At 60.8% G+C, this 115,343-nt stretch carries 101 protein-coding genes and 1 other annotated feature (2 of these 102 running past the window's edge); of the genes, 64 read left to right on the top strand and 37 right to left on the bottom strand.

Translation table 11 applies throughout. From position 1 onward, the window contains the following. A protein-coding gene (locus ACSQ20_RS26390) for an MFS transporter (protein ID WP_436025921.1) crosses the window boundary here: on the top strand, nucleotides 1–1,184 show its 3' portion. The gene continues 265 nt to the left of window position 1, outside the view; the window shows 1,184 of its 1,449 coding nt (coding positions 266–1,449); its start codon lies off the left edge, out of view; it ends in the stop codon at nucleotides 1,182–1,184. Between the two features lie 41 nt (nucleotides 1,185–1,225). Here ACSQ20_RS26390 and ACSQ20_RS26385 read toward each other — a convergent pair whose 3' ends face one another. From ACSQ20_RS26385 to ACSQ20_RS26375, 3 genes are all read right to left on the bottom strand, one after another. Beyond that, entirely contained in the window at nucleotides 1,226–1,498 is a 273-nt protein-coding gene (locus ACSQ20_RS26385) for a hypothetical protein (RefSeq protein WP_436025733.1), read from the bottom strand. A gap of 80 nt (nucleotides 1,499–1,578) precedes the next feature. Then, nucleotides 1,579–2,007, bottom strand: coding sequence for a DoxX family protein (locus ACSQ20_RS26380; protein ID WP_436025731.1), 429 nt, complete (start codon nucleotides 2,005–2,007; stop codon nucleotides 1,579–1,581). A gap of 177 nt (nucleotides 2,008–2,184) precedes the next feature. Next, the gene (locus tag ACSQ20_RS26375) at nucleotides 2,185–3,621 is read right to left on the bottom strand and encodes a sigma 54-interacting transcriptional regulator (RefSeq protein ID WP_436025729.1); all 1,437 of its coding nucleotides are present in this window, start codon (nucleotides 3,619–3,621) and stop codon (nucleotides 2,185–2,187) included. Nucleotides 3,622–4,212: 591 nt separating this feature from the next. Between ACSQ20_RS26375 and ACSQ20_RS26370 the strand changes: the two genes are divergently transcribed. Beyond that, nucleotides 4,213–5,409, top strand: a complete 1,197-nt coding sequence (locus ACSQ20_RS26370; RefSeq protein WP_436025727.1) for a glycosyltransferase family 87 protein — start codon at nucleotides 4,213–4,215, stop codon at nucleotides 5,407–5,409. On the opposite strand, the gene ACSQ20_RS26365 is transcribed toward ACSQ20_RS26370, so the two are convergent. The 4 genes from ACSQ20_RS26365 to ACSQ20_RS26350 form a co-directional block, all read right to left on the bottom strand. Beyond that, nucleotides 5,392–5,769, bottom strand: a complete 378-nt coding sequence (locus tag ACSQ20_RS26365) for a GtrA family protein (RefSeq protein ID WP_436025725.1) — start codon at nucleotides 5,767–5,769, stop codon at nucleotides 5,392–5,394. The genes ACSQ20_RS26370 and ACSQ20_RS26365 overlap by 18 nt on opposite strands. A 29-nt stretch (nucleotides 5,770–5,798) precedes the next feature. Beyond that, the gene (locus tag ACSQ20_RS26360; RefSeq protein WP_436025723.1) at nucleotides 5,799–6,869 is read right to left on the bottom strand and encodes a glycosyltransferase family 2 protein; all 1,071 of its coding nucleotides are present in this window, start codon (nucleotides 6,867–6,869) and stop codon (nucleotides 5,799–5,801) included. A 75-nt stretch (nucleotides 6,870–6,944) separates the two neighbouring features. Then, nucleotides 6,945–8,219 carry a glycosyltransferase family 87 protein gene (locus ACSQ20_RS26355; RefSeq protein WP_436025721.1) on the bottom strand — a complete coding sequence of 425 codons (1,275 nt, stop codon included), beginning with the start codon at nucleotides 8,217–8,219 and terminating at the stop codon, nucleotides 6,945–6,947. Beyond that, nucleotides 8,216–9,388: a glycosyltransferase family 87 protein gene (locus tag ACSQ20_RS26350; protein ID WP_436025719.1), complete on the bottom strand. Its 1,173-nt coding sequence runs from the start codon at nucleotides 9,386–9,388 to the stop codon at nucleotides 8,216–8,218. The genes ACSQ20_RS26355 and ACSQ20_RS26350 overlap by 4 nt, the downstream gene beginning before the upstream one ends. 1,197 nt (nucleotides 9,389–10,585) lie before the next feature. Between ACSQ20_RS26350 and ACSQ20_RS26345 the strand changes: the two genes are divergently transcribed. The 15 genes from ACSQ20_RS26345 to ACSQ20_RS26275 all read left to right on the top strand — a co-directional run bounded on the left by ACSQ20_RS26345 (nucleotide 10,586) and on the right by ACSQ20_RS26275 (nucleotide 23,591). Beyond that, entirely contained in the window at nucleotides 10,586–10,756 is a 171-nt protein-coding gene (locus ACSQ20_RS26345) for a Flp family type IVb pilin (RefSeq protein WP_436025717.1), read from the top strand. A gap of 73 nt (nucleotides 10,757–10,829) precedes the next feature. After that, nucleotides 10,830–11,024: a Flp family type IVb pilin gene (locus ACSQ20_RS26340; protein WP_436025715.1), complete on the top strand. Its 195-nt coding sequence runs from the start codon at nucleotides 10,830–10,832 to the stop codon at nucleotides 11,022–11,024. Between the two features lie 102 nt (nucleotides 11,025–11,126). After that, nucleotides 11,127–11,312: a Flp family type IVb pilin gene (locus ACSQ20_RS26335; RefSeq protein WP_436025713.1), complete on the top strand. Its 186-nt coding sequence runs from the start codon at nucleotides 11,127–11,129 to the stop codon at nucleotides 11,310–11,312. A gap of 38 nt (nucleotides 11,313–11,350) precedes the next feature. After that, nucleotides 11,351–11,899: an A24 family peptidase gene (locus ACSQ20_RS26330; protein ID WP_436025711.1), complete on the top strand. Its 549-nt coding sequence runs from the start codon at nucleotides 11,351–11,353 to the stop codon at nucleotides 11,897–11,899. A gap of 65 nt (nucleotides 11,900–11,964) precedes the next feature. Further along, the gene (locus ACSQ20_RS26325) at nucleotides 11,965–13,365 is read left to right on the top strand and encodes an ATP-binding protein (protein WP_436025709.1); all 1,401 of its coding nucleotides are present in this window, start codon (nucleotides 11,965–11,967) and stop codon (nucleotides 13,363–13,365) included. 21 nt (nucleotides 13,366–13,386) lie between these two features. Continuing rightward, nucleotides 13,387–14,235 (top strand): Flp pilus assembly protein CpaB, encoded by an 849-nt coding sequence (gene cpaB, locus ACSQ20_RS26320; RefSeq protein ID WP_436025708.1) that lies wholly within the window; start codon nucleotides 13,387–13,389, stop codon nucleotides 14,233–14,235. A 113-nt stretch (nucleotides 14,236–14,348) separates the two neighbouring features. Next, nucleotides 14,349–16,292: a type II and III secretion system protein family protein gene (locus ACSQ20_RS26315; protein WP_436025706.1), complete on the top strand. Its 1,944-nt coding sequence runs from the start codon at nucleotides 14,349–14,351 to the stop codon at nucleotides 16,290–16,292. Between the two features lie 35 nt (nucleotides 16,293–16,327). After that, complete coding sequence (locus ACSQ20_RS26310) at nucleotides 16,328–16,624, top strand: hypothetical protein (protein WP_436025704.1); 297 nt, start codon at nucleotides 16,328–16,330, stop codon at nucleotides 16,622–16,624. Nucleotides 16,625–16,690: 66 nt separating this feature from the next. Then, nucleotides 16,691–17,905 (top strand): pilus assembly protein TadG-related protein, encoded by a 1,215-nt coding sequence (locus ACSQ20_RS26305; RefSeq protein ID WP_436025702.1) that lies wholly within the window; start codon nucleotides 16,691–16,693, stop codon nucleotides 17,903–17,905. A gap of 11 nt (nucleotides 17,906–17,916) precedes the next feature. Further along, on the top strand, nucleotides 17,917–18,468 hold the full coding sequence (locus ACSQ20_RS26300) for a TadE/TadG family type IV pilus assembly protein (protein WP_436025700.1): 552 nt from the start codon (nucleotides 17,917–17,919) through the stop codon (nucleotides 18,466–18,468). Next, on the top strand, nucleotides 18,465–18,929 hold the full coding sequence (locus tag ACSQ20_RS26295) for a TadE/TadG family type IV pilus assembly protein (RefSeq protein ID WP_436025698.1): 465 nt from the start codon (nucleotides 18,465–18,467) through the stop codon (nucleotides 18,927–18,929). The genes ACSQ20_RS26300 and ACSQ20_RS26295 overlap by 4 nt, the downstream gene beginning before the upstream one ends. Nucleotides 18,930–18,956: 27 nt before the next feature. Beyond that, nucleotides 18,957–20,165: an AAA family ATPase gene (locus ACSQ20_RS26290; protein WP_436025696.1), complete on the top strand. Its 1,209-nt coding sequence runs from the start codon at nucleotides 18,957–18,959 to the stop codon at nucleotides 20,163–20,165. Nucleotides 20,166–20,191: 26 nt separating this feature from the next. Next, complete coding sequence (locus tag ACSQ20_RS26285) at nucleotides 20,192–21,559, top strand: CpaF family protein (protein WP_436025694.1); 1,368 nt, start codon at nucleotides 20,192–20,194, stop codon at nucleotides 21,557–21,559. A gap of 38 nt (nucleotides 21,560–21,597) precedes the next feature. Continuing rightward, a complete protein-coding gene (locus ACSQ20_RS26280) occupies nucleotides 21,598–22,575 on the top strand; it encodes a type II secretion system F family protein (RefSeq protein WP_436025692.1) in 978 nt (325 codons plus the stop codon). A gap of 38 nt (nucleotides 22,576–22,613) precedes the next feature. Next, complete coding sequence (locus ACSQ20_RS26275) at nucleotides 22,614–23,591, top strand: type II secretion system F family protein (RefSeq protein ID WP_436025690.1); 978 nt, start codon at nucleotides 22,614–22,616, stop codon at nucleotides 23,589–23,591. A 161-nt stretch (nucleotides 23,592–23,752) separates the two neighbouring features. Here the strand turns inward: ACSQ20_RS26275 and ACSQ20_RS26270 are convergent, their stop codons facing one another. Next, nucleotides 23,753–24,922, bottom strand: a complete 1,170-nt coding sequence (locus ACSQ20_RS26270; RefSeq protein ID WP_436025688.1) for an AAA family ATPase — start codon at nucleotides 24,920–24,922, stop codon at nucleotides 23,753–23,755. 294 nt (nucleotides 24,923–25,216) lie between these two features. Here ACSQ20_RS26270 and ACSQ20_RS26265 point away from each other — a divergent pair, with 294 nt between their 5' ends. Then, nucleotides 25,217–26,632, top strand: a complete 1,416-nt coding sequence (locus ACSQ20_RS26265) for a carbohydrate porin (RefSeq protein WP_436025686.1) — start codon at nucleotides 25,217–25,219, stop codon at nucleotides 26,630–26,632. Between the two features lie 98 nt (nucleotides 26,633–26,730). Further along, on the top strand, nucleotides 26,731–27,009 hold the full coding sequence (locus ACSQ20_RS26260; protein ID WP_436025685.1) for a hypothetical protein: 279 nt from the start codon (nucleotides 26,731–26,733) through the stop codon (nucleotides 27,007–27,009). Nucleotides 27,010–27,045: 36 nt separating this feature from the next. On the opposite strand, the gene ACSQ20_RS26255 is transcribed toward ACSQ20_RS26260, so the two are convergent. After that, complete coding sequence (locus tag ACSQ20_RS26255; RefSeq protein ID WP_436025684.1) at nucleotides 27,046–28,116, bottom strand: hypothetical protein; 1,071 nt, start codon at nucleotides 28,114–28,116, stop codon at nucleotides 27,046–27,048. 261 nt (nucleotides 28,117–28,377) lie between these two features. On the opposite strand from ACSQ20_RS26255, the gene ACSQ20_RS26250 reads away from it, so the two are divergent. Both ACSQ20_RS26250 and ACSQ20_RS26245 read left to right on the top strand, forming a co-directional pair. After that, a complete protein-coding gene (locus ACSQ20_RS26250) occupies nucleotides 28,378–29,280 on the top strand; it encodes an ATP adenylyltransferase family protein (RefSeq protein WP_436025683.1) in 903 nt (300 codons plus the stop codon). 66 nt (nucleotides 29,281–29,346) lie between these two features. Beyond that, the gene (locus ACSQ20_RS26245) at nucleotides 29,347–30,876 is read left to right on the top strand and encodes an SH3 domain-containing protein (protein WP_436025681.1); all 1,530 of its coding nucleotides are present in this window, start codon (nucleotides 29,347–29,349) and stop codon (nucleotides 30,874–30,876) included. Nucleotides 30,877–30,891: 15 nt separating this feature from the next. Here the strand turns inward: ACSQ20_RS26245 and ACSQ20_RS26240 are convergent, their stop codons facing one another. Beyond that, nucleotides 30,892–32,190: an MFS transporter gene (locus ACSQ20_RS26240; RefSeq protein ID WP_436025679.1), complete on the bottom strand. Its 1,299-nt coding sequence runs from the start codon at nucleotides 32,188–32,190 to the stop codon at nucleotides 30,892–30,894. Between the two features lie 108 nt (nucleotides 32,191–32,298). Here ACSQ20_RS26240 and ACSQ20_RS26235 point away from each other — a divergent pair, with 108 nt between their 5' ends. The 9 genes from ACSQ20_RS26235 (at nucleotide 32,299) to ACSQ20_RS26195 (ending at nucleotide 41,229) form a co-directional block, all read left to right on the top strand. Continuing rightward, nucleotides 32,299–33,081 (top strand): GntR family transcriptional regulator, encoded by a 783-nt coding sequence (locus ACSQ20_RS26235; protein WP_436025677.1) that lies wholly within the window; start codon nucleotides 32,299–32,301, stop codon nucleotides 33,079–33,081. Between the two features lie 60 nt (nucleotides 33,082–33,141). Continuing rightward, nucleotides 33,142–34,824, top strand: a complete 1,683-nt coding sequence (gene mdcA, locus ACSQ20_RS26230; protein WP_436025675.1) for a malonate decarboxylase subunit alpha — start codon at nucleotides 33,142–33,144, stop codon at nucleotides 34,822–34,824. A 3-nt stretch (nucleotides 34,825–34,827) separates the two neighbouring features. After that, nucleotides 34,828–35,775, top strand: coding sequence for a triphosphoribosyl-dephospho-CoA synthase (locus ACSQ20_RS26225; RefSeq protein WP_436025673.1), 948 nt, complete (start codon nucleotides 34,828–34,830; stop codon nucleotides 35,773–35,775). Beyond that, on the top strand, nucleotides 35,763–36,086 hold the full coding sequence (locus ACSQ20_RS26220) for a malonate decarboxylase subunit delta (RefSeq protein WP_436025671.1): 324 nt from the start codon (nucleotides 35,763–35,765) through the stop codon (nucleotides 36,084–36,086). The genes ACSQ20_RS26225 and ACSQ20_RS26220 overlap by 13 nt, the downstream gene beginning before the upstream one ends. Continuing rightward, nucleotides 36,083–37,018 carry a biotin-independent malonate decarboxylase subunit beta gene (locus ACSQ20_RS26215; RefSeq protein WP_436025670.1) on the top strand — a complete coding sequence of 312 codons (936 nt, stop codon included), beginning with the start codon at nucleotides 36,083–36,085 and terminating at the stop codon, nucleotides 37,016–37,018. The genes ACSQ20_RS26220 and ACSQ20_RS26215 overlap by 4 nt, the downstream gene beginning before the upstream one ends. Then, complete coding sequence (gene mdcE / locus ACSQ20_RS26210; protein WP_436025668.1) at nucleotides 37,018–37,830, top strand: biotin-independent malonate decarboxylase subunit gamma; 813 nt, start codon at nucleotides 37,018–37,020, stop codon at nucleotides 37,828–37,830. The genes ACSQ20_RS26215 and mdcE overlap by 1 nt, the downstream gene beginning before the upstream one ends. Before the next feature lie 35 nt (nucleotides 37,831–37,865). Continuing rightward, the gene (locus tag ACSQ20_RS26205) at nucleotides 37,866–38,540 is read left to right on the top strand and encodes a malonate decarboxylase holo-ACP synthase (protein ID WP_436025666.1); all 675 of its coding nucleotides are present in this window, start codon (nucleotides 37,866–37,868) and stop codon (nucleotides 38,538–38,540) included. Next, nucleotides 38,540–39,475 carry a malonate decarboxylase subunit epsilon gene (mdcH, locus tag ACSQ20_RS26200; RefSeq protein ID WP_436025664.1) on the top strand — a complete coding sequence of 312 codons (936 nt, stop codon included), beginning with the start codon at nucleotides 38,540–38,542 and terminating at the stop codon, nucleotides 39,473–39,475. The genes ACSQ20_RS26205 and mdcH overlap by 1 nt, the downstream gene beginning before the upstream one ends. A gap of 194 nt (nucleotides 39,476–39,669) precedes the next feature. Then, nucleotides 39,670–41,229, top strand: a complete 1,560-nt coding sequence (locus ACSQ20_RS26195; protein ID WP_436025662.1) for a sensor domain-containing diguanylate cyclase — start codon at nucleotides 39,670–39,672, stop codon at nucleotides 41,227–41,229. A 58-nt stretch (nucleotides 41,230–41,287) separates the two neighbouring features. On the opposite strand, the gene ACSQ20_RS26190 is transcribed toward ACSQ20_RS26195, so the two are convergent. The 3 genes from ACSQ20_RS26190 to ACSQ20_RS26180 all read right to left on the bottom strand — a co-directional run bounded on the left by ACSQ20_RS26190 (nucleotide 41,288) and on the right by ACSQ20_RS26180 (nucleotide 44,102). Continuing rightward, nucleotides 41,288–42,040 carry a 2-keto-4-pentenoate hydratase gene (locus tag ACSQ20_RS26190; protein ID WP_436025660.1) on the bottom strand — a complete coding sequence of 251 codons (753 nt, stop codon included), beginning with the start codon at nucleotides 42,038–42,040 and terminating at the stop codon, nucleotides 41,288–41,290. Nucleotides 42,041–42,186: 146 nt separating this feature from the next. Further along, nucleotides 42,187–43,365: a porin gene (locus tag ACSQ20_RS26185; RefSeq protein WP_436025658.1), complete on the bottom strand. Its 1,179-nt coding sequence runs from the start codon at nucleotides 43,363–43,365 to the stop codon at nucleotides 42,187–42,189. 302 nt (nucleotides 43,366–43,667) lie between these two features. Continuing rightward, the gene (locus tag ACSQ20_RS26180; RefSeq protein WP_436025656.1) at nucleotides 43,668–44,102 is read right to left on the bottom strand and encodes a hypothetical protein; all 435 of its coding nucleotides are present in this window, start codon (nucleotides 44,100–44,102) and stop codon (nucleotides 43,668–43,670) included. A 243-nt stretch (nucleotides 44,103–44,345) separates the two neighbouring features. On the opposite strand from ACSQ20_RS26180, the gene ACSQ20_RS26175 reads away from it, so the two are divergent. From ACSQ20_RS26175 to ACSQ20_RS26145, 7 genes are read left to right on the top strand one after another with little or no spacing between them, the layout of a single operon-like run. Then, nucleotides 44,346–45,035, top strand: coding sequence for a CDP-alcohol phosphatidyltransferase family protein (locus ACSQ20_RS26175; RefSeq protein WP_436025654.1), 690 nt, complete (start codon nucleotides 44,346–44,348; stop codon nucleotides 45,033–45,035). A gap of 59 nt (nucleotides 45,036–45,094) precedes the next feature. Continuing rightward, nucleotides 45,095–45,859, top strand: coding sequence for a HalD/BesD family halogenase (locus tag ACSQ20_RS26170; RefSeq protein WP_436025919.1), 765 nt, complete (start codon nucleotides 45,095–45,097; stop codon nucleotides 45,857–45,859). Continuing rightward, nucleotides 45,856–46,902: a flippase-like domain-containing protein gene (locus tag ACSQ20_RS26165; RefSeq protein WP_436025652.1), complete on the top strand. Its 1,047-nt coding sequence runs from the start codon at nucleotides 45,856–45,858 to the stop codon at nucleotides 46,900–46,902. The genes ACSQ20_RS26170 and ACSQ20_RS26165 overlap by 4 nt, the downstream gene beginning before the upstream one ends. Before the next feature lie 51 nt (nucleotides 46,903–46,953). Further along, entirely contained in the window at nucleotides 46,954–47,718 is a 765-nt protein-coding gene (locus ACSQ20_RS26160) for an NTP transferase domain-containing protein (RefSeq protein WP_436025650.1), read from the top strand. After that, a complete protein-coding gene (aepX, locus tag ACSQ20_RS26155) occupies nucleotides 47,715–49,406 on the top strand; it encodes a phosphoenolpyruvate mutase (RefSeq protein ID WP_436025648.1) in 1,692 nt (563 codons plus the stop codon). The genes ACSQ20_RS26160 and aepX overlap by 4 nt, the downstream gene beginning before the upstream one ends. Next, the gene (aepY, locus tag ACSQ20_RS26150; protein ID WP_436025646.1) at nucleotides 49,403–50,587 is read left to right on the top strand and encodes a phosphonopyruvate decarboxylase; all 1,185 of its coding nucleotides are present in this window, start codon (nucleotides 49,403–49,405) and stop codon (nucleotides 50,585–50,587) included. Before aepX ends, aepY begins: the two co-directional genes overlap by 4 nt. Next, entirely contained in the window at nucleotides 50,587–51,654 is a 1,068-nt protein-coding gene (locus ACSQ20_RS26145; RefSeq protein ID WP_436025644.1) for a 2-aminoethylphosphonate aminotransferase, read from the top strand. Before aepY ends, ACSQ20_RS26145 begins: the two co-directional genes overlap by 1 nt. 50 nt (nucleotides 51,655–51,704) lie before the next feature. Here the strand turns inward: ACSQ20_RS26145 and ACSQ20_RS26140 are convergent, their stop codons facing one another. Further along, a complete protein-coding gene (locus tag ACSQ20_RS26140) occupies nucleotides 51,705–53,618 on the bottom strand; it encodes an SMP-30/gluconolactonase/LRE family protein (protein WP_436025642.1) in 1,914 nt (637 codons plus the stop codon). Between the two features lie 256 nt (nucleotides 53,619–53,874). Between ACSQ20_RS26140 and ACSQ20_RS26135 the strand changes: the two genes are divergently transcribed. After that, nucleotides 53,875–55,106, top strand: a protein-coding gene (locus ACSQ20_RS26135; RefSeq protein ID WP_436025640.1) for an IS3 family transposase whose coding sequence is annotated in 2 segments (ribosomal slippage) — nucleotides 53,875–54,163 and nucleotides 54,163–55,106 — 1,233 coding nt in all. Because the reading frame shifts where the segments join, the coding sequence is not laid out codon by codon here. After that, nucleotides 54,153–54,269 (top strand) — a sequence feature (AL1L pseudoknot). (Overlaps the previous gene by 117 nt.) Here ACSQ20_RS26135 and ACSQ20_RS26130 read toward each other — a convergent pair. Both ACSQ20_RS26130 and ACSQ20_RS26125 read right to left on the bottom strand, forming a co-directional pair. Continuing rightward, complete coding sequence (locus tag ACSQ20_RS26130) at nucleotides 55,103–55,789, bottom strand: hypothetical protein (RefSeq protein ID WP_436025638.1); 687 nt, start codon at nucleotides 55,787–55,789, stop codon at nucleotides 55,103–55,105. The two genes, ACSQ20_RS26135 and ACSQ20_RS26130, sit on opposite strands and share 4 nt — an antisense overlap. A gap of 259 nt (nucleotides 55,790–56,048) precedes the next feature. Next, nucleotides 56,049–57,512: a PLP-dependent aminotransferase family protein gene (locus ACSQ20_RS26125; RefSeq protein WP_436025636.1), complete on the bottom strand. Its 1,464-nt coding sequence runs from the start codon at nucleotides 57,510–57,512 to the stop codon at nucleotides 56,049–56,051. Nucleotides 57,513–57,625: 113 nt separating this feature from the next. Between ACSQ20_RS26125 and ltaE the strand changes: the two genes are divergently transcribed. From ltaE to ACSQ20_RS26110, 3 genes are all read left to right on the top strand, one after another. After that, entirely contained in the window at nucleotides 57,626–58,660 is a 1,035-nt protein-coding gene (gene ltaE, locus ACSQ20_RS26120) for a low-specificity L-threonine aldolase (protein WP_436025634.1), read from the top strand. Between the two features lie 16 nt (nucleotides 58,661–58,676). Continuing rightward, complete coding sequence (locus ACSQ20_RS26115; RefSeq protein ID WP_436025632.1) at nucleotides 58,677–59,462, top strand: arylamine N-acetyltransferase family protein; 786 nt, start codon at nucleotides 58,677–58,679, stop codon at nucleotides 59,460–59,462. A gap of 151 nt (nucleotides 59,463–59,613) precedes the next feature. Beyond that, nucleotides 59,614–60,768 (top strand): VOC family protein, encoded by a 1,155-nt coding sequence (locus tag ACSQ20_RS26110; protein WP_436025630.1) that lies wholly within the window; start codon nucleotides 59,614–59,616, stop codon nucleotides 60,766–60,768. Here the strand turns inward: ACSQ20_RS26110 and ACSQ20_RS26105 are convergent. After that, nucleotides 60,710–61,780 carry an AI-2E family transporter gene (locus ACSQ20_RS26105; protein ID WP_436025628.1) on the bottom strand — a complete coding sequence of 357 codons (1,071 nt, stop codon included), beginning with the start codon at nucleotides 61,778–61,780 and terminating at the stop codon, nucleotides 60,710–60,712. The two genes, ACSQ20_RS26110 and ACSQ20_RS26105, sit on opposite strands and share 59 nt — an antisense overlap. 176 nt (nucleotides 61,781–61,956) lie before the next feature. Continuing rightward, nucleotides 61,957–62,373, bottom strand: a complete 417-nt coding sequence (gene tnpA / locus ACSQ20_RS26100) for an IS200/IS605 family transposase (protein WP_436025626.1) — start codon at nucleotides 62,371–62,373, stop codon at nucleotides 61,957–61,959. A gap of 22 nt (nucleotides 62,374–62,395) precedes the next feature. Between tnpA and ACSQ20_RS26095 the strand changes: the two genes are divergently transcribed. The 6 genes from ACSQ20_RS26095 (at nucleotide 62,396) to ACSQ20_RS26070 (ending at nucleotide 70,598) form a co-directional block, all read left to right on the top strand. After that, on the top strand, nucleotides 62,396–63,610 hold the full coding sequence (locus ACSQ20_RS26095; RefSeq protein ID WP_436025624.1) for an RNA-guided endonuclease InsQ/TnpB family protein: 1,215 nt from the start codon (nucleotides 62,396–62,398) through the stop codon (nucleotides 63,608–63,610). A 109-nt stretch (nucleotides 63,611–63,719) separates the two neighbouring features. Next, a complete protein-coding gene (locus ACSQ20_RS26090) occupies nucleotides 63,720–65,354 on the top strand; it encodes a S10 family peptidase (RefSeq protein ID WP_436025622.1) in 1,635 nt (544 codons plus the stop codon). 163 nt (nucleotides 65,355–65,517) lie between these two features. Then, complete coding sequence (locus tag ACSQ20_RS26085; RefSeq protein WP_436025620.1) at nucleotides 65,518–67,257, top strand: S53 family peptidase; 1,740 nt, start codon at nucleotides 65,518–65,520, stop codon at nucleotides 67,255–67,257. A 135-nt stretch (nucleotides 67,258–67,392) separates the two neighbouring features. Next, nucleotides 67,393–68,790 (top strand): MFS transporter, encoded by a 1,398-nt coding sequence (locus ACSQ20_RS26080; protein WP_436025618.1) that lies wholly within the window; start codon nucleotides 67,393–67,395, stop codon nucleotides 68,788–68,790. Between the two features lie 146 nt (nucleotides 68,791–68,936). Continuing rightward, nucleotides 68,937–70,328: an FAD-binding oxidoreductase gene (locus tag ACSQ20_RS26075; RefSeq protein ID WP_436025616.1), complete on the top strand. Its 1,392-nt coding sequence runs from the start codon at nucleotides 68,937–68,939 to the stop codon at nucleotides 70,326–70,328. Between the two features lie 57 nt (nucleotides 70,329–70,385). Beyond that, nucleotides 70,386–70,598: a DUF1059 domain-containing protein gene (locus ACSQ20_RS26070; RefSeq protein ID WP_436025614.1), complete on the top strand. Its 213-nt coding sequence runs from the start codon at nucleotides 70,386–70,388 to the stop codon at nucleotides 70,596–70,598. A gap of 64 nt (nucleotides 70,599–70,662) precedes the next feature. Here ACSQ20_RS26070 and ACSQ20_RS26065 read toward each other — a convergent pair whose 3' ends face one another. Beyond that, on the bottom strand, nucleotides 70,663–71,580 hold the full coding sequence (locus ACSQ20_RS26065) for a LysR substrate-binding domain-containing protein (protein ID WP_436025612.1): 918 nt from the start codon (nucleotides 71,578–71,580) through the stop codon (nucleotides 70,663–70,665). Between the two features lie 141 nt (nucleotides 71,581–71,721). Here ACSQ20_RS26065 and ACSQ20_RS26060 point away from each other — a divergent pair, with 141 nt between their 5' ends. Then, nucleotides 71,722–73,011 carry an MFS transporter gene (locus ACSQ20_RS26060; RefSeq protein ID WP_436025610.1) on the top strand — a complete coding sequence of 430 codons (1,290 nt, stop codon included), beginning with the start codon at nucleotides 71,722–71,724 and terminating at the stop codon, nucleotides 73,009–73,011. Here ACSQ20_RS26060 and ACSQ20_RS26055 read toward each other — a convergent pair. The 3 genes from ACSQ20_RS26055 to ACSQ20_RS26045 form a co-directional block, all read right to left on the bottom strand. Continuing rightward, nucleotides 72,989–75,232 carry a hypothetical protein gene (locus ACSQ20_RS26055; protein WP_436025608.1) on the bottom strand — a complete coding sequence of 748 codons (2,244 nt, stop codon included), beginning with the start codon at nucleotides 75,230–75,232 and terminating at the stop codon, nucleotides 72,989–72,991. The two genes, ACSQ20_RS26060 and ACSQ20_RS26055, sit on opposite strands and share 23 nt — an antisense overlap. A 332-nt stretch (nucleotides 75,233–75,564) precedes the next feature. Further along, on the bottom strand, nucleotides 75,565–76,140 hold the full coding sequence (locus tag ACSQ20_RS26050) for an NnrU family protein (RefSeq protein WP_436025606.1): 576 nt from the start codon (nucleotides 76,138–76,140) through the stop codon (nucleotides 75,565–75,567). A gap of 73 nt (nucleotides 76,141–76,213) precedes the next feature. Next, nucleotides 76,214–77,671, bottom strand: coding sequence for a M20/M25/M40 family metallo-hydrolase (locus ACSQ20_RS26045; RefSeq protein ID WP_436025604.1), 1,458 nt, complete (start codon nucleotides 77,669–77,671; stop codon nucleotides 76,214–76,216). Nucleotides 77,672–77,782: 111 nt separating this feature from the next. Here ACSQ20_RS26045 and ACSQ20_RS26040 point away from each other — a divergent pair, with 111 nt between their 5' ends. Beyond that, on the top strand, nucleotides 77,783–78,088 hold the full coding sequence (locus tag ACSQ20_RS26040) for a superinfection immunity protein (RefSeq protein WP_436025601.1): 306 nt from the start codon (nucleotides 77,783–77,785) through the stop codon (nucleotides 78,086–78,088). A gap of 4 nt (nucleotides 78,089–78,092) precedes the next feature. Here ACSQ20_RS26040 and ACSQ20_RS26035 read toward each other — a convergent pair whose 3' ends face one another. Continuing rightward, complete coding sequence (locus ACSQ20_RS26035) at nucleotides 78,093–78,356, bottom strand: YodC family protein (protein WP_436025599.1); 264 nt, start codon at nucleotides 78,354–78,356, stop codon at nucleotides 78,093–78,095. Between the two features lie 506 nt (nucleotides 78,357–78,862). Then, complete coding sequence (locus ACSQ20_RS26030) at nucleotides 78,863–80,524, bottom strand: ATP-binding domain-containing protein (protein ID WP_436025597.1); 1,662 nt, start codon at nucleotides 80,522–80,524, stop codon at nucleotides 78,863–78,865. A gap of 114 nt (nucleotides 80,525–80,638) precedes the next feature. Here ACSQ20_RS26030 and ACSQ20_RS26025 point away from each other — a divergent pair, with 114 nt between their 5' ends. Then, a complete protein-coding gene (locus ACSQ20_RS26025) occupies nucleotides 80,639–81,265 on the top strand; it encodes a glutathione S-transferase family protein (protein ID WP_436025595.1) in 627 nt (208 codons plus the stop codon). 16 nt (nucleotides 81,266–81,281) lie between these two features. Here ACSQ20_RS26025 and ACSQ20_RS26020 read toward each other — a convergent pair whose 3' ends face one another. Then, nucleotides 81,282–82,880 carry an ATP-binding protein gene (locus ACSQ20_RS26020; RefSeq protein ID WP_436025593.1) on the bottom strand — a complete coding sequence of 533 codons (1,599 nt, stop codon included), beginning with the start codon at nucleotides 82,878–82,880 and terminating at the stop codon, nucleotides 81,282–81,284. A gap of 271 nt (nucleotides 82,881–83,151) precedes the next feature. Beyond that, nucleotides 83,152–83,562: a response regulator gene (locus ACSQ20_RS26015; RefSeq protein ID WP_436025591.1), complete on the bottom strand. Its 411-nt coding sequence runs from the start codon at nucleotides 83,560–83,562 to the stop codon at nucleotides 83,152–83,154. Nucleotides 83,563–84,102: 540 nt separating this feature from the next. On the opposite strand from ACSQ20_RS26015, the gene ACSQ20_RS26010 reads away from it, so the two are divergent. Next, a complete protein-coding gene (locus ACSQ20_RS26010; RefSeq protein ID WP_436025589.1) occupies nucleotides 84,103–84,348 on the top strand; it encodes a hypothetical protein in 246 nt (81 codons plus the stop codon). Nucleotides 84,349–84,380: 32 nt separating this feature from the next. On the opposite strand, the gene ACSQ20_RS26005 is transcribed toward ACSQ20_RS26010, so the two are convergent. Next, nucleotides 84,381–85,070 carry a hypothetical protein gene (locus ACSQ20_RS26005; RefSeq protein ID WP_436025587.1) on the bottom strand — a complete coding sequence of 230 codons (690 nt, stop codon included), beginning with the start codon at nucleotides 85,068–85,070 and terminating at the stop codon, nucleotides 84,381–84,383. A 248-nt stretch (nucleotides 85,071–85,318) separates the two neighbouring features. On the opposite strand from ACSQ20_RS26005, the gene ACSQ20_RS26000 reads away from it, so the two are divergent. Then, on the top strand, nucleotides 85,319–85,699 hold the full coding sequence (locus tag ACSQ20_RS26000; RefSeq protein WP_436025585.1) for a hypothetical protein: 381 nt from the start codon (nucleotides 85,319–85,321) through the stop codon (nucleotides 85,697–85,699). 49 nt (nucleotides 85,700–85,748) lie between these two features. Here ACSQ20_RS26000 and ACSQ20_RS25995 read toward each other — a convergent pair whose 3' ends face one another. Beyond that, entirely contained in the window at nucleotides 85,749–86,861 is a 1,113-nt protein-coding gene (locus ACSQ20_RS25995; protein ID WP_436025583.1) for a hypothetical protein, read from the bottom strand. A 651-nt stretch (nucleotides 86,862–87,512) separates the two neighbouring features. On the opposite strand from ACSQ20_RS25995, the gene treA reads away from it, so the two are divergent. Continuing rightward, a complete protein-coding gene (gene treA, locus ACSQ20_RS25990; protein ID WP_436025581.1) occupies nucleotides 87,513–89,156 on the top strand; it encodes an alpha,alpha-trehalase TreA in 1,644 nt (547 codons plus the stop codon). A gap of 63 nt (nucleotides 89,157–89,219) precedes the next feature. Here the strand turns inward: treA and ACSQ20_RS25985 are convergent, their stop codons facing one another. Beyond that, on the bottom strand, nucleotides 89,220–90,038 hold the full coding sequence (locus ACSQ20_RS25985) for an IclR family transcriptional regulator domain-containing protein (protein ID WP_436025579.1): 819 nt from the start codon (nucleotides 90,036–90,038) through the stop codon (nucleotides 89,220–89,222). Between the two features lie 224 nt (nucleotides 90,039–90,262). On the opposite strand from ACSQ20_RS25985, the gene ACSQ20_RS25980 reads away from it, so the two are divergent. The 4 genes from ACSQ20_RS25980 to pcaD are packed head-to-tail and all read left to right on the top strand — an operon-like array spanning nucleotide 90,263 to nucleotide 93,647. Further along, nucleotides 90,263–90,946, top strand: coding sequence for a 3-oxoacid CoA-transferase subunit A (locus ACSQ20_RS25980; RefSeq protein ID WP_436025577.1), 684 nt, complete (start codon nucleotides 90,263–90,265; stop codon nucleotides 90,944–90,946). 11 nt (nucleotides 90,947–90,957) lie between these two features. After that, a complete protein-coding gene (locus tag ACSQ20_RS25975; protein ID WP_436025575.1) occupies nucleotides 90,958–91,620 on the top strand; it encodes a 3-oxoacid CoA-transferase subunit B in 663 nt (220 codons plus the stop codon). 28 nt (nucleotides 91,621–91,648) lie between these two features. Next, nucleotides 91,649–92,851: a 3-oxoadipyl-CoA thiolase gene (gene pcaF, locus ACSQ20_RS25970; protein WP_436025573.1), complete on the top strand. Its 1,203-nt coding sequence runs from the start codon at nucleotides 91,649–91,651 to the stop codon at nucleotides 92,849–92,851. A 37-nt stretch (nucleotides 92,852–92,888) separates the two neighbouring features. Continuing rightward, nucleotides 92,889–93,647, top strand: a complete 759-nt coding sequence (pcaD, locus tag ACSQ20_RS25965) for a 3-oxoadipate enol-lactonase (protein ID WP_436025571.1) — start codon at nucleotides 92,889–92,891, stop codon at nucleotides 93,645–93,647. Here pcaD and ACSQ20_RS25960 read toward each other — a convergent pair. The 8 genes from ACSQ20_RS25960 to bcsB form a co-directional block, all read right to left on the bottom strand. After that, a complete protein-coding gene (locus ACSQ20_RS25960; RefSeq protein WP_436025569.1) occupies nucleotides 93,644–93,880 on the bottom strand; it encodes a hypothetical protein in 237 nt (78 codons plus the stop codon). The two genes, pcaD and ACSQ20_RS25960, sit on opposite strands and share 4 nt — an antisense overlap. Further along, nucleotides 93,862–95,409 carry a cellulose biosynthesis protein BcsG gene (gene bcsG, locus ACSQ20_RS25955; RefSeq protein ID WP_436025567.1) on the bottom strand — a complete coding sequence of 516 codons (1,548 nt, stop codon included), beginning with the start codon at nucleotides 95,407–95,409 and terminating at the stop codon, nucleotides 93,862–93,864. Before bcsG ends, ACSQ20_RS25960 begins: the two co-directional genes overlap by 19 nt. A 30-nt stretch (nucleotides 95,410–95,439) precedes the next feature. Beyond that, nucleotides 95,440–98,001, bottom strand: a complete 2,562-nt coding sequence (gene bcsA / locus ACSQ20_RS25950) for a UDP-forming cellulose synthase catalytic subunit (RefSeq protein ID WP_436025565.1) — start codon at nucleotides 97,999–98,001, stop codon at nucleotides 95,440–95,442. A gap of 5 nt (nucleotides 98,002–98,006) precedes the next feature. Beyond that, the gene (gene bcsQ / locus ACSQ20_RS25945) at nucleotides 98,007–98,768 is read right to left on the bottom strand and encodes a cellulose biosynthesis protein BcsQ (RefSeq protein WP_436025563.1); all 762 of its coding nucleotides are present in this window, start codon (nucleotides 98,766–98,768) and stop codon (nucleotides 98,007–98,009) included. A gap of 213 nt (nucleotides 98,769–98,981) precedes the next feature. Then, entirely contained in the window at nucleotides 98,982–100,943 is a 1,962-nt protein-coding gene (gene bcsE / locus ACSQ20_RS25940; RefSeq protein ID WP_436025561.1) for a cellulose biosynthesis protein BcsE, read from the bottom strand. A 43-nt stretch (nucleotides 100,944–100,986) separates the two neighbouring features. Beyond that, nucleotides 100,987–104,880 carry a cellulose synthase subunit BcsC-related outer membrane protein gene (locus ACSQ20_RS25935; RefSeq protein WP_436025559.1) on the bottom strand — a complete coding sequence of 1,298 codons (3,894 nt, stop codon included), beginning with the start codon at nucleotides 104,878–104,880 and terminating at the stop codon, nucleotides 100,987–100,989. After that, nucleotides 104,847–106,076, bottom strand: coding sequence for a cellulose synthase complex periplasmic endoglucanase BcsZ (gene bcsZ, locus ACSQ20_RS25930; protein WP_436025557.1), 1,230 nt, complete (start codon nucleotides 106,074–106,076; stop codon nucleotides 104,847–104,849). Before bcsZ ends, ACSQ20_RS25935 begins: the two co-directional genes overlap by 34 nt. 3 nt (nucleotides 106,077–106,079) lie before the next feature. Then, nucleotides 106,080–108,317 carry a cellulose biosynthesis cyclic di-GMP-binding regulatory protein BcsB gene (gene bcsB / locus ACSQ20_RS25925; RefSeq protein WP_436025555.1) on the bottom strand — a complete coding sequence of 746 codons (2,238 nt, stop codon included), beginning with the start codon at nucleotides 108,315–108,317 and terminating at the stop codon, nucleotides 106,080–106,082. Nucleotides 108,318–108,727: 410 nt separating this feature from the next. Here bcsB and ACSQ20_RS25920 point away from each other — a divergent pair, with 410 nt between their 5' ends. From ACSQ20_RS25920 to ACSQ20_RS25890, 7 genes are all read left to right on the top strand, one after another. Beyond that, the gene (locus ACSQ20_RS25920) at nucleotides 108,728–109,153 is read left to right on the top strand and encodes a diacylglycerol kinase (protein ID WP_436025553.1); all 426 of its coding nucleotides are present in this window, start codon (nucleotides 108,728–108,730) and stop codon (nucleotides 109,151–109,153) included. A 353-nt stretch (nucleotides 109,154–109,506) separates the two neighbouring features. Beyond that, a complete protein-coding gene (gene flhD / locus ACSQ20_RS25915) occupies nucleotides 109,507–109,827 on the top strand; it encodes a flagellar transcriptional regulator FlhD (protein ID WP_436025551.1) in 321 nt (106 codons plus the stop codon). Between the two features lie 13 nt (nucleotides 109,828–109,840). Beyond that, the gene (flhC, locus tag ACSQ20_RS25910) at nucleotides 109,841–110,407 is read left to right on the top strand and encodes a flagellar transcriptional regulator FlhC (RefSeq protein WP_436025549.1); all 567 of its coding nucleotides are present in this window, start codon (nucleotides 109,841–109,843) and stop codon (nucleotides 110,405–110,407) included. 436 nt (nucleotides 110,408–110,843) lie between these two features. Next, a complete protein-coding gene (locus ACSQ20_RS25905; RefSeq protein ID WP_436018354.1) occupies nucleotides 110,844–111,863 on the top strand; it encodes an IS110 family transposase in 1,020 nt (339 codons plus the stop codon). A gap of 320 nt (nucleotides 111,864–112,183) precedes the next feature. Next, a complete protein-coding gene (locus ACSQ20_RS25900) occupies nucleotides 112,184–113,155 on the top strand; it encodes a sugar ABC transporter substrate-binding protein (RefSeq protein WP_436025917.1) in 972 nt (323 codons plus the stop codon). Nucleotides 113,156–113,563: 408 nt separating this feature from the next. Further along, complete coding sequence (locus ACSQ20_RS25895) at nucleotides 113,564–114,562, top strand: ABC transporter permease (protein WP_436025547.1); 999 nt, start codon at nucleotides 113,564–113,566, stop codon at nucleotides 114,560–114,562. Nucleotides 114,563–114,588: 26 nt separating this feature from the next. Continuing rightward, nucleotides 114,589–115,343, top strand: the 5' portion of a protein-coding gene (locus ACSQ20_RS25890) for an ATP-binding cassette domain-containing protein (protein ID WP_436025545.1). 40 nt of this gene lie beyond the right edge of the window; only the first 755 of its 795 coding nucleotides appear in the window; its start codon is at nucleotides 114,589–114,591; its stop codon lies off the right edge, out of view.

Below are 115,343 nucleotides of genomic sequence, written 5' to 3'. Positions count from 1 at the left end.
CACTTTTTGCGGCGGCGTCGCTCGCGTGCGGGCTTGCGCCCAATGCCTCGATGTTGATTGCCGCGCGCGCGGTGCAAGGGGTGAGCGCCGCCGCCATGCTGCCGAATTCACTCGCGCTGCTCAATCGGGCATGCGGTCATGAGCCGAAATTACGCGCCCATGCCGTCGGTCTATGGACGGCCTCGGGCGCTGTAGCCATTGCCGCGGGCCCGGTTCTCGGTGGCGTGCTGATCGCGGCCTTCGGTTGGCGCAGCATTTTTCTCGTGAACTTGCCGATTTGCGCCGCGGGGATGCTCGCTACGTTTGCCTGGGTGCCCCGCCAGTTCGACGAAACCGCACGCGAGCACAAGGGCGAAAAGATCGGCATCGACCTTCCCGGCCAATGTATGGCAATCGTCGCACTCACGGCTTTTACCGGTGCGGTCATCGAGCTGCGCTCACTCGGCATCATGCATCCGCTAATCATCGGCGGCTTCGCAACCGCGGTGCTGGCCACGTTAGCCTTCGTGACCATCGAAGCAAAAAGCACCGCGCCGATGCTGCCGCTGGTATTACTGCGCGATGCGACATTCAGCGCCGCTGTGATTTTCGGTGTCTGCGTGAATATGGCCTATTACGGAAGCGTATTCGTGCTGAGTCTTTTTCTGCAGCATGTTCACGGCGACACACCGCTCCAGGCAGGCCTCGCGTTTTTACCGCTTACAGGAGGCTTCTTGATTTCGAATGTGGCAAGTGGCTGGGTCGTCGCGCGCCGCGGACCGCGTTTCCCGATGATGCTTGGCGCGGCAATCGGTGCGCTCGGCTACGCTCTGCTGCATGCGGCGCGAGCCGACACGCCGTTTCTTGCGCTAGTCGTGCCATTTTTGCTGATTCCTGCCGGCATGGGGCTCGCGGTGCCCGCGATGACTACCGCGATTCTTGCATCCGTTGAACCAAAACGCGCCGGTACGGCGTCGGCGATCCTTAATACGGCTCGCCAAGCAGGGGGAGCGGTCGGGGTCGCCGCATTCGGCGCATTGGTGGCCGGCTCGCGCCCCGAGACGGTGGTGCAGGGTTTGCAGATATCGGCCGCAATCGCCACAGGGCTGCTCGTGACGGGCGTGCTGCTGGCATGTCTGATTCACCCGGAATCGCACGCGCGCAACGATGCAGCCAACGAAGCCACGGCACAGGCCGAACACTGAGCCGAAAGCTTAGGACAACGAAGCAATATTCACATTAGCGGTTAGAGCGTCGCCGTCTGGATCGTGCCGGTATCCAGCGCACGTTCGATCAGCCCATCATCCCGAGCCTTGTTAATGGCTTTTTCGATTAATTTGCCGGGAGGCTCGAGTTCGGCTTTGAGCGCGCCAAGCAACCCCCCGGTATCGAATACAACCAACGTCTCTGCCGAATCGTCGCGGCTGATGATGACGCGATGCGCCGATTCATCCTCGCCCAGGCTCGCGCAAAAACGCATTTTCTGCCCGTCGATCATCTGCTCGAAGTTCTCGATCATCGCGTTGCCCTCCCTCGTCGCGCCGAAACATCCATGAAGTAAAGCAAACAACGTGCTCGCTTCATGCGACGGTGCAACGATCAAAGCAGGTGGCGTTTGGGTTTGCGGGCGGCATCGACACTGACCCCACCCGCGCCAGTCACGAACAGCAAAAGGAAACCGCCGGCGATACAAACATTCTTCCAGAAGTGAATCACCATATCGTGCTGAATGGTCGGATCGGCCACGTTCCAGAAGTCATGCCCGAGCACTGCGGTCAGGATCGTATAAGCCGCCATCACAAGCGCGAGCGGCCGCGTCAGAAAACCGATCACGAGCATCAGCCCGCCCAGCGCTTCGATCGCCGTCGCAATGGGCGCGCTGATTTGCACGAATGGCACACCCTTCGCTTGCAAATAGCCAACGAAACCCGCATAGCCAAGCAGCTTCATGACTCCGCCCCATAAAAACAGAACGGCAAGCGCAAGACGCGCGATGAGAATGACGCCGGAATCGACGGGACGCGTCATGAATACCTTCCTCCTTGTTATCGACGAATGAAAGCGAGCGCCGCGCGGCGCTCGCATCGATGCTCAGGATATGCGCTGCGCCACGCTTTTCCAAGCGCGACGCGTGCCGAAGCGGTAAAGGCGGAAAGCAAATGTAAATACAGGGCCTACGAAACAGCCCTGTCTGTTAGGACTGCGTTACGCGGCTTGCTGCGGGCACGCGGCTTCGCCGTCTGGATGCGCAACGTCGTCGATGATCCCGAGATGGCGCGCAAGCGACCCTTCGGAGCGCAGCCCCATCGAATTGAGCAACCGATACAAGGTTGCGCGCGAAACGCCCAACTCGGCCGCTGCACCGGAAAGACTGTAAGCATGCCGTCCGAGCGCATCGCGTACGGCATTGCGCTCGGCTTCGCAGCGAATGTCGGCCAACGTGCGCCCCGCCCTTGGCCCAGCCCCGGGCAACCCTAGATCGGCTGCAGTAATGAAACGCCCTTCAGCCATGACAACCGCACGTCTAACGCAATTGATGAGTTCGCGCACATTGCCCGGCCACGAATAATTGAACATCGCGGCAACGGCGTCGCTCGAGAAACCGCGGATCTTCCGAGCGCCATCGCGTTTATGCACAGCAAGCGCGTGATAAGCCAGTAGCTTGATGTCGTGTCCGCGTTCGCGTAGCGGCGGTTCATCGAGACGCAGCACACATAAGCGATGAAAGAGGTCCGCACGGAAACGCCCGCTTTCAATGGCTTGCGACAAATCGACATGCGTAGCCGAAATAATCCGGACATCGACCTTCACAGGCCCCGTGCCGCCAAGGCGCTCGATGGTTCCTTCTTGCAAGAAGCGCAGCAACACGGCTTGGCATTCGTGCGGCATGTCGCCGATCTCATCCAGGAAGAGTGTGCCGCCGTCCGCCGCTTCAATACGGCCGATCTTGCGTTGCAACGCGCCGGTGAATGCGCCGCGCTCGTGACCAAAAAGCTCCGATTGCAGCAATGTCGGCGGAATAGCCGCGCAGTTGATTGCCACAAACGGCTTGCCAGAGCGCGACGAGTGATCGTGAATGGCACGCACGGTCAGTTCTTTGCCCGTGCCTGACTCCCCGGCAATAAAAACCGGCGCATCGTTGCGCGCACACTTTTCGAGGCCGCGAAAAAGCTGCTGCATCGGCGCCGAGCTGCCAATCATCGTGCTGCATCCAGGCACCGGCGGAACGATCGCGACTTTTTCGCGCAACGTCGACAATCCGTGCGCGTGACCGAGCACGATGGCGAGCCGCTCGTCGCCACAGGGCATCGTCACGAAGTCGAAACAATAGTCGACAATAAAACGGCGAATGGCCGGCTCCTCCGCCTGACCACGTTGAACGAGGGCAACCCAGGTCGCCTCCGTGTGCGATACGCAGCTTTCGAGTTCCGCCAATTGCTCTTCGGTCGGTTGCGGCGGCAAGACGACGACACCTAGACGAATGGCCCCTCGCTCGAGCAACCGCTCCACCTGATGAGCGGCCTTCGCGTGCACAACATGCCAACCCGCCGTAACCAGACTATCGACGCTTGAAGGATCGGGCTTCAACGAAACGAACAGCGCGGTACGCTCAGCGCGTAGCGGATTCAAACTGTGTGACATGGTCCAACTCCCCGTATCGAAGCGCGCGTGCCTCAAGGGCACCATAAGGCACCGCATCGATGCAATGTTTGATATCGATCAATTCCGGAGCCTACCCGCTCTTGCGGTTATCCGATTCATGGCCGATATCGACCTGCTTCGGCGAGCCATCTAATGCGGCTCTGCCCGTTCGTCCTGACCTGATTGGAAAGGACGTCCAATTTCACCAAAGCAAGCAATCCGGCGCATTACGCTTGGACTTAAGGCTCGCTTTGTACCTGCCCTTTGTCCCTCGGCATTTTTTACTGCGCTTTAGATGTAACGCCTGCCCGCTTCGAGCTTGACGCACATCGCGCGTTTCGTACCTGCATGCACTGCAACATAGACGACACCGGACAGAATTACCATAGGAAAAATTACGATGGGGCAAAACACCAACGGCGCACGCGCCATGTGCGCTAGCCGACATACCAATCCAATGCCGATTCTTAACCTCAGATGTGAAGCACGCCTGGAAATCGGAAAAAATGACAGCACTCGCGCAGGCGTTGCAGTCAGAAGGGTTTGCAGTGCGGAAACAGCAAAAGCCTGGCAATAAAAATCGGGGGACGCATGGCAATCGTTTCGGAATCGCGAAATGGCATTGACCGGATCACGCTCTATGCGATGACCGCGCTCGCCATGCAATTGATACTTATTACGGCTTGGGCCGTGCGCTATTACGTGCTGCACCAATTGAATGCACCCATGCTGGGATGGGACTTCGTCGTATTTTGGTCGGCCGCACGCGTCGCGCTGGAATACGGCGCCGCGATGGTTTTTTCGCCTGAGTTGATGTACGCCATGGAAGCGCGCATCGTGCATTTCGGCGGCGTGGCGCCGTGGCCGTACCCGCCGACGTTCTTGTTGACAGTCATTCCCATCGGCCTGCTGTCGTTCGGCACAGCGTTCGCAGTTTATTCGGTCGCCGGCGTGGCTTGTTATGCGGCCGTTATCAAACGCCTTTCCGGCGACATGAAGCGCACGCTACTGTTTTTTATAGCGGCTTTTCCTGGCGTAGCCGTCGCCCTCGCGGCCGGACAAAATTCGTTGTTCACCGTGGCCGCAGCGGGCGCCGCACTAGTGCTCGTGCAATCGAATTCGGCGCTCGCGGGCGTGGCAATTGCCGCTTTAGCTATCAAACCGCAATTGGCTATTTTGTTTCCACTGGCGCTTATTTGCGCCCGGAAGTGGAAAATACTTGCTGCGTCTGCTTTATGCAGCGTTATTTTCGTCGCGATAACGGTAGCCATGCTCGGTCATCAAGCATGGACTGCATTCGCTGCGTATCTACCCGTATTCAGTCGATTCAACGTTGAACAAGGCATGCATCTATGGACGGGCATGCCTACCGCGTTCGCAGCGGCGCGGCTTGTCGGCCTGCCGGTCGCAATCGCCTATGGCATACAGGCGCTGGTTGCGATTCCGGCCGTGGGCATCATGGCGTTCCTGTGGCTACGACAAGCGCGGTTCGAATTGCGCGCCGCCGCGCTCGTTATCGCCACATTGCTGGTACTGCCGTATTTCATGTATTACGACCTCTGCTGGATCGTACTGCCGCTCGTGTTTTTGATTCGCGACGGCAAGGCCGCACCTATCGGCCGTGTCGAATGGGCTATTCTCGGCGCCGCATGGTTGATGCCCGCGCAAGGCATTGTGGCTGTGCTGATCGGTGTACCGTGCGACGTTGCCCCGCTCGTTCTGATTGCGCTGCTCGGCATGTGTTTATACCGGCATTTGGCTACGTCGTCGTCAACGGTAAGTCCATGATCGGTGAGCGACGAACGTAAACGGCGGCACGACGCAAATCACCATCGCAATGCCGAGCCACGGGCCGATGCCGGCGCGCTCCGCCGCGTGGGAAACGAGCGCTGTCAGCGTTACGCCTCCAATGGAGACGACGAGAAACCGCAACAACGTCTTTCTGCCAACGCGGCTCGAAAAACTCCAGAGGGTCTGCAGCAGATACGAGCCAACCGTTGCGCAAACGAATGCAAATGTATTCGCCGGCATCGACGACCATCCTGCATAGTCGATAGCCCACGCGGCAACGGCGACATGACACCCGGTGGCAAGCAAGCCCGAGACGCCGAATCGCGCGATTCTCGATAAGTCCGATTGCTCGATCATATGCCGCTCCGGCGTGAGCTCCGCGCCGTTCAACGCGCGGCCACGCGCATACGCTGCACGAGCTGCCGGCGCGAATGATCGGCCCGCCCCACATGCGGCGCATGCAACGCACGCGACGTCGCGCGTCCGAGCGGCAGCGCCGTTACCTTCTTTCTTGCCTGATACCGGCGGCGCACCAGATACACGGGCCGCTCCTTGGTCTCGTGATAAATCCGCCCGACATATTCGCCAACCACCCCCACTCCGATCAGTTCGATCCCGCCCAGGAACAACATCACCGACAGCAGCGACGCGTAGCCCGACACCGGATTGCCGAACAGCACCGTGCGGCTGATGATGAACCCGCCATAACAAAACGCGAGCAGCGCAATCGCCAGGCCAATGTAGGTCCAGCTTCGCAGCGGCACGGTGCTGAAGCTGGTAATGCCCTCGAGCGCGAAGTTCCAGAGCCGCCAGCCCGAGAACTTCGAGTGTCCGGCACAGCGCGCCTCGCGCTCGTATTCGACAAGGACCGTCTTGAAACCAACCCATGCGAACAGCCCCTTCATGAAACGCTGGCGTTCCGGCAGGCTGCGCAGTGCATTAACCACCGCACGATCCATCAATCGAAAGTCGCCCACGTTTTCCGGCAACTTCACTTCGGACAGCGCGTTATGGACCCGGTAGTAGAGCCCCGCACTGACGCGCTTCATCATCGTGTCGCAGGCACGGCTGCTGCGCTTGGCGGCCACTACCTCGGCACCGTCGAACCAGTGCTCGATCATCACCGGAATCAAGCCGGGCGGGTCTTGCAGATCGGCATCGATCGGAATGACGGCGTCGCCCAACGCTTCGTCGAGCCCGGCCGTCAACGCAGCCTCTTTGCCGAAGTTTCGCGTGAGGTCGATCACGCGTATGCGCGCATCCCTTCCACTCGCGCGCACCAGCTTATCGAGCGTGCCGTCGCTGCTGCCATCGTTGATGCAGACAATTTCAAATCGGACGGTTGCAATGCTTTCGAGCACCGGAACGATCGTGGTAAAAAAGGCATCGATCGCCGGTTCCTCGTTATAAAACGGCACCACCAGCGAAACCAGCGGCTTATTGATTCGTAACGACATGATGCCCCCCGGGACACTCGTGTTATTGCCTGGTGCGTGCTCGCCCACGCTCATACCGCACGTCAGGCATTTTTCTCAAGCTTCGTCGCGCCGCGCCATCCAGATCCGCCTCGATAACAGCGCGAGCGTCATTGCGAAAACCAACGGCATGAATTGAAAATGAATTCGTGTGACGACCAGAATGCCGGCGAGCGGCATCAGCCACAGCACAATGAGCCATTCACGTTCGCCGGGCTTCCATCCGCGCTCCATCGCATAGCTGGCGTACCACGCGATCACGACGCCAAGCCATGTCAGGTCGTAATCGTACAGATAAGGGCTCACCATCAAGCTGGCGCAGGCGAGCGTCGCCGCGCGCAGCGCATGCGGCGCTGACCGATACCACGCATAGCAGACAGTTGCCGCGGCGAAGACAAGCGATAGACCCTGTGCAACGGATGCGAGTAGGCTCGTCCCGTGCGCCAGCTTCACCAGGGAAAACGCGGACGGTATGCGCGCCAGCGCCGCGCGGCCGGATTCCACATAACCCGCCGCCATGCCCATGTTATGAATGAATGCCGCGAGCGTATCGGTGCCGAACGCCATCACCGAAACCAGCAGCATCGCGACGGCGACGATGCCGAACGCCGCAAGCGCGCGCCACGAACGCGAGCACAACAGTGCCAATGGAATCAGCACGGCAAGCTGCGGCTTTACGCTTAGGATACCTAAACAAATCCCCGCGATCACCGGACGCCGCGCAAGCAACGCAAGGCCGAATGCTGCTAACGCGGCAGTCAACAAGCCGTTTTGCCCCGACACCTCGACAAGCGCCGCACCAGGAAACGCAAGCGCGAGGAATATCGTCTCCTTGCGCGGCACGATGGTGTGCATTGCTTTTGCAAACAGCAAGTAAGTGCCACCGAGAAAAAGCGCCGCGGCGATCTTCCATGGCAACAACGCGAACGGATAGACGACGAGCAGGAACGTCGGTGGATACAGCCACGGCAAGATGCCAACCGGATGTGCTATCGCTGCGGTCTCGATTTTTTCGAGCGCGATCAAGTTGTACGCGTCGACAGCGTGCCCGCTGAGCGCGAGATGCGACGCGCTCCAGAACGGCAGAAAGTCCATCGAAAGCGGGCTGATGTATGCCCGCGGCATCCAGACCGCTTTGACGAAGTAAATCGCCAGCCATAGGACGTAGCAAATCAGTACGCCAGTTGCATAGAACCGCAGGCGATGGGCCGTGAGCCAGTGCGGTGCGTCTACGCCGCGCACCGCCCGCAGCGCTCTCAGCCCACGCTCGAGCGTCGGCGTTATCGTGCGCGCATGCGCCGCCGATGCATGGCTTCTCAGGCCCACGCTCATGATCTGGCCCTCGTCCCCAAACGCGCACGTCGCAACACCATCCACATGACGATCAGCAGCACCACCGGCCCGAATTGCGGCAACATCATCACGCGATTGAAATGTTCGTAGATCGGCAGCAGCCAGCCGGCCGCGAGCGCCGCCTGCTCGCCGCGCAACCACTGGCTCGAAAGTGCTACTGCGCAGAGGCAGGCAAGCGCAACGCCGAGCCAGACCAATTCGTAGTGCCATACGTACGGGCTGACCAACAATGCCGCCACGACCACAGCCGCACTACGCAGCCGCACATCGGCGGAGTGCTTGCAGACGCTGCACGCAGCCCCAATCGCAACTGCGGCAACGCAGGCATGCGCGATGTAAGCGGCAACGATCGGCATGCCGGCCGCGCGCAACGCCGAAAACGGTGTGGGCGAGGCAAACCAGAAGCGTTGGCCATCGTGTTCGAGCAGCGTCGTGCGCAAGAGGCCGGCGTCGAGGAAGAAACCGTGCAGCGAGGCGGTGCCGCAGAAAAGCACGCCTGCGACGGTCACGACCAAAGCGCTCAACGCCGCAATCGCAAATACTTTCCATTCACGCGTTGCAATCAGCACGAACGGAAACACGACCGCCATTTGCGGCTTGATTGCAAGCAGGCCAATGCAGATGCCGGCCAATACAGGCTTTCTCGTCATCGAACCGAGCGCGAGCGCTGCCAATGCCGCGGTCAGCAGCGAGTTCTGCCCGACGATGGCGGTAACGAACACGCAAGGTGAAGCCGCCACGATGAACGCCGCGAGCTGCGACGAACCGATGCTCTTGTCAAGACCGGACACGCGTACGGTCGTCACCACATAGAGCGCAGCCGTCCCGACGACAAACAACAGATAGCCAACGGCAAACGGGAGCAAGGCCAGCGGCGACACCGCCATCAAGAACGCAGGCGGATAAGCCCAGGGCAAAGCATTCACGTCGGCAAAGCCGCCAAACAATGCATGAGCAGCATTCGCGAAGGTCAGGTGGTTGTATACCTGGAGCGGCGAGCCTTGCAACGCGACGTGCGATGCCGTCCAGAAAGTCGCGAAATCGATGCCAGGCCGCCCGGCATCCGCAGAGGTGAATCCATGTCCGGCCCAGGCCCAGATGGCGAGGAACGCCACGTAGGAAACGACCGTTGCGACACTCGACATCATGAGCCGCCGCGGCGTCATCCAAATTAATGAGCAGCTGACGAAGCCCCTGCTCGCCCCCCGATTCAAAATATACATAGCACCACCCCGGTTTAGCCGATCACATAAGTTATGTCGGCCTTGTCGTACATCGATTATTTGCGTGCTTCATTGTTTCTTGTTTTTGCTTTTTTGTTTGCCTATGGGGAGTGTCAATGCTCCGATGCATTCCCCACGGCCCATTGTTGAGACAAAACGATGTGACTTTCAAGTCGGTGTTGTCCTCAAATGACGGCTTATCTGTACGCGAACGTGCGCCGTCCCACACAACGCAATCGAGCGATTCTTAAAGCAAAAAACCCCACGTATCAAAGTTGAAACGCTTGGCACGGTTCGATTGCACGATTCGCCGATTGTTATGCCGAAATGTGCGACAGTTTCGGCCGAATCATCGCCACCTGCTAATCGCCCCAAAGGTAATACGCAGCATGCTTTGACATGCAAACCGAACGCCCTCGGCAGGCTCGCCGGCTGTCTCAACGTTGAGACATCTGGGGCGCCAACCCGTTGGCGGCGCGTCATGCGAAATGGACGACTCCTTACGTGGCAAGGCGCGCATGGCCATTGGCATATCGCTTGCGATGTGGTCCTGCACGGAAGTCGACGAGGAAACGTCACCAGCCATTCGAATCGCTCCATGAGGGGCAGCAGAAATGGCGGAGGACGTGAACCACGGGGGGTGCCCCAGTCGTTTTCTGCCGCGACATTCAATCGCGGCAGCGAACGCAGGGGTCGATATAAAACATCGTCGATTAACCGTGACGCCGACGCGAGTCGACGCATAGAAGCGCAACAATAAGCCGGGGGGCTTAGTCATGGAAAATATCTTTGAGCGGCGGTCTGCTTGTGGCAACGCAAGTTGGATCAGCGCATCGCGCTCCGCAATCAGCGGCAGTGCCCATTCCCACTTCCTGCGCGCTCATCACGCACCAGCCCCAACAACGGCATCGCGCTTTGCGCGGGTACATCCGAGATCATCCGGACGGTCGGCGCCGCGCCTCTCGCGCGTTCAGCCATAGCGAAAATTCGCAATGTACCCGTCGCAGGGCAAGCCTTTGCTCTTCTTTTTGCAGCACCTGTAGTTCCAGCAGCACCTTGTAGTCAGGTCCCGAAGCCGCGCGCCCAGGGAATTTACTTAGTAGTCCTAAGGGAGAAATCCAAATGCTGAAATTCATCGCACGAGTCAAGCACTTCAGCCGGGAAGAAGACGGCGCAACCATGGTCGAGTACGGACTCATGGTCGCGCTGATTGCCATTGTTTGTATCACTGCTGTCACGGCAATCGGCAACAACCTCAATTCGGTATTCAGCGATATCGCGGGCAAGCTTTGATGAGGCAAAGCGGACGATTCGCTTCGTCGCATCGTCCGCGCTTCTTTCTAACGTAATTTGGGGGAGATGCATCATGACCAAGGGTATCTATCAGTTTTTGCAATATGGCGCCAAAGAGCTAACACCTTTTCTGCGCGAAAACCGGGGCGCCACGATGGTCGAGTATGGCTTGATGGTCGCATTGATTGCGATTGTCTGTATCACGGCAGTGACTTCTATCGGCACGAATCTGAACTCGGTTTTCAGCGACATCGCCGGCAGTTTGTGATCTGCGGTACGGGCAAACTCGTCGACATCGGTTTGCCCTCCTGCAAAAAAGAAGGCGCCGCACAAGATGCGGAGCCGCTAACAAAAGGTATTGGGGACTGAAATGCACACCGCACGCACACATCTATTGCGATTCTGGCAGGAAGAGCGAGGAGCCACGTTCGTCGAATACGGATTGATGATTTCGCTCATCGCCATTGCAACGTTTGCTGCGGTGGTCTATTTCGGCACATCGCTCGAAGCCCTTTACGAAAACGTCCTCGACGACATCGTCGCCGCCATCAATTGATCGGCATCCACCGAACGAGAACGAACGCGAGACCAGCCATGTTCATCCCGCCTTTGCCGTCCCAGCCCATTCCGCTTTGCGCCGCAGCCATCGCTGTTATCGCTGCGAGCACGGACATCGTCGCGCGCCGCATTCCGAACGCGCTGATCCTGTTTGGCCTCGCTGCATCGCTGGTCGTACATCTCTGGCTGCAGGGCATTGTCATGGGCGCGGGAGGCTGGCTCGCCGGCGGCATGACCGGCTTTGCGCTGCTGATTCCGTTGTATCTGGTCCGCGGCACCTCGGCCGGCGATGTGAAGCTTCTGCTGATGATCGGCACCTGGGTCGGCCCTGAAATGATTCTCGCGGTGACGCTGGCCACGTTCGTCATCGGCGGCGCGTGGTCCGTTGCGTTCGCAGTGCTGAATCGTCGCGGCACGCAGCTGCTGTTGAATCTCCGAATCATCATGCAAGGCGGACTGAGCGCAGCACGGGCGGGCGGGGCCGGAACGAAACAGCAGTTGGTATCGATCGGATCGCTGCCTTACGGCGTGGCGATTGCAGCAGGAACAGTGGGTGTGCTGTTCGCAGCAGCAGTAGCAGTATGAGCGCCCCACACGACGAGCAGACATCGAACCCTTCAGGAATCGTCCGGGAAGGATGGAGAGCCAGCATGAGCGAATGCAACATCGAGGATAGCGACACGACGCAGGTCCTGCGCGTGCAGCAAACGAGCGAGACGCCCCCGCATGCAACGTTGCGTACGCCTCGTTGTGTTGCCGATACGGGCCTGCCGCCCATCTTTGTTGGCAGACTCGTGCTGAAATCGACCTTGCTCAACGGCACCTCTACCTTCTCCGATCTCTCGCAGCGGCACCGGCTGCCCGTTGCCGTGCTCGACGACATCCTCGCGTTTCTCGTACGCGAACGACTGGCCGAAATCACGCATCGCGGCGCGACCGACATCGACGTACGTTTTCGTTTGACGGAGGCAGGCCGCGATGTTGCGACCGAAGAAATTGGACGCTGCAGCTACTGCGGTCCAGCTCCGGTTTCGTACGAGAGCTACGTGGAAGTTGTGCGAGCCCATTCCATTCGGCAACAGCGCATCAGCCAATCGGACGTGCATGCCGCATTCGCCGATATTCGCGTCGAGTCGGCGTTGCTCGATGCCGCGGGCGCGGCGCTCAATGCGGCGCGGCCGCTGATGCTCTATGGCCCGGCTGGCTGCGGCAAGACGTACTTCGCGGAACGACTCGGCCGATTGCTGCGAGGCGACGTGCCTATCCCCTATGCGATCTATGTCAGCGGCGAGATCGTGCAGGTGTACGACCCGCTGCTGCATCACGACGTGGACGATGCGGCGAGCGCGCCCATCGGCGACAAACGCTGGCGCCTTTGCCAACGACCCGTGGTGATCTCCGGCGGAGAGCTGACACTCGACGGTCTCGATCTTCGCTACGACCCATCCGCCGGTTTCTACCAGGCGCCGCCGCACATGAAGGCGAACATGGGTCTTTACATCGTTGACGATCTCGGCCGCCAGCGTGTCGCCGCACAAGACCTATTGAACCGCTGGATCATGCCGCTCGATCGCCGTGTCGATCTTTTCACACTGCACTCGGGCATGCGTTTTTCCGCGCCGTTCGAAGTGTGGCCTGTGTTCTCGACCAATCTCGACCCTGCTGCCATCGGCGACGAAGCATTTCTGCGCCGCCTCGGTTCGAAGCTGCGCATGGGACCGATGTCGCTCGAAAACTATCGCGCGGTGTTCGAGGCGTGTGCGGCGTCGTACGGCTTGGATATTTCGTCGAACGCATTCGATTACCTGCTACACGACCTGCACCAAAAAAACGGCAAGCCGCTTTTAGCCTGCTACCCGCGCGATTTGCTGAGCCTCGTCAGTGCATCGGTGCAATACCGCGATGCGCTGCCCGAGGTGACACCACAAGAGCTTTGGCAAGCGTGGCAAAGCTACTTTGCCGATGGCGCACCCGACAACAGTTTTCCGCCCGCCCCCGCGATCGTCCATCCGGGCAACACACTAGCCGCAGGGTTTGCGGCCGGCATTTGACGTTTAGTTAGGAGTCCTTCCATGAAAAGCAGTCGCGCTCTCATCATGTTGGCGATAGCCATACTGGCTGGCTTGGCCGCCGTTGTATTCGCCTCACGCTGGCTGGTACATACGTCCTCGAGTGCCGTGACGCCCGTCGCGGTCGCCATCGACGACATCAATCTCGGGCAACCGATCAATACCAACCTGGTTCGCATCGTCAACTGGCCGACATCGAGCGTACCGCCCGGTGCGTTCGCCGATACGAAGGCACTCGAAGGGCGCGTCGTTCGAACGAGCCTTACGCGTGGCGAGCCGGTGCTCGAATCGAGACTATCGCCCATCGGGACAAAAGGTGGTTTGTCTGCCGTCATCAACAAAGGCGATCGGGCGATTACGGTTCGCGTCAACGATGTAATCGGTGTCGCAGGTTTCGCGCTGCCCGGCAACTATGTCGACGTCATCGTGAACACGCAAGCACCCGGCAGCGGCAGCGGCAGCGGCAGCGATCAACACAGCATTTCGAAGATCGTGCTCGAAAAGATTCTCGTGCTTGCGGTCGCGCAGCAAGTGAGCCGCGACGATACGCAGCCGAAAGTCGTCAATGCGGTGACGCTCGAAGTCACGCCAGATCAAGCCGAAAAACTCGATCTCGCACGCAGCGTCGGCACGTTGTCGCTCGTATTGCGTAGCCAAGTGGATGGCGAGACCTTTAAAACGGCCGGCGCTACGAAGACCACGTTGTTTGGCGCGGCTGCACCGGTGCCGGCATCCGCACCCGCCGCTGCGGCCAAGCCAACTCGCGTGCACTACGCCGCGGCGCGTGCACCGGCCAAGCGCGATTGCGTCGGCGTGCTTTCGGGCATCTCAGGCGGCATGGAATGTTTCTGACGTCGCTTAGGCAGTCGCGCGCGAGGACCGACGCGCGCCGAATGCCGCACAGCGCAGCACGGCAGCCAAGTCATAACTAAGGATTCAAGCGTTACAACGGGGAGCAACACCAAATGAATACGAAACGGAAGGATTCGGCGCTACGCGCGCCGCGGCTCGGCAAGATGAGCAGCGCCATCGTGGTGGCGCTGCTCGGCGCAGGCCTCGCGGCCGCACAACCGGCTATCGCCCAGCGTAACGCCAATAACGGTGGCGCGGCACAAGCCGGCACGCCGATGCAAATGACCATCAGCATGGCCGCCGTTCCGGCAGCCGGCGCGGCCGGGGCCGCCGCTGCCGCCGCGCAGCCGTTGCGCGGGCCGAACTGCAAAGGCGATATCAATAACCAGACAAACATCGCCGTGCCTGTCGGTAAATCAACGCTCGTGCAGTTGGCGGAGCCGGCACGCAACCGCACGCTCGGCAATCCGAGCGTCGTCATGGCTACGCTCGTGTCCCCACGCACGCTTTATTTGGTCGGCATGTCGGTCGGCACCACGAACATGATCGTGCAGGGTGCGAGCGGCGCCTGCCAGATCATCGATGTGATGGTCGGCGTCGATGCGGCCGGGTTGCAGCAATCGATCTCGCAGCTGATGCCCGCTGAGCGCGGCATTCGCGTTTCGACCGCGGCCGGCAACCTGGTTCTCGGCGGCAGCGTCTCGAGCGCGGGCGCTGCGCAACAGGCGATGGAAATCGCCAGGGCTTATGCAATCGCGCAGCCAGCACAGCAATCGCAGTCGACCTCGGCGCCATCGGGCAATGGCACCGGTGGCGGCAGCGAGGCGTTCTCGAGTACATCGTCGACGGGCGGCATCATCAACATGATGGCCCTCGACTCGCCTCAGCAGGTGATGCTCGAAGTCAAAGTCGTCGAAGTATCGAAAACGTTGATGGATCAGATGGGCTCCGCATTGAATCTGCAAGGCGGGTTCGGCTCGTGGACCGGTGCGCTCGTCACCGGCCTGTTGAGCGGGGTGCAAAGCATTGTTGCCGCCAGCAAGGCGAACAAGCTGCCGCTGCATGCGGCCATCGACGCGCAGAAAACCGATGAGCTGACAAAGATCCTTGCTGAGCCTAACCTCGTGACCATCAGCGGGCAGGAAGCGTCGTTCCTCGCGGGCGGCAAGGTCTTTATCCCAATTCCGCAAAGCAATACGACCGGCGCCACGACGATCACACTGCAAGAAGAGGAATTCGGCGTCGGGCTCAAGTTCACGCCGACCGTGCTTGGCAATGGCCGCATCAATCTGAAAGTGGCCCCCGAAGTTTCGCAACTGTCGCCAACCGGTGTCACGGTCAGCGCCACCGGTTCGAATACTTCGGCCATCTTGCCACTCATTACGACTCGGCGCGCGTCGACCACGGTGCAGATGAACGACGGCGAATCGTTCGCCATCGGCGGGCTCATCAGCAACAACATCACGGGTTCGCTCAAAGCATTCCCGGGGCTCGGCGAGCTGCCTATCATCGGTGCGCTGATGCGCAGCACATCGTTCCAGCAGGATCGCACCGAGCTCGTGTTCATCATCACCCCGCATCTCGTCAAACCATTGCCGAGCGGCCAGTATCCGCTGCCGACAGACAGCTTTACGCAACCGCGTGAAATCGATGTCTATGCGACGGGCAATATGGAAGGCCGCGGTGCGGCACATGCGAAAGCACCGCCTGCGGCACCGGCGGCGAGCACGCAAGCCTTGCCCCCGCCCCCACCGGCTGCTGCTCAAACGAACGTGCCCTCGCCTGCGCCCGCGCCGGCCCCGACACCGGAACCGCGCAAAGCGGCTGCACCGGTCGAGACGACGCTGTTGCGGCCTGATACGTCGCACGATAGTTCGATACCGACGCCAGCCCTCGTCGCAACGACCAGCGCAAGCAGCGGAACGACAAGCACGCCGTCAACGGATGCGCAAGCGGCGCGCGTAGCGCGCATCGAAGCCGCGGCTACCCGCATTGCGGCGACGCAAGCACAAGCAAACACAGTGGCAAGCACATCGAAGCATTCGGTGCGGCACTGACGCGATACCAAAGGGGCAACCCAAAGGGGAAACTCATGAAATTCGATCACATCACTTTCTTGCGCCGCGCTCTCGTCCTGGCACCGATTTGCGCGGCACTCGGCGGCTGCATGACCAGCACGCCAATCTGGGATGCACACTTCGGCGAAGCGGCCCGAGCCGTTGCACAGGCGCAAATCATCGATCCGCATGCAGCCGAGCACAACCCGTCGACACAAGGTGTCGACGGAAAAGCAGCCGTATCCGCGATGAACCGCTACGACAAGTTGTACGAGGTGCCTACACAGACAGTGAATCCGTTTGTGATCGGCATCGGCTCCGGTGCTCGGTAAGCGAACTTGAACATCAAGCGGGAGATCATCATGCGTGGTAACTGCCCATCCGGTAAGCACGTTGGAATGCGCCGAAAAGAGCGCGGTGCAGTGGCGATTCTGGTCGCCCTGTCGCTCGTCGCGCTGATCGGGTTCGTTGGGCTTGCGCTCGACCTCGGCAAGCTTTATGTGGTCAAGAGCGAGCTGCAAAACAGTGCGGATTCGTGTGCGCTCGCCGCTGCACGCGATATCACGGGCGCCACGATCGATCTCTCCGTGGCCGAAGCGGCCGGCATTACAGCTGGCCACTACAACTACGCCTACTTCCAGAATGCACCTGTGCAGCTCGCAGTCGAAAGCGACGTCTTGTTCACCGATTCGCTCAACAACGCGTTTTTGCCAAAGAGCGCGGTTTCATCGCCGTCGACCATCAAGTACGTGAAGTGCAACACGTCGCTGACGAACATACCGAACTGGTTCATGCAGGTGCTTAGTATGTTGCCCGGTGTCACGATGGCCAATGCTGCGGTGTCGGCGTTTGCCGTCGCGACGATCAGCCCTGCGCAGACTACTTGTGCGATTCCCGTTTTCGTTTGCAAGGCTGGGACCGATGTGAGCCCGCCTGTTGCGGGTTTGAGTTATACGAAGGGGCAGTGGATTTCCTCGAAAGCAGGCTCGCCGCCGGGCTACGGGCCGGGCAATTTCGGATGGGCGGCGCTCGATGGCAGCAACAACGCGGTGTCGATCCGCAACGAACTGACCGGCAACTACTGCAATCTGCCCGCCACCGGATCAAGCATCGGGTCGCCCGGAAACAAGATTACCGATTCCGGCGCATGGAATACGCGCTTCGGCATCTATGCGAATCCCTACCATCAAGCGGATGGCACGCCCGACTTTACCGGATACACCTACACAAGTACGAACTGGCCGTCGCTAAGCAACGCGTACAGCGATTTCGTCACCAAGCGCTCGACGTTCACCGCTTATCAAGGCGACGCAGCGGCGGGACTTAGCACAGCCGGTTCGGCCACCGGAACGGTCTATACCGCCGGAGCCGACCGACGGCTCGCACTCGCGCCCGAAGTGGATTGCAGCCAGCTTCTCAGCGGCCACTCCGCCCCGATTCTCGTGTGGGATTGCGTGTTGATGCTTGATCCGATGGAAAAGGGCGGCAGCGCCGGCCCAGTCCATCTTGAGTATGAAGGCAAGTCCACCGACGCAAGCGTGCCCTGCGCAACCCACGGTGTTCCCGGCAACAGCAACTCGGCCGGCCCACTCGTCCCAGTCCTTGTGCAATGAACGAGGCCATCATGAATCCGCGCCATTTCAAGCTATCGATCGCAAAGCGCAAGCAAACACGCGGCGCCGCGATGGTTGAGTTCGCCATTTTGCTGATTCCGTTGATCACGCTCGTCATGGGCGTAGCGGAATTCGGCCATGCAATTTGGCAATACGAAGCGCTCACGAAATCGACGCGCGATGCCGCACGCTATTTGTCGACCTACTTGCCGAGCGACCCAAGCTACCCCATTGCATCGGCGCAATGCCTCGTCGTATACGGCACGACATCGTGCCCCGGGAACAACGGCACGCCGCTGGTCAGCGGCCTGACGACTTCGATGGTGGTCGTCTGCGACGCGTCGAGCTCGGCAGGCTGCACCGATACATCAGACCCGCCCCAGTTCGCCAACGTGGCAACCTACGACACGACCAACGGCGCCCCGGGCGGCGCTCAATCGGGCAGCATCAACATCGTCGAAGTGAAGATCAAGAGCTTCCCGTACACACCGATCGAGCCGTTCTTCAATCTGCAGGCATTTACGTTCGGCAACATCTTCACCGTGATGAGGCAAGTGTCATGAACGCGCGCATACCTCAGCTGCGGTCTTCGCGCCGCAAGCAGCGCGGCGCCGCCATCGTCGAATTCGGCATCGTCGCTGCTGTCTTTTGCACGCTGCTCATCGGCATCTTCGAATTTTCGCGCGTGCTCTATTACTGGAACACAGCGAGCGAAGCCGTGCGCCTCGGCGCGCGCACGGCCGTCGTATGCGATGCCGATGCGACGATCATCAAAACCAAGATCGCGGCCATGCTGCCCATGCTGGCTTCGTCGAACGTGACCCTCAGCTACACGCCGTCCGGTTGCGATTCCGACCCGGACACCGCACGCAACAGCTGCACGTTCGTGACGGTCAGCGTCACCAATGTCAGTGTGCAGACGATGATTCCATTTGTTCCGCTTACGCTCACCATGCCCCCGCTTGCCACCACGTTGCCACGCGAAAGCCTGGCGACGTCGACGGGCGGAACAGTCTGTCAATAACTCTCGAAACGCTCGGCGTACATCATCATGATCGATATCCTCAGCATCTCGAAAGACCCTGCGCGGCTCACGCAGATCATGCGGTTGATCAGCGAGTGCGGCAACTATCGGGCCACAAGAACACTGGGCAGTCCTACGCTTTTGGCTCAGCGCGGCAATAGCCTCGATTCGTTCGATGTCCTGATCGTCGACGCGTTCTCGCTCGAAGAAACCGAACTCGCCATCATTGCCGATCTCAGCCAGCGGCACGAACGAATCACCTGCATTTTGCTGACGGCCGACGCATCGCCGCAAACGCTGATTGCAGCGATGCGCGCCGGCTTTCGCGACGTACTCGGCTGGCCGCTCGAGCAACGCTCATTAACCGACGCGCTGTCGAGAGCCGAAACAAAGCGCGCCGTATCCAGCGCGCACGACACGCGAATCATCTCGTTCATCTCGTGCAAAGGCGGAACCGGCACAACGTTTGTCGCAAGCAATGTCGCGCATGCCCTTTCGGCGGATCAACAAAAGCGCGTGCTGCTGGTCGACATCGATCAACTCTACGGCGATGCCGCATTTCTGCTGACAAGCGACAACCCGCCGTCGACGCTACCGCAGATGTGCGCGCAGATCGAACGGATGGATTCGGCTTTCCTCGATGCGAGCCTCCTGCACGTCAGCAAGAACCTCGATGTGTTGGCCGGCGCCGGCGACCCGGTGAAAGCAGCCGACGTCAACCAGGAGCGGCTCGAATGGATTCTCGGCATTGCGATCCCGCGCTACGACTTCGTCGTCTTCGATCTCGGCCAGTCGATCAACCCGATTTCGATGCTCGCACTCGATCGCAGCGAGGAAATCCATATCGTGCTGCAAGCCAGCATGCCGCATGTGCGCGCTGGACGGCGCCTGCGCGAAATCCTCGGTTCGCTCGGTTATGGCCCAGAGCGCCTGCGCCTCGTGCTGAACCGCTATAGCCGCGACGCCGAGCGCGCTCGAACCGCACTCGAAGAGGTGCTCGGCATGTCGCCCTATCAAGTGATTCCGGAAGACACCAACGTGACAGTGCAAGCCCTGAATGAAGGCGTACCCGTGTCGCAGATCAAACGCAGTTGCGCGGTGTCCCGCGCGCTGCAGCAACTGGCGGAAAGCATCTCCAACCGCAGCCCGGCCGCCATACGCGGACGCGTGCGCAGCGAGGCGAATCCGATCCGGTTCTTTGGCCGAAGCGCCACACCCAAGCTCAAGACAATGTAAGCGGGCATAAGGACAAGGAGAACATCATGTCGCTGCGTGAACAGATATCCGGCCAGTTCGTACAATCGTTTGGCGAACGCAACGGGGCGCCGGCCGCGCCAGGCGGAATGGCGCGTGCCGCCTACCAGACACTGAAGCGCGAGGTACACCTGACGGTGCTCGATCGAGTCGAACTCGAACGGATCTCGCGGCTTCCGGTTGACCAGGTTCGTCAAGAAATTAGCGCACTGATCGGGCGTATCCTCGAAGAGGGCCGCGCCCCCGTCAACGACCTCGAACGCAAGCAGCTCGTCACCGACGTATACGACGAAATGTTCGGCTTCGGCCCGCTCGAAGCACTGCTGCGCGACCCAACCGTCTCGGACATTCTCGTCAATACGTCGAAGCAGACCTACGTAGAACGCAAGGGGCGGCTCGAACTGACCGACATCACGTTTTACGACGACGCGCATTTGATGAAGGTGATCGAGAAGATCGTATCGCGCGTAGGCCGGCGTATCGACGAATCGAGCCCGATGGTCGATGCGCGCTTGCCCGATGGCTCGCGTGTCAACGCGATCATTCCGCCATCCGCCATCGACGGCCCGCTTGTCTCCATCCGGCGTTTCGCCGTCAACCCGCTGCAGATGTCGGACCTCGTCAACCTGCAAACGTTGACACCGCCAATGGCCGATCTGCTTGATGCTCTCGCGCGCGCGAAGGTCAACATTCTTGTCTCCGGCGGCACGGGCAGCGGCAAGACCACACTCCTCAATATTTTGTCGGGCTTTATTCCGGCCGATGAACGCATCGTCACCATCGAAGACGCGGCAGAACTGCAGCTGCGCCAGCCTCATGTGCTGCGGCTGGAGACACGTCCGCCGAACATCGAAGGACGGGGCGAGATCACGCAGCGCACGCTCGTGCGCAACGCGCTGCGCATGCGCCCTGATCGCATCATCCTCGGCGAAGTGCGAGGTGCTGAAGCGCTCGACATGCTTGCAGCGATGAACACGGGTCACGAAGGTTCGCTTGCGACGATCCACGCCAATACGCCACGCGACGCACTAAGCCGGTTGGAAAACATGATCAACCTCGGCGGCATGGGCCTGCCACCGAAGACGATGCGCCAGCAAATCGCCTCCGCGATATCGGTGGTGATTCAAGCGACGCGTCTCACCGATGGCCGACGCAAGATCATCAGCATTCAGGAATTGACCGGCATGGAGGGCGAGATCATCAACATGCAGGAAATATTCACGTTCAAGCGTACCGGTGTCGATAAAAGCGGCACGGTGCAAGGCCATTTCTGCGCGACCGGTGTGAGGCCGAAGTTTGCCGAGCGCCTGCAGGCATTCGGCATCAGCCTGCCCGACGAACTCTACGACCCGGCGCGTCGCTTCGAGACGACCTGAGTCACTATCCCGACCCGGCCCGATGCTTAGGAGGCCTTATGGATTCGATTTTTTACACTTTCATCATCTTGCTCTTCGTAGCTGTCGTGCTGGCGATCGAAAGCTCGTACCTTTGGTGGAACAGCCGCCATGGTCCCGCCGCGCAGCGCATCGAATCGCGTATTCGCGCGCTGTCGGCCGGTGGGCAGGTTGCAAAAGAGCGGCTGACGATTCTCAAAGAACGCATGTTGCGCGATGCGGCTCCGCTGGAAAAGCTGCTGATGCGCATGCCGCGCATGCAAACGCTCGATCTGATGATCCAGCAATCGGGCATGAGCTGGTCCGTATCGAAGCTGGTGGTGGCCAGTATCGCCCTCCCGCTCGTCGTGCTCGCGGGCGTCATGGTGTTGCCGGTGCCTATCGTCTTTGCCGCCGCGGCAGCGCTCCCGTGCGGCGCACTGCCCTACTTTCTTGTGAGTCGTCGCCGCGCGAAGCGGCTCCTCAAGCTCGAAAAGCAGTTGCCCGACGCCGCGGACACGATCAGCCGCGCACTGCGTGCGGGCCATTCATTCCCGAGTGCGATCGGCATGGTGAGCGCCGAATTCGCGGAACCGATGGCCGGCGAATTTCGCATCATGTTCGACGAGATCAACTACGGCGTGCCGCTTAACGACGCATTGATGAATCTGGCCAAACGCGTGCCGATTCGCGACTTACGCTACTTCGTCATCGCCGTGCTGATCCAGCGTGAAACCGGCGGCAATCTCGCGGAAGTGCTCGACGGCATCGCGATGCTGATCCGCGAGCGGTTCAAACTTTTCGACAAAGTCCGCGTGCTGTCGGCCGAAGGCAAGATGTCGGCGTGGGTGTTAGGGCTGCTGCCATTCGTGACGGGCGGCGCGATGTTGGTCTTGAATCGCGCGTTCCTCGAGGTGCTGTGGACCGATCCGGCCGGGCTGAAAGTGATAGGCGTGATGGCGGCGCTGATGTTGATCGGCATCTATTCGATGCGGCGCATCATTCGCATTCGCGTATAGCAGCATGCTCATGTTACGAAGGGGAAGGAGAATTCATCATGCAATCGCCTAACGCCGTAAACCTTTTGCTGCTGATCGGGCTGTTCGCTTTCGTCTGTGCGAGCGTCTTCGGCGTCATGTTGATCTTCGCACCGCGCGATTTGACGAAGCGCATCGAACAAGCAGGCGGCAAAGTACGTGCAGCCGCCGCGGCGGGCACGGACACCGCCTCCACGGGCAGCGTCTGGCTCCAGAAGATCGCCGACATCTCTCAGCCAATCGCGAAGCTTTCCATTCCTAAGGAAGGTTGGGAAAACTCGCTGCTGCACGTTCAGTTGATGAACGCAGGCTGGCGCTCGCCCAACGCGGCGGCCGTTTATTTCGCCGCAAAAACCGCGCTCGCACTCCTGCTGCCGATGATCGCTCTTCCATGGCTCGCCGGTTCCTCATTGGCCGCGACGCCGATGACGCTATCCGCGGTGCTGGTCGGGCTGGGCGGCATCGGTTACTACTTGCCGAATGTGGTCCTCAAGCGGCGTGTGAAATGGCGCAAACGCGCGATGTTTGAAGACTTCCCCGATGCACTCGATCTTCTGACCGTCTGCATCGAGGCAGGGCTCAGCCTTGACGCCGGCCTGATGAAAGTCAGCGAGGAAATCAAACTCAGAAGCGAAGTGGTGGCAAGCGAACTCGACTTGCTGCTGTTGGAAATGCGCTCGGGCTTCACTCGCGAAAAAGCGCTGCGCAATCTTTCGCTGCGCACCGGCGTCGAGGACATCGATTCATTCGCAACGATGCTGATTCAAGCCGAACGTTTCGGTACGAGTATCGCTGACTCGCTACGCGTGCTTTCCGATACGCTGCGCACGCGGCGACGCATGCGGGCAGAAGAGCAGGCAGCCAAGATCGCGCTGAAATTGCTGCTGCCGCTCGCGTTCTGTATTTTCCCGGCGCTGCTGACCGTATTGCTCGGCCCGGCCTTCATTCACGTCTATCGGATTTTGCTGCCGACGATGACAGGCGCAGGCGGTGGTTAGCGCCTCGTAAGGCTTCTGCAGCAATCTTCTCTTTCGCTCGTTCCGGCCCGGCATTGCCCGGGCCGGCTGCGTTTTGCGCGCCGCTCGCCGGACGTATGCTTCCGGTCGAAGGCCAGCTAGGCGAACGTAGCTTGTTTCATGATGGACCGAGGGACGTGATCTCACATCTGGCGAATCATAAACTCGTCAAACAGAGGCACCGAGAACGCGATGAGACCGTGTTCGGGTGAGTAAATCATGCCCTTTTTGATGAGGCTGTCGCGCACTGGCCCAAGCGACTTGGCACTCTTCTTCGCACGTTTGGCAACATCGGCAGACTTGTAAGTACCGTCACCCATTTGGGCCAGCGCAAACATATACTCGCGCTCCGCAGGCGTAGTGCGATCGAAGCGGACGCGAAAGAACGACTTGTCCAACTTCGTAATAGAACGTGCCGTTGCTTCTTTAGCGTCGTTGACCGTGATTTCCGAACCTGGCGCCGCGGACCACGCGTTATAACCCCACTCTTGCAAAAAGTACGGATAGCCCTTGGTTTCGTTGACGATTTCGGCCAGAGCATCATCGCTGATAGTCGCACCTTCTTCGTGCACGGGCGCGCGGATCGCTTCGCACGCGTCACTTTCTGCGAGTCGATCGAGAGGAACAAAATCAAATAGGCGCTCCGCATAGCTCTTCGCTTCGCCGGACATGCCCGGTAGCTGCGGGAGCCCCGCACCGAAAAACACCAACGGTAAGTTCGCCTGGGTAATGCTGTGTACAGCTCGATAGAGGATGCCGAGATCTTTTTTATCGAGGTACTGCATTTCATCGATGAGAAACGCGAGAGGGCGGCCCACACTTTTAGCCGCCTCTCCGAGCGCTTTGAGCAGGTCGGAGAGATCCCGTTCGAGATTGCCGGAATCGGCCTTGCCGGGCTCGGGATCCACATCGATGCTAAGCGCACCGTCGCCAAATTCGATTTTCACTTTGCCGATGAAGCTGCGGAGTATCCGCAGGCCACGCTTTACCGCATCGACGGACTTAGCCACGCTATCCAGTTGTAGCAAAGCTGCGCGTAGTGTGGGCGTGATCATGTCGACGAGGCTCTGCCCGTCCTGGGCCTCGAGCATCTCGGTCAGGTAATTGAGGTTCTCAGCCTTTTCCTTGATGTCCGCCAGCAAAACCGTTTTGCCCACTCCGCGAAGGCCGTAATAGATAAACGACCGCTCGTAGCGACCGTTCTTGATGCGATTGAGCGTGAGCAGGGCGCCGTCGAGTTGATCCTTACGACCGGCCAACTCCGGGGGCTGAATGCCCGCGCCAGGGTTAAAGGGGTTGCGGTTTGGGTCCATAGCTCGATGGCCTAATCTAAAAATATCTAGCGAAGTCTAACGAAAATAGACTAGACCCGGCTAGATTTTCTTAGCTTTCGGAGAAACGAGGGTCGCCCTTCCCCCTTGTGTACCGCAGCAAAGCTGATGTTTTATTACGAATGCAGATGCGGATCATTCTTATTTGCATTGACTAACGAGATAAGCCTCAGTACGATGCCCGGGGTTTCGCCGCGACTCACCGCCGAGCCGCGCGTGAACGCGAAGTATTGCCAGCCGCATCGCAGCGCTGATACAAATTAATAAGGACGCCTGATGAACATTAGCCCCTGGGCCGAGCGACGCATCTGCGCTTGGTCACTGCGCCGCTGCGCGGCGTCGGTCGCGCTTGCCTGCGCATCGTTCGCAACCACCCAAGTGCATGCAGCCGATGCCACGCCTGCCTCCGACTCAGCAGCAGCGTCGGCATCAGCCTCACCATCCGCCGTCGATCAACCCAAGACGCTCTGGACGCGCGACACCTTGCTCGGCGACATGGGCGGCTTGCGTCCGTGGCTCGGCAACTATGGCGTGACGCTGAACCTCGTGGAAACGAGCGAATATCTAGCGAATCTGCGCGGCGGCTTGAAGCGCGGCGGCACTTACGACGGCGTCACGACGATGACGCTCGGTGTCGATACCGATAAGGCTTTCGGCCTCAAAGGCGGCCAATTCAATATCAGTGCATTGCAGATTCACGGCCGACATCTGAGTCAACACAACCTCGGCACGCTCAATACAGCAAGCGGAATCGAAGCACAGGACACGACGCGGCTCTGGGAGCTCTGGTACCAGCAATCGCTGTTGAACGAGCGTGTCGACGTGAAGGTCGGCCAGCAAGCGATCGATCAAGAGTTCATGACGAGCCAATACGCGAGCACGTTCATCGGCACGATGTTCGGCTGGCCGGGCGTGCCGTCCTACGACATGCCGAGCGGCGGCCCGGCTTATCCGTTGGCCGCGCTTGGCGTACGCGTACGTGGCCGCATTACGCCATCGCTGACGGCCATGGCGGGCGTCTTCGACGGCGATCCGCTCGGCAACAATCCAGACAATCTGCGCGGCACGAATTTCAATCTGCATAACGGTGCGCTCTATATCGGCGAGCTGCAATATGCGATTAATCAGCCGGCAGAAGGCGACAGCGCGCCCGGCAGCGCGAAGCCCAGCGGCCTGCCCGGCACCTATAAGCTCGGCGTCTGGTACAACAACGAACGCTTCGCCGACCAGCGTTCCGACACGAGCGGACAGCATCTCGGCAACTACAGCTTCTATGCGGTGGCCGATCAAATGGTCTGGCGCCCCGATCCTGGCGGGGCACGCAGCGTCGGCGTGTTCGCGCGCGTGATGGCAGCGCCCGGCGATCGCAACCTCGCGAGCGTCAGCGCGAACGTGGGGGTGGTCATGAAGGCGCCTTTTGCGGGTCGCGATAACGACAGCGTCGGTCTCGGTCTGGCCTACATCAAGGTGGGCAGCCATGCGCGAGCGTTCGACATTGATCAGGGCTACGTGCCCCGCGGTAGCGAAACCGCGCTTGAGGCAACGTATCAATATCAAGTCGCGCCATGGTGGGTCGTTCAGGGAGATCTGCAATATACGTTCAATGCAGGCGCGGGGCAAAATCCGAACGTGCCGACACAGGCGCTGCGTAATACCTTTGTCGTCGGCGTGCGCACCAATATCACGTTCTGAGCATCGGGCATAACGGGCGCACGGCGTAGCACGAACGCGTAACGCATGGCATATTCATGCGGTGCCGTTCGTGCCATGCATGTAACAAGGAGCCTGCCGTGATTCGCAAAACGCTCAATGCGTCCCGTTTGCAGAACGAGGTCAACCGCCGCATTCATCGCGTTCATGAAATCGTCGAGGACGGGGTCAAGATTCGCGTGCCGCGCCCACAAAAGCAACCGCCCGATGCATCTGGATGCAATTGGACGATGAAGCATTTCGGCAATGCGATCGGTTACGAGCGTGTCGTCGATGAAGTGCTGAAAGCCGTGCGTGCCGAATACAACCTTGGCGATGCGGACAATGCCAAAGACATCAACAGTCTTTTCGGTGAGTAGTATTTCGCGGGCAACGAGCGCGCCTCTCGGGCCTGTTCACACGTTCGTCGATGCATCGCTCTTCGGTGCTTCAAGCTTGGTCTCAGTGCCGGGCCGACGTATCCGCGCGGGTGCGGGGCGAACGTGAACCTGCGGGAAACCGTGCAGCAACAGTTTGACGGCCGTACGCAGTTGCCCCATCCGATGCCCGAACGAGAGCGCACGCCATAAGCGTGCCGCATCGAAATCGGCGTAATGCGCTTCGTCGTCGATCAGCGATTTACTACCCGGTAGATGCAAAAACGCGCATCGGCTGAACCAATAAAGGTTCCGATACGTGTTGCCGGGCCAATGCCGCCCGACCGCCTGATAGGCCCCGACCTCGACCAACGGGCATCCGTCTTCCGCCATCAGCGATAACGCGGACGAAATAAACGCTTCGTCGCCGTTGTGGTGCAAGTGGCCGATTTCGCCGACGTATCGGCCGAAACATGCTTTGCCTCGTTCGACGAGCCGGTCGAGAAAAGCGGGCGTGCAAAGCAAGAACTCGCCGCCGTACCAGCGCGGATTGAGCAGCGTGCGGCCCGCGACGCGGTCAAGATCCGCAATAACCCTATCGCTGCCGTATGCAGGAAATACTTGGTCGGAAATATCGAAAACACCAGCACCGAGGCTCGCCACGCGATCGAGCAACTCCGGGCTCAGTGGCCGCATCGCCACCATATCGGTATCGAGCAGCAGAAACAGCGCATTGCGCGGTAGGCTTCGCGCCGCCTGCGTCATCAGATCGAGCTTGAAATGTGCGGCGTAAAACGGCGTACTTTTGGGCAAATCGCTACGCGAGACTTGCAGCATGTGGACCGCCGGCGGCACGACGTCGGGGATGTCAGCGAGCACAGCGTTCACCGCATCGATTGCATTCGTATAGATATTCAGGCGCGGCATGCCGGCACGTAGCAAAGAGCGATTCAAACACACGGCTTGCCGGACGTACGTGCTCGGATCCTTGGCGCGACAATTCGGGCTGCTGGCAGCGGCGCTGTCGAGATAGACGAGCGCAGACGGAACAAGCGCCGACAAAGCCGTTCGCCGCCGCTCCTGAGCGAGCCAAGAATCACGTGTGTTCATCGTCATTTGCGCTTGTTTTTGCCGCCCCGGCTTCATGATGACCGCAAGGCGTGTGCCCGCCGTCCGTGCTTGCTTGTTGCACCGGCCTCGTGCGACCTCGTGCGCAGACAGTTCTTCGCAACGATTATCGGCATCTTCGCCTTCCCCTATTCGCCATGTTTTCGCTATCGAACGCCCAATGTGCGGGGCTGCCTGATCAGCCGAGCGACGCATTTGCGAGACAATGGCGGAATTCGTTGCCTTTTCGTCGCTATTACGAACATGCCCTTCGCTTTCTTCCGCCCCGGTACGCTCTGGGCCACCATCGTCGATCGATCGCGGCACGCGCTGGCAACGGGCGCATTGCATTCGATCGAAACGGTGTCCACGACCATCGAAGACGGCGGCGTGTCATTCATCGTCCGGCAAGTTTCCAGTCTGGCTCGCAAGGCGCAGCGGCGCGCGGCGGGACCCAACACTGGCCTCCACGTATCGTCCGACCCGTTCGCGCCATATGAGCCCGATCTTTTCGTGGCCGATATTTCGCCTACCCATATTGCGCTGTTGAACAAGTTCAACGTGATCGATTATCACTTGTTGGTCGTTACGCGTGCGTTCGAGGAACAACAAACGCTGCTCGGTTTGGTCGACTTCGAGGCATGGTGTGCTTGTCTTGCCGAATTCGATGGGCTCGGGTTTTATAACGGCGGCGTGGAAGCCGGCGCCAGTCAACGGCACAAGCACATGCAGATCGTGCCGCTGCCGATCGGCGATGGGCAGGTGCTGCTGCCTATCGCGCCGCTGATCGCCGCGGCGCAAACGGTCAACGGCATCGGCAAGCTACCTGCACTGCCGTTTGCGCACGCCTTCGCCCGGCTGCAACCCAGCGGCTCGCACGAGCAAGCTGCGCGCGTTTCGCTTGATTGCTACTTGCGCTTGATGGAAGCGCTCGATCTGCACGACCGTAGCGGCGGTGCGGCAGCGCGCCAGCGTGGCCCCTATAACTTGCTGCTAACGCGACACTGGATGCTGGCGGTACCCCGCACAATGGAAAGCGTCGACGCGATTTCAATCAATGCGCTGGGCTTTGCGGGCTCACTTTTTGTGCACAATGTCGCGCAAATGGACCACGTTCGGAAGCTGGGGCCGATGACGCTGCTGCAGCGCGTTGCGCGCGGACGCTAACGTGACCGTAGCGAACGTCGACTGGTTTCAGGTATAGCCGCTTCATTTACTACGGACTCCTTATCAATGTCGTTGCCCCACCTTGGTCTTGCCGCCTGCAAGCGGTTAGCACTCGCCGCACTTTGCCTCGGGTTGGCGGCATGCGCCGCGCACACCCCCACCACGCATAGTGCGCCGTACCGCGATCCGATCGAGCTCTTTCCGATGGATGCGTACGATCAGACCGTCGATCATTGGACCGACCCTGCAAGCCCCGGCTACGACACACCGTTTTTCAGCGAGCAACAGCAGCGTGCACATCTCGACTCGCTCTACGCGCACTATTTCGGCCTGCAACCGCACGACGCGTCACCATGGAATCCGGCGTTCATCGCCGAGCATGTCTACGGACAAGGCGGCCGCGACATCGTCGATTTGCAGTTGCGCCGAATCGGCGGCTACGACAACGAGGGCAAGCGACCCGAGCGTATCGGCTATGGGCAGAACTATCGTCCGCACACATCGGCGTGGATCGATGCCATCGAAGCAAACATGGACGTCGCACAATTCGCGCGCGCTCCTCGGTATGCCGCGGCGGCACGTGCCATTGCAACGGACAACCTGCTCGTGCGAGAGTTGCCGACAGCCGACCCGTCGTTCTATTCGCGGCGCTTGGCCGGCGAAGGCTATCCGTTCGATAACCTGCAAATCACGGCGGTTCGCCCGGGCACGCCGCTCTATCTTCTCGGACACAGTGCCGACCGCGCATGGGACTATGTGCAGACGCCGGACGTGCAGGGATGGGTTCAGACCGGCGGTGTTGCTCTAATAGACGATGCTTTCGCCAATAGCTGGCGCGCGCATGCACGCACTGCATGGGCGGCGGTAATCGCTGCCATAGCGCCGGTCCGTGATGACGCGGGCATCTTCCGCTTCAACGCACCAGCGGGCACACTGCTGCCGCTCGCCACGCAAGCGCCGGCAGGTGCGCCCGGCAGTTATGACGTGCTCCTACCCGCCCGCGATATCGACGCTCATGCCGTGATTCGCCAAGCGCGCATGCCTGCCGCGCAGGTCGCACCGATGCCGTTCGCTGCCACGCCCAGACACTTGGCACTCCTAATCAAATCGCTGATCGGGCGCCCATACGGATGGGGTAATGCCGGTTTTTATAACGACTGCTCTTCCGAGCTGCAAAGCATCTTCGCGGCGTTCGGGGTCTGGCTGCCGCGCCATTCGTCGACGCAGGTCAGCGCCGGCAGCGTAACGGATTTGTCCGACGCGCCGCCAGACAAACGTATCGCCTACCTCGTGCAGCATGGCGCGCCGATGCGCACCCTCGTCTATATCCGCGGCCACATCATGCTCTATCTCGGCAATGTAATTCGCGACGGCCATACGGTGCCGCTCGTCTATCAGGATATCTGGGGCCTGCGTCCTGCCAATGACAGCCGGCGCGCCGTGATCGGCGGCTCGGTGATCTTTCCGCTTTTACTTAGGATTCCTGAGGATTCGTCACTGCAATCGCTTGCAGCGACACCCGTCTTCCAGATCAGCATCCTCGGCGCGCCTAGCGGCAGTTCGCCCGCTCCCGATGAGGCGCATCCGGCGAACTGACCATTGGCTCCGACGTTATTGAGGCAAGGCCTCGCCGCGCGTCTCGGGTGCAAATGGAATGATGAAGAGCCCGATGACGAAGGCAATCGCCGTCAGCGCGACAGGTATTCCGAGCGTATGCATCTGGAGCACGGCTGCGCCAAGCAGGAAATTGACACCCGCACCGACGAAGCGGCCAATCGATGTGCAAAACGCGAATGCGGTTGCACGCACGCGCGTTTCGAATTGCTCGGGTAGCCACAGGCTGAAGAGCGCAAAGTTGCCGCCAAAAAATCCAAGCGCAAAAAGCCAGGCGATGAAAGGCGCGAGCCCGTTCGGCAAATAAAACGCCCAGCCGAAACTCGCAACGATCGAAACAGCCATGCCACTGAAATACACCGCAAGTGTCTTCTTGCGACCAATGCGTTCCGCAAGCGGCGGCAACGCAAGGCAGCCGAGAATTGTGCCGATCGACAGCAGCCCCGTTGCGAGCGACGCCGTCTTGATCGCTTCTCCCTTACTCATGCCGGCCTTGAGCGCGAGCTGGATGACGGCGGACGGCTCATAGACCGCGCCGGCCCACAGCCCAACGATGGCAATCGTCAGCAGTGCGCAGGCCACCCAGGTGCGGCGCCGATAACCCGTGCCAAGAATTTCGCGCAGCGGCCGCGCGCGCACCGCATTCGCTTCGGCCTTCTGCCATTTTTCGGGCTCTTTCACACGCATCAGAATAAAGATGGCAACGACAACCGGCACCGCACCCGTCAAAAACATCGCGCGCCAGCCGAAATGCACGCCCACCGTGTAGTTGAGCGCGGCAGCCAGGAAAAATCCGGCGTAGTAGCCCGTTTGCAAATAGCCGGCTCCCATCTTGCGGCGGTCCTCCGGCCAAGCCTCGGCCACATAGGTGCCGGCAAGCGCCCATTCGCCGCCAATGCCGATACCGGCGAGGAACCGATAGATGCCCAGTTGCCAGACATCGTGGGCAGTAGCCGCGAGGCCTGTGAAAATCGCAAACATGAAGATGGTGCTCGCCAGCACTTTCGTGCGGCCAAAGCGGTCGGCCAACGGTCCCCAGATGAACGATAGCCCCCAACCGACGAGAAAGAGTGCGAAGAGAATCGAACCAGCAAGCCCGATATTGGCTGGCGTCGCCGCATAGCCGGAGCGCGGCAACAACTCAGTCAGCGCGGGCGTGAGCACGAGCGCGTAGATGAACGAATCCATTCCATCGAGCGTCCATCCTGCCCAAGCACCCCAAAAGCCCGCGATCTGCGAGCGGTTGAGCGGCGTGCGGCGCCGCGCTGCACGGGCACTTTCTATCATTGAACTCATCTGAATCCTCCAGAGATGCGGTTTCACAACTGACCGGTGACCGGACCGGCAATGAAGCAGGGTTTGCCCGATTTCCTATCGAATATTTTGTATATAATATCGACCATCATGAATGAAGCAACGGATCGTTTTCCCTTAGGCGTCGGCAATGCGTTGCCGCTCGCGGCCATTTCGGTCGCGCCCCGTACCAGCGCATCGAAAATGGTGGCGGACGCATTGCGCTCGGCGATTGTCGACGGCACGTTGGCGCCCGGTGCGCCGTTACGGCAAGACGCCGTTGCGCGACACTTTTCGGTCAGTGCGATTCCCGTGCGCGAGGCGTTGCGGCAGCTCGAAAGCGAAGGTTGGACGAAGGTCGAAATGCATAAAGGCGCCACCGTGGCGCCACTATCGGCCGATGAAGCCCGCGAGATCTACGAGATCCGTGCCGCACTCGAAAGCCTTGCCGTTGCGTGTGCCATTGCTGCTCATACGGATGCAACGTTGCGCGAGGCGCAGGCGTTTTGCGACGCCGCGCGCTCCGAGGCCGACCCCGCGCTTTATGTCGCGCGCAATGAGGCGTTTCATATGAGTTTGTATGCGCCAGCGGCGCGTCCTCAACTGCTCGAACTCATTACTACGCTGCATCGTCGAGGCGAACGCTACTTGCGCGTGAAATTCGGTTTGCCCGATCACAAGACCGTGTCGGATCGCGAACATGCGGCATTGATGCGGGCGGTGCGCCGCCGCGATGTGCAAACGGCGCAGAAATTGCTCACTGAACATTTGCTCGGCACGGGCGAGCTGCTTTATCGGCTGCTGCAAGAGAGCGCAACGGATGCGCTCGCGCGCAAGGGCAAAACAACACGCGTACCGCGCGACGCGTCCCCGTTCACTTCCTTCAAGGCATGAGCGGGCACACGTTGCTTTATGAGCGTTGCTTCAAGAACCGATACACGAGCCGATGCCCCGATGACCTCTCGATCCGATATGCCCGCCGCACGCTGCTGGACCACCATGCGCGACGAAAAGGCCCGACGTCTGGCCGCTGTTGCGCCCTGGCTCGAGGCGGGCGTGCTGCCGCGCACGCGTATCGTCGATGCGCTTGAACTACTGATTCGCCCCGGCGATCGAGTAGCGCTCGAGGGCGACAACCAGAAGCAAGCGGATTTTCTCTCGCGTTCGCTCGCACAAGTGGACCCGAGCGAGGTGCACGACGTGCATCTGCTGATCTCGAGCATCAGTCGGCCCGAACATTTGACGCTGTTCGAACGCGGCATTGCGCGCACCGTCGATTTCTCGTTCGCCGGGCCGCAAAGCCTGCGCGTCGCGCAACTGCTCGAAGACAAGCAGCTCGAAATCGGTGCGATCAATACCTACGTCGAGTTGTACGCGCGTATGTTCGTCGACCTTTCACCGCGCGTCGCACTGCTATGCGCCGATAAAGCGGACCGTGACGGCAATCTTTATACAGGACCGAATACCGAAGACACGCCGACCATTGCCGAAGCCGCGGCCTTTCGACACGGCATCGTCATTGTTCAGGTGAACGAAATAGTTGATGTGCTGCCGCGCGTGGACATCCCCGGCTCGTGGGTCGACATCGTCGTCGAAGCGGACCGGCCGTTCGCGGTCGAGCCGTTGTTCACGCGCGACCCGCGCCATATCGGCGACTTGCAAGTGTTGACCGCGATGATGGTCATTCGCGGCATCTACGAAGCGTACGGCGTGACGTCGCTCAACCACGGCATCGGTTTCGATACCGCGGCAATCGAGCTGATTTTGCCGACGTACGGAGCCGAACTCGGACTCAAAGGCAAGATCTGCCGCAACTGGACGCTGAACCCCCACCCCACGCTGATCCCCGCGATCGAATCGGGCTGGGTCGACAGCGTGCACTGCTTCGGTAGCGAAGTCGGCATGGAAAACTATATCGCCGCACGCTCCGATATCTTTTTCACGGGCCGTGACGGCAGCCTGCGCTCGAACCGTGTGCTGTGCCAGTTGGCGGGCCAGTATGGTGTCGATCTGTTCATCGGTTCGACATTGCAAATCGATGCGGATGCGAACTCATCGACGGTCACACACGGACGTCTGGCCGGTTTCGGCGGCGCGCCGAACATGGGCCATGATCCGCGCGGACGCAGACATGCGAGTGCGCCGTGGCTCGAGTTGCTCACGTCAGAAGCACAGGCTAGCGGCGCGACCAATGCGAACATCGCGCGAGGCCACAAGCTCGTCGTGCAACTGGCGGAGACCTATAAGAAAGGCGGCGAGCCGACGTTCGTCGACGAACTCGATGCAGTTGCGGTGGGCATTAAAAACGGCATGCCGATCGCCCCTGTGATGATTTATGGCGACGACGTCAGTCATGTCGTGACGGAAGAAGGGATCGCGTATTTGCATAAGGCGCAGGGTTTCGAAGAACGTCGCGCAGCCGTGGCGGCAGTCGCAGGCGTCACGCCAGTCGGCTTGCGCGCGCAGCCCGCGCGCACGGCCGAATTGCGTCGGCGCGGTATCGTTGCCTATCCCGAAGATCTCGGCATCAAGCGCGCGCAAGCGAAGCGCTCGCTGCTCGCCGCGCGCAGCATCGACGATCTCGTGGCATGGTCGGGCGGCCTGTACGCACCGCCTGCGCGTTTCAGGAGCTGGTAGCCGATGCACGCGACGACGATACGCCATCCCACTCACGCGGCGCAGCATACGCCGGCGAACGATGCCGACGATCTGAGCCGGTGCCTCGCAGCATTCGCCGTCGATGCGCTCGTCGAAGAGGCCCACCTCACCCCGAAGCCCGCGCTAGTCGATCGGCGCGGCAGCGGTGCGCATCGCGACCTCGACCTCGAACGCATGATCCGCTCCGCACACGCGCTCGAAACAACGTTTGCCGAATTGGCGCGCGCATCGCGCGGACAGCGCCCCTCGGCTCGGCTTCGCACCGAACTCGCGGCCATCGGGCGCGCCGGCGAAGCCGCGATGATGGAAGCGACTGGCGGCAGTAATGCGCATCGCGGTGCGATCTGGATCGTCGGACTGTTAGTTGCGGGCGCAACGATTTCTCGTGCTCGTTTCGATACCGCGCCGGGCGCATGGTGTCCTCGTCAGGTGTCCGCACTGGCCGCGCAAGTCGCCTGCTTTCCCGATTGTGCAAGCGCAACTGCGTCGATCGTTTCTCAAAGCAATGGCTCGCGCGTACGCGAGCGTTACGGCGTGGGCGGCGCACGCCGCGAAGCGCAAGACGGTTTTCCGCATGTCATCGGGGCCGGTTTGCCCACGCTCGTTGCATCTCGGCGCCGCGGCCATGGCGAAAGTGCCGCGCGCATCGATGCGCTGCTCGCCATCATGGCGACACTCGACGACACCTGTTTGCTGCACCGCGCAGGCGAGCCTGCGCTCGACACTGCCAAGCGCGGCGCGAGCGAAGTGCTTGCAAATGGCGGCAGTGCGACGTTGGCTGGACGCGCGGCGCTTTACAGGCTCGAACGCGCACTGCTCGCGATGAACGCATCGCCGGGCGGCGCGGCCGACTTGCTCGCCGCTACCTTATTCATCGACAAACTGGTGCGATATGGCGCCAGTGGGAGCCCTCGTAAATGGAACAGCTGAAGTTCGACTATCGCGCGCAACGCGCCGTGACGGCGCGCGCGCATGTCGGCGTGGTCGGTTCGGGCGATCTCGAAGTCCTGCTCTCGCCAAATGATGCGATGCGCGCGCAGGTCACCATCAATACGAGTGTCGACGGCTACGGGCACATCTGGAAAAGTGTGCTCGACAGATTTTTCACCCGCTATGACGGCGCCGCCATCATCGAAATCAACGATTTCGGTGCGACGCCGGGCGTCGTGGCTTTGCGTTTGGCCGAAGCGGTGGAAGCAGTCGAGGCGTCCGATGCTATCGAACCAGGAGACACGCAATGACGCACCGCGCAGCCGATACACCGGCCTTCATTGCGCGCGAAAGTTTTATCGAGTTGACCGCACGCGAGCGCGCGCGCGCGTTGCTCGACGCGGGCTCGTTCCGCGAGTTGCTCGGTCCGTTCGACCGGCTCACCTCGCCGTGGTTGCCGATGCAAGGCATCGTGTGCCAGGCCGATGACGGTGCTGTGATTGCACGCGGCACGATCGACGGCCAGCCGGCCGTGGTGGCCGCTATCGAATCGGCATTCCAAGGTGGCAGCATCGGCGAGGTATCCGGCAGCAAGATTGCGGCCGCGCTCGAACTCGCGCTGCGCGAGTGCGAGCAAGGGCGGCCCATGCGCGCGCTGCTCGTCTTCGAAACCGGCGGCGTACGCCTACAGGAAGCCAACCTCGGTCTTGCCGTGATTGCCGAAATCCAATCGGCCATCATTGCGTTGCGTCGACATGTTCCCGTGATCGGCGTCATCGCAGGCATGGTCGGGTGTTTTGGCGGCATGTCGCTCGCGGCGGCGCTTTGCACGCGGCTTGTGATGACGCGTCAGGGACGCCTGGGCATGAACGGCCCGGAAGTCATCGAACAGGAAGCCGGCATCGAGGAACTCGATGCCGGCGATCGGCTGCGTATCTGGCAATTGATTGGCGGTGCGCAGCGCGTGGCGTCGGGCCTCGCCGATATGCTCGTCGAGGATGACGCGAGCGCAATCGCTACCGCCGTGCATGTGGCGTTCGCGCGAGGTGTGCCGCCCGAACACCGTAGCGAGGCAGTGGACGGCTACGTCGCCAAGCTTGCACAGATCGATCCGGCAACGATCACGCCCGGGGCGATGCGCGCAATATTCCGCTCCTGCGCTGGTGATAGTGACGGCACGGGCGCCGACGGCAGCGGCGGCAGCGCATGCGGCATCGAATCCTCCAATAGTAAGGACTGCTAATGAACGATACGACGACGACGCGCGGTGAACGCTGGCTGCATGCGCTTGCCGGCGAATCGGCCACTGCGGCTCCGGTGTGGTCTGCCGACGCACCGCTCGGCGATACACTCGCGCGTTTCGTCGCCATCGTCCCCGATGCGCGCCAGCGTTTTCCGCGCGCAAAAGAAAATGTCGTTGGGCTCGAACAGGGCTGGCGGCTCGCGAAAGTCGTGCGCCAGGTTATCGAGCAAGACGCGAATGCCGCGCAACGGCGGCCCATTGTGGCGATCGTCGATGTAAAAAGCCAGGCTTACGGCTATCGCGAGGAAATGCTCGGCATTCATCTGGCCTGCGCCGCAGCCGTCGATGCCTACGCCACGGCGCGGTACGCCGGGCATCCGGTCGTCGCACTGATCGTCGGCCCGGCGATGTCCGGTGCGTTTCTCGCGCACGGCTATCAGGCCAACCGCATTCTCGCGCTCGACGCTCCGGGAACGATGGTCCACGCCATGGGCAAGGACGCGGCCGCACGCGTCACACGCCGCTCCACCGAGGCGCTCGATGCGCTCGGCGAAACGATTACGCCGATGTCCTACTCGCTGGCGTCGTTCGCCAAGCTCGGCTTGCTCGACCACTTGATCGACGGCGTCAATGCCGATGCGCCGACCGAGGAGCACATCGCGCGCGTGCGAAGCGCGCTGATCGACGCAGTGTCCAGTGCGCGCGCCGGCCCGCGCGATCTCTCGCACCGGCTTGCGAACGAAGCCGCGAAGACGACACGCGCCGCATCGATCGAGGTGCGACGCCGGCTGGCCATGCAATGGGATGCTTAATAAGGAGTCCTAAGCGAAGGACGCTGATCACAATCATGTCGATGCCGGTTGACACGCCACCGCTGATTCGCCCGCACGATCTGCTGAAGCTGCGGCGTTCGCCGCTGGCCGCGCAAGCGCCCGCATGGGCGCAAGATGCGTTTTCGGCCAGTCCTTACGCGGTTGTGCGCCGCGCGCCGCCCACCGCGGGGCAGATCGCGATCGGCCTGCGCGGCACCGCGCGCCATGAGCGGCTCGGCGCGTGGGCCGATATTCAGGACATCGAAACGATTATTACGCCCGAAGACCTGCGCGCGCTCGCCCCCCCACTCGCTCGCCATGGACTCGCTCCGTTCGTACTGCTGCGCCACCTCGCGAAAGCGGCGTGCCTCGCCAGCTATGAATGGGGGCCGACGGGCAGCACGGGTTTCGAGCTTGCGACGGGCGTCGCAACCGTCAGCGCATCGAGCGATCTGGACTTGGTGATCCGCACCCGTTGCGCGTTGCAGCGCGGCACCGCGGCCGCGTTGCATGCGCATCTGCAAGCGCATGCCGCGTCCGTCGGCATTCGCATCGATGCGCAGTTGGAAACGCCCGCCGGTGCAATCGCGCTTGCCGAGTGGGCAACGGATACGCCGCGCGTGATGCTTCGCACTCCTAACGGTCCGCGCCTGATCGCCGATCCATGGACCATCGACAGTGTCGATCACTGCACGCCGGGGGCTGCCTGATGCTCGCCTGCCAATTTCCCGGGCAAGGTTCGCAAAGCCCCGGCTTCTTGCATCGTCTGCCCGCGCATCCCGTTGTGGACGCCACCCTCGCCGAAGCGTCCGACGTGCTCTCGGTTGACGTGCTAACGCTCGATACCCAACAGGCGCTGCGCTTGAATGTGGCCGTTCAGATCGGTCTGGTCGTGGCGGGCGTTGCCACCGCGCGTCGATTGGCCGATGCGGGGTTCGATATCGAACAGTCGGCGGGGCTATCGGTGGGTGCGTATGCGGCTGCGGTTACATGTGGCGCGCTGTCGTTCCCCGATGCACTTCGGCTCGTAAAGAAACGAGCGGAGCTGATGGAAAACGCCTATCCCACCGGCTACGGGCTTGCCGCCATCGACGGCCTGACCGAGCAGCAAATCGAAACCCTCGCGAACGACGATTCATCGAGCGACGCGGCCGAACACGTCTACATCGGCAATGTCAATGCGCCGAGGCAGATCGTCGTGGCCGGCTCGGATGCGGCCCTCGCGGCATTCGCCGCACGCGCGCTTGCTGCGGGTGCGCACCGCGCCAAACGCCTTGCCGTTAGCGTACCGTCGCATTGCGAACTGCTCGCAGCGGCAGCGGACGAGCTGGTCGACTTCGCGGCCGGGATACCGTTTCAGGCACCACGCGCCGTCTACATCGGCAACCGTAGCGCGCGCGCTCTGCGCTCGCCGGAGGCTGTTCGCGCCGACCTCGCAACCAATATGCGTTATACGGTGCGCTGGTTCGATGCGCTAACGGCAATGATCGAGCTCGGTGCGACGGTACTCGTCGAAGCACCGCCGGGCCAGGTGCTGACCTCGATCGCGACGGCCGCGTATCCCGGGGTCACCGCGTTGAGCGCATGCGCCATCGCCGATGATCGCCTGATCCCGATTCTCAAGCGGCGCCTCGATACCGCCTAAGCGCTCCTATCCCTCTGCCATCACTGCCCTATGGCGGATTCGTTGCCAGCCAAGGTACACTCGCTGCGGACCGTACCCGGGCGAAACTTGTCTGCGGTATGGCTGCCAAGGCTCCCGCGCTTGACGCGCATGAGCGTCTTTCACTATCGTAGGGCTCGTCGGGACGGCAAGCGCGGCATCGAGGCACGTAATAAATGGCGGAGACAAAAAGTAATAGCGTAAGGACCGATACTATCGCGCAATTCACGCGGCGCATCTTGCGCTGGGCCGGCCCGCGCGCACTCGTGCTGGGAGCAACGGTCGTTGCGGCCGTGATGGTCGTGCTTTGTATGACCGTGCTATATGAAGGCCGCGTCGACGCACAACAACGAGCAGAAGAGATATCGAAAAGTCTGGCGTTGATCGCGGAGCGCGATATCAAGCGCAATTTTGAACTCTATTCATTATCGCTGCAGGCCGTCGTCGACGGCATGAACGAACCGGACCTGATGGCATTGCCACCGCGCATACGCCAGGAGATGCTGTTCGATCGCGCAGCGACGGCGCAGTACCTCGGCTCGCTGCTCGTGCTCGATGCAAGCGGCAATATCGTCATGGACGCGGCTCACGAAATACCGCGAAAGGGAAATTTTGCCGATCGCCCGTATTTTGTGGCTCAACGCGATAATCCGAACGCTGGCCTCTATATCAGTGACCCATTTCGTTCGCGGCTGCGCGCGCAATCGCCGAGCATCGCTTTGACTCGGCGCATTTCGCGCCCAGACGGTTCGTTTGCCGGCGTCGCGTTGATTGCGGTGGACCTCGAATATTTTCATAACTTGTTCGCGGGGCTTGCCCTTGGGCCACACGGTTCGATGTCGTTGATACGCGACGACGGCGTGATGATCATGCGGCAACCGTACGATGACAAAATCATCGGCCGCAATATCCGTAATGCCAGCACCTTCCGCAGATTCATGCAGGCGACCGAAGGCAGCTTTTCGGAAACCGCCTCCATCGATGGCGTGCGTCGGCTCTATTACTTCAAACACTTGCACGGTCTACCGTTGATCCTGATGGTGGCGCAAGGCGAGCAAGACATATACGCGAGGTGGCAGCGCCGCGCGCTTCCGCTCGTGGGCCTCATGGTGGTGCTGGCATTGTCGTTCGTTGCACTGTCGATCATCTTGAGCCGACAACTGCGGCGGCGCCTCGTTGCCGAATCCGAGCTGCAGTTGCTGGCACGCGTCGACGGCCTGACGGGGCTCAACAACCGGCGCACGCTCGGTGAAATTCTCGACCGCGAATGGCGGCAAGCGCGCCGCACCCGCCGCGCCTTTTCGCTGCTGTTTGCCGATATCGATCACTTCAAGGCGTACAACGATACCTACGGGCATCAGGCGGGAGACAATGCGTTGCTCGAAGTGGCCCGCTGCATCAGCGCGAATATCCGGCTGCCGAACGACAGTGCAGCCCGCTATGGCGGCGAGGAATTCATCGTCGTGCTGCCCGATACACCGGCAAGCGGCGCGGCGCAAATTGCCGAGCGCATTCGCAATGCGATCACAAACCTCGGCATCGAGCACGCGGGCAGCGAGTTCGGCCGTGTCACGGCTAGCATCGGCCTTGCCACCTGGGAGCCCGGCGCGGATAGCAGCGCCGAGACCGACGCCGACGTGAGCAAGATGATCAAAGCCGCCGACGAGGCGCTCTACATGGCGAAGGCCACTGGCCGCAACAAGGTGGCGCCGGTGGCGCCAGTGACGGCCGCTTGAGCTGATCGTAACGTAATGATTCGCTCGGGGACGCTTGCTTCGTACTCCTAACGATCAATCAAGCGATCTTGAACTCGATCGACCCAAACCCTTCGATCTCGCCGCGCACCGTACCTGGCGCCTTCGCCATATAAAGCGGCGTATAAGAACCTGTCGTCAGCACCGTACGAGCGGCGATGGTGTGCCCGGAGCGCAATGTCTGTGCAACGAGCCACGCGACGAGGCGGCGCGGATCGCCGGCAGGGTGTCGCGCGCGGCCGCTGAATATCTCGTGATCGCCGCAACGAAACGTGACCTGCGGCGAAGCAAAATCGAACGTGCGATCGTAAGGCCGAGTGTCACCGATCACGAGTGCGCCATTGTTCTGCAAATCGGCCAGTTGCAGCAGTGGGTTGACCTTCGGCCACGCTTCGAAGCGGCTGTCGACCACTTCGACGACGACCGACATCGTATCGATGAAGTCGAGTGCGTCTTCGGTCCGTTCAGCGAAGGACTGATCGATATCCTGAGCGAAGCTGAATGCAATCTCGAGTTCGAGCCCAACGCGTGCATAGTCCGCCAAGCGGATGCCCGTTGCCGCACCGAACACTCTGGAAGCAGGCAGGGGCGCGTACTGCGGCTCGGCCTCGGGCGAGCCGGCACCGATCTTGTAGCCGGCGCATGTGCCGAGTTCAGCGAGCACCAACTGCTGCACGACGCGGGCCTCTTCAACGTCGGCGAGCTTTAGCTCGCTCGTTCGTGCGGAATCGATCAACGTGTGAGTGTGATGGGCGTCGATCAGTTGCGTGGCGAGCGATTGCGTCGGGGTCATGGCGTTGCGTCTCCTGGATTCGAATGGCCAGCGTTCGGCCATATTCGGCCGGCCAAACGCCATGTCAGGATACGCCCCTTGCAAACAATGGGCCATGCTTGCCATGCATGCGGCAGCGCCTCGGGCGGACGCGGCACGCTCGGAATTCAGAACTTGTGGCGAATGCCGACGCGGCCCACCACCTGCTTCGAACTGCTCGACAAATCGGCCGCTCCGGGTACATAGGCCTGATCGAGGCTGGAGCCGGTCGAATCGCCGGCCACTTTTTGGAACGCGCCTTGGATATAAACGTCGGTTCGCTTCGAGAGGTTGTAATCGGCCATCAATCCGAACGAATGGATTTTTGGCTTCGCGCTGCCAAGCGAGGTGTTGTAGCGCTCGAGTGTATAGACGTATTGCGCGCCGACATATAGCGCGGACGTCAGTTGATATTTGCCGTTGATTTCGAAGTTCTGAAAGCGGACCGACGTCACCGTGGCGCCGGCAAGCGGCCCCGTTATCGGCGCCACCGTTTCGCCTGTCGTCGTTTGGTTCAGATAGCCGTTGCCGGTTGGATCGCGCACGTCGGTATTGGTGTAGACGAAGCCCGCCGTAGCGGGACCGAATGTGTAATTGACGCCGCCGCCAAAAATGCGCAAGCGGTTCGCAACAAAATCGGTATCGCCGCCGTTGTTGATTGCGCCGCCCGCCGTCGCCGACGGATTATTCGCCTGCAAATAGGCTGCTGCAACGAGCAAGCCGCCATTCGCATATTGTCCGCCCACGCTGTACTGGCGATTATTGGCAAAGTTGGTGCTGTTGCTAAAGCTGTAGGTTCCGCCAAATTGAAAGCCCGCGAAATCAGGGCTCATGTACTTGACGGTATTGTTGACGCGAAACGTATTGTCGGTGTTGTCGTTATCGTACGGGTGCGAAAACATATAGCCGGCCCAATTGCCATTGGCCGTGGTCGGTGCGAGGAAGTCGACGAGCGAATCGTATTGACGCCCGAGCGTGATGGTGCCGAATGAATCACTCGCAAGACCGACGTAAGCTTGGCGGCCGAATTGGAGACCGCCCTGCCCAAGGCGGCCGTTGTTCACATTGAATCCGTTTTCCAACTGAAACACGGCCTTGAGGCCGCCACCGAGCGCTTCGGAGCCTTTCAGCCCCCAGCGGCTACCCTGCACAAAACCGCTTTGCAATTCGTAGTTGTGATGGCCGAGCACGTTGTTCGTGAAATCGAAGCCCTCGTCGATCAGGCCATACAACGTCACGCTGTTTTGCGCAAACGCCGGCGTCACGCATGCGCTCGCAATTGTGAGCACTGCGACATGCTTTTTCATACCGCCTCCCATCCCAACGGCCCGATCGAGTTCTTATGGTTTGCTGCCACTGCCAGAATATTTACACGGCCAAAACCGACGCGTCCATCGTAAAACGTTCCCGGCACGGTCGTTCGTTGCTTGCCGCCCACGCGGCGATCGAACAACTGTTCAAAAGGCAGTTCGATATGCGCCAAATTGGCGCATAAAATGGCAAAAAACAGTGCGCAATCAGGATCAACCCCGAAATTCAGGAGTCCGAAACATTGCACCGGTATTAGGTATGCGCCTTAAATGCGTTGTAGCCCTCGCGACGTTTTTCGTCAATCGCGGTCGCAAAAAATGGCGGTAATGAACGGGGCAACGTGATGCACGATGGCAGGGCTGTGCGCCGCTTCGACCGCGGCTTGCACTTTCGGCGTCGAGCCCCATACCACCGCGCCGTACGCGTTTTGGGAAAGGCGCTTGCCGCTGCCTTTGCGAAAGATCGGATCGCCCTCGTAATAGCCGACGATTGCAAATACGTGATAGCCAAACGCTTGCAAATCCACGCCTCGTATCGGATTGAAAGCGTTGATCGAATTCGATTCGACGCGCGAAGGCTGCGGCTCGATCAGCCCGTCGCCGATCAGCTTGCCGATGAAGGTGTGCGCGGAAACATTACAAGTTAGTGGATCGTCGAGCGAAGCAGCGTGACTGGCAACGGGCAGGATAGCGGCGCATGCCGCAACCGAGGCGGCCACAAGCGTTGTTTTCATGGGAGCAGACGGCGTCGATTCGATTCGGGCCCGATGGTTCAATCTCGACGGATGAGGCACATATGATGCGCGGCATGCGATGCGCGGCGGATAGTACAACTTCGATGTGCTACCGCGTTCATCTCGACCGGCTCGCACTTTACCGCCTTTTGCAGCTGCACGCCGATGAAGCCGGCAATCAGGCGCAACCGGAATACGTCGAGTTCAGCGCATTCTGTCTCAAAACCGTATATATTTCCGGGGATGAACGAACACGCAACGACAACCGCTCGCCATCTTCCGCCAATTGCTCCCCCACGTACGTGGGATGCACGCCTTGCACGCTGGCTGGTTACGCCGCTCAAGAACACGCGCATCGTACCCAACCATTTGACGACGCTGCGTCTGATAACGGGGCTCGCAGGCGCGGCGTGCCTGGCCGAAGGCGGCTTTACGTGGAGCAACATCGGGGCGCTGTTCATCGTGCTTTCGAACTTCATCGACCATACCGACGGCGAGCTCGCGCGCATCAGCGGCAAGTCGAGCAAGCTCGGCCATTGCTACGACCTCGCGAGCGATGCGCTGGTGACCGTGGCGCTTTTCGTTTCGATGGGCCTGGGCCTCACAGCCCAGGGCGCGTCGACGTTCGCGCCGCCGGTTTTGCTGGGCACCGTTGCCGGTTTCGCCGTGGCACTGATCTTTTATCTGCGCATGCGGATTGAATCGATCGCGGGCAAAGTCGGCACGCGCCAGGCGTTTGCGGCCGGCTTCGAAACCGAAGACGTGCTGTATCTGCTGCCGCTCGTCACGCTCCTGCACGGCGTCGGTCCGTTTGTCGTGACGGCATCGATTGGCGCTCCGCTTTTTGCCGTGTGGGTAGCCTTCGATTATTGGCGCATCGTGCGCCGGACGCGTCCTGCGCAGCAAGCTGCCGAACTGCGGATGTCTCGATGATCGGGCAAGCGCCTGAGCGCGACATGTTCGCAGGCTACGAAGCGCCCCCGAGCGGGAGCATGCCTGCCGCATCCGATTCGCTCGACGCCAAGATCGCCGCGCGCGTTGCCAGCCTCGATCCGGCGCAGTTCGCAAGCACGTTTGCTCGTCAAGGGGCGTTTCTTTATCTCGACGATGTCCTGCCTCGCGACGTCACCGCGCAACTCGCCGATCTTGCGCGCACGCTGATGCCCGCGGTCAATCGCAACTATTTGCCGGGCCATAAGCAAGGCGGCAGCGTGAGCCGCCATGCGATCGACAAGCTCGCGCCTTTGATTAGCGAGCTATATCGGTCGCGCGCGCTCGTGCGCTGGCTTCAAGCGATTGTGGGCGAAACGCTTCTGCTCTCGCCCGAGGACGATCCTCACGCCTATGCGCTCTATTACTACACGCGACCAGGCGACCATATCGGCTGGCATTACGACACCTCTTACTACGACGGCCGCCGCTATACGCTTTTGCTCGGCGTAATCGACGATTCGTCATGCCGGCTCGATTACGAACTGCATACACGCACCGCGGGCATAACCCCCGAGGCCGGCTCGATTCAGTACGCACCGGGCGCGATCGTATTGTTCGACGGCGACAAGCTGCGGCATCGAATCACACCGCTTGGCCCGAACGAAATGCGGGTCTCGCTGACCTTTGAATATGTCACCAATGCGCATATGCGACCATGGCGGCGTTTTATCTCGAACATGAAAGACGCGGTTGCTTATTTCGGCTTTCGACAAGTGTTCGGCAAGCTCGCGGCGCGCAGCCGTGCACCACGGAAAGCGATATGACGCGCGCGGCTACTGCGGTCTTACTGTCGCTCGGTACAGCGGTCTTTGTTGCGCTGCTTGCATGGCAGGGTGTCGGTGCCGTTGCGAGTGCGCTGGCCGCGGCAGGATGGGGCCTGGCGCTCGTCGCCGCGTTTCATGTCGTGCCGCTCTTGATCGACGCCGCGGCGATTCGCGTGCTGTTCGCACGCCACTCACGTTTTGTCGATGCCGTCTGCTCGCGCTGGGTCGGCGAGTCCGTCAATAGTTTGCTGCCGGCCGGGCAACTCGGTGGTCCCGTGTTGGTGGCGCGCCACCTCTCGCAACGCGGCATTCCAATGCCGCGCGCAGCGGCCGCGATCACGGTCAGCACAACCATGCAAGCGCTCGCGCAGATCGTCTTCGCACTGCTCGGCCTCGCGGCTTTTGCGGCAGTAGCCAGCGCGCGGCCGGGAGACACCGCACACGGTGTGCAGGTCGCGGCGCTCGTGGGAAGCACGGTGCTCGGGCTCGCCATCGTGGCGTTTTGTATCGCGCAGCGACGCGGCCTGTTCGGCGGTTTCGTCCGTATCGCGTCAAAAGTATTCGGCAAGCGCGACGCGAGCGCGCTGACCGCGCGTGCCGACGCGATCGACAATCATGTTCGCCGGCTTTATTGCCAACGCGGCCGCGTCGGGGCAACGTTCGCTTTGAGCCTCGTCGGGTGGATCGTCGGCACCGGCGAAGTGTGGCTCGCGCTCTATTTTCTCGGCCATCCGGTCAGTTGGCTCGCTGCATTGCTGCTCGAAAGCGCAGGCCAAGCCATCCGTGGTGCCGCGTTTGCCATTCCCGGCTCGCTCGGCGCACAAGAGGGGGGCTATCTGCTGCTGGCACCGCTCGTCGGTCTGCCGCCCGATGCCGGCCTGGCGCTTTCGCTCGCCAAGCGGGCGCGCGAGTTGGCGTTGGGCCTGCCGGGCATTGCATATCTGCATTGGAGCGAGCGCAGATGGCGGCGTCGAGCGAACCGGTCGCGAGGCAATGCGGCATTCGAGCTTTCAGGCCGCCGGCAGCGCGGGCATATTGTTTAGCAATGTGTGTTGCCAGCCGCGGCACCTTTTCCCTTGCAAGGAGCCTCAACGATGCGAGCGGTCATTCTCGCCGCGGGTCTCGGGCTGCGCCTGCAGCTTCCGCCCGAACAACAATTTCCGAAATGCCTGCTGCGCTTTGACGGCATCACGCTGCTCGAGCGCCATTTGCGTGCGTTGCGCGCGGCGGGCGTAACCGACATCGTCCTCGCGCTCGGATTCGAGCCTCAACAAGTGCAAGCCGAGCTTGCGCGCATCGACTGGCAGCCACTGCCCGAGATCGTGATCAATCCCCGCTACGACCTCGGCAGCGTGCTCACCGTGCATACGGTGGCCGATGCGTTGACGCGCGGTGGCGATGTGTTGCTGATGGATGCCGACGTGCTCTATGACGAAGCCCTTATTCGCACGCTCGTGGCGGGCCCAAGTACCAACCGTTTGCTGCTCGATCGCGGCTTCGAAGCGGGTGACGAACCGGTCAAACTGTGCGTGCGTAGCGGGGTGCCCGTCGAGTTGCGCAAGCAGCTAGCGGTGGACCTTTCGTATGACACCATCGGCGAGTCGATCGGTTTTTTTCGATTCCGCCAGGAAACGGCGCAACGGCTTGCGCAAATCGTTGCGCGCTATGTCGACGAGGGCCGCTCGAATATGCCGCATGAGGAAGCCGTGCGCGATCTGCTGCTCGAAGGGCAACACGCCTTCGAAGTGGCCGACGTAACCGGCACGCCCTGGATCGAAATTGATTTCCCTAACGATGTGCAGCGCGCCGCCGATCAAATATTGCCGCGCTTGACCTTTGCTCATGGAGTGCTGCGATGAATGCAAGCGACCCGATCATTTCCCCGCGCTCTCGCTTTACGCGGTTGCGCGACATGCTCGTCAGCGCCGAGCTGGAATTCCTGATGGAAGCGCATAACGGCTTGTCTGCGCGCATCGTGCGCGAAGCGGGCTTCAAAGGCATTTGGGCCTCGGGGCTCGCTATTTCCGCGCAATTTGGCGTACGTGACAACAACGAGGCGAGTTGGACGCAGGTCGTCGACACACTCGAATTCATGGCCGATGCGAGCGATCTGCCGATCCTGCTCGATGGCGATACGGGCTACGGAAATTTCAATAACGTGCGTCGGCTCGTGCGCAAACTCGAACAGCGCGGCATTGCCGGCGTATGCATCGAGGACAAGCAATTTCCGAAGACGAACAGTTTCATCGGCGGCGAGCGTCAACCGCTTGCCGACATGGACGAGTTCTGCGGGAAGATCAAAGCAGGAAAAGATTCGCAGTCCGAAGCAGATTTTGTGGTTGTCGCGCGCGTCGAGGCGTTGATCGCGGGCTGGGGCATGGACGAGGCGCTGACACGCGCCGAAGCTTATCGTCAGGCAGGGGCAGACGCGATTCTGATTCACAGCAAGCTGTCGCGTCCCGACGAAATTCTGAGTTTCGCGCGCGAGTGGGCCGGCCGCGCGCCGCTCGTGATCGTGCCGACGAAGTACTACAGCACACCCACCGAAGTCTTCCGCAAAGCGGGCATCAGCACCGTCATCTGGGCCAATCATCTGGTTCGCGCCGCGGCTTCGTCGATGCAAGCCGTTGCTCGCGAGATTCACAGCAGCGAGACACTCGTCAACGTCGAGGAACGCATCGCCACTGTCGACGAGATTTTTCGGCTTCAAGATGCCGATGAGTATTCGACGGCCGAACGGCTTTACCTCTCGTCCGCGCGCCGTTCGAGCAGTGCCGTCGTGCTGGCCGCCAGCCGCGGCTCAGGGCTCGAGGCCGTGACGGCGGACCGGCCAAAAGTCATGCTGCCGGTGGCCGGCAAGCCCCTTTTGCGTTGGCTAGTCGATGCGTTCAAGCAGCAAGGCGTCAACGACATTACCGTCGTCGGCGGTTATCGTGCCGATGCAATCGACACAGCCGGCATCCGGCTCGTCGTGAACGACCGGCACGTGCAAACGGGCGAACTCGCATCGCTCGCCTGTGCAATCGATTCGCTCACAGGCGACGCGATCATCTCCTACGGCGACTTGCTGTTTCGCCACTACATCTTGCGCGACCTCGTCGAAAGCGAAGCACCATTCACGGTGGTGGTCGATTCATCGCTGACACATCCCTCGAATCAGAGCGTGCGCGATTTTGCGTGCTGTTCGGCATCTGACGATCGGGCGCTATTCGGCCGCAAAACGCTGCTCGAGCGCATCCGCAGCGACTCGCGTATCGACGCGCCTGCGCAAGGCCGATGGATAGGACTCCTAAGTGTGCGCGGCGCGGGTTGTGCGCGCTTGAAGGCGATGCTCGACGAACTCCGTCTGCAGCCCGACTTCGACACACTCGACATGCCCGCGCTGATCAACGCGCTCATCGATGCGGGCGAACGCATCGAGGTGCAATACGTGCACGGGCATTGGTGCGGCGTCAACGACCTCGAAGACTTCCGCCGCGCAGGCGACTTCGCTCATGCTCAAGCGCCTTTCGCGCTGCCGGGTAACGGCAGGACAGACACGCAATGATCGAGGCCGCTCAGTTTGTCGATGCGGCGCGCTGTCACGGGTTCAGTTGGTATGCCGGCGTGCCCTGCTCTTTTCTCACGCCGTTCATCAACTATGTCTTGCAAGACCCGGCGCTGCATTACGTGAGCGCAGCGAATGAAGGCGATGCAGTTGCGTTTATCGCTGGCGTCGCGCTCGGCGCGCGCAACGGCGCGCGCGGTGTCACGATGATGCAAAATTCCGGGCTCGGCAACGCGGTGAGCCCACTAACGTCGCTGACATGGACATTCCGCCTGCCGCAATTGTTGATCGTCACGTGGCGCGGCGAACCGGGCGTGGCCGACGAGCCGCAGCATGCGTTGATGGGGCCGATCACACCGGCTTTGCTCGAAACCATGGAAATTCCATGGGAACCGTTTCCGCGCGAGGCGGATGCAATCGAGCCTGCGCTCACGCGTGCGGTTGCCCACATGGACAGCACCGGCCGGCCTTATGCACTCGTCATGCAAAAAGGCAGCGTGGCGCCCTATCCGCTGAAAAACGTGACGGCAGCACCAGCGGCCGCGTGTACGCCTGCTGCGAAATGGCATGGCGTGCCGGCCGACGCGCTGCCTTCGCGCGAACACTCGCTGCGGCGCGTCATCGAACTGACGCCGCCGGCATCGACGGTCGTGCTCGCGTCGACGGGATATTGCGGACGCGAGCTTTATGCGCTTGCCGATCGGCCGAATCAGCTTTACATGGTCGGATCGATGGGCTGCGTCACGCCACTCGCGCTGGGCCTTTCGCTCGCGCGGCCCGATCTGCGCGTCGTCGCACTCGACGGCGACGGTGCCGCACTGATGCGCATGGGCGTGTTTGCAACGCTTGGCGCTTACGGTCGCGGCAATCTCTTTCATTTGTTGCTCGATAACGGCGCACACGAGTCGACGGGCGCACAGGCCACCGTGTCGCCGCACGTATCGTTCGCCGGCGTCGCCGCCGCCTGCGGCTATGCATCGGCGATCGAAGGCGACGAAATTGGCATCATCGACGAATTGCTTGGCGCGGCTGAGCACAGCGGGTCGGTCGACGGTCCGCATTTCGCGCGTTTGACGATTCGGCGCGGCACGCCCGACGGCCTGCCGCGCCCGACCATTTCCCCGACCGAGGTGAAAACGCGGTTGATGCGCCATCTCGGTACCGAACCAGGAGTTGTGTGATGCTGCTGCTCAATCCCGGCCCCGTTACGCTGACTGAGCGCGTACGCAATAGTTTGTTGCAGACCGACCTGTGCCACCGCGAAAGCGAGTTCTACGACTTGCAGGACGAAGCGCGCGCGCGCCTGCTCGATGTTTATGCGCTCGATGCCGCGCAATGGTCAGCAGTCCTAATGACCGGTTCCGGGACGGCTGCGGTGGAGAGCATGATTGCGGCGCTCGTGCCGCAGAACGGCAAAGTGCTCGTCGTGCAAAACGGCATCTATGGCGAGCGTATCGTTAGCATTGCTAAACAATATGGCATCGCTCACGAAGCACTCGTGCATGACTGGATGGCGGCGCCGGAGCTCGATCGTATTGCAGCGAGGCTTCAGGACGACACGTCGTTTTCGCATGTAGCCGTCGTTCACCACGAGACAACGACGGGGCGCCTGAACGACCTCGCAGCGCTCGGTCGACTTTGCCGCGAACGCGGCGTGCGCCTGCTTGTCGACACGGTCAGCAGTTTTGGTGCTGAAGCGATCGATTTTGCCGACGGGGCGATCGCGGCCGTCGCTGCGACAGCGAACAAGTGCTTGCACGGCGTGCCTGGCGCCGCGTTCGTCGTTGCTCGCCGCGACGCGCTCGACGAGGCGGTCAGCCGCACTTACTATCTCGATCTTGCACGGCTTGCGCGGCTTCAGGCGCAGCGTAATACGCCGTTTACGCCTGCTGTGCACGCCTATTACGCACTCGTCGAAGCGCTGCGCGAATTCAACGATGAAGGCGGATGGCAAGCGCGCCATGCGCGTTATGCGGCGCTCGCTGAGCAAGTACGGGAGGGGCTTGCCGCGCTCGGGATTCGCGCGGTGTTGCCGCCCGAACAATCGTCAGTGGTGTTGCGCGCTTACGAGTTGCCCGGTGCGATGACGTACGAGCAATTGCACGATGCGCTAAAAGCGCGCGGGTTCGTGATCTACGCGGGGCAAGGAGGATTGTCCAGCCGCTTGTTTCGTATTTCGACAATGGGTGCAATTCAGGCGGCGGATATCGATCGCCTTTTGCGAGAGATCGGTGAAGTGACGCGGTAGTGGTGTCGTGTTGTCGATTCCACTACGCGCCGCATTGCACTGGATATCGCTCAAGGCCGCCAGCGATAAACGACGACGTTGGACTCGTTGTAGTTATCCTTGGTGATCAGATATTCCCCGTTCGTTCGCCGGTAGGCTCGCAAACCGTACATCGAATCGACGTCGTTGCCGACTTCGATCTTGCCTTCGCTGCTATTGATCAACGTCTCTACATGATTGCCGCCGCTCAGGCTGAATATGTCGATGTTCGGCACCGTATGAACATAGCCGACAAAGAGGTAGTCTCCGGCGGCCGCGATCGACTTGGCGCTGGCGTTGTCGAGCTCGATGACCGGATTCGGCGCATCCGTGTTCCCGGCACGCCAACCGTGGAAGATCGAGATGCGCGTATTCATCTGCGTCCAGTCGAGCAGACTGCCGCTTCCCTGCGCAAGGATCATCGTGTCGCTCTCGGGCAAATAGACCATCCGCACGACTGGGCGAACGTTGGCCGGAATTGGGGTGATGTCGGGCGAGCCCCACCTCGGCTTGCCATCCGCGTCGAAGCCGCGCAGCGGGTAATGGGAGATCGCATTGGTCTTGTCCAGCACTGCCCATACGTCCCCTTTGCTGTCCAAGCAAAAGCCGCCGGTAACTTGGAGAACGGTATCGAACAACGCGCCCGGCAACGAGCCGTCCGGTACGGCGATATAACCGTGCGCCGCGTTGAAATGAAAGAAATGGAACGTTCTGGGGTTCTGATCTGTTGCTACCAGAATCAGATTTCCCCCCACGCGGGCCACTTGGCCAAAATGCTCCCCGCGTTGTACGGGGTCCAGGCGCGGGTCGGAGGGAAACTCGAACGGATCGACCGTGTTGGCAAACAAGATCCCGCCCGCGGTGCCGCGATAGATGTTCGTGCCGCTATAGAAATCGGTACCATCGTTACCTGGGTCCGGCGCCGCAACGGCTTCGAAATTCAACGAATGCAGGTTCCATCGTAGTCGGCCGGTCCCGTCATACGCATAGATATCGGTCCCCCCCGTGCGGGCGAGATCCCATCCCCTGCCCCACGGGTTGTTGAGAACATAGAGATTGCCGGCTGCATCGCGTCCGATGCCTACAATGCGCGTGAAGCGCTTATCGCTCGTTTGCCCTTTGATGCCTGTCGTTGTATCGAGGTAGCCGCCCCGCACACCGAATGAACCCGCGAGTCGGGGATGCCCGCCAGAAAACGCATATTGCTTGATATTCAAGTCCGGGCCTTCATCGCCGACAAGCAGCTGATTCTCCGCCGCATCCCAATAGAGCGCCGAGGGCCGAGACCCTTCTGGCATACGTATGGTCTTCATTTGGCGCCCGGACGCGCTGAACTCGACGATTTCACCCTCGTCTTTTCGTGCGACCCAAACGTTGCCGCGGGCGTCGGCTGCCAGCGCACCTGGGTCACTGACGTTAATATCGTGTTGCCATATTCCGTCGGTGGTATAGATACGGACGCGACTGCCGGGAAAATCGCTCGCATAGACTAACGAATTCGACGTGGCGAGACCGGTGATCCGGTCCGCATGCACGCCGACGCTCGCATTGCTGACTTGAAAAAACCGGTCGCGCACGCCCGTTTTGCGATCGTAGCGCCCCACCGCTCCACTGCCGCCGCGCGCACTCGACTGCACTTCGGCAAAGATCGAAGTGGCATTGCCCGTTATCGCCCCGCCTTGAACCTCGCTGTGATGACCGATCGATCCGACCGTTTTACCGTCGCGGTAGATGCCGATTCCACCTGCGCTCTCATCCCACATCGAAGCTGTATAGACCGTGCCCTCGGGGGCGACCCACATCGAGCGCGCAGCGTTGCCGACATGACCGGCAAGCGAGCCGTAAGAATTTGCCAGCCAGTCGGTGGTATATCCTGCGCTACACGATGGGGCAGCAATCGCGATGATGACGCCGAAGAGCGCCATCCGAATCTTTGTCTTGAGCATATGCGTCGTTTTCTATGATGCGGAGCGGGTAGGCTCCACATCATATCGATGAGAATTTCTTCAAAAATCCTCAGAATTAAAACGACGATTCTTTGCTCGAGGCAGGACGATCGATTTCATCAAGACAAGGCCCTGCGGCGAAAGCATGACGATGCACGCTGGCCTTACCGTGTCACAGGCCTACAGGCGACCGCGATCATCAAGAATGAACCGCCCCGGATTTGGTGGAGGCTCCAACTCTTGAGACAATGGAGCTATGAACAAGTCGAACAAGTTTTCTGCTGAAGTGCGCGAACGTGCTGTGCGCATGGTGCAAGAGCATCGGGGCGAGTATCCCTCGCAGTGGGCCGCGATTGAATCCATCGCACCCAAGATCGGCTGTACGAGCCAGACGCTGTTGGGATGGGTCAAGCGAGAAGAAGTCGATAGCGGTGAACGTGAGGGCGTCACCACGTCGGAACGTGAGCGCCTCAAGGCACTGGAGCGTGAGGTTAAGGAACTGCGCCGTGCCAATGAAATCCTGAAGCTGGCGAGCGCATTTTTCGCCCAGGCGGAGCTCGACCGCCGTCTGAAGTCCTGAAGGCCTTCGTCGATCAGCATCGCGATACCTTCGGGGTCGAGCCGATCTGCAAGGTTTTGCAGATTGCCCCGTCGGGCTACCGGCGCCACGCTGCGCAGCTGCGCGATCCGTCGCGCCGCTGCGCCCGTGCGATACGCGATGAACGTCTGCGGTCCGAGATCAAGCGTGTCTGGCAGGCCAACATGCAAGTCTATGGTGCGGATAAAGTCTGGAAGCAGATGAACCGGGAGCGCATCGAGGTAGCGCGTTGCACCGTCGAACGGCTGATGAAGCAACTGGGTTTGCGCGGCGTGATGCGTGGCAAGCGTGTTCGCACGACCACGCCCGACGCCACAGCTCCTCGTCCGCTGGATCGGGTCAATCGCCAGTTCAAGGCTGACCGGCCGAACCAGCTCTGGGTTTCGGACTTCACCTACGTTTCGACGTGGCAGGGCTGGCTTTATGTGGCCTTCGTGATCGACGTGTTCGCCCGTCGCATCGTCGGCTGGCGCGTCAGCTCCTCGATGACTACAGACTTCGTCTTGGACGCACTTGAACAGGCGCTTTACGCGCGGCGACCTGGCGGCGACGGAACGCTGATACACCACTCGGATAGAGGGTCCCAATACGTGAGCATTCGCTACAGCGAGCGGTTGGCCGAAGCGGGCATCGAACCATCGGTCGGCAGCCGAGGCGACAGCTACGACAACGCGCTGGCCGAAACGATCAACGGCTTGTACAAGGCTGAACTGATTCATCGGCGCACCTGGAAAACGCGGGAGTCCGTCGAACTGGCAACGCTGGAATGGGTCGCCTGGTTCAATCACCATCGGCTGATGGAACCTCTCGGCTATATCCCGCCCGCTGAAGCTGAGGCAAACTACCATCGGCAACTTGAAATACCTGCCGCTGAGCCAGCATTAACTTAAACCAACCAGCCTCCACGATTCCCGGGGCGGTTCAAATCGATCAAGCGGACAGCTGCATGCGGACGCTTGGCTTGGGACAATTTCACGAGTTTCTCGGCAAGTGCCATGATCGGCCCGGCGCGATGATCAGCCTCCAACGACGTAGCTGCGCCTTCAACTCGCTCGAACAATCCCAGCATGGCCTGTCTTGATCCGCGGAAATCACGGACAAGCGCTGAAAGTACGTCCGACGCGTGTTCGTCGTACAACTCGCCAGCCTGCTCGATCACACGATCGACCACACTCAATCGCTCATCCTTGGGAAGACTACTGACTTGGCTTGCGAGTGCGGTCAGCGGAGCGACCCGATGCTTGGCTAATAGCCTGTCAATTGCATTAGCGACACTTCTGAATGCCGCGTCACGGGCCCCGCTCGGCACTTCCGGTAACGCACTTATTTGCTTGGCAAGACATTCGAGCGGATGCCACCGATCCTGCCTAGGCAACTGGTAAATTGCACCGAGAACATCATTGAAAGCCGTGATCTGTTCAGACTCGGGTCGACGGCCGACATTGCGCGCCTGCATGGTTAGCCGAAGTTGCTGCTGCGGCGCAGACAGTTCGGGGCCTGCGCCGTCGGCCTTGCGAAACAACGCCCTCGTGTAGGGCAAGCGGGCCAACTGCCCCAGCGCATCCAGCATCATCGGCGAGGGCGGAGCAAATCTAGGATCCGGTCGTCCGGCCCGAGGCGGGGCATCGCTTTCGGGCGACAAATAATGAAAAGAACCTGCTGGCCTGATGCGGTCGGGGAACATCGGATTCGGCACTGACATGAATGAGGAGATGCGGCACTGTAGCCGTATCAACACATGCGCTTCACATGCCGCGCGAAGACTCGATCGGATGTCCGTACTGATGTTCTATAGGAACGCGTTCCAGCCGTTGGCCTTTCCTCGGTATTAATCAGCCAAGCGCCCCGCTCGCCAATACACCGAGCCGCTTAATCGCCGCCTCGAGCGTATCGCTCCATCGATACCCCGCGTTCAACCGCAAACAATCGTCGAACTCGCTGCCCGATCCAAATAGATGCCCCGGCGCAAAGCCGATTCCTTCTGCTCGCGCCTGCTCGAAGAGCACTCGTGTACTGGCCCGGCGTCCGCCGGCTTCGGGCAGCTTCACCCAAAGCACAAACCCGCCGGCGGGATCGGTGACCACGGTGCCCGCCGGAAAATAGCGCAACACGGCATCGCGCATAGCCCGTTGCTGTCCATCAAGCGCAGCCTTCAATCGCCGCAAATGCAACGCGTAGCCGCCGCTCGCCAGCATTTCGGCAACAGCGGCCTGCTGCAGCTCGGCCGTCGCCATGCTGGTCGTGTACTTGAGCGCCTTCACACGCTCCGTATAACGGCCTGCCGCAATCCATCCGAGCCGCAAGCCCGGACACAAACTTTTCGAAAACCCGCCACACAGCAAAACGTTGCCGTCAGAATCAAACGCACGAACCGGCGCCGCACGAGCATCGCCGAAACAAAGGTCCCCGAAGATGTCATCTTCGATCAGCGGCACGCCATGCTCGCTCGCCATGCGCGCAAGCGCACGCTTGGCCGCATCGCTCGTCACGCTGCCCATCGGATTGTTCGCATTTGCGATGGTCACGACTGCTTTGATCGGCACCGTACGCAACGCGCTTTCGAGCGCGTCGAGGTCCATGCCGGTCACCGGCCGACATGGAATCGGATAAGCCGTCATCTCGAGTGCTCGCAACATCTGTAGGAGTACGAAGTAAGTCGGCGACTCCACCGCGACGACGGCACCGGGCCGCGCCACTGCGCGCAGCGCGAGATTCAGCGCCTCGACGCAGCCGTTGGTGACGACGATCTCCTCGGGATCGAGCGCGCATGCATATTGCAGCGCGCGTCGCGCGATTTCACCGCGCAGCCCGGGGTGCCCGGCACCGCGCACGTGCGAACCGACGAGGTCGCGATGCTGATATGCGAGCCGGCGCAGCAGCACGCCGAGCCGCTCAACGGGATATAGCGTTGGCTCGCCCGATGCAAGGTCGAGCTGCACCGCGCAGGGCTCCCCGACCATCGCGAGATGATCTCGCGTCTGCTCGTCCACTATCGGCACGGGCCCGGTCCAATGGGACGTTGCGGAAGCATCGTCGCGCCCCGCCATCGAGCGCTTCGTGCGCTTGGCGCGTTTTGCCACGAAATAGCCGGCACGCGGACGCGCCTCGATGCGTCCTTGTGTCTCGAGCCAGCGCAGCGCCTGCAACGCCGTCGTCAGGCTCACGCCATGCTGCAATGCGAGCCTGCGCACCGACGGCAAGCGGCTGCCCTCGACCAGTCCTGCTTGATCGATGTCGTCCCAAAGCCGCTGCGCAAGACGTCGATAAAGCGGTAGTTCAGCCTCGGGCGTGCGCATGATCCTCATTCGTCGTTACGCAGAATCTGTTATGTAACAGATTTGCCCGTGTTGTGTATAGGTCGGGCGTGTACGACATGCCACTATGAGCGCACTTCGAGGAGAAATAGCTGATGAGCGCAGCACTGCAATACGACTTTCGTAGCGATACCGTCACCCGCCCCACGGCAGCGATGCGCGCTGCCATGGCGCAAGCGGAAGTAGGCGACGACGTTTTCGGCGACGATCCAACCGTCAAGCGTCTCGAACAACGCCTGGCCGAGTGGCTCGGCAAGGAAGCCGGCCTTTTTGTGCCCTCGGGCACGCAATCGAATCTGGTAGCGCTGATGGCGCATTGCGAGCGCGGCGATGAATACATCGTGGGGCAGCAGGCCCATTGCTACCGCTGGGAAGCAGGCGGCGCAGCAGTGCTGGGCAGTATTCAGCCGCAGCCGATCGAGCACCAGCCCGACGGCACGCTCGCCCTCGCGCAAATCGAAGCGGCGATCAAGGCGGACGATCCGCACTTCGCGCGCACGCGTCTACTCGCACTCGAAAACACGTTCGGGGGCAAAATTTTGCCGCTAGCCTATGTCGAGCAGGCCACGGCGCTCGCGCGCCGCCATGGGTTGGCATGCCATCTCGACGGCGCACGCGTGTTTAACGCGGCCGTCGCGCTCGGTCAACCGGTGGCGACGCTGGCGCACCCGTTTGATACCGTATCGGTCTGCCTGTCGAAAGGGCTCGGCGCACCGGTCGGATCGGTGCTTGTCGGCACAGCAGCGCTGATTGCCAAAGGGCGCCGTCTGCGCAAGATGCTGGGCGGCGGCCTGCGGCAAGTCGGCATTCTCGCGGCCGCCGGCCTCTATGCGCTCGAGCACAACGTGACGCGGCTTGCCGACGATCATGCGAACGCACGTGCCCTCGCCGAGGGCCTTCATGCATTGCCCGGGCTCAGTGTGGTCGCGCCCGACACCAACATCGTGTTCGTCGACGTCGAGCAACGTTACGCGAATGCGTTTGCGGCGCACCTCGAGCAACATGGCATCGGCATTACGTCGGCCTACGGCGCAACGCGCCAACGATGGGTCACGCATCTCGATGTCGATGAACGCGCAATCGAATATGCGCTTGCCACCGCTCAGGATTTCTTCGCTCGGCAAGCGTGATCAAAGGAGATGAAAAGTGGTGCCGATCATCGAGCAAGCCAACAACTTTTCTTTGCGCGATTATTTCGAACGCATCGGCTATGCGGGAGAAATAAACGCCGATATTGCGACCGTCACCGCGATCATGCAACGGCAGCTACGCACAGTGCCGTTCGAGAATCTCGACGTGCAGGCCGGCAAGATTGTCTCGCTCGTGCCGGAAGAGATTGTCGAAAAGATTGTGTATCGCCGGCGCGGCGGCTATTGCTATGAGGTCAACGGGCTCTTCGCAATGGCGATGCAGGCGCTTGGCGTGCCATACCAACTGGTTGCCGCGCGGCCGAGGACCTATCCCACGAGACGGCCGAAAACCCATATGGTGCTCGCGCTGACGCTCGACGGCAAGCGTTGGCTCTGCGACCTCGGCTTCGGTAGCCATGGAATTCGCGCGCCGCTCAGCCTCGACACATTGGGCGTGGAGATACGTCAGGATTACGATACTTATTCGCTCGTGCAAGCCGACGAGGGAGTCCATCTACTACGAACCATTGTAGATGGCACGTGGGTCAATCAATATGAATTCGATCTTTCTTCACAGGAATGGATCGACTTTGTGCCGGCCAACCATCTGAACTCCACGCATCCCGATGCAATCTTTGTACAGCACCTCGTAGTCGTTCAGCAAACCGATGAAGGGCGCAAGATCCTGTTCGACAATACGTTCAAGGTGATTGCACGTGGCCGCACCGAGCAGTGCGCCATAGCACAGGACGAGCGCGAAGCCGTGCTGCTGCGCGAATTCGGCCTTGTCATGCCGCAGTAATCTAGATTCCATTGAGCGCGTGAACCGGCGGACATCGCTTTCTTGAGCATCATTTCGTGCGCCGTTTCGCGTTTCGCTATGTTGCTTCGCATGTCGCATGGTACCGATTCCTGCTGCCGTTAGCATCGATGCAAATTGAATCCCATCGTCGATGACAACGGTCGCGGGCGCACGAATCGTGCGCCTCGCTGCGGGGGCCGTGCAACCCGATTCAAGCGGAGGCAACGTGCACTGCGAGCGAATCACATTGCGATCAGCCGTTCCCCATCAAACAGCCGACCATCTGCGCGCGTTGTTCGGGCTCGAGGCGCGCCGCGCATCGAACCTTGCCGACGATGGTGTCGAGTTCGCCATCGGCAATACGCGTCTGACGATCGAGGACGCCGCTGCGCAAATGAATGGTTGCGGTGCCGGCGTTGAAGTAGCCGTTCACGATATTGCCATTGCGACCGACGACTTCGACGAGACCTACCGCAAGGCGCGATGCTACGGCGCCACCGTGTTGCAGGAGCCGCACGGCAACGAGATCCGCATGGCCCGGCTGCAACCGATAGGCCTGCCACCGCATACGCTGATTCAGCGGCGTCCCCCCACCAGCGCGAATTCGAGCGCACCGTGCGAATGCGGTGCAATCGCGATCGATGCGGTGCTGTCGAGCGTCGATCACGTCGCGTTTTGCTTGCCGCTGCACCAACTCGATGTCGCAGCCGAGTTTTTACGCAGCGCATTCGGGTTTTCGACAGTCTATGTCGACATCATCGAAACGGGCGGCTTCGGCCTTGCCACGCGCGTGCTGCGATCGCGCAATGGCGCGATCACCTATGTGCTCAATAGCGCGCTGCCGCACAGCCGACACAGCCACATTGACGCGTTCGTCGATAAGCACGGCGCCGGCGTGCAACACATCGCCTTTGGCGTGAGCGATATCTACGGGTTCGCCCGGCGTTTGCGAGGCACGGCCTTTCATTTTCTTAGGCCTCCGGAGGAGGTGTATGTATCGATGGCGCGCCGCTTGACCGACGTGAGCGCGTTACCGATGGCGAGCGAATCGAGCGTGATGCTCGACGAAGACGGCGATGGTCAACTCGCGCAGGCGTTCGTCACGCCGTTCGGTGGCGATACGGCTAGCCTGTTCTTCGAATTCATCGAGCGCAAAGGCTCGCAGGGGTTCGGCGCCGGCAACATCAAAGACCTGTTCTCAGCGGCCGAAAACAAGATGCGGGCCGCGAACGCCGTGCCTAATGTGCCTAACGTGCCGCCTCGCGCCACATCACCGCTAGCGCCGTCATCAATGACGGTCCGATAAAAATTCCGACGAGACCGAAGGTTTGCGCGCCGCCGAGAATGCCGAACAACACGAGCAAAAACGGCAGCCGCGTGGTGTTGCCGATCATCATCGGGCGCACGAAATGCTCAGCCACGAACACGACGATGGTCCCGGTGGCCAGCACGGTGATCGCGCCGCCTGTCTCGCCCTGGCTGAACAACCATAACGCCGCCACGCAAAAGACGATTGGCGCACAAAACGGCAACATGGCCGCAATCGCGGTTAGAAGACCGAATGCGCCCGCGCGCGGCAGCCCTGCCACCTCATACGCACTGCCGATCAACAACCCCTCGCCGAGCCCTACGACGACCAAGCCGGTCACTGTGCCGCGCACGGCCGCGGCCATGTTTGCCGCAAGCTTTGCGCCCGCCGCGCCGAACAAACGTCGTACGGCCCGCAGCGACTGATCGGCAAGACGCGGCCCAGTCCTTAGGAGTACGAACAAAACCAGCAGCATAAAGCCGAAGTGCACGAAACTGCGCAAAGCGACGAGGCCGAAATGGCGGCTGACGGTGGCGACGGTGCTCGTTCCGTTCATACCCACCACGGCCGGCGAACTGTGCAAAGGATGGGCGAGGTTGGTTTGCCACCAGTCGATCAACTGTGCACCCAACGGCAAGCGCGGCAACACGTCGGGCACGGGAATACCGTTCGCCTCGACCGCCTTGAACCAAGCCAGCAGATCGTGGGCCTCGCGTAGCGTTTGCACGACCACGAACAAGATCGGCAGCGCAACGAAGAGCCCAACCACGAACGTCAGCCCAAACGCGATCAGTGTGGCGCTGCGCGTATCGTGCCCGGGGCCGGTCAAGCGCAGCAGCGCAGGCCAAAGCGCGATCGTGATGACCCCAGCCCAGATGGTCGGTACGATGAACTCGCGGATGATCCAAAGCGCCAACCCGATCAGAACGACGTTCAGCGCTAACCAGGCAACGCGTTGCGCTTTGCGCTTCTCGGGTCGCACGGGTGAGGCGGGAGGAAGGGATGGCATGTCAGGTGCACTCGCAACGGACGGTTGGCCGACGGTGAAAAGCAGCCCACATGTTATAGGATCGAACCGCAACCGGCAGTGTATTGGGCTGCGCGCGAATGATCGGAGGCGCGGCAAACCCCGTCCTACGGGACGGGGGAAGGATAGCGCGGATGCCGTAGGCGTCCTTTCGGCGGTCAGTGGGGCGTCTGCTGCTGTTCGATGTACTGGCGGATGATCTCGATAGGTGCGCCGCCGCAGCTTCCGGCGAAGTAGGACGGCGACCACAGCGCGCCGCCCCACAGTTTTTTGCGGATGCTCGGGTAGTTCTTCTTGCGGATCATGCGACTGGAGACGCCCTTTAGGCTATTCACAAGTGCCGAAACCGCGACTTTGGGTGGATAGTTCACCAGCAGGTGTACGTGGTCATCGTCTCCATCGAACTCCACCAGTTCGGCCTCGAAGTCAGCGCACACGCCTGCGAATAAGGTGTGCAAATCGCCAAGAATCTCGCTTGTGAATACACCGTGCCTGCATTTAGTCATGAAGACCAAATGCACATGCATCCGGAAAACACAGTGACGTCCTCGTCTAATCTCGTTATCTTCGCTCATAGACCAAATTATACTATTGCCTATGGAACGTCTCCAAGCCTTCAAATTCGAGCTGATGCCCAATGGCGAACAACAGCGCAAGATGCGCCAGTTTGCAGGCGCGTGCCGGTTCGTCTATAACAAGGCGTTGGCGTTGCAGAAAGAAACCCATGCGGCGGGTGGCAAGTTCATCAACTACGTCGCAATGGCGAAGCATCTGACCGTGTGGCGCGGCAGCAACGACACGCCGTGGCTCAAAGATGCTCCGGTCCATACGTCGCAACAGGCGCTGAAAGACTTGGAGCGCGCGTTCGTCAATTTCTTTCAGAAGCGCGCGGACTTCCCGCGCTTTAAGCGTAAGGGTATGGGCGATTCGTTTCGCTACCCGGACGCCAAGCAGATCAAGGTCGACAGCGAGAACGGACGCATTTGCGTCCCGAAGCTCGGCTGGCTGCGCTACCGCAACAGCCGCGTGCCACTCGGCGAAGTGCGTCGCGCAACGATTTCGCTGCGCGCCGGGAAGTGGTTCGTCTCAGTTCTTACCAAGCGCGACGTCGAACAGCCCATTGCGCAAGGTTCATCCGTCGGCATTGACGTAGGCATCGCCCGCTTCGCGACCCTGAGCGACGGCACATTCATCGCGCCGTTGGCAAGTTTCAAGAAACACGAACAGCGCCTTGCGAAGTATCAGCGCCGCATGTCGCGCAAAGTGAAGTTCAGCAACAACTGGAAGAAGGCGAAGGCTCACGTGCAGCGTATCCACGCGCGCATCGCCGACGCCCGCCAAGACTTTCTGCACAAAGCCCCCCACACGATCAGCAAAAACCACGCAATGGTCGCTGTCGAGGATTTGAAAGTCAGCAACATGAGCAAGTCGGCCAGCGGCACGGTCGATGCGCCGGGGCGCAATGTTCGCCAGAAGTCAGGCTTGAACAAGGCCATCTTGGACCAAGGCTGGGGCGAGTTTCGCCGCCAGCTTGAGTACAAAACGACGTGGAACGGCGGCTACTTTGTTGCCATCGCGCCGCGCAATACCAGCCGCACATGCCCTTGCTGCGGGCACATATCGGCCGACAATCGCAAAACGCAAGCGCAGTTCAAATGCGTCGCGTGCGGTCACGAAGCAAATGCCGATCACGTCGGCGCGATCAACATTTTAGCGGCGGGACATGCCGTGCTTGCCTGTGGAGGGATGGCGCGCTCAGGCCACCCGACGAAGCAGGAACCCACCGAAGCGACTACGCAACTCATCGCATAACGCCGTAGGAATCCCCTCCCTTTTAGGGACCTTTAGGGAGGGGAGGTTGTCAACTGTACATTGCACTCGAAGCGAATTGCGCCGACTATATCGAAGGCTCGGTCACGAAATGCTCTGGACGCTCATGCGCTTTCGCTTTCGCTTACGCTCGCCGGCATGCCCCGTCGCCGCAATCGTCGCGGCGCTTACTCTCTCGACGCTGACGCCGCTCGCGGCGCTTGCGCAGGACGATCCGCATGCATCCATGACAGCATCGGAGACGGCGGAGGCATCGGCAGCAGCAGCGCCCACGCCGGCGCGCGCCACGCAAACCATAGTCGAGAAGGAAACAGCGAGCGTAACGGAACATACGGCACGCATCGGCAACGAACGTTTGAGATACACCGCCACGGCCGGCACGCTGCTGCTGCGCAACGCCAAAGGCGAGCCCGACGCCAGCATGTTCTATGTGGCCTATACCGTGCAGCCCCACCATGGCGCGCCGCGCCCGCTCACATTTCTGTTCAACGGCGGCCCCGGTGCCGGCAGCATGTTTTTACTGATCGGCTCGCTCGGGCCGAAACGGGTACAGACGCAAAGCCCGGCGGCCACCCCACCGGCACCGTACACGCTTGCGGACAACCCCGACAGTCTGCTCGACAAAACGGACCTCGTCTTCGTCGACGCGGTCGGCACGGGCTTTTCCAGGCCGGCAGGAAACACATCAGGCAAACGCTTTTACAGCGTCGACGGTGACCTCGATGCGTTCGTTCGCTTCATCGAGCGTTATCTGAGCGTCAACCAGCGCTGGAATTCGCCGAAATTTCTGCTTGGCGAATCGTACGGCGCATCGCGCGCGGCCATGCTTGCATACCGGCTCGGACAACAGCAGATCGCGCTCAATGGTGTCGCGCTGCTTTCCTCGGTGCTCAACGCCTATGTGCACGCGCCCGGCTACGATCTCGCGGACGTGGGTTACTTGCCTTCGTATGCGGCCGTCGCCTGGTATCACCACAAACTCGGCGAACCGCGTCCGCCCGATCTGCCCGCGTTTCTCGACGAGGTCCGCAGCTTCGCGGCCGGCCCCTACAAGAGCGCGTTGGCAAAAGGCGATGCATTGCCCGATAACGAGCGTAATGCCATTGCCGCACAGGTCGCTCGCTACACCGGCCTTGACGAACGCTATGTGATTGCCTCGCACCTGCGCATTCGACCTTCGCATTTTCGCAAGCAACTGCTGCGCGACGAAGCACGCAGCGTGGGGCGTTACGATGGCCGCTTCGAAGGCATCGAGTCGGACCCTGCATCGGACTCAAGCGATTACGATGCTTCGGAAAAATATATTACGAGCGCGTTCGATGCCGCGTTTCATGACCACCTTGCGCACGATCTGCGCTATCAAGTGTCCTTGTCCTACCGCGTCTTTAGCGACACCGTGCTCGACTCGTGGGTTTGGAAGCACCACGAATGGTGGGGCGAGAGTCTCGAATTGCCCTACCCGGCGGGCGACCTGGCGGAGGCAATGCGGCAAAATCCGCAGCTTCGCGTGTTTTCGGCAAACGGTTATTTCGATGTAGCCACGCCGTTCTTCTCAACCGAATACGACCTCGCCCACATGGGCCTCGATTCGACGTTGCGTGCAAATATCACAATCACCCATTACGCAAGCGGGCACATGATCTATGTGGACGATGCCGCGCTGCAGGCGCTTAAAGCAGACCTCGCCCACTTCTACGACGCGGCGACGCGATCAGTACAGCGATAGAACGTATCAAACATACGATTTATACGTTCGAAAAAATGCGCTTTGCTCGACATAACAAATCACTTCCCCTCTTATACCTGACAGCTATACGCGCGCGCCTTTGTCTCTTACGGTAAAAGCACTCAAGAGTTCATTGAGTTTTATAACTCATTAGGAGTTCTAATTGAAATCGACATTGAAAGCGGCACTGCTCGCCATACCGCTCGCCGTCGCCGCACTACCCACGTATGCTGCAAACGCGACCACGAGATGGGTCCCCACCGCAACGCACGCGTTCCTGACATCGACGCAACTGCGCGCGTTCGCCGAGCGCCCGCAGCTCGAAGCCGCTGCAGGCGAACCCGCACATGTTGTCGTCAGCATGAAAGTCCGGGACTTCGGCAAGTTAAGAGACCTCGCTGCCGCGGTGACGAGACCCTCGGAGCCGAGTTATCACCAATTTCTAACACCGGAAGTGTTCCTCGAAAAGTTTGCGCCAACAGCGCGGCAAGTCGAGCGCGTAGTCGCCTATTTGCGGCAAAACGGGTTCGTCAATATCGAGGTGTCCAAGAACCGGATGCTGATTTCGGCCGACGGCACGGCCGGCACAGTCAAGGCAGCGTTCAACACACCGCTCACGCACATTAGCCGGAACGGCCGTCTGATGCATGCCAATGCCGCGCCCGCGCAAGTACCCGATACATTGAGCGATTCGGTGTTATCGGTGCTCGGGCTGCAAAATGTGACGCGCGCTCACACGATGGCGCGCCCCGGGCCGCGGACCGCGCCGAAAAGCGCTGCAGCCGGCGTCGAGCAAGGCCATGCCCCGCTCGAGTTCGCCGCGCTCTATCACGCAAGCGATTTGCCGACGGCTGCGCAAACGAGCGTCGGCATCATTACCATCGGCGGCGCCGCGCAAGCCAGCGACGACCTCGCCCACTTCACCAGCATGAACAACCTGCCCACGATCAAGGCGTCGACGGTGCGCACCGGCAACCCCGGCGGCGACTATAGCGATGATCAAGAGGGACAAGTCGAGTGGGACCTCGACAGCCAAAGCATCGTCGGTGCGGCTGGCGGCGAAATCAAGGAATTAGTCTTCTATGCCGCCGACCTCGCCGCCTCCGGTAATAGCGGGCTTACTCAGGCATTCAATCAGGCGGTGACCGACAACCGCGTCAGGCTCATCAACGTTTCGCTAGGCTGGTGCGAAGCAGACGCCTATTCGGACGGAACCGTTGCCGCCGAGGAGCAGATCTTCACCGCGGCGGTGGCGCAAGGCCAGACGTTTTCAGTGTCGTCGGGCGATGAAGGAGCCTATGAATGCAACAACCGCGGCTATCCCGACGGCAGCACATACTCGCTGTCCTGGCCCGCGTCTTCGCCGAACGTGATTGCAGTGGGCGGCACGACGCTTTACACCAACAGCAGCGGCGGCTATGCCAACGAGACGGTCTGGAACGAAGGCCTCGATCAAAACGGCAAGCTGTGGGCATCGACGGGCGGCTTTAGCGCCTATTTGCCGAAGCCGTCGTGGCAGCATTCGCTCAATATCAGCCCGGCTCCCACCGGCCGCGCCGTGCCCGATGTCTCATTCGACGGCGCGCAAAGCACGGGCGCCATCATCTACGCGGCGGGCCAGTCGATGCAAGTGGGCGGCACGAGCCTGTCATCGCCGCTTTTCGTCGGCTTCATGGCAAGACTGCAATCCGCGAACGGCAACTCACTCGGCTTTCCCGCGTCCAGCATCTATGCGGCCGTCGCATCGACGCCCTCGCTCGTCCATGACGTAACCTCGGGCAACAACGGTTATGGCCGATATGGCTATCGAGCGCGCCGCGGCTGGGATTATCCCACCGGCTGGGGCAGCTTCGACATGGCGAAGCTTGCCGCCTACGTCAAGAGCCATCCGTTCGCGCGCTAGCCGGAACGCAGCAACGATCTAGTTGCGTGCGCAACCAATTTGAGCGTACGGTTGCGCACTGCTACGCACGCTCGTGGCAAAGTGGGCGCATAATTTGCCCTTTGCGCCCGCTGCCGCAAAAGCGCTGCTTGGTCCATGCCGCTCGCCATCACACCGTTTATTTCACCGCTCATCGTCGCCTGCGCGATGTTTATGGAAAGCGCCGACGCCAACATCATCGTCACTGCGCTTCCTTCGATGGCTCGCGATTTCGGCGTCGATCCGATCGCGTTGAAAGTGGCTATTACGAGCTATGTCGTTGGCCTCGGCGTTTTTATTCCGATCTGTGGCTGGCTGGCCGACCGGTTCGGTGCGCGCACGGTGTTTCGCACGGCCATCTGCATTTTCATCGCGGGCTCGTTGTTGTGCGCGGCGTCGCGCTCACTGCCGCTATTTACGCTCGCCCGGTTTTTGCAAGGCATCGGCGGCGCGATGATGGTGCCTGTCGGACGCATCATTATTTTTCGCTCGGTGCCGAAGAGCGAGTTCGTGCGGGCGATGAACTATCTGAGTCTGCCGGCGATGTTCGCACCGGCTGCCGCGCCGCTGCTGGGGGGGTTCATCACCACTTATCTGCACTGGCGACTGATCTTTTTCATCAACGCGCCGATCGGCATACTCGGCATATACCTGACGAATCGTTACATCGCCAACACGCATGAAGCGCATCCCGGGCCGCTCGATTGGATCGGCTTCGTCCTGTCGGCGTTGGGTGCATCGCTCCTGCTGCTCGGCATGTCGCTCGTGGGCAGCGAGCTGATTGCCGATCGCACCGCGTATGAAATGTGTCTGACCGGTGTGCTGCTCGTCGTCTTGTATGTGCTGTATGCGCAGCGTGCCGCGCGGCCCGTGCTCGAGTTGCGCTTCTTGCGGATACCGACTTTTCGGGCGAGTGTGCTCGGCGGTTCGATGTTTCGCATCGGGCTCGGTGCCGTCCCGTTTTTGCTGCCGCTCGCACTGCAGGAAGGACTCGGCATGTCGGCGTTTCAATCGGGCCTCATTACCTGCGCCTCGGCCTTCGGCAGCATGTTCATGCGCTCGCTCACATCGTTAGCACTCCGAACCTTCGGTTTTCGAACCGTGCTGATCTACAACGCCGTGTTTGCCGGCATTGCGATTGCCGCGTATGGCACCTTCTTTCCCGGCACGCCTGTCTGGCTGATCTGGATCGTCGTGCTGCTCGGCGGCTTTTTTCCCGCGCTCCAATTCACGAGCCTCAATTCGATGATCTACGCCGATATCGCAAGCCGCGACGTCGGCCGCGCGACGAGTCTCGGCAGCGTCGTGCAGCAAATGTCGCTTGGCCTCGGTGTAACCGTTGGCGGCATCGTGTTGCAGATCGCGCGCGCGGCGCATGGCCATACCCATGCGACCTGGTCGGACTTCTGGCCCGCGTTTGTCGTGGTCGGCCTCTTCTCGTTCGGCTCCATTCCGATCACGCGCCGGCTTGCACCGAATGCCGGCGACGAAATCGCGCGCGGCTCGCGCGGCTAACCGACTACGGGTTTACGTTCTTTCTGTGCAGGCGCCGCACGTTCTATTACTGAGTCAGAGCGAAATCTTTCAAGTGTCTTTCATCCCTACGACAAATGGCATGAGTTGATCTTCGGCTTGTGCTCACCCGTGCGCGGAGGCCTTCCGTGAACAATGCGGCAAATCATGCGATCGATGACCTGAAAGGCTCGATCCGCGGGCAGGTATTGCAACCCGGTGAGCCGGGTTACGAGGAGGCACGCCACATCTGGAACGCGATGATCGACCTCAGACCGGCCGTCATCGTCCGTTGCGCCGGTGTCGCCGATGTCATGCGTGCTGTAGACGTTGCGCGCGATCACGGATTGCTCCTTGCAGTGCGCGGTGGTGGCCATAACATTGCCGGCAGTGCCATCTGCGATGGCGGTCTCGTGATCGACCTGTCGCCGATGAAATCGGTGCGCGTCGACCCGCGTTCGTGCCGCGCCTATGCCGAGCCCGGCGTCACGCTCGGAGAATTCGATCATGAAACGCAGGCGTTCGGGCTCGCGACGCCGCTCGGCATCAACTCCACGACCGGTGTGGCCGGGCTTACGCTTGGCGGCGGATTCGGATGGCTGAGCCGCCAGTACGGCATGTCGGTCGACAATCTGCTGTCGGCGGACATCGTCACTGCGGACGGCAAGCTCGTGCACGCCAGCGCAAATACGAACGAAGACCTTTTTTGGGCCATTCGCGGTGGGGGCGGCAACTTCGGCGTGGTCACGATGTTCGAGTTCCAACTGCATCACGTCGGCCCGCAGGTGTATGGCGGCCTCGTGGTATTACCGATCGCAGCGGCAAAGGATGCGCTCGCGAAGTATCGTGCGGCAACCCGTGAAATGCCGAATGACCTTTCGGTCTGGACCGTACTGCGGCTTGCGCCACCCTTGCCATTTCTACCAACCGAGGTCCACGGCAAACCGGTGGTGGTCTTCGCAACGTGTTACGCGGGCCCGCTCGAAAACGCGCCAAGCGCCGTGGAGATCGTACGCACCTTCGGCGAGCCGTACGGCGAGCACCTGGGCCCAATGCCGTATGCCGTGTGGCAAAAGGCATTCGATCCGCTGCTCGCTCCCGGCGCGCGAAACTACTGGAAATCACACAACTTCGACACGTTGCCGGACGGCCTGCTCGATGCGGCGCTAGCAGCGCTCGAATGTCTGCCGTCACCCCAATGCGAAATTTTTTTCGGGCAGATCGGCGGCAAGACGTTTGATGTGCCCGTGGATGCGACAGCCTATTGCGGCCGCGACGCGCAATACGTGATGAACGTGCATGCGCGCTGGAGCGAAGCCGAAGACGACGCGCGCTGTATCGAGTGGGCGCGCGCGTACTTCGCGGCGTCGGCACCGTTCGCACTCGGCAGCGTCTACGTGAATTTCCTGACGCGGGACGAAACCGCGCGCATTGGCGCTGCGTACGGTCCGAACTATGAGCGGCTCGTTGCCGTCAAGACACGGTACGACCCGGACAATCTCTTTCGACACAATCAGAACATCCAGCCTTCGGCGCACTAGCCGCGGGCGCCGGCGCGATGCAGCGCCATCATCCAACCTTTAATGAGGAGCCATGCCATGACACGCAAATACATCGACTGCCGCGAGTTCCCAAGCGAGATGAACTGCACCGTGGCGCTATCGGCCGATTCCGAGCAGGAACTCGTCGAAGCCGCCGTGCAGCATGCCGTGTCGATACACCATCACGTGGATTCGCCGGAATTGCGGGCGCAATTGACAACGCTCTTTCACGATGGGACGCCCCCGGTCGAACGCGCGCGCCCCGCGTGACGATTTACTTGGCAGTCCTAACGACTTGTCAAACGCTGACGTAGATGCATACGCACCCGTAATGTCAAGCCGCCAAGCTAAGCGGGCTCGCATAGCCGCGCACCGCATCCAGCAGAATCGATGCGAGCCGCTCGATGGGCGGCGCAGGCGCGGCCACTGAACGTACCAGCGCGAGCGGCAAGCTCGGCAGGTTCGGCAAGCCGTAGGTTTCAGCGTCCAGCATGTGCAGCCCCGATGGCAGCCCGTATGATGTGCGGACCGTTACGCCGAGGCCCGCTGAGGCCGCGGCCCACAGGCCTGCGAGACTCGGGCTCGTCAACGCGATGCGCCATGCGATTCCGGCTCGATCGAGCGCAGCGGTTGCAATGCTGCAAAGCATGCACGGGCCGTCGAACAGCACGAGCGGCAGTGGCTCGCCTGTCCCGGCGCGCCACTGCAAGGCGTCCGAACCGATCCAGCGAATCATCGGCTCGGCAACTTGGATGCTCGTGCCGCCGGCACGCCGTGCAAGCGATCCGGCATCGACGTCATCCCAGATCAGCGCAAGATCGAGTTCGCCGGCGGTAAGCCGCGCAATCAGGTCGGTGTTGCGTGCGACACGCGCTTCGATGCGGACCTTCGGATTCGCACGCGCGAACCGGCCCAGCACACCCGGCAACAACGCTTCGCCGAAATCCTCCTGCAGGCCGAGCCGGACCCAGCCTTCGAGATCGGTACTCCGTGCGGCTGCAATGGCTTCGTCGTTCAACTCGACGAGCCGACGCGCGTAGCGCAACAGCACGTCGCCCGCATCGGTCAGTGCTAAACCGCGGCCCGCCTTGCGAAAAAGCGGCGTGCCGGTTTGCTCTTCGAGCTTGCGAATCTGCGCGCTGACTGCCGAGGTCGATCGGCCCACGCGGTCGGCCGCCTTCGCAAAGCTGCCGAGTTCCATGCCCACCACAAAGCTGCGCAAAGCAGCCACATCAAAGTTTATCTGGCTCATCGTTGCCTCGTTGCCCCTGTCCAATCATCCTGTTTTTCAGGATGATTGATTCAAAAATTTCCGATTTTCGAGATGATCATAGAGTGGGACACTGCACCCGTCAAACAGATAAGCAGACAAACCTTGATGGAGCGCAATCGGATGGACACGAACACGCAAGCTCTCGCGATAACGCAGCGGCAAGCGGTCAACGGCTTTACCGCTTCACATCGATGGAAGGTGTTGGGCGCGGGCGTCGCCGCCAACGCGAGTTTTTCAGCAGCTGCGGCTGGCATTCCGACGACGGCGGTATGGATGCGCGCCGACTACCACCTGACCAACCCGCAACTCGGTCTCGTGCTCGGGTCGATGGGTCTCGGCCTTGCGCTTTCCGAACTGCCGTGGGGCGTCGCGACTGATCGCTTCGGCGATCGCCCGGTGCTATTGACGGGGCTCGCCGCGACCGCCTTCGCGCTGTTTTTGATGATGGTGTTTGCCGTGCCATCCGGGCATGCCGTGCCGGCGCTGTTGCTGCTGACGGCAGCGCTTGCCGTCGTCGGACTGTTCGGCGGCAGCGTCAATGGTTCAAGCGGACGCGCGATCATGAGCTGGTTCGGTGACGATGAGCGCGGTCTGGCCATGAGCATTCGGCAAACCGCTGTGCCGCTTGGCGGCGGCATGGGTGCGTTGCTGTTGCCGTGGCTCGCATCGACACACGGCTTCGCGGCCGTTTATGGTGCGCTCGGCATCATGTGCCTGGTATCCGCCGTACTGGCATGGTGGTGGTTGCATTCGCCGGGGCAAACACGCGTGCGCAGCGGCGCCGCACCGAAACCACAACGCGACCCGCTGGCGGACTGGCAGATTTGGCGCGTGGCAATCGGCATCGGCATCCTCTGTCTGCCACAGTTCGCAGTCCTAACTTTTGCCACCGTCTTCATGCACGATTTCGGCAAACTCGGCACGGCGGGCATCAGTTGCGCGATGGCCGCCGTGCAGATCGGCGCGATGGTGATGCGGGTATGGAGCGGCCGGTATACGGATCGACGCGGCAACCGGCGCGCGTATCTGCGCGGCTCGACCCTCGTGGCAGCGGCGTCGTTCGCCGTGCTTGCGGCGGCAGTCGAGTCGGGCCGCTATCTACCGGTCGCGGTCGTCGTCGCGATGGTCGTCATTGCCGGTATCGGCGTGTCGGCATGGCATGGCGTGGCCTATGCCGAACTCGCCACGCTGGCCGGCCCCGCTCGCGCGGGCACCGCATTGGGCATGGCGAATACGGTCGTCTATGCGGGCCTGTTCGTTGCCCCGATTGCGATTGCCCATTTGCTGTTGGCAGTGTCGTGGGCCGGAGTGTGGCTGACGGCAGGCGCCGTCGCCTGCATCGTTTATCCGTTCTTTCCCCGGCCCGCACCGCGCATGCAAGCGAACGTCACGGCGTCCAGCGATACATGAGCACTTTCGCGCGCGCATCCTCTTCGGCCAGGATGGCGTATTCGCCGCTCGGCAACACCGTGGCACTGATGCCCATTTGCGTATCGATCCAGCCACTCGTGTTGCCGACAGTCGCACCGGGAGCCAACACGCCGACTTCCTGGCCGGTACGGGCATCGTAGATATCGAGCTTGGCCGTCACGCCTTCCGCCGCGAACACATAGTTGCCGGCATGCGCGAGACTGACAGGAAACACCGGCGGGTTACGCGTCGGATCGAACGCGAGCGGAATCACGTATTGCAAGCTTGGCGAGCCGGAGCTCCAGTTGTTGTAACGAGCCAGCACGCGGCCAATCGACTTCCAATTCGCCGAGACATACGGCGCCGTGCTCGTGTAGCCCGAGATGTACATCGTGTCGCTCGACGAGTCGTAGGAAATCCGCGCAATCCGCGTGAACGGTTGCGGCATCGGAAACACTTTGGCCGTGCTGTACTGATAGATAGGATTGCCAACCGAGTCGATACCCTGCAGCGGCATCTCGCGAATCCCGCTGCCCGCGGTTGCAAGCCACACGTTAGCCGCATCGTCAACCCACCAGTAGCCGTTATAGACGCTGTTGCCCGTGGCCTTGTTCGACTGGATCTCGGTCGCCTGCACCGCGCCATCGCCGCTCTGATCACGCCACATCCATTCGCCATAGGTGGGCTGCCCCACCGGCCACGTGCCCGGTATCGGGTTTTGCGAGAGCAGGCCGGATGGGATCGCGACTTCACCGTCGGTCGACGCATTGAAGCGGTAGATGCTCAGGTAATGCGAGTACATGTCCTGCGTGTACAGGTAGCGCGCGCCGTTGATGCGCCGTACGAGCGGCTGGCCCCGTACGTTGCGCGTGGTATGGAATGCGGGATCGTCGGGATAGCGGAAGCGGTTCAGCGTGAAGCCCGCGTAGCTCCACTCCTGCCCCGGGCCCGCGGCATAGTTCAGCTTGAAATGCTTCGAGCCGCTAAAGACATCATTCGGCGAAGCGGGATCAATTGCTGCACCGTCGACGAAGAGCAAACCTTGCAGGCGCCAGTTCAACGCCTTGGTCCACCAGTTGTAGCTTTCGAGCACGGTACCTTCGCCCGTTTCGCCCGAACCGAATGCGCGCGGGCCAAAGCCGTTTTGCGCGACATAAAAATTACCGCTCTTGTCGAACCCGATGCCAGTCATGCCATTGAAGCGCCAGTTGCCAGGCATTCCAGGTGTGGCCGCGAAAATACCGCCTTGCGCACCCATGCCGGTTGCGGCTTGCGCCCCGCCCGATGTGGTCTTGTTATAGACGAGAATTTGTTGCGAGCGGCCGCCATCTGCGATCAGCAGTTGTCCCGACGGCGCGATGGCCAGATCGACAGGCACGGCGCCATGCGGCAACGTGATAGCGCCCGACAATAGGGTGCCGGTGGCCGAGTAGTGATTCACGGTCGGGCCTGTCGTTGCCTTGAGCCCTTGAACCACCCACAGCGAACCGTCGGCATCGATAAGAATGCGTCCCGGCGACGGCACCCCCCAGGCGCGCACCGGTGCCATGGTGTTCGCATCGAAAACCTGGATCTGATTCGTGTACGTGTTTGCCACATAAAGCTCAGTGTTCGTCGCAGCCAAACCGCGAACACCTGCGTCGGTGCCGTTTGGCACCGTGTTCAGAAGCAACAAGCTGTTCTTGGCGGGATTGGGCAGATTGCCGATGCCCCCCGTGAACGGCGCACCTTGGGCAATGTTCGCGACGCTGCGCCGCGTAATGCCGAACCAGGTCGACCCATTGGGCGGATAGCCGCTGCCGACAAGCGTGCCGTTCTGATTGCCAAGCGAGACCGCGGCATAAAGATAAGTTGCGTTGACCGCAATTGCGTCGCCGCCCGTGTTGCCCCAGCCATGCGTCTGGCCGGCATAGGCGACTTTAGAGCCCGCCTTGTAAGCGCTGATTTCGCTACCGCTTTCGTCCCACGGCGCATTGGTATAGATGGTGCCGTCCTGTCCGACAGCCATGGCTTCGACATCGAGCTGTACCCACTTACCGTCGCCAAAGCCGAAGGTGTTGCCGATCCAGGAAGTCGTGTACTTCAACGACGAGACTTGCGCAAACGCCGTAGCGGGCACCAGCGCTGAAATTAAGACTAGCGACGCGGCCAACCGCCGTGCCGATTTTTTGACAAAAGCATCCCCGCGCCGCGTCTTCGCGCAGCGAATCAACTGTTTCATGGTCTTCTCGCGTGATGGCGTCCCTTTTTAATTACTTAGGACTGCCAAACGTTTTCGTCTTGATCCGCCACAGGTCGCCGCTTGAACAACGAGCGGTGCGATAGCCGAGGGCGATGAGACCGAATGACGCGCGGTGAACCAATGAGCGTAAAACGGTAAGCCTTGCAGCATGGGGCGGATCACCCCTTACGACGCCACAAGTATTACCGTTTTACGTAGTGCAAGAAATCAGCGGTGGGAGCAACTTAACGTAGGAAGTGGCAGATATCGGTAGGATTCATCTGACATAATATCGTCATACGGCATTTCCTACCGATTCACGGCTAACCCATCTAAAGCGGGCGCACGCCGATCAGCAAACTGTGCAACACGAAGGCAAAAACCGCCCATGCGACGATACCGCCAACAATCGTGAGGACATCGGCGAGCACTGTGCCCGGCGGATATTGCACACCCGCCGCGCGATCGCGTTCGCGCGAGACGACGAACCCTGCACTCGCCCAGACAAAGAATGGACCAAACAGGATGACGGCGGGGGCCGTGCCGTTCGCGAGCAAATGCCCAATCGCCCAGATCGCAACGCCGGCATACATCGGATGCCCGACGAAACGCTTGATGCGATTACGCGGCACATATGCCGCGGTAATGAGAATGAATGCAACGAGTACCAGTAGTCCGCTCAGGTGACGAATGCCGAGCGGCGGCGTCCATAAAACGGAAGGGCTGCGTCTTGCGATGCCATATCCCACGACAATCAGCACAAAGCCGACCACCGAGACAAACGCATACGTCCCCTTCCACGGGCGCTCGCCGAATTTGGCCATCTGCGCGTTGCGCCAATGCGGCGCCAAGAGGCGAACCGAGTGCACCCCAAGAAAAATGATCAAGCCGAGAATCAATATCCCCACATCTAGCTCCTTTGGTTACGTCTTCGTTATCGATCGTTGAGCGGATGCTGTCCGCGTTCGGGGGCAGCCGCGCTCACGGCGCCGCGGCGATGATCTGTGCCATGGCCGCAGTCAGTTTCTTCGCAAAAGGAACGTGCAGAAATTCATTCGGCCCGTGTGCGTTCGATTTGGGCCCGAGTACGCCGCATACGACGAACTGCGATTGCGGAAACCCCGCTTGCAAGATGTTCATCAGAGGAATGGTGCCGCCCTGACCAATGAACGCGCACGGTGCGCCGAAGTAGGCCTGCGAAGCATCTTGCAGCGCCGCGCCAAGCCATGGCGCCAGCTCGGGTGCGTTCCAGCCGTTGGCCGCGCTTGTCTCGGGCTTGAAGGTGACCTTCGCGTTGTAAGGCGGATCGAGTTCGAGCAGCGACTTCAGATGGGCAACGGCCTGCGCTGCATCGACGAGCGGCGGCAAACGCAATGACAGTTTGAATGCCGTGCGGGGCCGCAAGACGTTGCCCGCGCTGGCCAGCGCCGGCAGCCCTCGCGCACCCGTCACGGCCAGCGACGGACGCCAGGTGGCGTTGAGCAGCGCCTCGCGCGGATCGGTCGTGACAGGCAGCACCGGCTTGCCGTCCTGCCCGCATGCCCATGGCGCCGGCTTCCACACTTCATCGCCGAGAATGCGCGCCGTTGCATCCGCTTCGCGCAAACGCGCATCGGGAACCGCGCAGTGAAAGCCTGCAGGCAGCAGTTGTCCGGTGGCAGCATCTTCAAGCCGCTCGAACAACTGTCGCATCACGCGAAAGCTCGAAGGCACGATGCCGCCATACGAGCCCGAGTGCACGCCCTCGTCGAGCACTTCGACTTCTAGCGAGCCGCCTACGAGCCCCCGCAACGATGTGGTCAACCAGAGTTGATCGTAATTGCCGGCGCCCGAGTCGAGGCAGACGACGAGGCCGACATCGCCGAGCCGACCGCGCAAAGCGTCGACATAAGGCAGTAGATCGTAGCTGCCCGATTCTTCGCAGGTTTCGATGAGCCCGACGCAACGGGGGCGCTCGATGCCTTGTGCGTCGAGCGCGGCAAGTGCGCAGATGCTCGCATAGATCGCATAGCCGTCGTCAGCACCGCCGCGTCCGTAGAGCTTGCCGTCTTCGTATTTCGGCTGCCATGGTCCGAGATCGTTGCGCCAGCCTTCGAATTCGGGCTGCTTATCGAGGTGGCCATACAGGACGATGGTTTCGGTGCTGCCGGCACGCGTCGCCGGCGCTTCGAAAAAAATCACCGGCGTGCGGCCCGTCAACCGCACGATCTCGAGCTTGAGTCCACGCACGCGCTGCGTGTTGCTCCACGCAGCGGCATCGGCCACCACGCGCTCGAGATAACCATGTTTCGCCCAATCGGCATCGAACGCCGGGCTCTTGGCCGGAATGGCAATGTAATCGGTCAGCGCCGGGACGATCTCGTCGTCCCACTTCGCATCGACGTACGCGACGAGCGCGTCACGATTGAGCTGCGGTTGCGTCGCATCGGGTCCAGTCATGGCTAATGGCACGGTCGATCAAAGCGCACATGATAGTGCGGACCGCCCCGTTGTGCAGCGTCGCGGCAAACGCGCGACAATCGATGCCATCACGTTCGGGGAGCGAGCGTCATGCTGGATGAATTCGTGCAAGCTATCGCGGTGTTCGTCACACTCACGCTCTATTTTTTACCGGCAATCGTTGCGGATCATCGCAAGCGGCGCGATCTGCTCGTCATCGCGCTTTTCAATGCCTGCCTCGGCTGGACCGCTATTGGCTGGCTAATCGCGTTTTACTGGGCCATGCTGCCGAACCCGCCCGCCGGTTTGGTGCATGAGGTCATGACGAAGCGCCGGACGATGAGCATGCGTGCGTTCTCGCAAGGGCTCGCAGCTCGCGTCGAACGGCGAGCCGCGCGCCGGCGTGTTGACCGTTAAGAGATTACAACTGCGAGCCGAGCACACCCGCGTAGTGGCGCAGATGCACGAGCCCGGGTGAAATGGAGCGTGGTTCGGCGGCCAACGCATCTTGCAAAAATTTTTCCTGGCGCAGCTCGCCGTGCTCGTCGAACCATTGGCAAAGCAACCACGCACCGTCGTCTGCCGTTCCCACGTGCGTCACGGTCATACGGGCTCCCCCCGTCTTCAATGTGACGACATCGCCCGCGCAAAATTGACTCTGCCGATCGTATGTACCCGTATACATGTGCGCTCCATCAAAACACCGAATCCGATCGATTAAGCCGGTACGTGTGCCGGCGAACGGAATACGGATTATTTAAACTTTCTGTGTGGGCCCTTCGATAATCATCCAAGGGCAGTTAGAGACTAACAATAGAATATTTATTCCACAAGTAATTTTAGGGAAAACCTGATGGCAGTGGTTACCCGCGAGCGGCAATCCGCCTGAGCTTCGCCGCATTGCGCCATTCCGCCAAACGCCTTTATATAAAAGGACATAAAATAGGGCCCGATAATCATCGATTGGCAATAATACTATTTTATGCAGGCCGATGTTCAGGTATTCACATGCAAATTCGATCGCATATATGCCGAGGCGGATAATACGGCACTGCAGCAGATACCGCCCTAACGATATGCATTTGTTTTGACGGCGATCAAATGATCACCGTCAAAATTATTTCATAGGTGAACGGCAGATTTACAGCCCGGAATTGGTAACGTTTCCAATTGGTCCTGCGGCATCAATTGTCATTCGCCATATCTATTTGCCCGTAATTGCTGTGAGGCGCGCTGCGAGGCCACCACGATCAGTTTCATCGTCGCACGCGTCGCACCGACAAACAGCTTGCGGGCCGCACGTTCGTCGAACGCTTCGAAATCGACCTCGGTCAAGATCACGCATGGGGCGGATTGCCCCTTGAAGCGATAGATCGACTCGAGCAGGACGTCGCCGTCGCGATATTCAGGACTGCCAAATAAATCGTACTTGCCGGTAAAACTCTTGAGCCGGTGCGGCCCAAGTTGTTCGACCGGCGTCAACACCGACCTTTCGCGGCCACGAAACGAAAGCACCGCAATGTCCTGCTTGCGAAAGCCAAAGGAAAGTGCTTGAGTAATCGCGCGCTTGGTCGCTTCAATTGCAGCTTGCGTGACCGATTCGTCATAGGGCGTCAGCACGATCTCCGAGCCGTCGAACGGGCTGCCCGAGACAAGCCCTGCGGCGTGCAGCACGGCCGAGCCGACCTGGTCGCGCACGTAATCGAGAATGTCGCGCGGGCTGCGATAGTTCGTCGTCTCGGTCAGCACTACCCATCCCGGCAACGCAACCGGCTCGCGCATATAGAGGTTTTGCAGCGGGTCCTCGAGCCACCACCATGCGCCGCGGGGTTTTACGAGCCTCGCGAGCGCATCGACCCATGGCTCGTGAAAATCTTGCCCCTCGTCGACGATGAGCACATCGAACTGCCAATGTTCGGCGATCGGGGCTTCGGCAAAGACCGCTTCGAGCCGGCTAAATACATCGGCCGATTGGAAATCGGGTGCGCGTCCGACGTCGCGCGCCACCCAATCGCACAGTTGGTGATAATTGGCCACCTTCGCGCCGTCGGGTGCAACGCGAGCGATATGATCGGCGAGCGGACGGTTAAAGCAGACATAAAGCGAGCGCTTCCCCGCCGCGGCGGCGTCCCTCATGACTTGTACGGCCAGTTGAGTCTTGCCCGAGCCGGCTGTTCCGCTCACGCGCAGCCTGAAGGGCTCGAATGCAAGCCGCCGCGCCCACGTGGCAAGCCCGCCCGACAAACGAGTGACGAGCGTGCCCGCTTGTCCGACCAGGGCGCTTGCGTCGGGCGTCAAAGCAAGTTCGTCGGCGAGATAGTGGTGAATCTTTGGCGCGCACTGCAGACGTGGCTCGTCGGCCGGCAATGCGTCGAGAATCACCGAAACGAGCCGCTCCTTGCGCGTGGCGTCGACGATCCGCTCGGGCGCAACGCCGGCAATCGCGGTGTCCTTGACGACATAGTCCGGGCAATACAGCAGCGTCTCGAGGCAGTAGGTGCCCGCGCCGAACGCGGCGGTCAGGCGTCGGTGCATCCCTTCGACCGTACGCGCAAGCTCGATGGCAACATTACGTTCGGTCTGCAAGTACACCTTGACGAGGCCTTTCGGCGTCTCGCGCAAAAAACCGGCTTTCTGCTCGACGAGCATCAAGCGGCCCGCGGGGCTCACGATCACGAAGTCCGCTTCGCCGAATACGGAAAAACTCCGATTCAATCGCGTCCAGTGCACGCCATGATAGACGGTATAGCCCGCTGGGAGCATCGCCTCGAGCAAGCTCAGCGTTTCGCGCTCGCGTTCAGCCGCACCGGTGGCGGACAGATTCTTCCAATCGTCGGGGATCAGGCGGGCCATGGCGGGCGAATTCCTCGCGGCAAAGTTTCGATTGGGCGTATTGTACAAACCGCACGTGCATGCTCGTCATGGCCATGCTGCATTTTTAAATCGATTAATCGGAGGAAGGACAAGATGCTGAAGATTTGGGGACGCGCGAATTCGGTCAACGTGCAAAAGGTGCTCTGGTGCTGCGACGAACTGGGCCTTTCGTTCGAGCGCATCGACGCCGGCATGCAATTCGGCCACGTCGACGATCCCGAATATCGCTCGCTCAATCCCAATGGGCAAATTCCGACGCTTGTCGATGGCACCTATGTGCTATGGGAATCGAATTCGATTCTGCGCTATCTGGCTTTGCAATACGGTGCGTCGAGCACGCTGTATCCGGCCGACCCCAAGCGGCGCGCAAGCATCGACCGTTGGCTCGACTGGTCGCTCTCGGCGCTGCAACCCGCCGAACGCCCCGTGTTTATCAGCCTGGTGCGCACTGATCCTGACAAGCGCGATACGGCCGCACTCGCCACGCATGTGCAAACAGTCGCCGAGCGCTGGAAGCTTCTGGATGCCCATTTACGAGGGCGTTTTCATGTGGAAGGGGATAAATTCACGATTGCTGACATCGTGCTCGGCGCTTTTGCCAAACGCTGGTTCGGGCTGACCGGCATCGAGCGTCCGACGATGCCAAGCCTCGAGCGCTGGTATCAACGGCTTGCGCAGCGGGCACCGTTCAAGAAATACATCGACCACCCGCTGACCTGACCAGCAACGCGACCACCTAATCGCCCACGGCGGGGCGTCGTTCGCTCGCGCGCTGCAGCAGCGCATCGATGAGCGGTAACTGCACGGGCTTGGTCAAATGCGTATCGAAGCCCTGGTCGAGCGAGCGCAACACATCGCTTTGCTGACCGAACCCCGTCATCGCGGCAAAGAGCGAACGCGTCAATGCAGGCAACGCTTTCAGTTGCCGCAGGACCGCGAAGCCGTCAGCACCCGGCATCGCTATATCGACGAGCGCAACGTCGACATGCGCAGCTTCCCGTGCGAACGCCAGGGCTTGGTCGCCGCTATACGCGACGTGAACGCGGTGGCCTTTCATGCGCAGCACCATGGCCATGCTGTCGGCCGAGTCGCCGTTATCGTCCACGATCAGCACGACGAGACCTTCGTCTGCGCGCGCGCCAGGTCTCGCATTTCCGGTGCGGGCATCGTCGTTCGCGGCCTCCTGGGCCACGAAAAGCGGTAAGCGAACGGTCAGCGTTGCACCGCGCCCGAGCCCATCGCTCGCCGCGCTGATCGCGCCCCCGTGCATTTCGACGAGCCAGCGGCACAACGTCAGCCCGATGCCGAGCCCGCTTTCGCGTCGCTCGAGCCGGTTGTCCGCTTGGACAAAGAGATCGAAGATCGATTCAAGCGCGTCCGCTTCGATGCCGCACCCGTCATCGGTCACACGAATGGTCGCGAACGCATGGCTCTCTTCGGCAATCGTCACGGTGATATGGCCACCGTGCTCAGAAAATTTCGACGCGTTATGCAGCAGGTTCTGTGTCACTTGCAGCAGGCGCGCCATGTCCGCGTTGACGATCACAGCCATCTCGGGTGCCTGCACCTTGATGGCCTGCTGGCGCAGCGTGAGGTACGGCCGGACCGTTTCGACACTACGTGCCACGACATCGCGCAGATCGGTCGGTGCTAAACGCAGCGCAATCTTGCCGGTCGTAATGCGGCCGGCGTCGAGCAGATCGTCGACCAGGCGCGTGAGATGCGAAATCTGGCGGTCGATCATGTCGCGGCATTGCCGCAGCGTCGGACTGACGAGCGGCTCGAGCATCATTACGCTGAGCGCATTGCTAACCGGTGCAAGCGGATTGCGCAGCTCGTGTGCAAGCGTGGCGAGAAATGCGCTCATGTGGTGGCTCGCGGCCTCGAGATCGCGTAACCGCTTGCGATCGGTCATATCGCGCGTGACCTTTGCATAGCCGCACAATTTGCGCTCGCCATTCTCGGTCGTATAGACCGCGGTGATCACGACGTTGGCCCAGAACATGGTGCCGTCTTTGCGCACCCGCCAGCCTTCGTCTTCGACGCGGCCGACGCGTTGAGCGGTGACGAGTTCGTCCGCCGGCTTGCCGTTCGCCACATCCTCGGGCGGGTAGAACGTCGAAAAGTGCCGGCCGATGATTTCCTGCGCCGAATACCCTTTGATCTTCTGTGCGCCGATATTCCAACTCGCGACGTTCCCGTCGACATCGAGCATGAAGATCGCGTAATCCTGGACCGATTCGACGAGAATCCGGAAATGCTCTTCAGGGGGCGCGATTGACGCAGACGGCCGGGGGGCCGACCGCGCGTCCCTAGCAAAGGTGTCCGGATGCATAAGCGATGGCAACGATTCGTTGATGAGCAGCGGAGCCCGCCGCAACAGGTGACTTGGCAAGCAGGTTATATGCCCATTGCCGGGTACCTATACGAAACGCGCGGCAAGACAACTCGGCCCAGTTCTAACGGCCGAGCTTATATGCAAGACGCAACTTTGACAGACAGATTTGCAAAAACTACCGCATATAAAACGTTCTTGGAGAGATGGCTCGCTTAAATGGCGATCGATCGGAGTGTGATTGCCCGGACCTCGCCGGTTCATTTTTAACCTAGCCCGCGGCGCGCGCGCCGACTGCGTCCGCGAGCAATGCCACGAGCCGCTGCGGATGGGCCGGCTTCATCATGAAATGCTGGAATCCTTCACCAATGCTGCGTAATCGGTACGCGTCATCGGTGTGCCCAGTGATGGCTACTGCGACAGCGGGGGCGCGATTGCTGCAAATTTCGTCATCGCGCAGCCGTTGGATCAGGTAGAAGCCGTCCATTCCGGGTAAGTCGATATCGCAAATCACGGCATCGGGTTTTGTGCGCAAAACCGCATCGACACCTTCTTCCGCATCGTGCGCCGTCACGACGCACGCCCCCTCCATTTCAAGCATCATCGACAACGATTCCCTGCTCGACAAATCGTCGTCCACGACGACGATCGTCATTTGCTCCAGCCTCAAAACTCCGTTCATACGAATTGTGTCCGTTCTGATGCAGCGCGGGTCATATCCGCAGCTTCCGCATCAAGGGCGTTCATTATCTCTTCGCACACCGCGTCCGCCAACATACAAAATTCGATCCAGGTTGTTGAAACAAGGAATGACGGTTAGGTTGGAGGCAAGCGATAGCGTTCCTATCTTCGCTGGTGACAACGTTGCAGCCTTCATAGGAAATGAAACAACCATCAGCTACAGCAATCCAAAATTGTCAGAAGAATGTGTAGAATTCACGCCATTCCGAATTGCGGACAAGATTATGCAATGCACTGCCGGTGCGTTCTACGCATCTTGGTATGCGGGGCGCCGCGATCGGCAGTGCGATGGTTGCAATGAGCAAATATGCGAAGTGCGGGGAAACGCCTCTCACCACCGCAAACGCTGTCAGGCAATTTCAGTTCGATGCAGCGATTCGCGTGCCGACTAGTCTGCTCTTTCATCTACAGACGCATCCCGAAATATTCGACACTGGCGCTACTGCCCGGTTTATCTACGCGCGTCGCGGACTTTCGACAAATGACCAGGAACATCGGTACTCGGGAATGGTGGAAAGATCGCGCCCTGCTGCTTCTCTCAGCCGTCGGAGCAATCATCGCGATAACGCTCTTCTCAATCGGCGCGGGCCAAGAAAGCACCGTCGTCCTCGGCGTGATCGTTTTTGTCTCGCTGATCGCGGACAATCGCCGTCTGCGCAAGGAACTTGCGCGCAGGGACGCCGAGCGGTGTGACACCCAGGTCATCGAAGCAAGGAATGATGGTTAGGTGTGCGAACGAATTGGATGGAGGCAGGGAAGTCAAAACGGATTTCGGCTGGAAATATAGGGCCGTTGGAACGGCCAGCTCGTACGGAGCCATTCTTCGATGAAACGATAGACGACTGGATATAAACCACGATCGTATGCCGCCTGCGTGACCCAGCAACTGACGGCGGCATCCGCGTCCGACGGCATGGCAGAGCGGTCACTGTCGTCGAACGAGTGATTTGGAGGATAGATATAGATGCAGCCAGCGCTCGTTTTCCCGTCTTCGCTGATGATGCAGTACGCGTACGACCCGCGTCGTTCGAACTCCTCTCTATGCACGATCAGATCGTTGCGATCCTCGTCGCGATCAATGGGCCCCGATGGCCAAGTCCCGCCGCGCAATTCCTTGATTTTTGCGAGACTCGAATTGATTGCGGCGACATCGGCTTCGAGATGATCCTCGGTTAGAGGAACCACGCGGTATCCGGCAACGCGCGCTTGCCGTGGAGGATTGAAATCCGGTGAGAACGCGTGTGATGATGCCCGCAGTGAACGAGCCTTGGCCTCGGCGGTGTGCGCGAACCGAACGTCTGCCGAGGCGACATCGGCCAGCGCATCGAGAACGCCGCTAGCAGGTCTCGAAGAAAAAGTCGCATCGACGTTCGAGTTGCTCAGCTGCCTATCCGCTTCGGGCTCGAATTGCGGAGATTCGCTGCCGCCTCCTTCAATGCGATTTTCCATGCATGCCATGCCCATTTTCTGATATTGCGAGCACTCTATGGAAGGCGATGCGGTCGGGTTCATTGGAAAGCGAAATAGCGGACAGGTCGCCGCAATCCAAATTCACCCGAATGATGCGCGAAACGCGCGAATGATGGAAAGCTCACGTGTGCGTTCGATCCCTTTCTGAAAGGGAGAACTCGGCCTAGAATGGCCTTCGTGGTGCGCCTATGTAACCGCGAGCCCGCCCGCCAATAGAGAGAGATCAAATGAACGATGCGTCCGAACGCCGCGCGCTGCTGCTTCATCTCGGCGCAGCGCTGCAGACATTGAGCCATATCCTCGAACACGAGCGCAACGAAGAAACGGTCCGCGAACTCATTGCCACCCAGCAGCTACTGTCCGACGTCCCGCTCGTCGAATACGTCTTTGAACGCATGACCGTGCGCGAACTGAACGCCAACTTGTTGCATGCGTTTTGTCTTTGGCCGCAGTTGCTGCTCGCCGAACGGCTCGATCGTGAAGCGCTCGCTATGCCGGTACGTCAGCATCTGTTCGCGGACAACCCGCGCGGTTGGGACAGCTATATCCGCGCGCTGCGGCAGGAAGTGCCGTGGTTCGGACAAGGGCTTAGCGCCCCGCGTGAGTGACGCAGCAGCCTTCATGCCCCCAAGCCGCCCGATGTGCGGCCGCGGATCACTAAAGATGCTTTAGCACCGTGCGGGCGAGCCCGCTATCCAACCTGATCGTCACTTCCGCCAGCCGGGCGGCGATTGCCACTGTTCTTTCGGTTACCGGCGGCAACTTTTTGACGAAGGTCTCCGGAATCGCCGTGTGATTGCCGCGCTTATTGATCTGGAAATGCGCTTCGACACCGATGTGCGCAGAAGGCTTCGATGACTTTTTAAGGATATCTCCAACGGGATCGCTATCCGGGTAAACCGTGCCTTCCATAATCGAAACCAAGGCGGAAAACCCTAATGCGCACGTTTTCGCAGCATATTTAATGACCTCGATTTCCAATCTGATTTCCGGCGTAAATGCAAACTCCGCTTCTGGCTGATCAGTCAGCTCTCGAATGCTCTTGAGGATTAGGCGATCATGATGAATTTCCTCGTCCGCATATGCGCGAATCTGGTCACTGATTAGCGGAAGATGCTCGATTGCGGGACCCAAACATGAACCACATTCGCGGGTAACATAAAACTGCTGTGAAAGCAGAATCGCAAGAATTTTAAAAAATCTCGGTTCATCGCGCTCGCGCAATGCTTCAATGTTTCGGAGTAGCGTGTGTGCAATTCCGGATTGCTCGATTTGAAATTGCAGGCGCCTGGCGCGTATCGCCGTATACGCGGAAATGGGATCAAAAAGCATTTCAGCGGCCGCAATACGCGATTCGGAAGCAATTTCATCGACATCCCATTCCCATGTATCCGGAAAATACGAGAATGCATCAGCGATATCGATATCCGGAAACGGGTTCAGCACTTCGAGAAATTGACGAGGCCCGTCTGAGCGCAGCAGTTCGCCCGCATCGCTCGAATAGGTAATGGTTCGACCCGGAGCCAGCACACGCGGCGTTGCATGCAGCACCGGATATCCAGCGAAGAAGGCGAGAAACTCCTGGATTTCGCCGTCCGAAATCAACTCTGCGCCCGAGGCGATGCGATCGAGCACCTGCATTATGACGGCCTTGCGTGTGTCCTCGACGTCGACGTCGAGCGAAAGCCAGGGCGACGATACATTAATGCCGGTTTGAGTCGCCGAAAAAACAGTTTGCTCGTATGGAATGTACGTTATTTCGTCAATCATTTATCGCATCTCCCCACAAAGGCAGTTGGAGAGAAAATCTCCCCAACCGCCGGCTTACTACTGCTTAGAAGTAGGCGAACACAATCGTCTTGGTGGTGACTTTCTTGATGCTCATGTCTTCTCTCCTTAAAGCAGATTTAGAATGCCATTTTCATGGCGGTTTTATCTACCGTGCACAGTAGCGGGGAAGTGCGCGTCTTTGCGGCGCACACGAAGATCGACAATGCTCAGGTTGTTAAAGCCATTAAATAAATTGACAGCCGCATTGTAGATGAGGGTTGAAATTTTGCAAGCGCGCCACATTGAAAACACAAGAATTTCTTCAGCACACCCGTTCCAATAACCATTATAGATAGCGCCAAATTACTACGAATAACGATAGCACGCAGATATTTATGTAAGTTATCGCTCTGTAGTTACAAATGTTTTGATTGTGGTTATTGAGCGGTTTGTCGCGAGGCAGTTCGACTGCGGCGTCCCGCAGAAGCACATCGGCTCAATCGATACGGCCCGTCTTCCACCGTTTTTTTTCACTATGCGATCGATTTATTTTCGCGCCATATCTGGCAAAATCGCCATGCCCCGATAACGGGTACGACTACGAAAAAGAGGAGGCCAGACGCGATTATTCCCTACCGATCAGGAGGAGCAATGTTCGAATCGTCCGCATCCCGTTGTCGCGGCGCGCAGGTAAGCCGCATCAAACCACTCGCCCGAGCGAGGCTCGCAAGCCTGCTGCTGCTGGCAGGTTTGGCAGGTGCTGGCCTCGCACGCGCAGACAGTCTCAGCACGCTGCCACCGCCGCCATCCGAACTCTTTGGCGATCTCTTCATCGCGGTGCAAACGCAGCAAATCTTCGAAGATCAGAAAACGTTCGTCGACGCTGTACCGAACAGCGATCCCGCTACGATCTTGCAGCTTTACGCGCAGCAAAAGAACCAGCCCAATTTCAACCTGAAGAGCTTCGTGCTCGCCAATTTCACGTTGCCGTCCGAGCCGCCGATCACACCGCCCAGCGGCCAGACCTTACGCGAACATATCAATTGGCTGTGGCCCAAACTGACACGCACGAACACGAGCGCGCCGCCATACAGTTCGATGATTCCGCTACCGAAACCGTACGTGGTGCCGGGCGGACGCTTTCGCGAAGGCTATTACTGGGATACCTACTTCACGATGCTGGGGCTCCAGGAATCAGGACGTGAGGACCTCGTCGACAACATGCTCGACGATTTCGCTTACGAGATCGATCGGTTCGGCCACATTCCGAATGGCAACCGCACTTACTACCTGAGTCGTTCGCAGCCACCGTTCTTCGGGCTCATGGTTTCACTCGCCGCGAATTACGAGGGCGCCCGAGTCTATCAAAAGTATCTGCCGCAGTTACGCAAAGAGTACGCGTATTGGATGCGCGGCGAAAACTCGACGCCGCGGGGCGAGGCCACGCGCAATGTCGTGGTGCTTGGCGATGGCACGACGCTCAACCGCTATTGGGACGAGCGCGACACGCCGCGCGACGAATCGTATATCGAGGACGTGAAAACGGCGCAGCAGGTGCCTTCACGCCCGCCAAGCGAGGTGTATCGCAACTTGCGGGCTGCGGCGGAATCGGGCTGGGATTTCAGCTCGCGCTGGTTCGGAGATAGCCATACCCTAGCTACGATTCGTACGACTTCGATCATTCCCGTCGATCTGAACAGCCTGCTCTTCGGGCTTGAACTGACAATCGTCAAAGGCTGCGGCGTCGCGCGCGATTATTCCTGCGTGGCCGAATTCATCGGGCGAGCGAAGCGTCGCGTGGAAGGTATCAACCGATACTTGTGGAATCGCAATGGCTACTACGGCGACTACGATTGGCAGCTCGGCAAGCCACGCGACAACATCTCGGTAGCGTCGATCTACCCTGTGTTCGCAGGTGCTGCGTGGCCCGGCCGCGCCGAACGCACGCTCAAAGCCGTGCGCGAAAACTTGCTAAAGGACAGAGGGCTCGCCACGACGACAATCGAAACCGGCCAGCAATGGGATGCGCCGAACGGCTGGGCACCATTGCATTGGCTGACCATCGAGGCGGCGCGGCGCTACGGCCGCGATGATCTGGCCAAAGACGTCGGCACACGCTTTTTGGCCGACGTGAACCAAGTCTATGCGGCACAGGGCAAACTGGTGGAGAAGTACGTGGTCGAAGGCCCGAATGCCGGCGGCGGAGGCGGCGGCGAATATCCGCTGCAAGACGGCTTCGGCTGGACTAACGGCGTGACGCTCAAGCTGCTCGATTTGTACGCGCCGGGCCAGTAACCGCTTGCACCCGCACGTGATCGAATGTAGCGAAGCTGGGCCTTCACAGGCCCGGCTTCACGTTCAAGCGAGCAGCAAGCCCAATTCGCGCGCACCGTCCCTCAAGGCCGGCAAAAACCGGCTCTCCATCTCAGCCACGGAAATTCGTGCGGCCTGTACGCCCACGTTGAGCGCCGCGACCACGCGGCCATCCGGGGCTGCGATCGGCACCGCAATCGAACGCAAACCGATTTCCAGCTCCTGATCGTTGATCGCGTAGCCGTTGGCGCGCACCGACTCGAGCGCCTCGCGCAATCCGTCGCGCGTCACGATAGTCCGCGGCGTGTGCTGGATCAGCTTTGCTCGCTCCAGGTAGGCATCGAGCGCGTCGGACGGCATATTCGAGAGCAGCACGCGGCCCATCGAAGTGCAATAGGCCGGCAACCGGCTACCCACATGCAGGTCGATCGTCATGATCCGCGAGGTGAACGCGCGGGCAATGTAAAGAATCTCGTCGCCATCGAGAATGGCAACCGAACTCGACTCATTGAGCGTGTTGCTGAGGTGACGCAACACAGGCTGAGCAGCATTTGCGAGCGGCGTGGACGCGAGATATGCATGCCCGAGCGCGAGAATACGCGGACGCAGCGCGAAATTGCGCCCATCTTCCGCGCTAACGAAGCCGAGCTTGCCAAGCGTATGCAGACAACGCCGGACGGCCGCGCGCGGAATGCCGGTGCGCTGGCTGATCTGCGAGATCGTCAATACGCGCCGTTGCGGTGAAAACGCCTGAATCACCGAAAGTCCGCGCGCGAGCGAGGTCATGAAATCGGGATCGGACGGCGCAGCCGCCGCTTCGTCGCCAGGTGGCGCGGCAACCACCGGCTGCTTGTCTGCTGACACGTTTAGTTCTCCTCAATAATTCCCGCAAACCGATTGAGCGGTATTTTAGGCGAATCGTTCGGTAATCGAACGGTTTTCCATATACCTAGAGCACTTCTCTCGCCGAATGTCCGATCACCGAACAATATTTCGATAATCGCCGTTGACGCTCACCCGCCCCCCCTCTACATTGACGAGCAATCAAACAGCCACGACACGCGCGACCGAAGCGCGACTTAGTCACCATGATCGACAAAACCGTTTCCTCGTTCGAACAAGCCGTGGCCGGCATTTTCGATGGCGCGACCGTGATGATTGGCGGCTTCGGTACCGCCGGGCAGCCGACGGAGTTGATCGACGCGCTCATTGCGCAAGGCGCCACCAATCTCACCATCGTCAACAATAACGCGGGCAATGACGAGTTCGGCCTGGCCGCGTTGCTCAAAGCGCGGCGCGTACGCAAAATCATCTGCTCATTCCCGCGTCAAGCCGATTCGCAGGTATTCGACGCGCTTTATCGCGCCGGCGACATCGAACTCGAACTCGTGCCGCAGGGAAATCTCGCGCTTCGCATTCAAGCTGCAGGCGCGGGCCTCGGTGCCGTCTTCACACCGACGGGCTACGGCACACTGTTGGCCGAAGGCAAGGAGACGCGCGAGATCGACGGCCGACATTACGTCCTCGAATATCCGATCAAAGCCGACTTCGCACTAATCAAAGCCTTTCGCGGCGACCGGTGGGGTAACCTGGTTTATCGCAAGAGCGCGCGAAACTTCGGCCCGATCATGGCCATGGCGGCTTCCACCACAATCGCGCAAGTTAGCGAAATCGTGCCGCTCGGCGCGCTCGATCCCGAGGTCATCGTCACGCCCGGCATCTTCGTTCAACGCGTCGTCGCCGTTGCGGGCAACGCGGCACTGGCCACCTGAGGAGCAAACGAATGAACAAATGGACTCGCGATGAGATGGCGCGCCACGTCGCACTTGCTATTCCCGAAGGCGCGTACGTCAATCTAGGCATCGGCTTGCCGACCAAGGTCGCGAACTACTTGCCTCAGAACCGCGAAATTTTTCTGCACAGCGAAAATGGCCTGCTCGGCATGGGCCCCGCGCCCGCACCCGGTCGTGAGGACTCCGAACTAATCAACGCCGGCAAGGAGCCCGTCACGTTGCTCGAAGGCGGCGCTTTCTTTCATCATGGCGACTCGTTCGCGATGATGCGCGGCGGGCATCTGGATGTCTGCGTACTCGGCGCGTTCCAGGTATCGGCACGCGGCGATCTCGCCAACTGGCATACCGGTGCGCCCGATGCCATCCCGGCGGTCGGCGGGGCGATGGATCTTGCAATTGGTGCCAAGCAAGTATTCGTCATGACCGATCATCTGACGAAAAGCGGTGAGTGCAAGATTGTCGAGCGCTGCACGTATCCACTCACAGGTATTAGCTGCGTTAATCGCATCTACACCGATCTGGCCGTCATCGACGTCACGCCGCGCGGGCTTGAAGTCATCGACATCGTCGAGGGCCTCACATTCGATGCGCTGCAAAGCGTCACGCCAGTGCCGCTGACTCGAACGCTGCCATCAGCATCTGTGCATCTGTGACACACCGAACAGCAACATGGCTACTACGATGAACCAAGCATATATCTGCGATGCGGTGCGCACGCCCTTCGGCCGCTACGGCGGCGCATTGGCCAGCGTGCGGGCCGACGACCTCGCCGCCCTGCCGATTAGCGCGCTCGTCGCACGCAACGTTGGGGTGGAATGGAGCGCGCTCGACGATGTCATCTACGGCTGCGCGAATCAGGCGGGCGAAGACAACCGAAACGTAGCACGCATGGCAGCGCTGCTGGCCGGATTGCCTGTTGAGGTACCAGGCGGTACCATCAATCGCCTCTGCGGCTCGGGGCTCGATGCGCTCGGCACGGCCGCGCGCGCCATCAAAGCAGGTGAAGCCGCGCTGATGATCGCAGGTGGCGTGGAGAGCATGAGCCGTGCACCGTTTGTGATGGGCAAGGCCGATAGCGCATTCAGCCGTTCGACGAAGATCGAAGACACGACGATTGGATGGCGCTTCATCAACCCTGTCATGAAAGCGCGCTACGGTGTCGATTCGATGCCCGAGACGGCTGAAAACGTCGCGACCGAATTCGCGGTGAGCCGCGAAGATCAGGACGCGTTCGCGCTGCGCAGCCAACAGCGCACGGCAGCGGCGCAGGCAACCGGACGGTTCGATGACGAACTTATCGCTGTGCATGTGCCGCAAAAAAAGGGCGAGCCGATCGTCGTCGTCAAGGATGAACATCCGCGCGCGACGTCGATCGAGGCGCTAAGCAAGCTTAAGGGCGTCGTACGAGCAGACGGCACGGTGACCGCCGGCAACTCGTCAGGCGTCAATGATGGTGCTTGCGCGCTGCTGCTGGCGAACGAATCCAGCGCGACGCGTTTCGGATTGACTCCGCGTGCCCGGGTGGTCGCGATGGCCACGAGCGGAGTCGCGCCTCGCATCATGGGCTTCGGCCCGGCTCAAGCAGTGCGCAAGGTGCTCGATAAGGCGTCGCTCGAATTGGACCGTATCGATGTCATCGAGTTGAACGAGGCATTCGCGGCGCAGGCGCTTGCCGTGACGCGCAGCCTCGGGCTCGCTGACGACGACGCGCGCGTCAATCCGAATGGCGGTGCGATCGCGTTGGGGCATCCTCTCGGCGCATCGGGCGCGCGCCTCGCGACGACAGCAGCGTATCAACTTGCGCGCACCGGTGGACGCTATGCACTGTGCGCGATGTGCATCGGCGTTGGACAAGGCATTGCGCTGATCATCGAGCGCGTTTGAGTCGCAGGCTTACACACACGTTTCGCGGTCGACTGCCATGACAACACTTCATTACGTTCTTTCAGGTCCGACCGATGCACCAGTGGTCGTGCTGTCGAACTCGCTCGGTGCCACGCTGGACATGTGGGCGCCGCAAGTCGACGCGCTGTCAGATGCGTTTCGCGTGCTGCGCTATGACACACGCGGCCATGGTGCCTCCGAGGTGCCCGAGCCGCCCTACACCATCGACGAACTCGGCGGCGACGTCCTCGCGCTGCTCGATTCGCTTGGCATCGAGCGTGTGCACTACATCGGGCTATCGCTGGGTGGGCTGACGGGGCAGTGGCTCGCGGTTCACGCGCCGTCGCGCATCGACAAGCTCGTGCTCAGCAATACGGCTGCCCGGCTCGGCACGACAGAAGGCTGGTGCACACGCGCAGCACTCGTGCGCTCGAACGGGTTGGATGCAATCGCGAGCGGCTCGCCCGCGAGGTGGTTCACGCCCGGGTTCGCAGCGGCGCAACCAGCCGCGGTCGAGGCGCTGATCGCACGGCTGCGCACGCTTTCGCCCAAAGGCTATGCAGCATGCTGCGAGGTGCTTGCCAACACCGATCTGCGTGATTGCATCGATCGCATTGGGTGCCCCACGTTGGTCATCGCGGGCGAATACGATCCGGTTACGACGGTTGCTGACGCGCAGTTCATTGTCGAGCACATACGTGATGCACAACATGTGACGCTGCCTGCTTCGCATTTGTCCAATGTCGAATCCGCGCAGGCGTTCAACCAGGCGGTATTGAGGTTTCTCTCGCACTAAGGCCGAGCATCAGCCCCAGTATCGGCATCCGCATCCGCGTCGGTCCGGGACAAACCCATCAGCCGCGCCAGCAGCGGCCACCTGACGAGCGCCTCTTCATAGGCCAGGCGCGCCTGTTCGTCCAAATAGCGCGTGGGATCGAGTTCGGGCAATTGGCGCCCAAGGCCCTCGATATCATTGGCACTCGGGTTGCCGACATCGTTTTTTGTTTCGTTCACTGTTGTTCCACCCATACGCCATCCGGCGTCTTCACCGCGTAACCCGAAGCGGTCTTCATCGTCACGGTGCCTTCGTTTTCGCCGATCATCGGTGTCTGCGGCAAGCCGGTGGCGTATTGCGAGAGCACGACGCCTGGCTTGAACGGGCTATTGGAGACGAGATTCGAGAGCAGTTGCGCAACCGCGAGAAAGCTCGTTGGCGTATCGATGACGATCGTCGGACCATGGCTGCCCTGCAAGCCGACGAGGCGGATGCCAACCGGCCCATGGATGATGCGCGGCGTCGGAATTTCGCGCAGCCCCGCAACCTGATTACCATCGCCGCGCAACGCCGCACCATGTTCCGGCACGACGATGATCGCCGCGCGGCGGCCTGATTTCGCGACGAGGTCTGCAAACGCATCGATCTCGTTCATCAATGTCGTCACACGCAACGGATAGGAATCGATGCTCGACAGACGCTCATTGCTGACCAAACGGTTGCCGTCATGCAGGCTGATTGTATTGTAGTAGAGCGCCACGGGGCCACGCGTGTTCGCGCGCTGCGCATACCAGGCGGCCAACGTCGAGTAATCGTCTTTCAACGGCGAGCCGTCAAACGCATGCATCGACGTCGCTGCCTTGTCGTTAGGCATGAATCGCACGTCGGGCACGCCGAGGTTCGTCTTCACGACATCGAGAAAATTGTCGAAATGACCATCGTGATTGAGCAGCACCTGTGGGGTGTAACCAGCCTGCGCGAGCTGCGCAAAAAGATGGCATTGCGCCGGTGCATCCTTGTAAAGATCCGCGTGCGCCTCTTGCCCGCAAGTCGCGCGCAACACGCGAATGGCAGCCGGGCCGCTGTAGCTCGCCGCCGCGCTGAAGTTCGTGAACAGGTAATCGAAGTGGCTCAACATAGGGTTGTTGCGCGTTTTCGACACGTCGAGATCGTCCCACGATAATGAGCAGATATGCAGCACGATCACATCGAATTGCGCATTCGAGTCGCCACTCAGGTGGCCGAACGTGACCTCGCGCTGCGCCTCTTGCGTGCGAAAAGCCGCGAGCGCCGCCTGATGATCGAGCGGTTGGTCCACGACGGCAGTGTGCGCAACCGCGGCACGCGCTTGTCCCGGTGTGAACGCGACGCTTACGGCGTTCCAGATCGGCCATGCAACTAGCGCAATTACAACGAACGATGCCACCCGCAGCCAGCGGTTGACGATGAAGTAAACAATGAGCGCGATGGCGGCAGCAACGAGTAATGCGGGTGGCACGACGCGCGGCACAATCTCGATCCAATAGCGCAGCGAAAAGCTTTCGAGTCCGCGCAATACTTCAACGAGTCGAGCGAACGGCGGTACGTGAGCTTCGCGATAAAACAACGGGATGGCAACTGCAAGGCCGACCACCAGCCGCAACGCGCGCACACCACGATGCCGGATCGGGCTTGTCAGCGCCAGCGCGCCGACGAACGCCAGGTTCGCGAGCCAAAGCGGCGTCAAGTGCCCTGCCGCGTAGAGCGCCAGCTTAAGAATGAAGTAGAGATTCCAAAATGTCATGAACGCAGTTCCTTCATCGACCTTGCTATATCACGTGCGCGTGCGATCAAGCGTCAGCAGCCCGACCAGCAATTTTCCTGCTCCGCGGATCAGGCGCAGGTAACCTTCGATGCCCATCATCAGTACCTCCTTCAAGCCCGCGAGCGGTACGTCGTGGGCAGCCTGCTCGGTCCAGCTGAGCCACGCGTCAGCGCGCCCGAACGTGCACTGCACCAGTTGGCGCTCCTGCTCAAGCGTCAGTGCCTCGAATTGCACGCCGAGATGCTGGCCGACGTAACGGCTGACACGCACAGGAAAATGAAACAGACGATCGCCGCGGCTTAGCGACACATCGAGCGTATCGCCGACGGCAAGCGGTAGGCCAGCCGCCGGCAGTTGAAGACCGAGCCCGCCGGTCGAATAGTCGCTGGTGGAACAGGCGAGCGTCGTGCCGTCGCGCAGCAATAGCGTGGCGGGCACACGCATTTCGATGCGGTGTGTCACACGTACCTGCTTCGCCTCGCTCGCAACACTCACGGCAGCGCCAAGCAAGATCAAGTTGTACGTGGTCCACACGAGATTCAGCGCGATGGTCTGCACCTCTTCACCCGGGCTGAATAAAAACCGATATATCCCTGCCGACATCGCACAGACATTGAGCAGCAGCAAAACGAGATAGGGCTTCGACACGGCCCAGTCGAAATAGCCGCGATCGATGCGTCCGCCTTTATCGGTCACGTTGAACTTGCCGTGCTTCGGACTCACGAACGCAAAGGTGGTCGGCAATGCGATGTACCACGCCAATACCGATTCATAGACCTCGGCCCAGAATGAATGCCGGAATTTTCCCTGTATGCGCGAATTCGCAATGTTTGCGAGCGCGATATACGGCACGACGAAACTCGCAATTGCCGTAGCCGACGCATTGATGAAATAAAGCTGGAAAAACAGATACGCCATCGGCATGACGAGGAATACGAGCCGCGGTACACCGTAAAAGAAGTGCAGCATCGCGTTGCCGTAACAAATCCGTTGAAAGAGGCTCAATCCGCGGCCCAAAAACGGATTGTCGATGCGGAAAATCTGCGCCATGCCGCGCGCCCACCGCGTGCGTTGTTTGATATGCCCTGCCAGGTTCTCGGTGGCGAGCCCCGCTGCCTGGATGGTCGGCAAGTAGGCTGTCGTATAGCCGCGCCTGTGCAGCCGCAGGGCCGTGTGCGCGTCCTCCGTCACGGTCTCCACCGCGATGCCGCCGACTTCCTCGAGCGGCCCACGCTTGATCACCGCGCACGAGCCGCAGAAAAACGATGCATTCCAAAGATCGTTGCCAGTTTGTACGAGGCCATAGAACAACTGCCCTTCATTCGGAACCCGTCGAAATGTGTCCAAGTTGCGCTCGAATGGATCGGGCGAGAAAAAATGATGCGGCGTCTGTACCATCGCACAGCGCGGATCGCGCAAAAACGTTCCCATCGTCGTTTGAAGGAACGATCGCGTTGGCACGTGATCGCAATCGAAAATGGCGATGTATTCACCATGCGTCCGCGCGAGTGCACGATTGATATTGCCTGCTTTCGCATTGCGGTTGTCGTCGCGCGTCAAATAGTCGACGCCTGCCGCGCGAGCGAATGCTTCGAACTCGGGGCGGTGCCCATCGTCAAGCAGATAGACGCGCAGCTTCGCACTCGGCCAGTCGATGCCCTGCGCGGCAAAGAGCGCGGGACGCACAACCGAAAGCGGCTCGTTATAGGTCGGAATGTAGATATCGACGGTCGGCCAGGTCGCGGGATCGTCGGGCATGGGTGAAATCTCGCGGTTTAGCGGCCATGCCGTCTGAATGAAACCCAGCGTCAGAATCAACCATGTATAAGCTTCCGCGCCGACAAGCGAATAGCCGACAATCGCCGCGCCGGGGGTACGAAAGTCCAGCGTTTGCGTGACGCGCCACCAGATGTAGCGCGTCATCGCAAGCAACGCCAGTGTGCCGAGCAGCAAAATCGGCAAGCGCCCAGGAAAGCGGCGGATGACAAGCGCGAGCACCAAGGTCACAACGAAAAACTGAACCTGCCCGCCCGGTTCCAGCGGCGTAAGCCCCACCATCATCCAGAGCACCGCGCCCCCAACCACGAGAACGGGCAGCAGCCAACGCCAATGACCAATGTGCTCGGCGCCCGTTTCAACGCGCGCGCCCCATCGCTGCCACGGCAGCATCGCAATGTGTGTGTCCACGCGGCGCCGCAGCGCGCGAATAAAAACAAACACGGGCACGAGCCATGTCCCGATCCATTGAACCGATTGCCGCGCGCGCGAACGCCCCGGCGCGCGGTGCGCTCTGGGCGGACGCACCATCGCGCGCCACAACCATACACGCGCATCGTGCGGATTGAGCACGCCCCATTGCTGCGCTACCTCCAACAGCGCCGCGCGCATCCAGCGACGGGCAATGTCGGGGCAGCCCGGCTCGGGCGGCTTGACGAAGATCCGCACGAACCAATCAAGCAAGGAGCGCTCGGTCGGTACGCCGAGCCCGGTGGCAATCCAGGCAACCAGCCGCGCGCGCAGCGTATGTATTTGGCGATTCGAATGATTCGAACGATCAGCCGGCGAATTCATCTTCTTCACTCCACATGCTGCGCATCGAGCCAAGCATCGAGCCAATTCGCAATGCCTTGCAGATCGTGCGAACACTGCGAATGTGGGGCATCGTCGAACAGCCAGTTGCCGCGCGCGAACGCCTCGGGCATGGCTGCATCGAGATGCACGCGATGCGCAAGCAATGGCGTGTCGCCGAGCGCCGCCCGCAACATGGCGAGCGCGTCGCGCTGCATGTCGCGTACGGGATTAAGGCGGTTGATGACGACTACGATTTGACCGCTTGCACGGTGCAACGCATCGAGGTTTCGCACGAGCGTTGCGCAAGCACCAGGCTCGGGCGGCGTGACACACAGTACGAGGTCCGCGCAGCGCACTGCCTGTTCCGCTTGCGGCGCCGGGTAGCGCGGCGTGTCGATCAGCACGGCGCCGCGCGCCGGCAAATCGAGTTGCATGAGCGCGTTCGAAAGCCATTGCCGCTCGCGGGTAAGCCGGACGTCGACCTCGCTGCGCATCGCGCCTGTCAGCGCTCCGTATGGCGCGAACAGCACCCCGTCGCCATTGCGCCAAGTCTGCGTGTCCCAAGCATGTTCGCCCTTGACGATGGCCGTGCCGAGCCCGGTCGAAGCGAAGGCATCGAGACCAAGGTAGGCGCCGAGCAGGTTTTGCGGATCGAGATCGAGCGCGACAACAGGACGGCGCCGACGGGCAAGCAATACCGCGAGTGCACCCGTCAACGACGTGCGACCGCTTCCGCCGACCGTCGAGATGATCGCAATCTTTTTCACGGCGCCCTCCTCGATGCCACATCCGATTGCGGTAGCAATCGACCGTCAAGCGCTACCGGTTCGATCTCGCAACGCACCGCATCGCGGGGATCGAAGTGTCGCAAGACTCGCGAAGCGCCGCGGCGCGAACCGGTGCGTTGCCGCACCAGCAAAAACGGTATAGCGAGCACGACACCCGCTGCAAATGACATCAGCAGAAAGTCCGTCATCTCGCTATTTCTCCTCGGTCACGCGTACCGGCATCGGGTACGGTTCGACAAAACGACGCGGCCTGGTCGGCTGCGTCCGTGCTTGTGCGATAGCTTCGTCGTCTGCCGTCGGCGCGGGCGTTCGTTCTAGCAGTCCGACCGGTTCGACTGGTTCGACCGGCGACGCCACATCGTCGGTCACCGTTGTTTCGGAGTCCTTACTATTTTCACTGGCCGCTGCATTTTGCTCCGAGTACGTCGGAATCAAATCGCTGTAATCGGCAGTGGGTGCGCGCCGGCTTGCATCGGCGAGAGCTTGCACTTCGCGTCCAATCGCATCGTCGGCGAAAAAAACGATGTTGTCCGACCAGCGCTCGACCGGCCTGTCGAAGATGCGTGCAAGCGCCGCATTGGCATCGGGCAGGCGGCAAGCAAAGAGAAACACATACAGATGCGCGGCGTCGGCAGTGAACACGTCCCCGGATCGCCGCGGCACACAGCTCTTCAGCGCATCGAGATGTGTGACAGCGGGCAACAGCGTCAGCCTGGCCAGAACGTGCGGCAACTCCAGCATGGCGCCGCGTTGCAGCACTTCCTGCACGCGCGCACAAAACGCACCGAGCGGCAGATAACCGCGCACGGCCTCGGTCAGCGCCGCGGCCAGCGAGGTCTTGTAGTCGCTTGCGATCGCGCGCGTGTATACCTGGCCTTGCAGCGAACGCAGCAGCGATTGCAAACGAGAAAACGGTATATCGCGGCCGAGCAGCAAATTCGCGCCGAGGCTGAGAAGCAGAAGTTCATATTGATGGCGCAACGCCTGCCGCCTTTCGACGACCACGATCTTCAACGCTTTGCCACACTGTCTTCGCAGCGTGTGCACGGCCGCGCACAGCGGCTCGAGGCCGGCCGCGTCGGTGTAATCGAGCACGACCGTCGCCGCGATCGCCCCGCGCGTCGCGGCCACTGCTGCAGCGAGATTGTCGACGACCGTCCATTCATCCGGAACCCACGCTTCGTTTGCAACCACCGCGCGTGTCGCGATGACGCGCGCTTCGTCGCGCGCCAACAGTGCGTTGGTACTGTGGCCGGAGATGGCTTCCGTTTCGGGCGCAACGGTCAAACCGCCTTGACCGGTAAAACGCAGCGCATGCACTTCGCCCGTTACGAGCGCGCGCCCCGTGCGCCAGAAGTCGACGCGCCACAGCAGCTCTCCATGAGTGCGATGCATGCGAGCAACACCGGCGCAAGCACCATGGAACTCGCTGCGGCCAAGCTGTACGGCATCGTCGACATCGATGTCGACGTTGATCGCATCACCGTGCGATGGTGCGGCTTGCGCATCGGCCGCATTCGGCACCGGCTGCGCGAAGAGCACAACCGTCAGTTTGCGCGAAGCACACCAGTCCGCCAGCAGCCGCCCCTCTCGCGCAAGCGCGTGCGGATCGCTCCAGCTCAACCATCGCTCGGCGCCTTCCACCAAATACAATGCGCCCGAATGAAAGCCGAAGCGCTTGAGCGCCTGCAACCCACCGACGAGCCGCGCGGCAGGCGGCGCATGCTCCCACGCATTCGCCAAAGAATTCGCTTCGTCTGCCTCTTCAGCAGGCTGCTCGGCCGCCTTCGCCGTATGCGGTGGCATGGCGAGCACATTCAGCTTACGCGGCCAACCAGGTACTGGTTTGCCGGCGCTAAAGCCAAGCTCCTGCATCCGCGCAATCGTTTGCTCACGCGTGCGCGCGAGCACGACCGTGACGTTGCGCGTATTCGCCTTGCGCGCACTTTCCCATATCAGCGCGTCGCAGCCCGGCGAGCGAGGCATCGCATAGACGACGTAGACGCAACCGAGTGCGAGTTGCGTCAAATCGTCGGGCAGCGCATCGATCGCAAGTCGGCTAGCTCGCAACTCGCGCGACCCGAGCACCGCACGCAATCGCGCGAGCAAGCTGCTCGAGGGCGCACGGTCGGAACGATTCGGCGCGGCGCTCATGGGTGTGTCCTCGGAAAGGTCTCGATGGCCAAGGGATCAGTCATCAGTAGCTCGAATAAAGACGCACAGGCGCAGGCGACAGGCCGCGGTCTTCCTTACGCGCATCGAACGAGTAGCGGACGTACACCATCGCCGAACTCGGTGCGTAGTCGTGAGCGTGATCGATCTCGACCCTCGCGCCCGCAACAAGACGCGAATTGACACGGTACTGCACCGTGCCGCTCACGCCGTAGGAAAAACCGATGGCGCTCGATCCGCCCGTATAGACGAGCGAGCCGAGGCTTCGCGCCGTGTTGGCATCGACCGCGCGTGGCAAGCCGTTCGGAAAGTATGGAGAGTCGCGTTCGTACGAACTCGATATGCCGACGGTCGTCGTCAAATCCCACGTCAACCCGCCGCGCCGGCCGCTCCATTCAATTGGCACGCCTAACGATAAATACCGCTGCGGGCTGTAGTAGCCGCCTTGCCCATAACTGTAAAAACGCAGGTTGTTCGTGTAGTGCCAGGCGTTGCCTACGAGCCCCGTTGCAACGCGCATGTTCGCGTGTTCGTAGACCGGCACCGTGAAGCCCGTGCGCAACGTCACTTCCTGATTGCTCGCCACATGGACGCCCGTCAGGACACCTGCGCCAAGCTCCGCAAAGACGTTCACGCGGCCGATGTCGATGCCGGTGTGCCAATCGATGCCATCTCGTCGCACGCCGCCCCACACCGCATTCGTCCATGGATCGCGTAGCCCTGCGTACGAAAGCTCGCTGCCCGTCTCCGGGCGCCGCGACGCGCTAATCGAAAAACCCGCCGGACCTGCATCGAACCGGTAACGCACACCGCCGACCAGGTAATGGATCGGAAAACCAAGCGGCGTCGTGCCGATGTCGAAACGCCACGCGTCGGACCGATAGCCGACGCCGACAGCAACCCCGGTGGCGTGCTGATGCAACGTCAATGCTGGTGCGCTGCCCGGCGTCGCCCACGCCGAATACGTGCCGAACGTGCTCAACGCGTAGCTTGCCGGGTTCGATAGCGCGAGCGTGCCGGCATCGAGATGCACCGCATCGAATTGAGCAAAAAAATGCCCGTCGTAGCGATAGGGCACCTGGATGTATACAGGCACCTGTTGCGCGTGGTACGCCGAGATGCCGGCGTCACCCGACTTGTACGCCGGCATCCAACCGGCCTCGATCTCGGGATCGCGGCGCTGCTCCAGATCAGCAAGCGCTGCCTGCGCCGGCGTGCCGTCGGGTGCACGCGCCACGACACCCGTCGTTCGCTCTTGTTGCTGCGACTGCCGATAAAGCGATGCGGCCTGCTCGTATCGTCCGAAATCTTCCGCAAGCTTGCCCGCTTCGAGCGTCACATCAGGCCGCGTCGGATACGCCTCGCGCAGCGCCGCGGTCACATCCTCGGCTTGCTCCGGGCGACGCAGCGCCGCGAGCCGACGTGCGGCGGACAGGCGTCGATCGACATCGTCGGGCGGGACTTCATCCAGCACGCGACGCACAAGCGCCAGCGCCTCGCTGCGCGCACCACTTTGCTCGAGCACCCGTGCGAGCGCGAGTTGCGCATCGGGGTCGTCCGGTGTGCGCGCAAGCACTGGCGCCAGCGCGGCACGCGCTGCCGAGTAATGCCCTTGCGCACGCTCCAGATCCGCCATTTCAAATGCATAGCGCTTGTCGCGCTTGCCCGTTTCACTCGCTCGATCGAGCAATCGGCGGGCCTGGGCGTAATCACCCACATCGATTGAAGCGTCGGTTTTTCGGAGGACCAGACGCAGCGATTGGTCTTCCAGACGTGCCGTCTGCGCGCCGCTTAGATCGTCATCTCGCCGAAGCTCGGCAAGCCAGGCCTCGAGCGCATCGTCGCGTCCGGCGCTACCGAGCAAATCGCCAAAGCGCAGGCGAACATCGGCATCGGTTTCGCGCGGATGCGTCGTCATCCAATCACGCATCAATGCAAGGCCGCGATCGGCTTCGCCCGCGTCGATCAGAGCCGAGCCCACGGACGCCGTCACGTACGGATCATCGGCGCCCAGCGCGCGAGCCTCGTCGAGCGAGCGCATCGCCGACGCGCGATCGCCGCTCGCCAGCAGACGGTGCGCTTCATCAAGCGCCTGCTGGGCATCAAGCCGTCGGGCAAGCGAGCGCATGCCGTCGGTGCGCGCGTCGGCCGGCACGGGCGCAAGCGCGGATTGCGCGCCGGCTGTATCGTCGATCGAATTACGATAGAGCGCGGTGGCATAACGCATTTCGGGCGATGCTGCGACGGCCAAGCCATCGTTCATCACCGCCCGACCCAGCTGTCGCAAACCGAGATCGCGGTAAATGCGTGCGAGCGCGAAGCGTGTCCACGGCGCATCGGGCGCAAGCCGCAGCGCGCGTTCGTAACGCTCTGCGGCCTGGCCAATATGGTTTGCCGCAGCCAAGCGCTCGGCTTCGCTCACCAGTACTTCGGCGCGCAGCTGTGCCAGCCCTGCGCGATCATCGGCCGAGCGAAACCGCGTTGCCAATGCGTCGAAAAGCGGCGCAATTTCGCCCGCGCGCCCCGTCTCGCGCAACAGCTGCCCCATGCCGCGCACGGCCGACAGGCTCGGTTCGCGCGCCGCCAGCAGCTCGTGCAAGAGCGGCTCGGCGGCACGCCAATTGCGCTGCGCGAGCCATGCGTCGGCCAGCAACGCTTTGGCCTGCGGGTTGCCCGGCTCGATCGACAGCGCGGTTTGCGCCGCCCGTTCGGCATCCTGCGCGCGCCCGGCCGCGGCCGCTTCGCGACCTTGTGCGATTGCCCCCCACAGCAGCGCGGTACGTGCCAAGCCCTGCCATTTCGTGCGCTCGTCCGTGGCAAGCGTCGCCGCGCGCTGGAACAAGGCTCGCGCTTCGTCATGCCGACCTTCGCGCAACCGCACGAGGCCAAGCCCGCCAACCGCGTTGGCATCGGTTGGACGCGCGTTCGCCGCACGTGCAAGCAGTGGGTCAGCCGCGGCGACATCGCCGCGCGCGAGTGCGCGCAGCCCCGTGCGTTCTGCAACGTAGTCGGGATCGCGTTCAAGCCTGCGGCGCGCTTCAAGCTGCGCATCGAGTTGGGCGAGCCGCTGCTCGAATTCGCTATCGCCCGGCGAAAGCTGCAGATAGGCGCGCAACGCATCGGCATAGGCAACGTCCTCGCCAGCCGATTGCAGCACGTGCCGCCACAGGTTCATTGCCGCGGCATGATCGACGTCGTCGCGATGCGCCAGCGCCGACGCAATGCGGTTCGCTTCGGCGCGCGTTTCGCCATGTTGATTGAGCAACTCGGCCAGCACGAGCGCCGCGTCGGTGTGGGATGAATCGTCGGTGACGCGCTGGCGCAGCGCCGCCACGGCCGATGCATAACCGCTGGGCGTGGCCGCCAGAATCCGGTAGTACTCTGCGCCTGGCGCGCCAGGCGGCGCACCATGGGGAAAGAGCCGCATCAAGCGCTGCGCCGCCTCTTGCCCTCTGCCGCTGCGCGCCAGGAGCCGAATGGTCGCAAGCTCTTCGCGGCCACTCGTCGCGGCCCGGAATTCGTCTTGCGCTTGGAGTGCCGCGGGCGTGCCGGCCGCGCCGGCTTGCAGGCGCGCCAGTGTGGTCTGCGCTGCGCGCGCATTGCCCAGCCGCAGTTGAAGTTGCATGGCGAATACGAGCAAACCCGGATCGGACGGCGCGACGAGCAACGCCTTTTCAACAGCCTGCAGCGCCAGGTCATCGCGATGCTTGGCGGACCACATCCGCGCCGTGGCCATCAGCCGAGCCTGCGGCGTGCTCGGCTCGTCGCTGCGCGCCAACGGCGCGGTATCCTTCGGCGCATGCGCCGCCGCGGCCAACACCGGCCACGCACAAAGCGCCAGCGCCGCGCAGGACACCCTGCGCCACGTCGGCCGCATAAGCGCGCTCAATGTCGTCTCGCGCCGCATGATGTCTTCCATGCGACATCGAGCGTTCCGTCGAGCGCAAATTTATAGCGGCTATCGCGCCAGCCCATGCCGAACAGCGTCAGCACACTGCCGTAGTAGCCCGGGGCAGATTGCGTACTGAGCGATGCGACGCGTGCCGCCTGCGCATCCGCCAAAGCTGTCTCATTGCGTGCGACCAGAAACGGCACGGCTGCGGCCGAAAACCCGGCATTACCGAGATTCGGTCCGACCGCGTTGCCGGTCGACGTGTCGACAATTTCGGGCGGTGCACCGTGCGCAGCGATGAATTCAGCAAACGGCGCGAAACGTGCGAGCAATGCTTTTGCTGCTGGTTCGCCCGGGTTCAGCATACCGGCCCACAGGTAGATACGAATCGCGTCATAGCCGCCTTGCGCATGCGTTTGGTCATCGGGCGCAAAGCTGCCACGCGTGCGAAAGCGAACCCAATCGGGGGCAAAGCCGTGCGTTGCCGTCTCCTCGATCATCTTTGCGCTGCTGGCGGCAAGCCGCGGCCAGCGCGGGTCGTCATCAAGCCGCGTAGCCAAACCGCGCACGACCTGCAGTGGCGCATAGCTCGGGTTCAAGCGCCAGGCATCGGCCGTCGGATGGAAGCCTTGCGGCCCAGGCAGCAACGCAAGGCCAAGGCCCGGCAGATTCGCTGCCTCTTCGTCGAGCACGCGTTTGGCCAAGCGCATGCCGCGCGCCGTATAGCTGCGTTCCTGCCACAGCGCACCGGCTTCGAGCAGCGCGTAGGCAATCCACAAGTCCGCATCTGATGCGGCATTGGAATCGAGCACACGCCAATCGCCATTTGGCGCACGTCCCCAAAGCCATGCTGGCAGATGCGCGGTCAAATCACCGTTGGCAAGGTTGTTTTCGGTCCAACGCAGGATGGTGTCAAACGCTGGCCGATCATTGGCCACGAGCGCGAAGAAAAGTGCGTATGACTGCCCTTCGGAGACGGTGCGCAAATCGGGCCTGCTGCTATCGATCACGCGACCGTCGGGCGAAAGAAAGTCATGCTTGAATTGCGCCCATTGCGGCCATGCGGCCGGCTCGCACGAGCCTGCCTGCGTCGTTGCTGACGCCGCATGCGCGGTGCCCATCGTGATCGAAAATGCAAAAGTAAAAAATGCAAAAACAAAAACCCTAACCCAACACAACGCATTGCGCCACGCATGCGGCTGGGTAGTACGCGTGCACGTCATTGCTCAGAGTCCCCGACGGCGTGCAGCCAGTTCTTGCAGCGCTGTGAACGCGCCGATGGCGAGCAACAGTCCAGCCAACGCGCCGAGCACGCCAAGCAGGATCGGATGACGCATCGCGCGCGCCCAGATCTGCGCATACCAGGGCACGTAACCAACCACATAGGTATTGCCCACGCGCATGCTTTCGACGCGATCGCCGCGCACCAGCGTCACGTCGCCTTGCATCTGCGCTACGGTGTCGGGTTTTTCGAACACGTTCAGCAGCGCTCGCAGGTGTTCGGCGTCCGAACCGGTCAGCGCCACAGCGCTGAGCCCGTGACTGCCGGGCAGCTCGAAGCCGAGGATCGCGGCCAGCGCACCGCTTTCGTCGAGCCGCGCGCTGCCTTGCGGCACGCGCGCGGCTCCACGCCAATACTCTTTGACAGAGAAGGTCGCCCGCGCAACAGACCCCGCCGCGGGCGACGCATTGATCGCGAGCGGCAGCGCGTCGCCCCATGCGGCCGGAATGACGCCCGACGTGCTGTCGCCGATCAAAAGCAGGTCCTTTTGCAACTGCATGGCTTGCGCGGGGCGCGCGATTTGCACGCGCAACGCGGGCAAACCAGTCCATTGCCCCATGTGCCCGAGCATCGTCAGCAACGTTTCGAGGTCTTGCGCCAACGGACGCTCGGGGATGATCACCGCAGTCTGCGCCAAGTCTGCGTAGCGCGTGAACGGAAAGCCGCTGTTGGCAAAAAACGCGAGGTCGGGCATGCGCGCGTAATGGACGAAATGCGAAAAATCGATCGTCGAATCAGGATCGACCGCCGCCTGTGCCGGGTTTTTAGCCACGCCCTGGCACAAGCCCGTCTTCTGCGAACTGAGATCGAAACTGAGTTGCAACTGATTGCTGCTGCCCACTCGAAACGCCGGGATATCGAGCGCGTTCGTGGAGCGCGCGTCGGTGCTCGGCAGCAGCGGCAGGCGCAGACGGCCCTGCGAATCCTCCGCCCTTGCCGGCAACAGACGAAACGACTTCACCAGTTGGTCGTTGACGGCAACAGCGAGCGTCGAATCGTTTTCGACGGTCGGTGCCGTGTAGCGATACTTGAGGTCGAGCGGCACACCTTGCCCGGTCCAGGAGTAGAGATCCGCCGGCACGCGCAAGTTCAAGCGAATCGCATCAGGACGGCTGCCGCTCACTTGCAGTTGATGCGGATCGTCGACGAGCTCCTTGAACGCAACAGGCCGGCCGATCGGCAGCCAGCGGGGCGCGTCGTAAGGCTTGCGCGGCGAGCCGATATCGACGTGCGCCACTTGTACCGACGAGCCCGACATCGCGGCTTTTCCCAGTACGAGCGCGTCGGCGGCCTGCTCGACCTCGGCTGCATTGCGTCCCGTCACGACTAGCAGCTTGCGTCCCGCTGCAGCAGGATTGTCGATCACGGTCAGCATGGAGACAACGACCGGCGGCGTTTGCAACGGCACGGGCCACTGCGCCGGCGTGCCTACGACAATCGCGTCGCTGTCGGTGGGCAACGTGGATAGCGCGGGAAACCGCGCCTGCCGATAGTCGGCCAGCAAACCGAACCACGATGCAACGACACCGGCACTCTTGAGCGTGTCGTTATCGGGCGCGGCCGGCAATACAAACGGCAAACGGAGCGGCGTTACGTCGCGCCGATCGAAAAACGGTGCGGGCACCAGCGCAAGGTCGTTCGGCAGCCGGATCGGCGCCGTATCGAGCACCACTTCGCTGGTCGGGCTCACGTCGGCCCACAGCGCTGAGTTCTCGGGGTCTTCACAGTGATCGAGCGTGTAATGCGCAATCAGTTGGATACCGATCTGGTTGTAATCGGTAAAGAAGCGCGGATCGAGCGGGATCTCTTGCGTCACCAGCTGTCCGGCGTGCTCGCGATCGAGAGGCACGGTGGCAACCGCCTCGCCGTTGATCGATATCTTCAAATGCGAAAGCGGGAATACGAGCGCCGGCGAATAGGTATAACGCAGCCGCATATGTGCAGCAGTCACGACGCGATCGAGGCGCACGCCCACGTTCACGATGCGCGAATCGTCGAGCCCGTGCATTCGCAACGGCGCATATGCGCCAAGCGCAGCGAATGGCAGCGTGAGCGTCGACGCCTGAGCCGGCGCGGCGGCAACCGGCGCGGGCGGCGCAGTTTGCACAGCTTCGAGGACAACGGAGTAAGCGGCGCCGCACAGGCCCGCCAGCCAAAGCACGAAGGTAACGACCGATTTCATCGACAACCCGCTTAAGTACCGATGGCTACGCGTAGCTTGCGCGATCAGCAGGCCGTACGGCCTTTTTTCCGCATGAACGTGGGTCATTCGGCGACACGCAAACGTTTGCCTCGCTTCATATACGAACACGTAAAACGGCAATTCACTGGATAAGTTCACACTGCGCAACAGGCCGCGCACCGGCAGCCAACCACAACCTGGGGCCGCAGAGGCGGACACACTTGCCGGCGCAGACGGCGTCGACGGTATGCAAACCGGCGACCTGCAGACCGACTAGGCGAATGCTGACGAACCAATAAGAAAAAGACCTACAACAAGTTAAGCGCTTACGCGCATGTGCGCGTCCAAACATAACAGATTTTTGAGACATACTTGTGACTTTCTAGCTGCGCTATCCGACCTTCGTCTTTATGACCGATTCCAACGATTCGCAAGGCTATGTGCCACTGCCGCCAAAGCGCACGGGGGCGTTGCGAGCGTTGTTTGCCTTTCGTTATTCATGCCACGGCATTGCAGCAACGCTGCGCACGCAAAGCGCATTCCGCCAGGAAACCGCCGCTGCACTCGTATTGATTCCTGCTGCCTGCATGCTCGCTGTGCAGCCCATCGAACGCTTCGCGCTCATTGCCGCCGTTCTGCTTGTGCTGATGGTCGAATTGTTGAATTCGGCGATCGAAGCCATCGTCGACCGCATTTCGCTCGAGCACCATGAACTGTCGCGCCACGCAAAAGACTGCGGTAGCGCCGCCGTACTAGTCGCTTTGATTATTTGCGCGCTCGCATGGGGACTTATCGCCGGCCCTATTTTTGTGCGATGGCTGGGCCGCCTGGCTTAAGCGTGCGATGTGCGGCCCCTTTATCTGTGAGTGCCATGCCGTCTTTGCGGCACCCCACCCGATTTCGCGCCTTTCATTCAAATGTTCGACAGAAATACGGTCAATTTTCCCTGTTACAAATGCGCGAAAAAATTGCCGAAATCGGACGGATAAATTTTTCGTACTTTTTATGAGGAAGGGATTGATTTCCCCAAATCCCATTCGTACAATGGCTTCCATTGGTTGTTACGAGATGTAACGTCTTGTATCAAATCGATATCAAAGGTCGCGCAAACGTTCGCGGCCAACCAAGAAGAAATTACACGGTACAAACTACCGGAAATGATCAACGGGGCTTTCGGAAGCGCGAGAAAATGGACCGCAACGGCGAGACGCAGGAATCAATCCGCGAAATTAATTTGTCGTACATCATGCTTGCGCAGCGCATGCTGCGTGAGGACAAAGCCATCGGTATGTTCCGGCTTGGCTTGTCGCGGCAACTGGCCGATCTGCTTGCCGGCCTCTCGCTCGCGCAATGCGTGAAGCTTGCAGCGTCTGACCAGTTGCTGTGCCAGTTCCGCTTCAACGACCATTCGATGCTCACTGCGCTCACGCAAACCGCGAAGAACACTGACGTCGCTGCAACACATACCGCGATTTTGCTCGCGGGCCAGCCAGCCGAACAGTTTGCTTAAAGGGGTGCATGCCATGGCTCTCAAGAAAAGCCTCACCGAAGATGCGCAGGAAGTCTTTCGTGCCATCGCACTGATCGAACTGGGCGCTCGCATGCAAGTGCTCGAAAGCGAGTTGTCGCTCTCGCGCGATCGGATGATTCGCCTTTATCGCGAGATCAAAGGGGCATCACCGCCCAAGGGCATGCTGCCGTTCTCGGCCGACTGGTACATGACGTGGCTCGCTAATATTCATGCGTCGCTGTTCTACAACACGTACCTCTTTTTGAAGAACGAAGCCGGCTGCTCCCATCTCGACGCGTTGACGAAGGGCTATCGGCTTTATCTCGAACACTGCAAACACGGCGAATGCGAGCCGGTGCTCGACTTGACGCGCGCATGGACGCTCGTGCGCTTCTTCGACGCCGACATGCTGCAACTGACGCCCTGCTGCCGCTGCAGCGGCAAATTCATCGCCCACAAGCATGAGCTGCAGCACAACGTGGTGTGTGGTGCCTGCCAACCGCCCTCGCGTGCCGGCAAGACCAAAAAAGCCGCGGCGGCCAATAAAGAACTCGCCGAAGCCGCAGCGCGCGCTGCCTGACGGTTTCCCCGCGCTTCATCCAATAAATCTTCAAGCGGCCGACGCGAAATGCGCCGGCCGCTTTTGTTTTCTCCCTCGGGAATTACCCCTAACCCATCATTCGCCATGCTGCTATGCAGCAGATGCACTCATGCCTTTTGAGATGGCATAGCACGCTAACGGCTCGTGTCGAATCTGACGCATTGCAGCGTAGCGCCTTTCTTGACTTGGCCAAGCTCGCCTGCTGTACTAAATCAAATCGATTGATTTAGTCCCGAAGTCCAAATCATTTCCAACAAGAGCCGCTGTTGCCCATTGCAGGAGAAATGATATGAACGCCTCCCACCCGTGAGAGGTGGAAGCGAAGAAGGAGGGTGGACCCTCACGGGCCGACGGCATCGAAGTGCCCAAGGTGGAAGATCATCAAGGTCTTCACAGGCAAACCGGAGGGTCCGAAATGAAGCTTACGACAGTTGGTGTGGACATTGCAAAGAACGTGATCCAGCTCCATTACATCGACGCTGAGACAGGCGAGATTGTGAACAAACCGATAAAGCGGGCGGCGTTTCTCGAGCATTTTGCGAACCTGCCGCCGTGCCTGGTCGGGATGGAGGCGTGTGGCGGTTCGCAGCACTGGGCCCGCAAGCTCACGGCGATGGGCCACCAGGTGAAGCTGATGCCGGCGAAGTTCGTCAAGGCGTTCGTGATGGGTAACAAGAATGATGCGGCTGATGCGCGAGCGATCTGGATGGCCGCGCAGCAACCGGGCAAGTCAGTTGCGGTGAAGACCGAGACGCAGCAGGCAGTGCTGGGGCTGCACCGGATGCGCGAACAGCTGGTGAAGTTTCGCACGATGCAGATCAACAGTCTGCGCGGCCTGCTGACCGAATACGGTGAAGTGATGGGCAAGGGTCGAGCTGCGCTGGACAAGGCGATACCAGATGTATTGGCGCGACTGGTGGACCGTCTGCCGACGATTCTGATCGACACGCTGCGCGAGCAATGGAACGGCTTGACGGATCTGGACCGGCAGATTGCCGAAATCGAACGGCGCCTGCAGACATGGCTGAAAGAGGACAAGGCGTGCAAGGCAATCGTTGCGATACCGGGTGTCGGTCTGCTGACGGCGACTGCGGCGATCGCGACGATGGGGGACGCGAAGACGTTCAGATCCGGGCGTGAGTTCGCAGCCTGGATTGGGCTGGTCCCGAGGCAAACGGGGTCGGGCGGCAAGGTTCAGTTGCTGGGCATCAGCAAGCGAGGCGATACATATCTGCGCAAGCTGCTGATCCACGGTGCGCGCAGCGTGCTCTTCCACTCGAAGGAGCCGGGGCCGTGGCTTGAGCAGATCAGGACACGCAGGCCGATGAATGTAGTGGTCGTGGCGCAGGCCAACAAGATGGCCCGCACGATCTGGGCAATCCTGGCACATGACCGGCCATATGAAAAAGGTTACGTGAGCGTGAAGCCGATTTGAATGGCGAACGACGCGCAGAAAGATCAACTTTTACAGGATGACACGTCGAAAGGTTGCGCTGGCAATCGTATGTAATGACAAGACAGGTCGGACCGGGACTCGCTAAACCTGAATCATCGCTCGAGCTTCAAGCTCGCCGGAGAAATGAGGTGCGGGTCAGCGGATTTCATGGTGGGCCGCAGCGCATCGGGCTGCAACAAGCCCGGATATAAAGCTGCAACCCATCCTGTCGTAGTCGCAACACACGAAAAACCTTCGCAAACGGGAGGCGTTCATATAGAGCGTTGATGAAAACCTGTCCCTATGCCGCGCTTACGCGCATGACCGCGTTGTCGCTGACCGCATCGGCCGCGCTTTGCGTATTCGGTGCATTGAATGCGCATGCCGCGGACAAAGTCGTCGTCGGTTTGATTACGAAGACCGATACCAACCCGTTTTTTGTGAAGATGAAACAGGGCGCCGAAGCCGAAGCGCAAAAAGACGGCGTCGAGCTGCGCACCGCCGCGGGCAAGTTCGACGGTGACAACGCCAGCCAGATGACGGCCATGGAGAACATGACCGCCGCTGGCGCAAAAGCGATTCTGATCACACCGAGCGACACGAAGGCGATCGTGCCCGCCATCAAAAAGGCGCGCGCTGCCGGCGTGATGGTGATTGCGCTCGATACACCGACGGACCCGCAAGACGCAACCGACGCGCTCTTTGCCACCGACAACTTCAAGGCCGGCACGCTGATCGGCGAGTATGCGAAAGCGGCACTCGGCGGCAAACCTGCGAAGATCGCGACGCTCGACCTCGCGCCAGGCATCTCGGTGGGTGTGCTGCGTCATAACGGCTTCTTGAAAGGCTTTGGCGTCAAGGAGGGTGACGCGAGCATCGTGTGCAGTCAGGACACGCGAGGCGACCGCGCCAAGGGACAAACCGCGATGGAAAACTGCCTGCAAAAAGCGCCCGATATCAACGTCGTGTACACGATCAACGAACCCGCCGCGGCCGGCGCTTATCGCGCACTCAAAGCAGCAGGCAAAGAAAAGGACGTGCTGATCGTATCGGTCGATGGCGGCTGTGAAGGCGTGCGAAATGTGCAGGCCGGGCAGATCGCGGCGACCGCTCAGCAATATCCGCTGACGATGGCAGCACTCGGCGTCAAAGCGGGCGTCGAGTATGCGAAGACCGGCAAGAAAGCGGCCGGCTACAAGGACACCGGCGTCACGCTGATCACCGACAAGCCGATGAACGGCGTCGATGGCAAGGACACGAAATTCGGCCTTGCCAATTGCTGGGGCAGTTAGGGCCTGTTCACGCTAATTACAGGCTTGCGCTGGCCGCCAGAAGGGCCGAGCGCAAGGAATGTGATGCCCCGCAGGAAATCCCCTTGGGGGACGAAGGGAATACTCGACGTATTCACGAGGAGCATGACGCGGCGATCGGCCCTTCTGGCGGCCAGCCCCGCGAAGGATTTTGTAGATCAGGGGAACGTGCCTTGCCGGGCGCATTGCGGCGCCCCCCAAGGGGACTTCCTTCGGGGCGTCGTTCGTCGTTGCAATAGCAATGGCTATTGCGCCTCCTCACTCCTTGCACTGCGCCCGGCAAGGCACGTTCGCAAGCCTGTAATTAGCGCGAACAGGCCCTAACGTTGACGCCCGGCGCGGGCTTGCGAGCCCGCGCATGAATTTCCCGCTTTTACGAGAAGACGCACTATGACGACTCGATCCGCTCCGCCGGTCGCACCGGCACCCGTCTCCCAGCCGCAGCGGCATCGCATGCCGACGATTGCCGAAGCAGGCCCGCTGATCGCCCTGATTGCCGCTTGCGCGTTTTTTATCACGCAAAGCCACCGGTTTTTATCGTTCCAAAACTTCTCGCTGATTTTGCAGCAGACGATGGTTGTAGCGGTCATCGCGATCGGACAAACCCTTGTTGTGCTGACCGCCGGCATCGATTTGTCGTGCGGCATGGTGATGGCCTTCGGCTCCATCGTCATGACGAAATTCGCGATGAACCTCGGTGTTCCGCCCGTGCTCGCCATCTTGTGCGGTCTCGCAGCCAGCGCATCGTTCGGACTCCTAAACGGTTTGCTCGTAACGCGCGTCAAGCTGCCGTCATTCATCGTCACACTCGGCACACTGAACATCGCATTCGCGCTGACACAGATATATTCGAGTGCCGAAACGGTGTCGAACCTGCCTGATGCGATGATGTTTCTCGGCAACACTTTCGCGGTGGGTCCGGCCGAAGTCACTTACGGCACCGTGCTCGCGCTGCTCCTTTATCTCGTGACCTGGTTCGTGCTCCGCAATACAGTACCGGGCCGGCATCTCTATGCGCTCGGCAATAACCCCGAAGCGGCGCGGCTCATGGGCCTGTCGTCGCAACGCATTCTCGTGTCGGTCTATACGATTGCCGGCGCCATCTATGGCATCGCGGCACTGTTACTCGTATCGCGGACCGGTGTCGGCGATCCGCAGGCCGGGCAGACCGAAAACCTCGACAGCATTACCGCAGTCGTCCTCGGCGGCACGAGCCTGTTCGGCGGCCGCGGCTCGATTGTCGGCACCTTGCTCGGTGCGCTGATCGTCGGCGTGTTTCGCAATGGATTGACGTTGATCGGCGTGTCGTCGGTGTACCAGGTGCTGATTACCGGCATTCTCGTCATCCTGGCCGTGGCAGCCGACAAGCTTTCGCATCGCCGCACGTGATGCCCTCTGTTCATCAAGGAGCCGCTATGTCGACACCTTCTTCAGTTTTCCCGACGCCGGTGCTGCAGGCTCGAGGCCTTGTGAAGCGCTACGGGCAAGTGACCGCGCTCGATGGCTGCGATTTCGAAGTCCTGCCAGGCGAAATTCTCGCGGTCATCGGCGACAACGGCGCAGGCAAATCGTCGCTGATCAAAGCGCTCTCGGGTGCGCTCGTGCCCGACGAAGGCGAGATTCTGCTCGACGGCGGGCCCGTGCACTTCCGCAGCCCGCTCGATGCGCGTGAAAAAGGCATCGAGACCGTCTATCAAGAACTCGCCGTTGCACCGGCAATGACGATTGCCGAAAACCTCTTTCTCGGGCGCGAACGCCGCTTGCCCGGCTGGCGTGGGTCGGTTCTCAAGATGATCGACAAGCGACGCATGCTCGAGGAAGCCACCGCTCACATGAAAGATCTGCAGATCGGCATTCGTTCGATGCGGCAAGCCGTCGAAACGCTTTCCGGCGGGCAGCGCCAAGGCGTGGCTGTCGCTCGCAGTGCCGCGTTCGCCCGACACGTGGTGATTCTCGACGAGCCGACCGCCGCACTCGGTGTGAAGGAGGGCAACATGGTGCTCGAACTGATCCGGCGTGTGCGCGATCGTGGCCTGCCCGTCATTCTGATCAGCCATAACATGCCGCATGTCTTCGAGATCGCCGATCGCATCCATATTCAGCGGCTCGGCCGCCGCGCCGCGCTCGTCAATGTGAAGGACATTCATATGTCCGACGCAGTGGCGATCAT

Source organism: Trinickia sp. LjRoot230, from assembly GCF_964253315.1.
GTDB lineage: Bacteria > Pseudomonadota > Gammaproteobacteria > Burkholderiales > Burkholderiaceae > Trinickia.
Note: the sequence above shows the minus strand (reverse complement) of the source record. Positions and strands in the feature narration are given on the sequence as shown.

Coding starts and splice junctions, on each gene's coding strand:
- ACSQ20_RS26385 (WP_436025733.1), bottom strand. CDS start 1,498: ATGATCGAGAACTTCGAGCAGATGATCGACGGGCAGAAAATGCGTTTT.
- ACSQ20_RS26380 (WP_436025731.1), bottom strand. CDS start 2,007: ATGACGCGTCCCGTCGATTCCGGCGTCATTCTCATCGCGCGTCTTGCG.
- ACSQ20_RS26375 (WP_436025729.1), bottom strand. CDS start 3,621: ATGTCACACAGTTTGAATCCGCTACGCGCTGAGCGTACCGCGCTGTTC.
- ACSQ20_RS26370 (WP_436025727.1), top strand. CDS start 4,213: ATGGCAATCGTTTCGGAATCGCGAAATGGCATTGACCGGATCACGCTC.
- ACSQ20_RS26365 (WP_436025725.1), bottom strand. CDS start 5,769: ATGATCGAGCAATCGGACTTATCGAGAATCGCGCGATTCGGCGTCTCG.
- ACSQ20_RS26360 (WP_436025723.1), bottom strand. CDS start 6,869: ATGTCGTTACGAATCAATAAGCCGCTGGTTTCGCTGGTGGTGCCGTTT.
- ACSQ20_RS26355 (WP_436025721.1), bottom strand. CDS start 8,219: ATGAGCGTGGGCCTGAGAAGCCATGCATCGGCGGCGCATGCGCGCACG.
- ACSQ20_RS26350 (WP_436025719.1), bottom strand. CDS start 9,388: ATGATGTCGAGTGTCGCAACGGTCGTTTCCTACGTGGCGTTCCTCGCC.
- ACSQ20_RS26345 (WP_436025717.1), top strand. CDS start 10,586: ATGCTGAAATTCATCGCACGAGTCAAGCACTTCAGCCGGGAAGAAGAC.
- ACSQ20_RS26340 (WP_436025715.1), top strand. CDS start 10,830: ATGACCAAGGGTATCTATCAGTTTTTGCAATATGGCGCCAAAGAGCTA.
- ACSQ20_RS26335 (WP_436025713.1), top strand. CDS start 11,127: ATGCACACCGCACGCACACATCTATTGCGATTCTGGCAGGAAGAGCGA.
- ACSQ20_RS26330 (WP_436025711.1), top strand. CDS start 11,351: ATGTTCATCCCGCCTTTGCCGTCCCAGCCCATTCCGCTTTGCGCCGCA.
- ACSQ20_RS26325 (WP_436025709.1), top strand. CDS start 11,965: ATGAGCGAATGCAACATCGAGGATAGCGACACGACGCAGGTCCTGCGC.
- cpaB (WP_436025708.1), top strand. CDS start 13,387: ATGAAAAGCAGTCGCGCTCTCATCATGTTGGCGATAGCCATACTGGCT.
- ACSQ20_RS26315 (WP_436025706.1), top strand. CDS start 14,349: ATGAATACGAAACGGAAGGATTCGGCGCTACGCGCGCCGCGGCTCGGC.
- ACSQ20_RS26310 (WP_436025704.1), top strand. CDS start 16,328: ATGAAATTCGATCACATCACTTTCTTGCGCCGCGCTCTCGTCCTGGCA.
- ACSQ20_RS26305 (WP_436025702.1), top strand. CDS start 16,691: ATGCGCCGAAAAGAGCGCGGTGCAGTGGCGATTCTGGTCGCCCTGTCG.
- ACSQ20_RS26300 (WP_436025700.1), top strand. CDS start 17,917: ATGAATCCGCGCCATTTCAAGCTATCGATCGCAAAGCGCAAGCAAACA.
- ACSQ20_RS26295 (WP_436025698.1), top strand. CDS start 18,465: ATGAACGCGCGCATACCTCAGCTGCGGTCTTCGCGCCGCAAGCAGCGC.
- ACSQ20_RS26290 (WP_436025696.1), top strand. CDS start 18,957: ATGATCGATATCCTCAGCATCTCGAAAGACCCTGCGCGGCTCACGCAG.
- ACSQ20_RS26285 (WP_436025694.1), top strand. CDS start 20,192: ATGTCGCTGCGTGAACAGATATCCGGCCAGTTCGTACAATCGTTTGGC.
- ACSQ20_RS26280 (WP_436025692.1), top strand. CDS start 21,598: ATGGATTCGATTTTTTACACTTTCATCATCTTGCTCTTCGTAGCTGTC.
- ACSQ20_RS26275 (WP_436025690.1), top strand. CDS start 22,614: ATGCAATCGCCTAACGCCGTAAACCTTTTGCTGCTGATCGGGCTGTTC.
- ACSQ20_RS26270 (WP_436025688.1), bottom strand. CDS start 24,922: ATGGACCCAAACCGCAACCCCTTTAACCCTGGCGCGGGCATTCAGCCC.
- ACSQ20_RS26265 (WP_436025686.1), top strand. CDS start 25,217: ATGAACATTAGCCCCTGGGCCGAGCGACGCATCTGCGCTTGGTCACTG.
- ACSQ20_RS26255 (WP_436025684.1), bottom strand. CDS start 28,116: ATGAACACACGTGATTCTTGGCTCGCTCAGGAGCGGCGGCGAACGGCT.
- ACSQ20_RS26250 (WP_436025683.1), top strand. CDS start 28,378: ATGCCCTTCGCTTTCTTCCGCCCCGGTACGCTCTGGGCCACCATCGTC.
- ACSQ20_RS26245 (WP_436025681.1), top strand. CDS start 29,347: ATGTCGTTGCCCCACCTTGGTCTTGCCGCCTGCAAGCGGTTAGCACTC.
- ACSQ20_RS26240 (WP_436025679.1), bottom strand. CDS start 32,190: ATGAGTTCAATGATAGAAAGTGCCCGTGCAGCGCGGCGCCGCACGCCG.
- ACSQ20_RS26235 (WP_436025677.1), top strand. CDS start 32,299: ATGAATGAAGCAACGGATCGTTTTCCCTTAGGCGTCGGCAATGCGTTG.
- mdcA (WP_436025675.1), top strand. CDS start 33,142: ATGACCTCTCGATCCGATATGCCCGCCGCACGCTGCTGGACCACCATG.
- ACSQ20_RS26225 (WP_436025673.1), top strand. CDS start 34,828: ATGCACGCGACGACGATACGCCATCCCACTCACGCGGCGCAGCATACG.
- ACSQ20_RS26220 (WP_436025671.1), top strand. CDS start 35,763: ATGGAACAGCTGAAGTTCGACTATCGCGCGCAACGCGCCGTGACGGCG.
- ACSQ20_RS26215 (WP_436025670.1), top strand. CDS start 36,083: ATGACGCACCGCGCAGCCGATACACCGGCCTTCATTGCGCGCGAAAGT.
- mdcE (WP_436025668.1), top strand. CDS start 37,018: ATGAACGATACGACGACGACGCGCGGTGAACGCTGGCTGCATGCGCTT.
- ACSQ20_RS26205 (WP_436025666.1), top strand. CDS start 37,866: ATGTCGATGCCGGTTGACACGCCACCGCTGATTCGCCCGCACGATCTG.
- mdcH (WP_436025664.1), top strand. CDS start 38,540: ATGCTCGCCTGCCAATTTCCCGGGCAAGGTTCGCAAAGCCCCGGCTTC.
- ACSQ20_RS26195 (WP_436025662.1), top strand. CDS start 39,670: ATGGCGGAGACAAAAAGTAATAGCGTAAGGACCGATACTATCGCGCAA.
- ACSQ20_RS26190 (WP_436025660.1), bottom strand. CDS start 42,040: ATGACCCCGACGCAATCGCTCGCCACGCAACTGATCGACGCCCATCAC.
- ACSQ20_RS26185 (WP_436025658.1), bottom strand. CDS start 43,365: ATGAAAAAGCATGTCGCAGTGCTCACAATTGCGAGCGCATGCGTGACG.
- ACSQ20_RS26180 (WP_436025656.1), bottom strand. CDS start 44,102: ATGAAAACAACGCTTGTGGCCGCCTCGGTTGCGGCATGCGCCGCTATC.
- ACSQ20_RS26175 (WP_436025654.1), top strand. CDS start 44,346: ATGAACGAACACGCAACGACAACCGCTCGCCATCTTCCGCCAATTGCT.
- ACSQ20_RS26170 (WP_436025919.1), top strand. CDS start 45,095: ATGCCTGCCGCATCCGATTCGCTCGACGCCAAGATCGCCGCGCGCGTT.
- ACSQ20_RS26165 (WP_436025652.1), top strand. CDS start 45,856: ATGACGCGCGCGGCTACTGCGGTCTTACTGTCGCTCGGTACAGCGGTC.
- ACSQ20_RS26160 (WP_436025650.1), top strand. CDS start 46,954: ATGCGAGCGGTCATTCTCGCCGCGGGTCTCGGGCTGCGCCTGCAGCTT.
- aepX (WP_436025648.1), top strand. CDS start 47,715: ATGAATGCAAGCGACCCGATCATTTCCCCGCGCTCTCGCTTTACGCGG.
- aepY (WP_436025646.1), top strand. CDS start 49,403: ATGATCGAGGCCGCTCAGTTTGTCGATGCGGCGCGCTGTCACGGGTTC.
- ACSQ20_RS26145 (WP_436025644.1), top strand. CDS start 50,587: ATGCTGCTGCTCAATCCCGGCCCCGTTACGCTGACTGAGCGCGTACGC.
- ACSQ20_RS26140 (WP_436025642.1), bottom strand. CDS start 53,618: ATGCTCAAGACAAAGATTCGGATGGCGCTCTTCGGCGTCATCATCGCG.
- ACSQ20_RS26130 (WP_436025638.1), bottom strand. CDS start 55,789: ATGATGCTGGATGCGCTGGGGCAGTTGGCCCGCTTGCCCTACACGAGG.
- ACSQ20_RS26125 (WP_436025636.1), bottom strand. CDS start 57,512: ATGCGCACGCCCGAGGCTGAACTACCGCTTTATCGACGTCTTGCGCAG.
- ltaE (WP_436025634.1), top strand. CDS start 57,626: ATGAGCGCAGCACTGCAATACGACTTTCGTAGCGATACCGTCACCCGC.
- ACSQ20_RS26110 (WP_436025630.1), top strand. CDS start 59,614: ATGACAACGGTCGCGGGCGCACGAATCGTGCGCCTCGCTGCGGGGGCC.
- ACSQ20_RS26105 (WP_436025628.1), bottom strand. CDS start 61,780: ATGCCATCCCTTCCTCCCGCCTCACCCGTGCGACCCGAGAAGCGCAAA.
- tnpA (WP_436025626.1), bottom strand. CDS start 62,373: ATGAGCGAAGATAACGAGATTAGACGAGGACGTCACTGTGTTTTCCGG.
- ACSQ20_RS26095 (WP_436025624.1), top strand. CDS start 62,396: ATGGAACGTCTCCAAGCCTTCAAATTCGAGCTGATGCCCAATGGCGAA.
- ACSQ20_RS26090 (WP_436025622.1), top strand. CDS start 63,720: ATGCTCTGGACGCTCATGCGCTTTCGCTTTCGCTTACGCTCGCCGGCA.
- ACSQ20_RS26080 (WP_436025618.1), top strand. CDS start 67,393: ATGCCGCTCGCCATCACACCGTTTATTTCACCGCTCATCGTCGCCTGC.
- ACSQ20_RS26070 (WP_436025614.1), top strand. CDS start 70,386: ATGACACGCAAATACATCGACTGCCGCGAGTTCCCAAGCGAGATGAAC.
- ACSQ20_RS26065 (WP_436025612.1), bottom strand. CDS start 71,580: ATGAGCCAGATAAACTTTGATGTGGCTGCTTTGCGCAGCTTTGTGGTG.
- ACSQ20_RS26060 (WP_436025610.1), top strand. CDS start 71,722: ATGGACACGAACACGCAAGCTCTCGCGATAACGCAGCGGCAAGCGGTC.
- ACSQ20_RS26055 (WP_436025608.1), bottom strand. CDS start 75,232: ATGAAACAGTTGATTCGCTGCGCGAAGACGCGGCGCGGGGATGCTTTT.
- ACSQ20_RS26045 (WP_436025604.1), bottom strand. CDS start 77,671: ATGACTGGACCCGATGCGACGCAACCGCAGCTCAATCGTGACGCGCTC.
- ACSQ20_RS26040 (WP_436025601.1), top strand. CDS start 77,783: ATGCTGGATGAATTCGTGCAAGCTATCGCGGTGTTCGTCACACTCACG.
- ACSQ20_RS26035 (WP_436025599.1), bottom strand. CDS start 78,356: ATGTATACGGGTACATACGATCGGCAGAGTCAATTTTGCGCGGGCGAT.
- ACSQ20_RS26030 (WP_436025597.1), bottom strand. CDS start 80,524: ATGGCCCGCCTGATCCCCGACGATTGGAAGAATCTGTCCGCCACCGGT.
- ACSQ20_RS26025 (WP_436025595.1), top strand. CDS start 80,639: ATGCTGAAGATTTGGGGACGCGCGAATTCGGTCAACGTGCAAAAGGTG.
- ACSQ20_RS26020 (WP_436025593.1), bottom strand. CDS start 82,880: ATGCATCCGGACACCTTTGCTAGGGACGCGCGGTCGGCCCCCCGGCCG.
- ACSQ20_RS26015 (WP_436025591.1), bottom strand. CDS start 83,562: ATGAACGGAGTTTTGAGGCTGGAGCAAATGACGATCGTCGTCGTGGAC.
- ACSQ20_RS26010 (WP_436025589.1), top strand. CDS start 84,103: ATGACCAGGAACATCGGTACTCGGGAATGGTGGAAAGATCGCGCCCTG.
- ACSQ20_RS26005 (WP_436025587.1), bottom strand. CDS start 85,070: ATGGAAAATCGCATTGAAGGAGGCGGCAGCGAATCTCCGCAATTCGAG.
- ACSQ20_RS26000 (WP_436025585.1), top strand. CDS start 85,319: ATGAACGATGCGTCCGAACGCCGCGCGCTGCTGCTTCATCTCGGCGCA.
- ACSQ20_RS25995 (WP_436025583.1), bottom strand. CDS start 86,861: ATGATTGACGAAATAACGTACATTCCATACGAGCAAACTGTTTTTTCG.
- treA (WP_436025581.1), top strand. CDS start 87,513: ATGTTCGAATCGTCCGCATCCCGTTGTCGCGGCGCGCAGGTAAGCCGC.
- ACSQ20_RS25980 (WP_436025577.1), top strand. CDS start 90,263: ATGATCGACAAAACCGTTTCCTCGTTCGAACAAGCCGTGGCCGGCATT.
- ACSQ20_RS25975 (WP_436025575.1), top strand. CDS start 90,958: ATGAACAAATGGACTCGCGATGAGATGGCGCGCCACGTCGCACTTGCT.
- pcaF (WP_436025573.1), top strand. CDS start 91,649: ATGAACCAAGCATATATCTGCGATGCGGTGCGCACGCCCTTCGGCCGC.
- pcaD (WP_436025571.1), top strand. CDS start 92,889: ATGACAACACTTCATTACGTTCTTTCAGGTCCGACCGATGCACCAGTG.
- ACSQ20_RS25960 (WP_436025569.1), bottom strand. CDS start 93,880: ATGGGTGGAACAACAGTGAACGAAACAAAAAACGATGTCGGCAACCCG.
- bcsG (WP_436025567.1), bottom strand. CDS start 95,409: ATGACATTTTGGAATCTCTACTTCATTCTTAAGCTGGCGCTCTACGCG.
- bcsA (WP_436025565.1), bottom strand. CDS start 98,001: ATGAATTCGCCGGCTGATCGTTCGAATCATTCGAATCGCCAAATACAT.
- bcsE (WP_436025561.1), bottom strand. CDS start 100,943: ATGAGCGCCGCGCCGAATCGTTCCGACCGTGCGCCCTCGAGCAGCTTG.
- ACSQ20_RS25935 (WP_436025559.1), bottom strand. CDS start 104,880: ATGGAAGACATCATGCGGCGCGAGACGACATTGAGCGCGCTTATGCGG.
- bcsZ (WP_436025557.1), bottom strand. CDS start 106,076: ATGACGTGCACGCGTACTACCCAGCCGCATGCGTGGCGCAATGCGTTG.
- bcsB (WP_436025555.1), bottom strand. CDS start 108,317: ATGAAATCGGTCGTTACCTTCGTGCTTTGGCTGGCGGGCCTGTGCGGC.
- ACSQ20_RS25920 (WP_436025553.1), top strand. CDS start 108,728: ATGACCGATTCCAACGATTCGCAAGGCTATGTGCCACTGCCGCCAAAG.
- flhD (WP_436025551.1), top strand. CDS start 109,507: ATGGACCGCAACGGCGAGACGCAGGAATCAATCCGCGAAATTAATTTG.
- flhC (WP_436025549.1), top strand. CDS start 109,841: ATGGCTCTCAAGAAAAGCCTCACCGAAGATGCGCAGGAAGTCTTTCGT.
- ACSQ20_RS25905 (WP_436018354.1), top strand. CDS start 110,844: ATGAAGCTTACGACAGTTGGTGTGGACATTGCAAAGAACGTGATCCAG.
- ACSQ20_RS25900 (WP_436025917.1), top strand. CDS start 112,184: ATGACCGCGTTGTCGCTGACCGCATCGGCCGCGCTTTGCGTATTCGGT.
- ACSQ20_RS25895 (WP_436025547.1), top strand. CDS start 113,564: ATGACGACTCGATCCGCTCCGCCGGTCGCACCGGCACCCGTCTCCCAG.